Annotated in this window: 106 protein-coding genes, 1 tRNA gene, 1 pseudogene and 1 riboswitch (2 of these 109 cut by a window edge); of the genes and pseudogenes, 77 read left to right on the top strand and 31 right to left on the bottom strand. The window is 72.1% G+C overall.

What is annotated here, in order from left to right:
• Window positions 1–842: the 3' portion of an MFS transporter gene (locus AOA12_RS15345; RefSeq protein WP_054684670.1), read on the top strand. Its footprint begins 379 nt before the window's first position; the window shows 842 of its 1221 coding nt (coding positions 380–1221); its start codon lies off the left edge, out of view; the stop codon is at window positions 840–842.
• A gap of 378 nt (window positions 843–1220) precedes the next feature.
• On the opposite strand, the gene metX is transcribed toward AOA12_RS15345, so the two are convergent.
• Together metX and AOA12_RS15335 are read right to left on the bottom strand one after the other, a co-directional pair.
• Window positions 1221–2423, bottom strand: coding sequence for a homoserine O-acetyltransferase MetX (gene metX, locus AOA12_RS15340; RefSeq protein ID WP_054684667.1), 1203 nt, complete (start codon window positions 2421–2423; stop codon window positions 1221–1223).
• Between the two features lie 253 nt (window positions 2424–2676).
• Window positions 2677–3999: a bifunctional o-acetylhomoserine/o-acetylserine sulfhydrylase gene (locus tag AOA12_RS15335; RefSeq protein ID WP_054684664.1), complete on the bottom strand. Its 1323-nt coding sequence runs from the start codon at window positions 3997–3999 to the stop codon at window positions 2677–2679.
• 160 nt (window positions 4000–4159) lie between these two features.
• Here AOA12_RS15335 and AOA12_RS15330 point away from each other — a divergent pair, with 160 nt between their 5' ends.
• The 4 genes from AOA12_RS15330 (at window position 4160) to AOA12_RS15315 (ending at window position 6997) form a co-directional block, all read left to right on the top strand.
• Window positions 4160–4939: an SDR family oxidoreductase gene (locus tag AOA12_RS15330; RefSeq protein WP_054684661.1), complete on the top strand. Its 780-nt coding sequence runs from the start codon at window positions 4160–4162 to the stop codon at window positions 4937–4939.
• A 201-nt stretch (window positions 4940–5140) separates the two neighbouring features.
• On the top strand, window positions 5141–5641 hold the full coding sequence (locus AOA12_RS15325; RefSeq protein WP_054684657.1) for a phosphoribosyltransferase: 501 nt from the start codon (window positions 5141–5143) through the stop codon (window positions 5639–5641).
• A complete protein-coding gene (locus AOA12_RS15320; protein WP_054684655.1) occupies window positions 5641–6330 on the top strand; it encodes a uracil-DNA glycosylase in 690 nt (229 codons plus the stop codon). Before AOA12_RS15325 ends, AOA12_RS15320 begins: the two co-directional genes overlap by 1 nt.
• Before the next feature lie 55 nt (window positions 6331–6385).
• On the top strand, window positions 6386–6997 hold the full coding sequence (locus AOA12_RS15315) for a GNAT family N-acetyltransferase (protein ID WP_054684652.1): 612 nt from the start codon (window positions 6386–6388) through the stop codon (window positions 6995–6997).
• 21 nt (window positions 6998–7018) lie between these two features.
• Here AOA12_RS15315 and AOA12_RS15310 read toward each other — a convergent pair whose 3' ends face one another.
• The 6 genes from AOA12_RS15310 to AOA12_RS15285 form a co-directional block, all read right to left on the bottom strand.
• Window positions 7019–7822 carry an ABC transporter ATP-binding protein gene (locus AOA12_RS15310; protein ID WP_082406298.1) on the bottom strand — a complete coding sequence of 268 codons (804 nt, stop codon included), beginning with the start codon at window positions 7820–7822 and terminating at the stop codon, window positions 7019–7021.
• Window positions 7819–8610, bottom strand: coding sequence for an ABC transporter ATP-binding protein (locus tag AOA12_RS15305; protein ID WP_054684650.1), 792 nt, complete (start codon window positions 8608–8610; stop codon window positions 7819–7821). The genes AOA12_RS15310 and AOA12_RS15305 overlap by 4 nt, the downstream gene beginning before the upstream one ends.
• Entirely contained in the window at window positions 8607–9482 is an 876-nt protein-coding gene (locus tag AOA12_RS15300; protein WP_054684647.1) for an ABC transporter permease, read from the bottom strand. The genes AOA12_RS15305 and AOA12_RS15300 overlap by 4 nt, the downstream gene beginning before the upstream one ends.
• Window positions 9479–10429, bottom strand: coding sequence for an ABC transporter permease (locus tag AOA12_RS15295; protein WP_054684644.1), 951 nt, complete (start codon window positions 10427–10429; stop codon window positions 9479–9481). The genes AOA12_RS15300 and AOA12_RS15295 overlap by 4 nt, the downstream gene beginning before the upstream one ends.
• Window positions 10426–11946 carry an ABC transporter substrate-binding protein gene (locus AOA12_RS15290; protein WP_054684642.1) on the bottom strand — a complete coding sequence of 507 codons (1521 nt, stop codon included), beginning with the start codon at window positions 11944–11946 and terminating at the stop codon, window positions 10426–10428. Before AOA12_RS15290 ends, AOA12_RS15295 begins: the two co-directional genes overlap by 4 nt.
• A gap of 161 nt (window positions 11947–12107) precedes the next feature.
• Window positions 12108–13025, bottom strand: coding sequence for an alpha/beta fold hydrolase (locus AOA12_RS15285; protein WP_054684635.1), 918 nt, complete (start codon window positions 13023–13025; stop codon window positions 12108–12110).
• Window positions 13026–13106: 81 nt separating this feature from the next.
• Here AOA12_RS15285 and AOA12_RS15280 point away from each other — a divergent pair, with 81 nt between their 5' ends.
• Window positions 13107–13607: an SIP domain-containing protein gene (locus tag AOA12_RS15280; protein ID WP_082406297.1), complete on the top strand. Its 501-nt coding sequence runs from the start codon at window positions 13107–13109 to the stop codon at window positions 13605–13607.
• A gap of 27 nt (window positions 13608–13634) precedes the next feature.
• Here AOA12_RS15280 and AOA12_RS15275 read toward each other — a convergent pair whose 3' ends face one another.
• The 4 genes from AOA12_RS15275 to AOA12_RS15260 form a co-directional block, all read right to left on the bottom strand.
• Window positions 13635–14087 carry a hypothetical protein gene (locus tag AOA12_RS15275; RefSeq protein WP_054684632.1) on the bottom strand — a complete coding sequence of 151 codons (453 nt, stop codon included), beginning with the start codon at window positions 14085–14087 and terminating at the stop codon, window positions 13635–13637.
• A complete protein-coding gene (locus AOA12_RS15270) occupies window positions 14084–14920 on the bottom strand; it encodes an arginase family protein (RefSeq protein ID WP_054684629.1) in 837 nt (278 codons plus the stop codon). The genes AOA12_RS15275 and AOA12_RS15270 overlap by 4 nt, the downstream gene beginning before the upstream one ends.
• 105 nt (window positions 14921–15025) lie before the next feature.
• Window positions 15026–15760 carry a PspA/IM30 family protein gene (locus tag AOA12_RS15265; protein ID WP_054684625.1) on the bottom strand — a complete coding sequence of 245 codons (735 nt, stop codon included), beginning with the start codon at window positions 15758–15760 and terminating at the stop codon, window positions 15026–15028.
• A 99-nt stretch (window positions 15761–15859) separates the two neighbouring features.
• Entirely contained in the window at window positions 15860–17905 is a 2046-nt protein-coding gene (locus tag AOA12_RS15260) for a TPM domain-containing protein (RefSeq protein ID WP_231637101.1), read from the bottom strand.
• Between the two features lie 121 nt (window positions 17906–18026).
• Between AOA12_RS15260 and AOA12_RS15255 the strand changes: the two genes are divergently transcribed.
• The 6 genes from AOA12_RS15255 (at window position 18027) to AOA12_RS15230 (ending at window position 23690) form a co-directional block, all read left to right on the top strand.
• Complete coding sequence (locus AOA12_RS15255) at window positions 18027–18863, top strand: DUF3097 family protein (RefSeq protein ID WP_054684618.1); 837 nt, start codon at window positions 18027–18029, stop codon at window positions 18861–18863.
• A 348-nt stretch (window positions 18864–19211) separates the two neighbouring features.
• Window positions 19212–19973, top strand: a complete 762-nt coding sequence (gene trmB, locus AOA12_RS15250; protein ID WP_054684617.1) for a tRNA (guanosine(46)-N7)-methyltransferase TrmB — start codon at window positions 19212–19214, stop codon at window positions 19971–19973.
• Window positions 19970–20845, top strand: coding sequence for a CPBP family intramembrane glutamic endopeptidase (locus AOA12_RS15245; RefSeq protein ID WP_054684615.1), 876 nt, complete (start codon window positions 19970–19972; stop codon window positions 20843–20845). Before trmB ends, AOA12_RS15245 begins: the two co-directional genes overlap by 4 nt.
• A 71-nt stretch (window positions 20846–20916) precedes the next feature.
• Window positions 20917–21519, top strand: a complete 603-nt coding sequence (locus AOA12_RS15240) for a PadR family transcriptional regulator (protein ID WP_054684613.1) — start codon at window positions 20917–20919, stop codon at window positions 21517–21519.
• Window positions 21516–23243: an ABC1 kinase family protein gene (locus tag AOA12_RS15235; protein WP_054684609.1), complete on the top strand. Its 1728-nt coding sequence runs from the start codon at window positions 21516–21518 to the stop codon at window positions 23241–23243. The genes AOA12_RS15240 and AOA12_RS15235 overlap by 4 nt, the downstream gene beginning before the upstream one ends.
• Window positions 23244–23294: 51 nt before the next feature.
• A riboswitch (guanidine-III (ykkC-III) riboswitch) is annotated at window positions 23295–23359 on the top strand.
• 10 nt (window positions 23360–23369) lie between these two features.
• A complete protein-coding gene (locus AOA12_RS15230; protein WP_054684607.1) occupies window positions 23370–23690 on the top strand; it encodes a DMT family transporter in 321 nt (106 codons plus the stop codon).
• Window positions 23691–23714: 24 nt separating this feature from the next.
• Here AOA12_RS15230 and AOA12_RS15225 read toward each other — a convergent pair whose 3' ends face one another.
• From AOA12_RS15225 to glsA, 4 genes are all read right to left on the bottom strand, one after another.
• Entirely contained in the window at window positions 23715–24518 is an 804-nt protein-coding gene (locus AOA12_RS15225; RefSeq protein WP_054684604.1) for an isocitrate lyase/PEP mutase family protein, read from the bottom strand.
• Window positions 24519–24645: 127 nt separating this feature from the next.
• Window positions 24646–25713 carry a helix-turn-helix domain-containing protein gene (locus AOA12_RS15220; RefSeq protein ID WP_156366525.1) on the bottom strand — a complete coding sequence of 356 codons (1068 nt, stop codon included), beginning with the start codon at window positions 25711–25713 and terminating at the stop codon, window positions 24646–24648.
• Between the two features lie 454 nt (window positions 25714–26167).
• Entirely contained in the window at window positions 26168–27190 is a 1023-nt protein-coding gene (locus AOA12_RS15215) for a zinc-binding metallopeptidase family protein (protein WP_082406296.1), read from the bottom strand.
• A 73-nt stretch (window positions 27191–27263) separates the two neighbouring features.
• A complete protein-coding gene (gene glsA, locus AOA12_RS15210; RefSeq protein WP_054684598.1) occupies window positions 27264–28484 on the bottom strand; it encodes a glutaminase A in 1221 nt (406 codons plus the stop codon).
• Window positions 28485–28633: 149 nt separating this feature from the next.
• Between glsA and AOA12_RS15205 the strand changes: the two genes are divergently transcribed.
• Window positions 28634–28813, top strand: coding sequence for a hypothetical protein (locus AOA12_RS15205; RefSeq protein ID WP_054684595.1), 180 nt, complete (start codon window positions 28634–28636; stop codon window positions 28811–28813).
• A 142-nt stretch (window positions 28814–28955) separates the two neighbouring features.
• Here AOA12_RS15205 and AOA12_RS15200 read toward each other — a convergent pair.
• Both AOA12_RS15200 and AOA12_RS15195 read right to left on the bottom strand, forming a co-directional pair.
• Window positions 28956–29028 (bottom strand) — tRNA-Arg (locus AOA12_RS15200).
• 60 nt (window positions 29029–29088) lie between these two features.
• On the bottom strand, window positions 29089–29502 hold the full coding sequence (locus tag AOA12_RS15195; RefSeq protein ID WP_054684592.1) for a CBS domain-containing protein: 414 nt from the start codon (window positions 29500–29502) through the stop codon (window positions 29089–29091).
• A gap of 196 nt (window positions 29503–29698) precedes the next feature.
• On the opposite strand from AOA12_RS15195, the gene AOA12_RS15190 reads away from it, so the two are divergent.
• The 18 genes from AOA12_RS15190 (at window position 29699) to AOA12_RS15110 (ending at window position 49049) form a co-directional block, all read left to right on the top strand.
• Window positions 29699–30154, top strand: a complete 456-nt coding sequence (locus AOA12_RS15190) for a hypothetical protein (RefSeq protein ID WP_054684590.1) — start codon at window positions 29699–29701, stop codon at window positions 30152–30154.
• An 83-nt stretch (window positions 30155–30237) separates the two neighbouring features.
• A complete protein-coding gene (locus AOA12_RS15185; RefSeq protein ID WP_054684586.1) occupies window positions 30238–31044 on the top strand; it encodes a transglutaminase-like domain-containing protein in 807 nt (268 codons plus the stop codon).
• Window positions 31045–31100: 56 nt separating this feature from the next.
• Window positions 31101–32762 (top strand): arginine--tRNA ligase, encoded by a 1662-nt coding sequence (locus tag AOA12_RS15180; RefSeq protein WP_054684584.1) that lies wholly within the window; start codon window positions 31101–31103, stop codon window positions 32760–32762.
• A 124-nt stretch (window positions 32763–32886) separates the two neighbouring features.
• Window positions 32887–33720: an LmeA family phospholipid-binding protein gene (locus tag AOA12_RS15175; RefSeq protein ID WP_054684581.1), complete on the top strand. Its 834-nt coding sequence runs from the start codon at window positions 32887–32889 to the stop codon at window positions 33718–33720.
• Window positions 33721–33926: 206 nt separating this feature from the next.
• Window positions 33927–35219: a hypothetical protein gene (locus tag AOA12_RS23215; protein ID WP_156366524.1), complete on the top strand. Its 1293-nt coding sequence runs from the start codon at window positions 33927–33929 to the stop codon at window positions 35217–35219.
• A gap of 25 nt (window positions 35220–35244) precedes the next feature.
• Window positions 35245–35757, top strand: coding sequence for a hypothetical protein (locus tag AOA12_RS23210; protein WP_156366523.1), 513 nt, complete (start codon window positions 35245–35247; stop codon window positions 35755–35757).
• A gap of 108 nt (window positions 35758–35865) precedes the next feature.
• Complete coding sequence (locus tag AOA12_RS23880; protein WP_082406295.1) at window positions 35866–36471, top strand: TetR/AcrR family transcriptional regulator; 606 nt, start codon at window positions 35866–35868, stop codon at window positions 36469–36471.
• Window positions 36468–37985: an MDR family MFS transporter gene (locus tag AOA12_RS15160; RefSeq protein ID WP_054684571.1), complete on the top strand. Its 1518-nt coding sequence runs from the start codon at window positions 36468–36470 to the stop codon at window positions 37983–37985. The genes AOA12_RS23880 and AOA12_RS15160 overlap by 4 nt, the downstream gene beginning before the upstream one ends.
• A gap of 370 nt (window positions 37986–38355) precedes the next feature.
• A complete protein-coding gene (locus AOA12_RS15155) occupies window positions 38356–39945 on the top strand; it encodes an ABC transporter substrate-binding protein (protein WP_054684568.1) in 1590 nt (529 codons plus the stop codon).
• A gap of 223 nt (window positions 39946–40168) precedes the next feature.
• Window positions 40169–41176, top strand: a complete 1008-nt coding sequence (locus AOA12_RS15150; RefSeq protein WP_054687099.1) for an ABC transporter permease — start codon at window positions 40169–40171, stop codon at window positions 41174–41176.
• Window positions 41173–42069: an ABC transporter permease gene (locus tag AOA12_RS15145; RefSeq protein ID WP_054684565.1), complete on the top strand. Its 897-nt coding sequence runs from the start codon at window positions 41173–41175 to the stop codon at window positions 42067–42069. Before AOA12_RS15150 ends, AOA12_RS15145 begins: the two co-directional genes overlap by 4 nt.
• An 18-nt stretch (window positions 42070–42087) precedes the next feature.
• Window positions 42088–43665, top strand: a complete 1578-nt coding sequence (locus tag AOA12_RS15140; RefSeq protein WP_082406293.1) for an ABC transporter substrate-binding protein — start codon at window positions 42088–42090, stop codon at window positions 43663–43665.
• A 61-nt stretch (window positions 43666–43726) separates the two neighbouring features.
• Window positions 43727–44743, top strand: a complete 1017-nt coding sequence (locus tag AOA12_RS15135) for an ABC transporter ATP-binding protein (protein ID WP_231637100.1) — start codon at window positions 43727–43729, stop codon at window positions 44741–44743.
• The gene (locus AOA12_RS15130; protein WP_054684558.1) at window positions 44733–45761 is read left to right on the top strand and encodes an ABC transporter ATP-binding protein; all 1029 of its coding nucleotides are present in this window, start codon (window positions 44733–44735) and stop codon (window positions 45759–45761) included. The genes AOA12_RS15135 and AOA12_RS15130 overlap by 11 nt, the downstream gene beginning before the upstream one ends.
• A gap of 10 nt (window positions 45762–45771) precedes the next feature.
• Window positions 45772–46284 (top strand): thiamine pyrophosphate-binding protein, encoded by a 513-nt coding sequence (locus tag AOA12_RS15125; RefSeq protein WP_054684553.1) that lies wholly within the window; start codon window positions 45772–45774, stop codon window positions 46282–46284.
• Complete coding sequence (locus AOA12_RS15120; RefSeq protein WP_054684550.1) at window positions 46281–46958, top strand: thiamine pyrophosphate-dependent enzyme; 678 nt, start codon at window positions 46281–46283, stop codon at window positions 46956–46958. The genes AOA12_RS15125 and AOA12_RS15120 overlap by 4 nt, the downstream gene beginning before the upstream one ends.
• Window positions 46955–47347 carry a lipocalin-like domain-containing protein gene (locus AOA12_RS15115; RefSeq protein ID WP_054684546.1) on the top strand — a complete coding sequence of 131 codons (393 nt, stop codon included), beginning with the start codon at window positions 46955–46957 and terminating at the stop codon, window positions 47345–47347. The genes AOA12_RS15120 and AOA12_RS15115 overlap by 4 nt, the downstream gene beginning before the upstream one ends.
• 298 nt (window positions 47348–47645) lie before the next feature.
• The gene (locus AOA12_RS15110) at window positions 47646–49049 is read left to right on the top strand and encodes an SLC13 family permease (protein WP_156366522.1); all 1404 of its coding nucleotides are present in this window, start codon (window positions 47646–47648) and stop codon (window positions 49047–49049) included.
• Between the two features lie 70 nt (window positions 49050–49119).
• Here the strand turns inward: AOA12_RS15110 and AOA12_RS15105 are convergent, their stop codons facing one another.
• Complete coding sequence (locus tag AOA12_RS15105) at window positions 49120–49848, bottom strand: TetR/AcrR family transcriptional regulator (RefSeq protein WP_054684540.1); 729 nt, start codon at window positions 49846–49848, stop codon at window positions 49120–49122.
• Window positions 49849–50024: 176 nt separating this feature from the next.
• Complete coding sequence (locus AOA12_RS15100) at window positions 50025–50900, bottom strand: SDR family NAD(P)-dependent oxidoreductase (RefSeq protein WP_054684537.1); 876 nt, start codon at window positions 50898–50900, stop codon at window positions 50025–50027.
• 205 nt (window positions 50901–51105) lie between these two features.
• Here AOA12_RS15100 and AOA12_RS15095 point away from each other — a divergent pair, with 205 nt between their 5' ends.
• From AOA12_RS15095 to AOA12_RS15055, 9 genes are read left to right on the top strand one after another with little or no spacing between them, the layout of a single operon-like run.
• Window positions 51106–51525: a Zn-ribbon domain-containing OB-fold protein gene (locus AOA12_RS15095; protein WP_054684535.1), complete on the top strand. Its 420-nt coding sequence runs from the start codon at window positions 51106–51108 to the stop codon at window positions 51523–51525.
• On the top strand, window positions 51522–52682 hold the full coding sequence (locus AOA12_RS15090) for a thiolase C-terminal domain-containing protein (RefSeq protein WP_054684532.1): 1161 nt from the start codon (window positions 51522–51524) through the stop codon (window positions 52680–52682). Before AOA12_RS15095 ends, AOA12_RS15090 begins: the two co-directional genes overlap by 4 nt.
• Window positions 52683–52690: 8 nt before the next feature.
• Window positions 52691–53560 (top strand): MaoC/PaaZ C-terminal domain-containing protein, encoded by an 870-nt coding sequence (locus AOA12_RS15085; protein ID WP_054684530.1) that lies wholly within the window; start codon window positions 52691–52693, stop codon window positions 53558–53560.
• Between the two features lie 10 nt (window positions 53561–53570).
• The gene (locus tag AOA12_RS15080) at window positions 53571–54791 is read left to right on the top strand and encodes an acyl-CoA dehydrogenase family protein (protein ID WP_054684526.1); all 1221 of its coding nucleotides are present in this window, start codon (window positions 53571–53573) and stop codon (window positions 54789–54791) included.
• A 21-nt stretch (window positions 54792–54812) separates the two neighbouring features.
• Window positions 54813–55931, top strand: coding sequence for an acyl-CoA dehydrogenase family protein (locus tag AOA12_RS15075; RefSeq protein WP_054684523.1), 1119 nt, complete (start codon window positions 54813–54815; stop codon window positions 55929–55931).
• A gap of 2 nt (window positions 55932–55933) precedes the next feature.
• The gene (locus AOA12_RS15070; protein WP_054684520.1) at window positions 55934–56722 is read left to right on the top strand and encodes an enoyl-CoA hydratase/isomerase family protein; all 789 of its coding nucleotides are present in this window, start codon (window positions 55934–55936) and stop codon (window positions 56720–56722) included.
• On the top strand, window positions 56715–58856 hold the full coding sequence (locus AOA12_RS15065) for an acetate--CoA ligase family protein (RefSeq protein WP_054684516.1): 2142 nt from the start codon (window positions 56715–56717) through the stop codon (window positions 58854–58856). The genes AOA12_RS15070 and AOA12_RS15065 overlap by 8 nt, the downstream gene beginning before the upstream one ends.
• Before the next feature lie 47 nt (window positions 58857–58903).
• Complete coding sequence (locus AOA12_RS15060; RefSeq protein WP_082406291.1) at window positions 58904–59965, top strand: MBL fold metallo-hydrolase; 1062 nt, start codon at window positions 58904–58906, stop codon at window positions 59963–59965.
• 46 nt (window positions 59966–60011) lie between these two features.
• Entirely contained in the window at window positions 60012–60857 is an 846-nt protein-coding gene (locus tag AOA12_RS15055) for an SDR family oxidoreductase (RefSeq protein WP_054684507.1), read from the top strand.
• 55 nt (window positions 60858–60912) lie between these two features.
• On the opposite strand, the gene AOA12_RS15050 is transcribed toward AOA12_RS15055, so the two are convergent.
• Window positions 60913–61527 (bottom strand): TetR/AcrR family transcriptional regulator, encoded by a 615-nt coding sequence (locus AOA12_RS15050; protein ID WP_054684504.1) that lies wholly within the window; start codon window positions 61525–61527, stop codon window positions 60913–60915.
• 162 nt (window positions 61528–61689) lie between these two features.
• On the opposite strand from AOA12_RS15050, the gene AOA12_RS15045 reads away from it, so the two are divergent.
• Genes AOA12_RS15045 through AOA12_RS15030 form a run of 4 tightly spaced genes read left to right on the top strand, consistent with a single transcriptional unit; the run spans window position 61690 to window position 67310 of the window.
• Window positions 61690–63711: a flavin-containing monooxygenase gene (locus tag AOA12_RS15045; protein WP_156366521.1), complete on the top strand. Its 2022-nt coding sequence runs from the start codon at window positions 61690–61692 to the stop codon at window positions 63709–63711.
• Window positions 63712–63747: 36 nt separating this feature from the next.
• Entirely contained in the window at window positions 63748–64737 is a 990-nt protein-coding gene (locus AOA12_RS15040) for an alpha/beta hydrolase fold domain-containing protein (RefSeq protein WP_054684502.1), read from the top strand.
• Window positions 64738–64739: 2 nt separating this feature from the next.
• Window positions 64740–65837, top strand: coding sequence for a zinc-binding dehydrogenase (locus AOA12_RS15035; RefSeq protein ID WP_054684500.1), 1098 nt, complete (start codon window positions 64740–64742; stop codon window positions 65835–65837).
• A gap of 51 nt (window positions 65838–65888) precedes the next feature.
• Entirely contained in the window at window positions 65889–67310 is a 1422-nt protein-coding gene (locus tag AOA12_RS15030) for an aldehyde dehydrogenase family protein (protein ID WP_054684497.1), read from the top strand.
• Between the two features lie 85 nt (window positions 67311–67395).
• Here AOA12_RS15030 and AOA12_RS15025 read toward each other — a convergent pair whose 3' ends face one another.
• Both AOA12_RS15025 and AOA12_RS15020 read right to left on the bottom strand, forming a co-directional pair.
• Window positions 67396–68007 (bottom strand): NADPH-dependent F420 reductase, encoded by a 612-nt coding sequence (locus AOA12_RS15025; RefSeq protein WP_054684494.1) that lies wholly within the window; start codon window positions 68005–68007, stop codon window positions 67396–67398.
• Between the two features lie 71 nt (window positions 68008–68078).
• A complete protein-coding gene (locus AOA12_RS15020) occupies window positions 68079–69095 on the bottom strand; it encodes a zinc-dependent alcohol dehydrogenase (RefSeq protein WP_054684490.1) in 1017 nt (338 codons plus the stop codon).
• A gap of 108 nt (window positions 69096–69203) precedes the next feature.
• Here AOA12_RS15020 and AOA12_RS15015 point away from each other — a divergent pair, with 108 nt between their 5' ends.
• The 6 genes from AOA12_RS15015 (at window position 69204) to prfA (ending at window position 77056) form a co-directional block, all read left to right on the top strand.
• Window positions 69204–69827, top strand: a complete 624-nt coding sequence (locus AOA12_RS15015; protein WP_054684489.1) for a TetR/AcrR family transcriptional regulator — start codon at window positions 69204–69206, stop codon at window positions 69825–69827.
• 61 nt (window positions 69828–69888) lie between these two features.
• Entirely contained in the window at window positions 69889–71322 is a 1434-nt protein-coding gene (gene lysA, locus AOA12_RS15010) for a diaminopimelate decarboxylase (RefSeq protein ID WP_054684486.1), read from the top strand.
• Window positions 71319–72650 (top strand): homoserine dehydrogenase, encoded by a 1332-nt coding sequence (locus tag AOA12_RS15005; protein WP_054684483.1) that lies wholly within the window; start codon window positions 71319–71321, stop codon window positions 72648–72650. Before lysA ends, AOA12_RS15005 begins: the two co-directional genes overlap by 4 nt.
• Before the next feature lie 2 nt (window positions 72651–72652).
• Complete coding sequence (gene thrB / locus AOA12_RS15000) at window positions 72653–73603, top strand: homoserine kinase (RefSeq protein ID WP_054684480.1); 951 nt, start codon at window positions 72653–72655, stop codon at window positions 73601–73603.
• A 157-nt stretch (window positions 73604–73760) separates the two neighbouring features.
• Complete coding sequence (gene rho, locus AOA12_RS14995; protein ID WP_054684477.1) at window positions 73761–75971, top strand: transcription termination factor Rho; 2211 nt, start codon at window positions 73761–73763, stop codon at window positions 75969–75971.
• 5 nt (window positions 75972–75976) lie between these two features.
• On the top strand, window positions 75977–77056 hold the full coding sequence (gene prfA, locus AOA12_RS14990) for a peptide chain release factor 1 (RefSeq protein ID WP_054684475.1): 1080 nt from the start codon (window positions 75977–75979) through the stop codon (window positions 77054–77056).
• Window positions 77057–77171: 115 nt separating this feature from the next.
• Here prfA and AOA12_RS14985 read toward each other — a convergent pair whose 3' ends face one another.
• On the bottom strand, window positions 77172–78365 hold the full coding sequence (locus AOA12_RS14985; protein ID WP_156366520.1) for a hypothetical protein: 1194 nt from the start codon (window positions 78363–78365) through the stop codon (window positions 77172–77174).
• 467 nt (window positions 78366–78832) lie between these two features.
• Here AOA12_RS14985 and AOA12_RS14980 point away from each other — a divergent pair, with 467 nt between their 5' ends.
• From AOA12_RS14980 to AOA12_RS14965, 4 genes are read left to right on the top strand one after another with little or no spacing between them, the layout of a single operon-like run.
• Window positions 78833–79240: a hypothetical protein gene (locus AOA12_RS14980; RefSeq protein ID WP_054684468.1), complete on the top strand. Its 408-nt coding sequence runs from the start codon at window positions 78833–78835 to the stop codon at window positions 79238–79240.
• Between the two features lie 51 nt (window positions 79241–79291).
• Window positions 79292–79921 carry a response regulator transcription factor gene (locus tag AOA12_RS14975; protein ID WP_054684464.1) on the top strand — a complete coding sequence of 210 codons (630 nt, stop codon included), beginning with the start codon at window positions 79292–79294 and terminating at the stop codon, window positions 79919–79921.
• Window positions 79921–81084, top strand: a complete 1164-nt coding sequence (locus AOA12_RS14970) for an ATP-binding protein (RefSeq protein WP_054684462.1) — start codon at window positions 79921–79923, stop codon at window positions 81082–81084. Before AOA12_RS14975 ends, AOA12_RS14970 begins: the two co-directional genes overlap by 1 nt.
• Window positions 81063–82076 carry a hypothetical protein gene (locus tag AOA12_RS14965; protein ID WP_054684458.1) on the top strand — a complete coding sequence of 338 codons (1014 nt, stop codon included), beginning with the start codon at window positions 81063–81065 and terminating at the stop codon, window positions 82074–82076. The genes AOA12_RS14970 and AOA12_RS14965 overlap by 22 nt, the downstream gene beginning before the upstream one ends.
• A 628-nt stretch (window positions 82077–82704) precedes the next feature.
• Here AOA12_RS14965 and epsC read toward each other — a convergent pair.
• Both epsC and cysK read right to left on the bottom strand, forming a co-directional pair.
• Window positions 82705–83283 carry a serine O-acetyltransferase EpsC gene (gene epsC, locus AOA12_RS14960; RefSeq protein WP_054684455.1) on the bottom strand — a complete coding sequence of 193 codons (579 nt, stop codon included), beginning with the start codon at window positions 83281–83283 and terminating at the stop codon, window positions 82705–82707.
• A 21-nt stretch (window positions 83284–83304) separates the two neighbouring features.
• Window positions 83305–84243, bottom strand: coding sequence for a cysteine synthase A (cysK, locus tag AOA12_RS14955; protein ID WP_054684453.1), 939 nt, complete (start codon window positions 84241–84243; stop codon window positions 83305–83307).
• Window positions 84244–84372: 129 nt separating this feature from the next.
• Here cysK and prmC point away from each other — a divergent pair, with 129 nt between their 5' ends.
• The 13 genes and pseudogenes from prmC (at window position 84373) to AOA12_RS14890 (ending at window position 95649) form a co-directional block, all read left to right on the top strand.
• Window positions 84373–85257, top strand: coding sequence for a peptide chain release factor N(5)-glutamine methyltransferase (prmC, locus tag AOA12_RS14950; protein ID WP_054684448.1), 885 nt, complete (start codon window positions 84373–84375; stop codon window positions 85255–85257).
• A gap of 43 nt (window positions 85258–85300) precedes the next feature.
• A pseudogene (locus AOA12_RS14945) lies at window positions 85301–85969 on the top strand (L-threonylcarbamoyladenylate synthase); the annotation flags it as partial.
• 158 nt (window positions 85970–86127) lie between these two features.
• Entirely contained in the window at window positions 86128–87309 is a 1182-nt protein-coding gene (locus AOA12_RS14940) for an MraY family glycosyltransferase (protein ID WP_054684445.1), read from the top strand.
• A gap of 23 nt (window positions 87310–87332) precedes the next feature.
• The gene (locus AOA12_RS14935; RefSeq protein WP_054684442.1) at window positions 87333–87866 is read left to right on the top strand and encodes a hypothetical protein; all 534 of its coding nucleotides are present in this window, start codon (window positions 87333–87335) and stop codon (window positions 87864–87866) included.
• A 126-nt stretch (window positions 87867–87992) separates the two neighbouring features.
• Entirely contained in the window at window positions 87993–88778 is a 786-nt protein-coding gene (gene atpB / locus AOA12_RS14930) for a F0F1 ATP synthase subunit A (RefSeq protein ID WP_082406288.1), read from the top strand.
• A gap of 46 nt (window positions 88779–88824) precedes the next feature.
• The gene (gene atpE, locus AOA12_RS14925; protein WP_054684439.1) at window positions 88825–89058 is read left to right on the top strand and encodes an ATP synthase F0 subunit C; all 234 of its coding nucleotides are present in this window, start codon (window positions 88825–88827) and stop codon (window positions 89056–89058) included.
• Between the two features lie 29 nt (window positions 89059–89087).
• Window positions 89088–89651, top strand: a complete 564-nt coding sequence (locus AOA12_RS14920; RefSeq protein WP_054684435.1) for a F0F1 ATP synthase subunit B — start codon at window positions 89088–89090, stop codon at window positions 89649–89651.
• A complete protein-coding gene (locus AOA12_RS14915) occupies window positions 89651–90439 on the top strand; it encodes a F0F1 ATP synthase subunit delta (RefSeq protein WP_054684432.1) in 789 nt (262 codons plus the stop codon). Before AOA12_RS14920 ends, AOA12_RS14915 begins: the two co-directional genes overlap by 1 nt.
• A gap of 73 nt (window positions 90440–90512) precedes the next feature.
• Complete coding sequence (atpA, locus tag AOA12_RS14910; RefSeq protein ID WP_054684430.1) at window positions 90513–92153, top strand: F0F1 ATP synthase subunit alpha; 1641 nt, start codon at window positions 90513–90515, stop codon at window positions 92151–92153.
• A gap of 22 nt (window positions 92154–92175) precedes the next feature.
• A complete protein-coding gene (locus AOA12_RS14905; RefSeq protein ID WP_054684426.1) occupies window positions 92176–93078 on the top strand; it encodes a F0F1 ATP synthase subunit gamma in 903 nt (300 codons plus the stop codon).
• Window positions 93079–93102: 24 nt separating this feature from the next.
• Window positions 93103–94551 (top strand): F0F1 ATP synthase subunit beta, encoded by a 1449-nt coding sequence (atpD, locus tag AOA12_RS14900; protein ID WP_054684423.1) that lies wholly within the window; start codon window positions 93103–93105, stop codon window positions 94549–94551.
• A gap of 1 nt (window position 94552) precedes the next feature.
• A complete protein-coding gene (locus tag AOA12_RS14895) occupies window positions 94553–94813 on the top strand; it encodes a F0F1 ATP synthase subunit epsilon (RefSeq protein WP_054684420.1) in 261 nt (86 codons plus the stop codon).
• 83 nt (window positions 94814–94896) lie between these two features.
• Window positions 94897–95649: a YaaA family protein gene (locus tag AOA12_RS14890; protein WP_054687095.1), complete on the top strand. Its 753-nt coding sequence runs from the start codon at window positions 94897–94899 to the stop codon at window positions 95647–95649.
• A 19-nt stretch (window positions 95650–95668) separates the two neighbouring features.
• On the opposite strand, the gene AOA12_RS14885 is transcribed toward AOA12_RS14890, so the two are convergent.
• The gene (locus AOA12_RS14885; protein ID WP_054684418.1) at window positions 95669–96187 is read right to left on the bottom strand and encodes a DUF4870 domain-containing protein; all 519 of its coding nucleotides are present in this window, start codon (window positions 96185–96187) and stop codon (window positions 95669–95671) included.
• Window positions 96188–96399: 212 nt separating this feature from the next.
• Here AOA12_RS14885 and AOA12_RS14880 point away from each other — a divergent pair, with 212 nt between their 5' ends.
• Both AOA12_RS14880 and AOA12_RS14875 read left to right on the top strand, forming a co-directional pair.
• Complete coding sequence (locus AOA12_RS14880; RefSeq protein ID WP_054684415.1) at window positions 96400–97188, top strand: PP2C family protein-serine/threonine phosphatase; 789 nt, start codon at window positions 96400–96402, stop codon at window positions 97186–97188.
• A gap of 67 nt (window positions 97189–97255) precedes the next feature.
• Window positions 97256–99982, top strand: coding sequence for an FtsK/SpoIIIE domain-containing protein (locus AOA12_RS14875; RefSeq protein ID WP_054684412.1), 2727 nt, complete (start codon window positions 97256–97258; stop codon window positions 99980–99982).
• 11 nt (window positions 99983–99993) lie between these two features.
• On the opposite strand, the gene AOA12_RS14870 is transcribed toward AOA12_RS14875, so the two are convergent.
• Window positions 99994–100983: an asparaginase gene (locus AOA12_RS14870; RefSeq protein ID WP_054684409.1), complete on the bottom strand. Its 990-nt coding sequence runs from the start codon at window positions 100981–100983 to the stop codon at window positions 99994–99996.
• Window positions 100984–101047: 64 nt separating this feature from the next.
• Here AOA12_RS14870 and AOA12_RS14865 point away from each other — a divergent pair, with 64 nt between their 5' ends.
• Window positions 101048–101518 carry an OsmC family protein gene (locus tag AOA12_RS14865; RefSeq protein ID WP_054684405.1) on the top strand — a complete coding sequence of 157 codons (471 nt, stop codon included), beginning with the start codon at window positions 101048–101050 and terminating at the stop codon, window positions 101516–101518.
• Window positions 101519–101520: 2 nt separating this feature from the next.
• On the opposite strand, the gene AOA12_RS14860 is transcribed toward AOA12_RS14865, so the two are convergent.
• The gene (locus AOA12_RS14860; RefSeq protein WP_054684402.1) at window positions 101521–102297 is read right to left on the bottom strand and encodes a lysophospholipid acyltransferase family protein; all 777 of its coding nucleotides are present in this window, start codon (window positions 102295–102297) and stop codon (window positions 101521–101523) included.
• 117 nt (window positions 102298–102414) lie between these two features.
• Between AOA12_RS14860 and AOA12_RS14855 the strand changes: the two genes are divergently transcribed.
• A complete protein-coding gene (locus AOA12_RS14855) occupies window positions 102415–103353 on the top strand; it encodes an FKBP-type peptidyl-prolyl cis-trans isomerase (RefSeq protein WP_054684399.1) in 939 nt (312 codons plus the stop codon).
• 312 nt (window positions 103354–103665) lie between these two features.
• The gene (gene dxr, locus AOA12_RS14850) at window positions 103666–104751 is read left to right on the top strand and encodes a 1-deoxy-D-xylulose-5-phosphate reductoisomerase (RefSeq protein WP_054684396.1); all 1086 of its coding nucleotides are present in this window, start codon (window positions 103666–103668) and stop codon (window positions 104749–104751) included.
• Window positions 104752–104883: 132 nt separating this feature from the next.
• Here the strand turns inward: dxr and AOA12_RS14845 are convergent, their stop codons facing one another.
• Complete coding sequence (locus AOA12_RS14845) at window positions 104884–106449, bottom strand: Mur ligase family protein (protein WP_054684391.1); 1566 nt, start codon at window positions 106447–106449, stop codon at window positions 104884–104886.
• A gap of 147 nt (window positions 106450–106596) precedes the next feature.
• Between AOA12_RS14845 and AOA12_RS14840 the strand changes: the two genes are divergently transcribed.
• The 4 genes from AOA12_RS14840 (at window position 106597) to AOA12_RS14825 (ending at window position 110563) form a co-directional block, all read left to right on the top strand.
• Window positions 106597–107559: a DMT family transporter gene (locus AOA12_RS14840; RefSeq protein WP_082406287.1), complete on the top strand. Its 963-nt coding sequence runs from the start codon at window positions 106597–106599 to the stop codon at window positions 107557–107559.
• A gap of 11 nt (window positions 107560–107570) precedes the next feature.
• The gene (locus tag AOA12_RS14835) at window positions 107571–108875 is read left to right on the top strand and encodes a M50 family metallopeptidase (protein WP_054684387.1); all 1305 of its coding nucleotides are present in this window, start codon (window positions 107571–107573) and stop codon (window positions 108873–108875) included.
• A gap of 96 nt (window positions 108876–108971) precedes the next feature.
• Entirely contained in the window at window positions 108972–109340 is a 369-nt protein-coding gene (locus AOA12_RS14830) for a YciI family protein (RefSeq protein ID WP_054684384.1), read from the top strand.
• Window positions 109337–110563, top strand: coding sequence for an RNA polymerase sigma factor (locus AOA12_RS14825; RefSeq protein ID WP_054684381.1), 1227 nt, complete (start codon window positions 109337–109339; stop codon window positions 110561–110563). Before AOA12_RS14830 ends, AOA12_RS14825 begins: the two co-directional genes overlap by 4 nt.
• Window positions 110564–110740: 177 nt before the next feature.
• Here the strand turns inward: AOA12_RS14825 and AOA12_RS14820 are convergent, their stop codons facing one another.
• The gene (locus AOA12_RS14820) at window positions 110741–112654 is read right to left on the bottom strand and encodes an anthranilate synthase family protein (RefSeq protein WP_054684378.1); all 1914 of its coding nucleotides are present in this window, start codon (window positions 112652–112654) and stop codon (window positions 110741–110743) included.
• A 201-nt stretch (window positions 112655–112855) separates the two neighbouring features.
• Between AOA12_RS14820 and ispG the strand changes: the two genes are divergently transcribed.
• Window positions 112856–113753: the 5' portion of a flavodoxin-dependent (E)-4-hydroxy-3-methylbut-2-enyl-diphosphate synthase gene (gene ispG / locus AOA12_RS14815; protein ID WP_054684374.1), read on the top strand. Its footprint extends 233 nt past the window's final position; the window shows 898 of its 1131 coding nt (coding positions 1–898); the start codon lies at window positions 112856–112858; its stop codon lies off the right edge, out of view.

The following is a 113753-nucleotide window of genomic DNA, read 5'->3' as shown; positions in this document are numbered from 1 at the left end:
ACTTCGGCATCGGCGCGCTCGTCGCCGCCGACATGATGGGACCCGGCAACCGCGCGAAGGGCGCCGCGTTCATCCTCACCGGCCTCACGCTGGCCAACATCGTGGGCGTGCCCCTCGGCACGCTGCTCGGGCAGCACGCGGGGTGGCGTGCGGCGTTCGCGTGCGTCGCCGTCGTGTTCGTGGCGTCCACGATCGCCATCGCGCTGTTCGTGCCGCCGAGCCGCGGCGAGCCCGGGCGCACGCTGCGCGCCGAGCTCGGCGTCTTCCGCATCGGACAGGTGTGGGCGACGCTCGCGGTCGGGGCGATCGGGTTCGGCGGGTTCTTCGCGATCTACAGCTACATCGCCCCCGTCGTGACCGACGTGGCGGGCTCACCGCAGTGGGTCGTGCCGGTCATCCTCGTGATCATGGGCGTGGGCATGACGGTCGGCAACCTGCTCGGCGGCCGCTACGCCGACATCGACCTGCGGCGCACGCTGCTGCGCAGCCTCGTCGCGCTCGCCGCCGTGCTCGTGCTGCTCGCCCTGACGGCCGGCTGGATCGTGTGCCTCATCGTGTTCGTCTTCCTGACGGGAGCGCTGGGATCGGTGCTCGCCCCCGCGATCCAGACCCGGCTCATGGACGTCGCGGGCGACAACCAGTCGATCGCCGCCGCCCTCAACCACTCCGCGCTCAACATCGGCAACAGCCTGGGCGCGTTCCTCGGCGGCGTCGTCATCGCCTGGGGCTGGGGGTTCACGGCGCCCGCGTGGACGGGCGTCGTGCTGGCGCTCCTCGGCCTCGCGTTCGCCGTCGCGTCGTACCGGGCGGAGGATCGCGGCGCGCGGCTGCGTCGTCCCTGATCGCGCGGATGGCTCTCAGCTCTCGCCGGCGGGACCGTCGCCGTCCGGTTTCGACCGTTGAACAGCGTCTCATTCCATCCGTCGATTCAGCGGGCATCAGCGGATGCCCCGGCGGCGGGCGCGGTGGTCGACGACGGTCAGTCGTCGGCCGGTGCGGGCCGCGCGTGCTCCGGCGCACGCGCGGCTGCGCGAGGACAGGAGATATCACGGGGGCAGGACGATTCCGCGCGCATCGTCCTGCCCCCGTGATATCTCCTGTCCCGGTGATGGGGGAGACGGGGAAGGGAGGCGCGGGTGAGGGACGACGGACAGGGCGTCGTGCGGTGCGGCGCCGTGTGGTGCGGCGTCGTGCGGTGCGGAGCCCCCGCCCCGCCGCGGTCAGCTCTCGAGCAGTCGTTGCAGGTGGTGTCCGACGGCCGGCGTCTCGATGAGGAAGCCGTCGTGGCCGAAGTCGCTCGTGATCACGACGGTCTCGTCGTCGATCGTGGAGCGGATGCCGCGGGAGATGCGCTGCTGCCCGTCGAGCGGGAACAGCCGGTCGCTGTCGATGCCGAGCACGAGGGTGCGGGCGGTGACGCGTGCGAGGGCGGCCTCGATGCCGCCACGATCGCGGCCGATGTCGTGCGAGCTCATCGCCTCGACGAGCGTGATGTAGCTGTTGGCGTCGAACCGGCGCGTGAACTTGTTGCCGTGGAAGTCGAGGTAGCTCTCGACCGCGAAGCGGCCGCCGTGGCCGAGGGGGCTCTTGCCCGACTGCCACGACCGCCCGAACCGCTGGTTGAGCTCGGTGGCGGTGCGGTAGTTCAGCAGCGCCATGCGGCGGGCGAGCGCGAGGCCGCGGTGCGGGCCCTCGCCGTCGGGGGCGTCGTAGTACTCGCCGTGCTGGAAGCGCGGGTCGATCTGGATCGCCTCGACCTGCACGGAGTTGAGGGTCACCTGGTCGGCGGTGCTGAACGGGGGAGCCGCGAGCACCGCGAGGCGCTGCACGCGCTCGGGGTGCGTGATCGCCCACTCGAGGGCGTGCATGCCGCCCATCGAGCCGCCGACGACGGCGGCCCACGAGGGGATGCCGAGGTGGTCCGCCAGCAGGGCCTGGGCGGCGACCTGGTCGCGGATCGTGAGGTACGGGAAGCGTCCGGCCCACTCGGCGCCGTCGGGGCCGATGCTCGACGGGCCGGTCGAGCCCTGGCATCCGCCGAGGATGTTGGGGGCGACGACGAACCAGCGATCGGTGTCGATCGCGCAGCCGGGGCCGACGACGTCGCCCCACCAGCCCTCGGTCGCGTGACCGGGACCGGCCGCGCCGCGCACGTGGCTGTCGCCCGTGAGCGCGTGCGCGATGAGCACGGCGTTGTCGCGCGCGGGGCTCAGCTCGCCCCACGTCTCGTAGGCGAGGCGGATCGCGGGCAGCTCACGCCCGCCCTCGGTCGTGAAGGCGCCCAGCCACGCGAACCGGCGGTCGCCGGGCGGGTCGCCGTCGCGCCAGGCGCCGGTCGCCGGCGGCCGGGCGCGCAGGAGCCGGGCATCGGCCTCGGTGATCGGCGCGCTCGGCACCGTGTCTTCGGAGGTCTGCCAGTCCATGGCATCCATTCTCCCCCGCCCCCGCGCACCCCCCTCGCCGTATTACACGCCCCGCCGCCCAGGCGCCCCTCGCCGAGAATGCATCCGGCCGCCGAGAGTGCATCTGGCGGCCGAGGATGAGGGGCGCCGCTGCACCCTCGGCCGCCAGATGCACTCTCGCGGTGGGGAAGACTCGCGGTGAGGAAGTAAGGGGGAGGATGCGACGGTGCCCCCGCCCGGAGGGGCGGGGGCACCGTGCCCTGTGAGGAGGAGGTCAGACGCGCGCGGCCTCGGCGACCTTGCGCGCGGCGGCGAACGCCTGCTCGAGGTCGGCCTTGAGGTCGTCGATGTTCTCCAGGCCCACCGAGAGGCGCACGAGGCCCGGCGTGACGCCGGCGCTCAGCTGCTGTTCGGGGGTGAGCTGCGAGTGCGTCGTCGAGGCCGGGTGGATCACGAGCGAGCGCACGTCGCCGATGTTCGCGAGGTGGCTGAACAGCGTGAGCGAGTTCACGAACTCGCGGCCCGCCTCGACGCCGCCCTTCAGCTCGAACGACAGCACGGCGCCGACGCCGCGGGGCGCGTAGGCGTTCGCGGCGGCGTACCACGGCGACGTGGGCAGGCCCGAGTAGTTGACCGAGGCGATGTCGGCGTGGCTCTCCAGCCACTCCGCGATCTCCTGGGCGTTCTGCACGTGACGCTCGATGCGCAGCGACAGCGTCTCGATGCCCTGCAGCAGCAGCCAGGCGCTGTTGGGCGAGATCGCCGAGCCCAGGTCGCGCAGCAGCTGCACGCGCGCCTTGATGATGTAGGCGAGGCCGTCGCCGACCGCGGTCGTGTACGAGGCGCCGTGGTACGACGGGTCGGGCTCGGTGAGGCCGGGGAAGCGGTCGACGTGCTTCGACCACTCGAACCTGCCGCCGTCGACGATGACGCCGCCGATGACCGTGCCGTGGCCGCCGAGGAACTTCGTGGCGGAGTGGATGACGATGTCGGCGCCGTGCTCGAAGGGACGGATGAGGTACGGCGTGGCGATCGTGTTGTCGACGATGAGCGGCAGGCCCGCCTCGTGCGCGACGTCGGCCACCGTCTTGATGTCGAGCACGTTGATCTTCGGGTTGCCGATCGTCTCGGCGAAGAAGAGCTTCGTGTTGGGGCGCACGGCGCGGCGCCACTCCTCGGGGTCGTCCTGGTTCTCGACGAACGTGACCTCGATGCCGAGCTTCGCGAGCGTGTACTTGAACAGGTTGTACGTGCCGCCGTAGATCGAGCTCGACGACACGATGTGGTCGCCGGCCTCGGCGATGTTCAGCACGGCGAACGTCTCGGCCGCCTGGCCCGACGACACGAGCAGGGCGCCCGTGCCGCCCTCGAGCGCCGCGATGCGCTGCTCGACGACGTCCTGCGTGGGGTTCTGGATGCGGGTGTAGATGTTGCCGAACTCGGCGAGCGCGAAGAGGTTGGCCGCGTGGTCGGCGTTGTCGAAGACGTACGACGTCGTCTGATAGATCGGGGTCGCCCGCGCCTTGGTCACCGGGTCGGGCTGTGCGCCGGCGTGGATCTGCGTGGTCTCGAAACGCCAGTTCTCGGGTGCGGACATAACGGAGGACTCCATCGTTCATGCTCAAGGCCGACGGCGGATGCCGCGGCCACAGCATTGAGAGTAGGCAAGAGGCCGTTCTGTCAACAAGGCCGGGGAAATGTGACGTCATCAACCGGCCCGCGCGCCGGCGGGCGGAACGGCTCGATAGCGTGGGGTCATGACGACACGGCGTGCAGTGGTGACGGGAGCGAGCTCGGGGATCGGAGAGGCGACGGTGCGCGCGCTGCGCGCGACGGGATGGGACGTCGTGGGCGTCGCCCGCCGCGCCGACCGGCTCGACGCGCTCGACCGCGAGGCCGGGTCGGCGTCGTTCGCCGCCGACCTCACCCGCGAGGCCGACGTCGCGGCGCTCGCGGAGCACCTGGCATCCACGGGCGGGGCGCACGCGCTCGTGCACGTCGCGGGCGGCGCGCGCGGGTCGGACCGCGTCGAGGACGGGCGCGCCGACGACTGGCGATGGATGTTCGAGGCGAACGTGCTGTCGGCGCAGCTGCTCACGGCGGCGCTGCTGCCGCTGCTGCGCGCGGCCGCGGCCCGCGACGGCCATGCCGACACCCTGTACGTCACGTCGACGGCCGCGCAGACGGCGTATCCCGGCGGCGCGGGCTACAACGCGGCCAAGGCCGGCGAGGCGATGCTCGTGCACGCGCTGCGGCTGGAGCTCAACGGCGAGCCGATCCGCGTGACCGAGATCGCGCCGGGCATGGTCTACACCGAGGAGTTCACGCTCAACCGCCTGCGCGGCGACGCGGCGGGCACTGCACAGGTGTACGACGGCGTCGAGCAGCCCCTGGTGGCGGGCGACGTCGCCGACGTCATCGCCTACGCGCTGAACGCCCCGGGTCACGTCAACCTCGACCTCGTCACGATGCGCCCCGTCGCCCAGTCGGCCCAGCACCTGCTCGCCCGCGGCCCCCTTCGCCCCCGCACCCCCTGATCCCGCGGTCCCGTCCCGGCCCCGCGTCCCAGCCCGTCCCGCGCCGCTCGCCCCCCGCGCCGCCGAGATGGTGGGCTTCTCGCCGAGAAGTCCACCATCTCGGCAGCGGCTGGACACCGTCTCGGCGAGAAACCCACCGTCTCGCTGGGGCTGGGGCCGTGCTGTGGGGATGGGGCGGGCGGCAGCGCGTAGTCTGGTGCCGTGACGGACGAGCGCGAGATTCTGACCTGGGACGGCTTCGGCGAGGCGACGCGGGCGCTGTCGCGACGCATCGTCGCCGACGGCTTCCTGCCCGAGGTCGTCGTCGCGATCGCCCGCGGCGGGCTCCTGCCCGCGGGCGCCATCGCCTACGGCCTCGGCGTGAAGAACTGCGGCGCGCTCAACGTCGAGTTCTACACCGGCATCGGCACCGTGCTCGACCGTCCCGAGGTGCTGCCGCCCGAGCTCGACATGAGCTATCTCGGCGGCCGGCGCGTGCTGCTCGTCGACGACGTCGCCGACAGCGGCCGCACGCTCGCGCTCGCCGTCGAGCTGCTGCGGTCGCAGGGCGCCGACGTGCGGTCGGTCACGATCTACGGCAAGCCCGCCTCGATCGTTCGCCCCGACTACGTGTTCCTCGACACCGACCGCTGGATCGACTTCCCGTGGTCGGCGCGCGGCTCCGTGCTCGAGGAGGACGCCGGCCGCGAGGGCAGCGCCTGATGGCCATGTCGCTGCCGGAGCTCGCCGAGAACGGGCTGATCGACGCCGAGTGGGCCGAGGCGCTCGCCCCCGTCGCGGCCGACATCGCCGCGCTCGGCGACCGGCTGCGCGCCGAGAAGGCCGCCGGCCACGGCTACCTGCCCGCGGGCAACAACGTGCTGCGCGCCTTCGCGCGCCCGCTCGCCGAGGTCAAGGTGCTCATCGTCGGGCAGGACCCGTACCCGACGCCGGGGCACCCCATCGGCCTATCGTTCGCGGTCGACGCGCACGTGCGCCCCCTGCCGCGCAGCCTCGCCAACATCTACCAGGAGCTGCACGCCGATCTGGGCATCGCGCCCGCACCGCACGGCGACCTCTCCGCATGGAGCGATCAGGGCGTCATGCTGCTCAACAGGGTGCTCACCGTGCGCCCCGGCGCGCCGGCATCCCACCGCGGCTGGGGCTGGGAGAAGGTGACCGAGCACGCCATCCGCGTGCTCGTCGCGCGGCAGCGCCCGCTCGTCGCGATCCTGTGGGGGAGGGATGCCGCGAACCTCGCCCCGCTGCTCGGCGGCACCCCGCGCATCACATCGCCGCATCCGTCGCCGCTGTCGGCGAGCCGCGGCTTCTTCGGCTCGCGGCCGTTCTCGCGCGCCAACGCGATGCTCGAGCAGCAGGGCGCCGCCCCCGTCGACTGGCGCGTGGCATAGCGTCGCGCGCTCGTGCCGTAACACTTTCGTGACGCGACCGGCCTAGGCTGGCACCGTGCTCGAAGAGGAATACAACCGACGTCGGCGTCCGCCGCGTCATCTGCGCCGTCGGAGCACCCCCGAGCCGCCGTTCTCGTACGAGATCCGGCCCGCCGAGCGCACCGACATGCCCGACGTGCGCGAGATCTACAACTACTACGTCACCAACTCGGTCGTGACCTTCGACGAGAAGAAGTGGTCGCACGCGAAGTGGCTCGACAAGTTCGACTACCTGCAGAAGCTCGACCTGCCGTTCCTCGTCGCCGTCTCGCCGACGGGCCAGGTGCTCGGGTACGCGCTCGTCGCCCCGTGGTCGGGCGGCAAGTCGTCGTACCGGTACACGGTCGAGAACTCGATCTACCTCGGTCAGGCCGCCGCGGGCAAGGGCCTCGGCCGCGCGCTGCTGGAGGCGCTGATCGCGGCGTGCGAGGACAGGGGCATCCGTGAGATGGTCGCCGTGATCAGCGACAAGGGCGCCGAGGCGTCGGTCGCGCTGCACGAGAGGCTCGGCTTCGTCGAGGTGGGCCGCATGGGGCGCGTCGGCTTCAAGTTCGGGCGCTGGCTCGGCACGATCTACCTGCAGAAGCACCTGAAGCCCAAGAAGAGGCGCGGGCTGTTCTCGCGCTGACGCCGCGCGCCGCCGCCCCGCTCAGCGGTTCGGGTCGATGACGGGGATGGATGCCAGCAGCCGCCGCGTGTAGGCGACCTGCGGCGCGAGCAGCACGCCCTCGGTCGGCCCCTCCTCGACGATGCGGCCGTCCTTCATGACGATCACGTCGTCGCAGAGGTTCTGCACGACGCCGATGTCGTGCGAGACCATCACGAAGGTGAGGCGTTCGCGCGTGCGCAGCTCGCGCAGCAGCTCGAGGATCTGCGCCCGCACCGTGACGTCGAGGGCCGACAGCGGCTCGTCGCCGACGAGCAGCCGCGGCCGGTGCACGATGGCCCGCGCGAGCGCGATGCGCTGGCGCTGACCGCCCGAGAACTCGTGCGGAAAGCGGTCGGCCATGTCGGCCTCGAGCCCCACGTCGGCGAGCACCTCGCGCACGCGCGCGCGGCGGTCGCCGTCGATGCCGAGCGCCCACAGCGGCTCGCCGACGATGCGGCCGACGCTCATGCGCGGGTCGAGCGAGGCGTAGGGGTCCTGGAAGACGATGCCCGTCTGCCGGCGCAGCCAGTGCAGCGACCGGGCCCCCGCGCGCGCGTCCACGGCGCGGCCGTCGAACCGCACCTCGCCCGACGTGGGGGCGTCGAGCCCCAGCAGCAGCCGGATGAGCGTCGACTTGCCCGATCCCGACTCGCCGATGATGCCGACGGCGCGCCCCTCGTCGACCGAGACGTCGGCGTCTTCGAGCGCCGTCATCCACTTCTTGCGCTCGAACGGCGTCGTGCGCGGCAGCACGAAGCGGCGCGTGAGCGCGCGCGCCTGCAGCAGGGGATGCACCTCGGTCATCCGTCGCCCCCTCCCGGTCGCCACAGCGTGGCGGTCGCGTTGCGCAGCAGGCCCTGCGTGACGGCGGATGCCGGAGCCGTCAGCAGCGTCGACAGCGGCCCCGACTCGACGACCCGACCGCGCTCGAGCACGACGGCGTGCGTCGCGATCTGGGAGAGCACCGCGAGATCGTGCGTGATGAACACGAGCGACATGCCGTCGCGGGCGACGAGCGCCTGGAGCAGCTCGAGGATGTCGGCCTGGATCGTGACGTCGAGCGCCGTCGTGGGCTCGTCGGCGATGAGCAGACGGGGGCGGCAGGCGAGCGCCATCGCGATCGCGACGCGCTGACGCTGCCCGCCCGACAGCTGATGGGGGTAGCGGCGCACGATGCGATCGGGGTCGGGCAGGCGCACCCGCTCGGCCTCGGCGACGGCGCGCTCCAGCGCGGCCCGGCGCCCGAGCCCCTCGTGGATGCGCACCGACTCGGCGATCTGCCGGCCGACGGTGCGGATGGGGTTGAGCGCGGTCTGCGGCTCCTGGAAGACGATGCCGATCTCGTCTCCGCGCAGGGTCGCCAGCTCGCGGTCGGAGAGGCCGGCCAGCTCGCGGCCCTGCCACCGGATGCTGCCCGAGACGACGGCGCCCACGGGGAGGAGCCCCAGGATCGCGAGCGCCGTGAGCGACTTGCCCGAGCCCGACTCGCCGATCAGGCCGACGCGTGCGCCGTCGGGCACCTCGAACGAGACGCCGTCGACGACGCGGCGGCCGCCGAGCTCGACGACGAGGTCCTGCACCACGAGGCTCACGCGACCACCGCCGGCGGGGGGATCTTGGCCTCGGCGGTCTTGTGCGAGAGCGTGGGATCGGTCGCCTCGCGCAGGGCGTCGCCGAGCAGGTTGAGCCCGAGCACGGTGAGGCTGATCGCGAGGCCCGGCCACACGACGCTGAGCGGATGCGCCGACAGGTACGGCTGCAGCTGGTCGAGCAGCAGGCCCCACGAGGGCTGCGTCACGGGGGCGCCGAAGCCCAGGTAGCTGAGGCCGGCCTCGGCGAGCACCGCGACGGCCATGCCCCACGACAGCTGCACGATGAACACCGGCGCGACGTTGGGCAGCAGGTGGCGCACGAGGTTCTGCAACGGCGTGAGCCCTGCCGCGCGCCCCGCGAGCACGAAGTCGCTCTGCAGCACGCGCCGCAGCTCGGGGCGCGTGACGCGCGCGATGTTCACGCCGAAGCCGATGCCGACCGAGACGATCACGACCCACAGCGACCCGCCCCACACGGCCGAGATCATCATGGCGATGAGCAGCACGGGAAAGGCGATGAGCACGTCGACGAGCACGGCGACCGACTCCCGCACCCAGCGGGCCGTGAGCGCGCCGAGCGAGGCGAGCGCGAGGCCCACGACGGTCGCGACCAGCCCCGCGCCGAGGGCGACCCACACGGTCGTGCGGGCGCCCGCCATGAGCAGGCTGGCGATGTCGCGGCCGGTCTGGTCGGTGCCGAGCAGGTGCGGCCAGCCGGGCGGCGCCCACGCGCCGCGGATGTCGACGCGCTGCGGATCGAACGGCATCCACACGACCGACACGGCGGCGACGAGGCCGACGACGATCACGACGGCGACGCCGAAGCGTCCCTCCGGCAGCGCCCACAGGCGCCGCAGCCACGCGAGCCTCATGCGGCCTCCCGCTGCCGGGGGTCGATGACGCGGTGCAGCAGGTCGACGACGAACCCCACGACGAGCACGAAGCCGGTGAGCACGAGCAGCTCGCCCTGCACCTTCAGCAGCTCGCGGTTGCCGACGTCGGTGACGAGCATGCGGCCGATGCCGGGGAGGCTGAACAGCTGCTCGATCACGACGGCGCCCACCAGGATGCCGGCGACCTGCAGCCCGAGCACGGTGATGATCGACAGCCCGGCGCCGGGGAGGCCGTGGCGCAGCAGCGCCTGCGACCGCGTGAGGCCCTTGGCCGCGGCGGTGCGCACGTAGTCCTGCCCCGCGGCCTGCAGCGTGGCCGAGCGCACGAAGCGCATGAGCATGGCGCCCTCGACGACGCCGATCGTGAGCGCCGGAAGGAGCAGCGAGCGGAACGCGGCGCCGGGGTTCGACCAGCCGGCGCGCGGAAAGCCCTGCGCGGGCAGCCAGCCGAGCCACACCGCGAAGACGACGACGAGCATCATGCCCGCCCACACGACGGGCACCGCGGCGATCGCCTGGGCGCCCACGCTCAGCGCCGTGCCGTCGGCCCGGCCGCGGCGGATCGCCGAGTACACGCCGAAGGGCAGGGCGATGAGCACCGCGATGACCAGCGACATCACGCCGAGCGGCACCGTGACCTGCGCCTTCTGCATCAGCTCGGACGCCACGGGCGTGCCCGTGAGCTGCGAGGCGCCGAGATCGCCCGTGACGATCCCGCCGAGCCACGTCAGGTACTGCGTCCACACGGGCTCGTCGAGCCCGAGCCGCTCGCGGACCGCCGCGACCTGCTCGGGGGGCGCGTCGAGCCCGGCGACGAGCTGGGCGACGTCGCCGGGCAGGACACGCAGGGTGAAGAAGATCAGCGCGCTGGCCACGAGCAGCCCCAGCACGAGCAGGGCCGCCCGGGTCAGCGCGTATCTGATCACTCCGAGCTCTTGGCCAGCTCGGCGAGGTTGAGGCGCTCGTTCACGTTCACCGACGGCACGCCGCTGATGTGCGTGCCCACCGCGACGACCGACGCGCCGTTGAACAGCCAGTCGGCGGCGTGGTCCTCCGACACGATGCGCGCGGCCTGCTTCAGCAGATCGGCGGCCGCGTCGGCGTCGGTCGCGGTGAGCGACTCGGCGTAGAGGCGCTGCACCTCGGGGTTGTCGTAGTTGAAGTAGTAGTCGGGGTTGGCCCAGTTCTCGAAGTCGCGGGCCTCGGTGTGCAGCACGAAGCTCAGCTCGTAGCTCTTGTTCGTGTACACGTCCTGCAGCCACGTCGGGAACTCGACCTGGTTGACCTTGAGGGTGATGCCGACCTCGCGCAGGTTCGACACGAGGATCTGCGACACCGTCGTGGGGTAGTGCGACGGGATGGTCAGCGTGAGCGTGGCATCCTTGACGCCCGCCTCCTCGAGCAGCTTCTTGGCGGCCTCGGGGTCGAACGGCGCGACCTCGCCGAGGTCCTCGTAGCCGGGGTCGAGCTCGGGGATCGGGCCGTACATCGTCGTGCCGGCTGCGAGCGCCTCGACGATGGCCTCCTTGTCGATCGCCTGGCGCAGCGCCTGGCGCACGCGGATGTCGCTGAGCGGCGCCTTGGCGCTGTTGATCGCGAGCGTGCCCTTGTCGGTCGACGCGCCGACGACGACCTCGAAGTCGCCGTTCGCCTCGATCTCGTTCGTCAGAGTCGCGTCGAAGCCCGCGACGACGTCGAACTCGCCGGTCAGCGCGCCGTTGAGCGCCGCCTGCGTGTCGGGGACGTAGGCGAAGACGACCTCGGCCACCTGGGCCTTCTCGCCCCAGTAGTCCTCGTTGCGCACGAACGTGATCGAGTCGCCCTGCTTCCACGTGTCGAGCACGAACGGGCCCGTGCCGTTGGCCTGCGTCTTGCGGTCGATCGCGTCGTCGGTCTTGAAGATCAGGCCGGCGCGACCGGTGAGGTTCCACAGCAGCGTGGAGTCGGGCTGCGCGAGCGTCAGCACGACGTCCTGCCCGTTGGCGGCGATCGAGGTGATGCCGGCGAGGCGCTTCGAGTCGCGGTACGTGGGGGTGTCCTTCGCCGTCTGCAGCGACCACACGACGTCGGCCGGCGTGAGCTCCTGGCCGTCGTGGAAGGTGACGCCCTCGCGCACCGTGAACGTGTACGTGAGGCCGTCGGCCGAGACGTCGTACTCGCTCGCGAGCGCGGGCACGATCTGCTGGTCGGGCGTGCGCGCGACCAGGCCCTGGTAGACGTTGTCGATCAGGATCTGGTCGAGGGCCGAGCCCGCGGTCTCGCGGACGTCGAGGTTGCTCGGGCCGAGCGTCAGGCGGATCGTGACGCTCGCGTCGGTGTCGGGAGCGGCCGCCGACGCGCTGACGGAGGGGCCGGGGGTGCCGCCGCCGCTGGTGCAGGCGGACAGGGCGAGCGCGCCGGCGGTGAGCAGCGCGGCGACGGCCAGGGTCGTACGGCGGAGCATGTGAGGTCCTTTCGGGTGGGCAGCGCGCCGCAGCGGCGCGGACTGCTACTCAGGTGCGCGTACAGCCTAGGCCCATCCGCGTCAAGGGTTGCGCCGCACGCGTCACAAATGAGCCACGGTCGCGGGCGCCGGCCGGGCGTCCGCCGCGTGCCCGCCGGACGTCAGCGGGCGGCGATCCCGCGGACGAGGGCGGCGAGCTCGACGGGGATGTCCTCCTGCACGTTGTGGCCCGCGGCGACCTCGACGACGGTCGCGGCGGGGACCCGCGTGCGGAACTCCTCCAGGTCGGCCTCGGTGACGTAGCCGCGCTCGCCGCGCACGAGCGTGATCGGCGCGCGCACGCCCGCGAGGTGCTCCCAGCCGCCCGCGGTGAGCGTCTCGGTCGAGGCGGCCTGCCGGCGCGCCGCCTCGGCGGCGGCGTCCGGGTCGGCGGCGAGCCGGTTGGCGATGCGGGCGAAGTGGTGCTTCCACTCGACGCGGCCGTCGTCGCGCACGCGCGAGTTGTGGAACACGCCGCGCGCGGCGGCCTCGGGGCTGCCGCCGAACCCGAACGACAGGGCGCGCTCGACGAGCTCCTCGCGCGAGGCCCAGTCGGTCGGCCCGGAGAAGAAGTCCCGGATCTGGCGGGCGCCGCCGTCGCTGGAGATGCCGGGGGTGACGTCGATCACGACGAGCTCGCGCACGAGCTCCGGGTGCGTGTCGGCGACGGCCGCGGCGGTGAGGCCGCCGAGGGACTGGCCGACGAGCACCTGCGGCGCCGAGGTCCACGCGGCGATCGCCGGGGCGACGGATGCCGCGTTCGTCGTGCCGCTGTAGTCGGCGTCGTCGCGCCACGAGGAGTCGCCGTGACCGGGGAGGTCGACGGCGATCGCGGGCAGGCCGAGGGCGAGGATCGTCGTGTCCCAGGTGTGCGCGTTGAGGCCCGCGCCGTGCAGGAGGGTGACGACGGGCTCGGCGTCGCCGAAGCGCAGCGCGCTGACCGTGCGGCCGTCGTCGAGCGTGTGCGTGAGCCGGCGGGCCGGGGGGACCGCGACGCCGAGCGGCGCCGCCTGCGCGGGGAGGAACGAGAACTCATCCATGCCCGCCATTGTGCCCGACGGGCGGGGAGTTGCGGCCCACAGGTAAGCCTCGCCTTAACTATCCGATACAATGGACGTGACATGACGACGCGCACCGCTCCCCGCTCCGCCACCGGCACTGGCTCAGGCACCGGCACCGACACGCAGGTCAAGACACGCCGGGCGATGAAGCACGCGCGGGTGCAGCATCTCATCACCGCCGACGAGACGTCGCTCGTCGAGCTGCAGGCCCTCGTGGCGACGCTGCCGATCTGCTCGACGGGGCGCGTGTTCATCGAGGTGCCGGATGCCGGCTGGATCGGTGTGATCGACGTGCCGCCGCGCATGGTCGTCACGTGGCTCGACCGCTCGCGCCGCACGGGCGACCCCGGCACGGGCCGCGCCTGCGCCCCCGGCCAGGCGCTGGTGCGCGCCGCGACCGCGTGGGCCGGCGAGATGCTGTGCGCCGAGGGCGACCCGACGCACGTGCACCTGCTGGGCGGCTACCTCGGCACGGCCGACATCTTCGACTACCTCACGGGCACGCTGCACCTCGACGCGGGGCGCATCGAGGTGCCCGCGCGCTTCGGCCTGACGGCCTGATCGCCGGCATCCCGGTCGGTTCGGCTCTCACCCGGCGGCGCGCCGCCGCAGGTAGTTGCCGTCTTCGAGCCCGGCCTCGATCTCGAAGCGGTTGGCGAACGGGTTGCGGCCCGCGAGCAGGTAGAGCACGGGCATCAGGAACCCGTAGCGGCGCCACTGCCGCGCGTGCACGGCCTCGTGCCGCAGCACCGCGTCGGTCACGACGGCGTCGCCCGTGAGATAGCAGCCGCCGACGCACACGCCGCCGCGGCCGAAGGCCCACTCGGGGAGCCCGCGGAACACCCACAGGCCCTCGCGCCGTTCGATGCGGCCGGTCGACCAGATCAGCCCCCAGGTCCAGCCGACGGCGGTGCCCCACCAGTAGCCCAGCCTGCTCACGGGGGAGTCGAGCAGGAAGCCGGGGATCAGCCGGTCGCAGCGCCGGCCGCGCGCGAGCGCACGCGCCGCGCGCTGCTCCCAGTCGGGCGGCGGTCGCCTCATGCGAGCGCTCCGACGATGCGCAGGATCGCGCCGAGGTCGTCGACCGCCGCGTCGGGCGTGGCGGGCGCGAAGCCGGCGATCGAGGCGCCGGCCAGCGGCATCCGCCCGCGGACCGCGGCGATCGCGGCGGTGAGGGCCGGCACGTCGAGCCCGAACGGCACGGTGTCGGCGACGCCCGAGATGGCCGCGGGATCGAGCACGTCGAGGTCGACGTGCACGTAGACGGCAGTGGCATCCGTCTCGTCGAGCGCCGCCACGAGCGCGGCGGGGTCGGCGAGGGCGCCGGGCGACAGCGAGCGGATGCCGAGGGCGCGCGCCGTCTGCAGCTCGCCGTCCCCGTCGTCGCCGTCGAAGCTCCGCGCGCCGGCGAGCACGACGCGCTGCGGCGGCACGGCCGCGGCCGCGGCGAGGGGGGTCGCGCCGGTCGCGGCGCGCAGCGCCATGCCCGCGAACGCGCCCGAGGGCGACGACTCCTCGTCGTGCAGGTCGCCGTGCGCGTCGAACCACACGACGGCGAGGCGCGGATGCCGGGCGGCGGCGTGCGCGATCGCCGGCACCGCGACGCCGCAGTCGCCGCCCACGACGACCGCGTGGTCGCCGGCGCCGTCCAGCGCCCGGTCGAGTGCCTCGTCGACGAGCGTGCGGATGCGGGCGAGCGAGCTGTAGCGGCGGATGCCGGTGCCCAGCGTCTCGCCGGCCTCGGCCGGCACGTCGACGCGCACGCACGCCGCGCGCGGCAGGTCGCCCGCGATCGCTTCGGCGCCGTCGGCGAGCAGCATCGCGCGCGCGGCGGGCGAGCCCTGCCACTGCGGGACGACGACGAACCGGGTCACCTGCCCACCGTCTCTCTCGTGATCGCCGGGCCCGCCCCGGCGCGCGACCCCGCCCCGGGGGACCAGGGCGGGGTCGACGCAGAGGGGCGGCTCGGCGGGACGGACCTACTGCTCGATCGCGGGCGTGGGGGCGCCGGACTTCAGCGCGGCCAGGCGCGCCTCCACCTCGGTGAGCTCGCCCATGTCCTCGAGCTGGTTGAACTGCGCGTCGAGGCTCGACGCCGCGATCTCGGCCTTGCCCGTGGCGAGGGCCTCCTGACGGCGCACCTTGTCCTCGAAGCGGCCCAGCTCGCTCGTCGGGTCGAGCACGTCGATCGACTTGACGGCGTCGTGCACCTTGTTCTGCGCCTCGGCGACCTTCGCGCGGGCGAGCAGCTCGGAGCGCTTCGACTTGAGCTGCTCGAGCTTCTGCTTCATGCCGTTGAGGCCGTCCTTGAGCTTGTCGACGACCTCGGTCTGCGCGGCGATGCTCGGCGCGATCGCGGCGGCCTCGTTCTCCTCGGTGATCTGGCGCTGCAGCGCGATCTTGGCGAGGTTGTCGAACTTGTCGGCATCCACCGCGTTGCCCGCGGTGCGCAGCTGGTCGGCCTTGCGGCTCGCGGCGAGCGCCTTGTTGCCCCACTCGGCGGCGGCCTTGACGTCCTCCTGGTGGTCGCGCTCGAGCAGGCGCAGGTTGCCGATCGTCTCGGCGATGGCTGCCTCGGCGTCGGCGATGTTGTTCGTGTAGTCCCGCACGAGCTGGTCGAGCATCTTCTGCGGGTCTTCGGCGGAGTCGAGGAGTGCGTTGATGTTGGCACGCACCAGGGTCGAGATGCGGCCGAAGATGGACTGCTTTGCCATCGGTTTTCCTTTCCTAGCGGGAAGTGTGTGAGAGGTCTGTGGGAACGGTCGGTCGTGAATGTGCCCCGGGAGGACGAACGCCGGGTGAACGGACAGCAGTCAGAAGCGGCCTCCTCCGCGTCGGCTGCGGGTGCCGGAGCCGCCGAAGCTGCCCGCCGAGAAGCTTCCGCCGCGGGAGCCGCCGCTGGAGCGGGAGCCGCCGGAGCGCGAGCCGCCGAAGCCGCCGCTCGAACGGGAGCCGCCGCCGAAGCCGCCGCTGCGGGGAACGCTGGAGCCGCGGGAGCCGCCGCCCAGCAGGGAGTTGACGAGGATGCCGCCGAGGATCGCGCCGCCCAGGTCGCTGCCTCCGCCTCCCGACGAGAACGTGCTCACGTCGCGCTGCGCGTGCTGCATGGCCTGGCGGGCCAGCTCGTTGGCGCGCTGCGCGAGCTGCACGGCCTGCTGCGGGTCGGAGGCGGCGAGCTGACGGGCGTGCACGAGCGTGGAGCCCGCCTCGGCGAGGCGCGTGCGCGCCGTCGCGCCGACCGCGCCGCGGCGCGCGGCGACGAAGTCCTCGGCGGCGGTGACCTGGCCCTGGGCCTGCATGATCACCTGCTCCAGCTGCTGCGCGGCGCGGCGCCGCTGCTCCTCGACGCCCCGCACGTGCGCGATGCGCGCGTCGACGTCGGCGTTCGCCCGTTCGAGCTGCTCCAGCGTCGCGAGCGGGCGCCGCTGGCCGCCGCCGAGGTGCGCCTTCGCCGCGTCAACGGTCTGCCGCGCGGCGGCGATGATCGCCGCGAGGCCGCCGTCGGCGTCGGGAAGGCCCGCGGCGGCGACGAAGTCGCCCTCGAGGTCGGCGATGAGCGCCCGGGCGCCCGACTCCGCCCGCGCGAGCTCGTCGGCGCGGCTGGCGACGGCGTCCTTCAGCGCGCGCACCTGCGCGACGGCCACCTCGGCGGCCCGGATGCTCACCGCGGCCGCGGCGCCGTCGCCCGCGCCGATGGCGTGCTCGGCGGTCGCGAGGCTCTCGTCGGCGAAGGCGAGGCGCTGTGCGGCCTGCTCGGGGTTGTCGGCGATCGAGGCGAGCTCGTCGGGGGCGTACGTCGCGCGCAGCCCGGCCAGCCGCTGGGCGACGTCGGCCGGATCGCCCGCGACGGCGATGCGGCGCTCCTGCACGCGCGCGAGGGCCTCGGGGGCGTTCTGCTCGAGCTTGCGCAGCTCGTCGAACTCGGCCGCCTTGGCGTCGAGGGCGGCGTTGGCCGCGGTGCACAGCTCGAGGATGCGCGTGTTCCAGGCCCGGGTCTGCTCGGGGGTGTCGGGCTCGTCGTCGTCGAGCTGCTGCTTGAGGTGGAAGGCCTCGTCGAGGCCGGTCTTCGCCTCGCCGAGCACGCGCGTGAACTCCGCGGTCGCCGCGTCGCCGAACTGCGCGGTCGCGAAGCCGAGCTCCTGCTCGCTCGTCTTGACGGCGTCGTCGGTCTGCACGAGGGCCGACGCGGCCTGCTTCGCGAGCTCCTCGAGCGGGACCTCGCCGGCCGGGGCGGGGGCGGCCTTGCGCCGGGAGCGCACGACGAGCCAGACGATCACGCCGACGACGGCGATCGCGAGGACGATCAGGAGGATGCCGCCGATGCCCGGCGCACCGCTGCCCCCGTCCGACGATCCGCCCATCGACACGCCGACCGCGGCGGCGAGGCCGTCGGCGGCCGCGGTCGCGGCGCCCGCCCAGTCGCCGGCGGAGAGCCGCGGGCCGATGCGCGTGTCCTCGATGTCGCCGAGCTTCGCGTCGCTCACGGGCCCGTACTGCGGGTCGCCGGAGAGATAGAACGCGCCGCCCTCGGTCGCGACCGCGAGCACGTACTGATCGGGGCCGAGGCTGTTGTCGTAGGCGACCTGGTTCGCCCAGTCCTCGGCGTTCGAGGGGTTCGTGAAGTGGTCGACGTAGACGACCCACAGGTCGAGGTCCGCCGCATCCGACACGGCGACGAGGTGATCGTTCACGGCCGACTCCTGCGTCGGGGTGAGCACGTCGGCGCCGTCGACCACGCGCGAGTCGCCGAGGGGGACGGGCGGCGTGGCCGACGCGATGGCGGTGCCGCCGAGCGCGGCGCCGCCGAACGCGAGGGCGGCCACCACGGCAAGAGCGAATCCCCAACGCGATCGCGTCACAGTGTCTCCTCGAGGCCTCGATGCATGCATCTGCCACTCTATGCCCGCCTGAGCATGCACGGTAGCGTCCGCGGGTCGCTGCAGCGGTCGGGCGCCGGGGCGGGCTAGGCTCGCCCGCGTTATGGACGACAGGTACGGCGGCGATGTGCTCGCGCCCGGGTGGCGCGAGGCGGGCAGGCGGCGGATCCCCGAGATCGCGGCGGAGCGCGACCTCGTGGTGGAGGTCGCGGCCGACGGGTTCTGCGGCGCCGTCGTGGGCGTCGCGGGCGGCAACGTCGAGCTCGAGGACCGGCGCGGGCGACGCCGGCTGTTCCCTCTCGGCGGCGGGTTCCTCATCGACGGCGAGGCCGTGCAGCTCGTGCGCCCGGCGGCCGCGGCGCCCGCCGGGCGGGCCCGCACGGCATCCGGCTCGTTCGCCGCGCCGGAGGCGCGGGCGCGCGTCGCGCGGGCCTCGCGCATCCTCGTCGAGGGCCGGCACGACGCCGAGCTCGTGGAGAAGGTGTGGGGCGACGATCTGCGCATCGAGGGCGTCGTCGTCGAGTACCTGCAGGGCGTCGACCTGCTCGAGCAGGTGCTGCGCGACGAGCCGCCCGGGCCGGGCCGGCGCTACGGCGTGCTCGTCGACCACCTCGTGCCCGGATCGAAGGAGTCGCGCATCGCGGATGCCGTGGCGCGCGGCCCGCACGGCGCGCACCTGCGGATCGTGGGCCATCCGCACATCGACGTGTGGCAGTGCGTGCGGGCCGAGACGCTCGGCATCCGCGCCTGGCCCGACGTGCCGCGCGGCATCGAGTGGAAGGTCGGCGTCAGCCGCGCGCTCGGCTGGCCCGCGCGCGACCAGGCCGACATCGCGCGCACGTGGCAGCGCATCCTCGGCGCCGTGCGCAGCTACCGCGACCTCGACCCCGCCCTGCTCGGCCGCGTCGAAGAGCTCATCGACTTCGTCACCGCCCCGTGACCCCGCCCGCCGCCCCCGCTGGCGGCGTATCGAAACCCGTGTAACGGTCCGTGGGATGGGTTTCGATACGCCCGCTGCGCGGGCTACTCAACCAGCGGGGTGGGGTGTGGGTGCGGTGGGCGGGGGTTCGGTGGCGTGTGGCTTGTGGTCTGGCTCCCGCTGATCGAGTGCCCGCGGCCTGTGCTCTCGCTCCTGCTGATCGAGTGCCCGCGGCGGAGCCGCGGGTGTATCGAGATCCGTGTAGTGGACCGTTACATGGGTTTCGATACGCCCGCTGCGCGGGCTACTCAACCAGCGGGGGCGGGGGCAGCGGGGGTGGGGTGCGGGTGCGGCGGGTAGCCTGGGGGGATGCCGGAGAGCTCTGCCGTCGGTCCTGAGAAGCGGTTCCGGGATCGGCCCGTGTCGTTCGTGCGTCGCAGCGGGCGGATGTCGGAGGGGCAGGAGCGCGCCTGGGACGAGCTGTCGCCCCGGTACCTGCTGACGGTCGAGCGCGACGCCGCGGCGACGAGCATCCGTCCCGGCTCCCCGGTCGACCCGGCCGCCGTCTACGGACGCACCGCCCCGCTCGTCGTGGAGATCGGCTCGGGACAGGGCCACGCGATCGTGCACGCCTCGTCGACGACGCCCGGCACCGACTTCCTCGCCGTCGAGGTGTTCCGCGCGGGGCTCGCCCGCACGATGCTCGACGCCGACCGCGCCGGCGCGCGCAACCTGCGCCTCGTCGAGGCGAACGCGCCCGAGGTGCTGGAGCACCTGCTGCCCGAGGGCTCCGTCGACGAGCTGTGGGTGTTCTTCCCCGACCCGTGGCACAAGAAGAAGCACACCAAGCGGCGGCTCGTCGCCCCGCCGTTCCCCGCCGTCGCGGCCCGCGCGCTGCGGGACGGCGGCGTGCTGCGGCTCGCGACCGACTGGGAGGACTACGCGCTGCAGATGCGCGACGTGCTCGACGAGGCCCCGCTGTTCTCGCGGGACTTCGAGGGGGAGTGGGCGCCGCGCTTCGAGGGGCGCGTCATGACCGCGTTCGAGCGCAAGGGGATCGCGAAGGGACGCGAGATCCGCGACCTCGCCTACCGCCGCGCAGAGCCGACGAGCGGCGCAGGCCGGACGTGAGCGCGCCGACGCACGCCGCGCTCGCCGGCAGGCCCCTGGTCTCGTCCGGCACGGTGCCCGCGCTGCTCGTGTGCCTCGCGGCGCCCGCGTTCTTCGTGCTGCTGCTGCCCTGGCTCGGCTGGACGCTGCTCGTCGCGGGCCTCGTCTCCGCCGCGGTCGTCGAACGGCGACGCCCCGCCGAGGGCGCGACCGCGGGCACCGCGGCATCCGTCCCCTCGTTGACGCGCGACCTGTCGCTCATCGCGATGGGCCTCGTGATCGTGAGCCTCATCGATCTGCGGGCGCAGCTCGACGACCTCGCGATGCTGCGGTTCACGCTCGCGCTCGGCGGCGCCGTGGTCGTGCCCTACCTCGTGTCGCGCTACGTCTACCGCGACCGGGCCATCGGCTTTCCGTGGCGCGGCGGCGGGCGCTGGAAGCCGTGGCAGTGGGCGTGGCTCGTCGGCGTGCTGCTGCTCGGCTGGCTGATCCTGCCGTTCTACTTCATCTCCTCGGGCGTGTACCGCAACTGGCCCGTCGTCGACACCCCCGAGCTCATCGCCCGCCTGTTCGTCGGCGTCGGCGCCGTCGGCATCTGGGACGAGCTGTTCTTCATCTGCACGTGCTTCGTGCTGCTGCGCCGCCACTTCGCCGACGCGTCGGCGAACGTGCTGCAGGCGATCGTGTTCGTGTCGTTCCTCTGGGAGCTCGGCTACCGGGCGTGGGGGCCGGTGCTGACGATCCCGTTCGCCCTGCTGCAGGCCGTCATCTTCCTGAAGACGCGCTCGCTGGGATATGTCGTGACCGTGCACCTGCTCTTCGACGCCGTCGTCTTCGCGGTGCTCGTGCACGCGCACAATCCCGGGCTGCTGGACGCGCTGTTCTTCGTGTGACCCCTCTTCCCCCGCGATACTCAGCGATATATCGTTGAGTATCGTTCACGCGTCGTACCGAGGAGGTCATCATGAACGGTTCCTTTCCCCCGGGTGGTTTCGGCGGCGGCGGTTTCGGTGGCGGCGGCTTCGGCCGCGGCGGCTTCGGGCCGGGCGCGAACCCGGCCGCGATGATCTGGGATGCCGTGGAGCAGCTGCGCGGCTCGTTCGAGCAGCGCACGGGCTCCACGCGCATGGCGCGCGGCGACGTGCGCGCGGCCGTCATCGCCCTGCTCGCCGAGCAGCCGATGCACGGCTACCAGATCATCAACGAGATCGCCGAGCGCAGCGGCGGCACCTGGAAGCCCAGCGCCGGATCGGTGTACCCGACCCTGCAGCTGCTCGCCGACGAGGGCCTGATCGCGGCCGAGGAGCAGGGCGGACGCAAGACGTACGCGCTCACCGACGCGGGCCGGGCGTTCGCCGAGGAGTCCGCCGAGCGGCCGGCGCCGTGGGAGGGCCCGGGCGGCAGGGCCGGCGGAGTGCCCTTCGGCGCGCTGCCGAAGGCGGGCGTCGACCTCGCCGGGGCCGCGGCGCAGGTCGCCCGCACCGGCACGCCCGAGCAGGTCGAGCAGGCCGTCGCGGTGCTCGACGACGCGCGGCGCAAGCTCTACGCCATCCTCGCCGAGGCGTGACCGTCCCGCCGGCGCCGCGTTCCGAGACGGCCGCGGCGGTCACGGGGCGCGCCCGCTACCGGCGCATCCTGGCCTTCGCCGCGCGCGTCTTCGTGCAGACGTGGTGGTTCGAGCTGCTGCTGCCGCGCCTCGGCCTGCGCGGTGTCGCCGACCGCACGCGCGAGCGCCGGATGCGTCGCGTCGCGCAGCGCTTCCGCGTGCTCGCGATCGGCCTGGGCGGCCTGATGATCAAGGTCGGGCAGTTCCTCTCGTCGCGGCTCGACGTGCTGCCTCCCGAGGTCACCTCGGAGCTCGAGGGCCTGCAGGACGAGGTGCCGGCCGTGCCGTTCGCCGCGATCGCCCGGCACGCCGAGGCGGAGCTGGGCGTGCCGCTGGACCGCGCCTTCGCGTTCTTCGACGCGACGCCCGTGGCCGCGGCATCCCTCGGTCAGGCGCACCGCGCCCGGCTGTCGCCGCAGGACGCCGCCGACGCCGGGTTCGCCGAGGTCGTCGTCAAGGTGCAGCGCCCGGGCATCGACGAGGTCATCGCCGTCGACCTGGCCGCGCTGCGGCGCGTGGGCGGCTGGCTGCGCCGCGTGCGCATCGTCGCCGACCGGGTCGACGCGCCGGCGCTCGTCGAGGAGTTCGCGCAGGTGTGCCACGAGGAGATCGACTACCTGCACGAGGCCGCGAGCGCGGAGCGCTTCGCCGACGCGTTCGCGGGCGACGACCGCGTGGCCGTCCCCGCCGTCGCGTGGGAGCGCAGCACCCGCCGCGTGCTCACCCTGGCCGACGTGACCGCGATCAAGATCAGCGACACCGACGCCCTGCGCGCCGCCGGCATCGATCCCGCCGAGGTCGCCCCCGTGTTCGCCGAGGTCATGCTCGACCAGATCTTCACGCACGGCTTCTTCCACGCCGACCCGCACCCCGGCAACGTCTTCGTGACCCCCGTCGAGGATGCCGGCGGCGTCGCCTGGCGCCTCACCTTCATCGACTTCGGGATGATGGGCGAGATCCCCGCGGCGATGCGCGACGGCCTGCGCGCACTCGTCATCGCGGTCGCCGCCCGCGACAGCGAGGGTCTCGTCGACGCCGCGCGACGGATCGGGGTGCTGCTGCCCTCGGCCGACACCTCGGAGCTCGAGCGCGCGCTGGCGGCGCTGTTCGCCCGGTTCGGCGGCATGGGCTTCGCCGAGCTGCGCGACGTCGACCCGCGCGAGCTGCAGGACTTCGCGAGCGAGTTCGGCGACACCGTGCGGTCGCTGCCGCTGCAGCTGCCCGAGAAGCTGCTGCTGCTCGTGCGCGCCGTCTCGCTCACCTCGGGCGTGTGCAGCACGCTCGATCCGGCGTTCAACATCTGGGATGCCGTCGAACCCTACGCCGCGCGCCTGCTCCGCGACGAGAGCGCCGGGCTCGCGCAGGACCTCGCCGGGCGGGCGGTGCAGGGCGCGGGCATGCTGTGGCGGATGCCGCAACGCGTCGACGCGCTCATCACGCGCCTCGATCGCGGCGAGGTCAGCTTCGACACGGCGCGGCTGGAACGACGTCTCGACGATGCGCTGCTGATCGGGCGGCGCGTGATCTCGGCGGTGCTGTTCCTGGCGCTGCTCGTCGGCGGCGCGGTGCTGCTCACCCCCGCGCCCGCGTGGGGCGTCGCGCTCATGGTCGCCTCGGCGGTCCCGCTGGCGCACGCCCTGCTCGCGGGCGTCGGCCGAGGCCGGGGGCCGCGCCCGCGGCCGTGAGGACGACCGGGCGGTGGCTGCTGACGGCGACTGCGAGCGTTGATATCCTGGGGGCGGATGCCGGCAGCATCCCCGGACGACGGTTCAGTACCCGGCACGCGACAAGACTGGCCAGGAGGTCACGTCGTGTCGTGGATCGTTCTCATCCTCTCCGGGGTGCTCGAAGCCGTCTGGGCCACCGCGCTGGGCAAGTCGGAGGGCCTGACCAGGCTCTGGCCCTCGGTCGTCTTCCTCGCCGCGCTCGCCGTCAGCATGGGCGGCCTCGCGTGGGCCATGCGCGAGATCCCCACCGGCACCGCCTACGCGGTGTGGGTGGGCGTCGGCGCGTCGCTCACCGTCGGCTACGCGATGATCACGGGCGACGAGCGGTTCTCGCTCGTGCGCATGCTGCTGATCCTCGGCCTGGTCGGCTGCATCGTGGGGCTCAAGCTCGTCGGCGACGAGTGAGCCCCACGACGCCGGCCGGCCGGCTCAGTTGAGCGCGGGCGTGTCGGCGGGGATGACGCCGTCGGCGTAGAGATCGGCCGCGAGGTCGCGCAGCGCGCGCAGGGCGACGCGCTGCGTCGTGGGGCCGTACGAGATGCGGGCGACGCCGAGCGCCTCGTACTCCGCGGCGGACAGGGCGCCGGGCAGCCCGATCACGCTGAGGCGTCCCGCGCCGAGCCCGGCGACGAGGCGTTCGGTGACCTCGCGGTCGAGCACGCCCGGCACGAAGACCAGCGCCGCGCCGGCCTCGAGGAACGCCCGGCCGCGGGCGATCGCGTCGTCGATCTTCTCGTCGAGCGGGCGGTCGCCGCCGCGCACGAACGCGTCGGTGCGGGCGTTGAGCTGGAACGCGACGCCCTCGGCCTCGGCGGCCGCCACGATCGCGGCGACGTTCGCCGCGGCCTCGGCCAGCGGCACGAGCCGGTCCTCGACGTTCGCGCCGACCGCGCCGACGCCGATCGCGCGCCGCACGGTCTCGGCGGGGTCGCCGTAGCCGGCGTCGAGGTCGGCGGTGACCGGCAGCGGGGTCGCCTGCACGATGCGCTCGATCGCGGCGAGCGACAGGTCGAGCGGGATCTCGCCGTCGGCGAAGCCGTGGCTCGCGGCGATCGAGTGCCCTGCGGTCGCGATCGCGCGCGTGCCGGGCGTCTCGGTCACGACCTTCGCGGTGATCGCGTCCCACACGTTGACGACGCGGAGGATCTCCGGCGCCTCGTGCAGCCGCTTCAGCGTCTGTGCCTTGTCAGCGGTGTCGGCCTTGTCTGCGGTGTCGATGTCGGGGGTGCTCATGGTCCCGACGCTACCCGCGGCACCGTGCGAGGTAAACGGCCCCGCCCGCGTGTGACGGCGTGTGGCGCCGGGCCCCGGCATCCGCCCTTTGGCATCCGCGCTTTGGCATCCGCGCCCGCCGGACCGGCTATGCGCGCGCGAGCTGCGCAGACCGGCCGCGCCGGTAGGCGACGGGCGAGACCCCGAACTGCCGCGCGAACGCACGGCGGAACGTGTCGGCGTTGAGGAAGCCCGTGAGCCGGGCGAGGTGGGCGACGCTCATCCCGTCGTACGCGGGATCGCTCAGGCAGTGCGCGGCATGCCCGAGCCGGTGCGACGCGATCCTCTGCGCCGGGGTGGTTCCCACGGTCGCGAGCGCCGACTGAAGGGTGCGCAGGCCGACGCCGAGTGCATGCGCGACGCTCTGCGGCGAGAGCGCGGGATCGGTGTAGTACTGGGCGATGTAGCTGAGCGCCGCGGTCGCGAGGTATGAGTCCGCGCCGGCGATCGCGGCCGCATGCTCGTCCCAGGTCGAGAGCGCGGCGTGCGTGACCATCTGCACGAGGATGTCGCCGATCCTCGCCATCTCGCGCCGGCCCGGTGCCTGCCGGAGCTTGACGAGAGCGTCGACGAACTGCGTCACGGGCCGAAGCGTCACGGTGCGCTCCGCGGACACGGGGGTGATCGATCGGCCCTGCCACACGGTGAGCGGCGCCCCGAACGGGGAGCGTGCGATGCCGACGAGCGTCGTCGGGGCGCCGGCGCTCCCGGGGATGTCGCAGGGGAGCTCGCCGTCGACGAGCATCGCCCGTCGTTGCGGACCGAGACCGGCGGCCGGCGTCATGGCCGGCGTGTAGGCGAGGTAGAAGGGCACCTCGCTGCTCTCGGGCGGCGGCCGGACGCCGACGGTCGCGCCCGCGATGCGCATCACCAGCGACTCGCCGAAGAGCCGCCACCGCACGACGACCGGCTCGTGCGCGTTCCGGGGCCGCAGCGACAGGCCGCCTCGGCGGAGGTCGTCGAAGGCGTCGGCGTCGTGGGCGTCGAGACGGGCCTCGCTCCGTCCGTGGCGGTGCAGCCGCTGGTCGAGGATCACCATGGGGTGCTCGCGCCGCGGCGCCGCGTCGGACACCGGTCGCGCGGGCTCGATCGGAGGGACGCTCGTCGGCCCGTGATCGGCATCCGTCCCACGGCCTGCGGAGGGCGCGGCCTTCACCGCACCTCGGCTTCGCGGGTCATGCGGCGATGCCCCGCGGGGCCCGGACCCCGTCGCCGCGCGAACGGGCCGCGCCCGCGGCGATCGGACGACGACGCGACGTCGCGATCGGAACGATCTCGTCAGACGAGGTCCTGCCGCTCTCGCCGCCCATTGCTGCTTCTCCCGTTCGTGTCGAGACGATGAAGCCGACTTTCGGGGAACGACGTCGCAACGATTCCGCGCGTGCGCGAATCGTACGTTCGCACGCACTTTTTTCCTGATCGCCGCCACCGGGGACAACGCGCACGCCGAACGGGCCGGATGCCGGAACGCCCGGTGCCGGCATCCCGGAGCCTCGGAGGCTCCCCGACTGCCGTTCACAATTCAGGAGGAAACGCGGCCAGACGCCGGGTGGGCCGCGCAGGCGCCCGGTTCTCCTGAATCGTGAACGGTACCGGGCCGCCGCCGCGGGCTACGCGTGGCCGGTGATGAGCCGGTGGATGTAGGTGAGCTTCGTCGCGACGACGTCGTTGATCACGAACGGATACAGCGGGCGATGTCCCATCGAGCGGTTGACCTGGTTGAAGAACGTGGCGATCAGGTCCCAGTCGTCGAGCACGGTGCGCATGTCGGCATCGGCGTAGTCGAGGCGCGGGACGACGCTCGCCATGACCTCCTCGGCGTGGCTCGCCACGAGCTCGAGGCCCGCCCGCGCCGACGTGTGCAGCGTGCCCGTGATGTGCAGGTAGTGGGCGAAGCACTCGGCGAAGTCCTCCCACGGGTGCATCGTCGCGTACTCGGAGATGAAGCTCTCGCGCCAGTCGTCCGGCGCGCCCGTGCGGTAGTGGCGGTCGATCGCGTCGCGATAGCTCGCCCGCTCGTCCCCGAACAGCGCACGGCACTCGTCCCAGTCGGAGACGAGCACGTTCTGGTAGTAGTGGCCGACCTCGTGGCGCAGGTGGCCGAGCATCGTGCGGTACGGCTCGCCCAGCTGCACGCGCAGTCGCTCCCGGTGCGCGTCGAGCGTCTCGGCGAGGTCGATCGTGATGACGCCGTTCGCGTGGCCGATCGTGACGCGCTCGCCCGTCGACCGGCTCGACAGCAGGTCGAACGCGAGCCCGCCCTCCTTCTCGTGGTACGGCGTGACCGGCAGGCCGAGCTGGAAGAGCTGCACGAGCAGGCGGCGCTTGGCGATCTTGGTGTCGGCGAGCTTCTCGAGCGCGATCGTGTCGTCGAGCGCCGGCGCGCGGCGCGTGAGCCGGCACGAGAAGCAGCGGCCCGACCGCTCGCTCTCGCCCACGAGCCAGTTGCACTGCCAGCCGCGCTGCGAGCACGCGTGGAACTCCTCGCCGTCGATGACGACGGCGAGGTCGTCTGCGAGCACGGCGAACGTCAGCGACGGGCGGTGGAAGCCGACGGCGACGCCGCAGCGGGGACAGGTGAGGCTCTCGAGGATGAGGAAGGAGCCGCACGCGGTGCAGCGGTAGCTTGCCATGCGATCAGTGTGGCACCGCGCGGGGGCGCGCGACGCCGCTCACCGGTCCCGTCACCCGTCGGTCACCCTCCGGTCACGAGGGGTCGAGCGTGCCCTCAGGGTCGACGACCACGATGTCGGCGCCGGCCTCGCGCACGTGCGCGAACAGATCGCCCAGCAGCAGCGCGGCGACGCGAGTGGACGCGGCGACGTCGGCGGCGTCGAGCACGAGCGTGCGCGAGCCCGTGGCATCCATCGTCTCTGCCGCCTGGTAGGCGATCTGCTCGGCCGCGACGAAGTCGACCACGCCGCGCAGCCGCATCGTGACGGTCTCGGTGCGCGCGTCGATCTCGACCGCCTGCACGGGGGAGACGGGGCGGTCGGGATGCCGGAAGAGGTGCAGCCCGAACCCCTCCGACAGCATGCGCAGCGCGGCGACGCCGCGAGCGCTGTTGCCGACCGCGTCGAGCGGCGCGCTGAACACGCCGATGCCGTACTCGCCGGGGGCGACCGCGACGATGCCGCCGCCGACGCCCGACTTCGCGGGGAGGCCGACGTCGAAGAGCCACTGACCGGAGCGGTCGTACATGCCGCAGCTCGACATGAGGGACAGCGTGTCGCGGGCGACGATCGACGGCACGATGCGGCGGTCGGTCACCGGGTTGACGCCGTCGTTCGCGAGGGTCGCGCCCATCACCGCGAGATCGGTCGTGTCGACGAGCAGCGCGCACTGGCGGAAGTACGCCTCGACGGCGTCGTCGACCGTGCCGTCGAGGGCGCCCGACGACCGCGCGAGCATCGCCAGCGCCCGGTTGCGGTCGCCCGTCGCCGACTCCGACGCCGCGACCGCCTCGTCGCAGCGCAGCTCACGGCCTGCGAACGCCGAGAGCCCGCGCCGGATGCGCTCGAACCGCTCGTCGGCGGTCGCGCCGGCGATGAGCGACGTCGTCACGATGGCGCCGGCGTTGATCATCGGGTTCGCGGGCCGGCCCTGCGCGTCGAAGCTGATCGCGTTGAACGCCTCGCCGCTCGGCTCGACGCCCACGCGCGCCGTCACGGCGGCGACGCCGTGCTCGGCGAGCGCGAGGGCGTACACGAACGCCTTCGAGATCGACTGGATCGTGAACGGCACGGTGCTGTCGCCCGCGGCGTACGTGTGCCCCGACACGGATGCCGCGGAGAGCGCGAACGCGTCGGGATCGGCCTTCGCCAGCTCGGGGATGTAGTCGGCGAGCCGCCCCGGATGGTCGCCCGCCCGCACGTCGGCCAGCACCCGCGCGAACGCCCGCGAGACGGGATTGCCCAGCGCCGCCATCAGCGGCCTCTCACGACGACGCGCGCACGACGGCTCATGGGCCACAGCCTACTGATCCGGCGCGGCCCGTCGCCGGTCGTCTCCTTGCCGCCCGCCGCCGGGGCGGCGTACCCTGGCGTCATCCCGCTCGCGCGACGCCGGAGGTGCTCATGTCCCCCGAGGCCATCATCGTGATCATCGTCGTGGTCTCGATCGGCGTGCTCATCGGGTTCATCGCGCTCATGCTGCGGGTGGCCTCGAAGCTGCCGTCGCGCCCCAGCGCCGACAACAGCTCGAACGAGCTGAGCACCCAGCTGACGCAGCACGACTCGTCGGGCAGCTGGCCCTAGCGCATCCGGGCGTCGTCGCCTCGTGCCTGCGCCGACGCCACGACCCGCTCGCGGATGCGCGACGCCGCCGTGCACGCGAGCCGACGCGGAGGATCACGGGTGATCCGTCGCGCCGAGCGCGGGAATCGCCGTTCCTCGCTTGTGCCCCCGACAGGAATCGAACCTGCGACCTACGGTACCGGAAACCGGCGCTCTATCCCCTGAGCTACGGAGGCGTACCGATCGAGGGTATCACCGAGTGCTCCCGCTCATCGACCGCGGGGTGCGGGCCGGGCTCACTCCGAGATCTCGGCGACCGTCTCGCCCGCGAGCTGCGGGGCGAGGGCCACGGCGATGTCGGCCTGGCTGACGATGCCGACGAGGTCGTGCCCCTCGACGATCGGCACGCGCCGCACCTTGTGCCGCTTCATGGTCTCCAGCACCGCGAAGACGTCGTCGTCGGCGCCGACCGTCACGGGCACGCCCTCGGCGAGCTCGCCGGCCCGCGTCGTGGCCGGGTCGCCGCCGCGCGCGAGGCACTTCACGACGATGTCGCGGTCGGTCAGCATCCCGATCAGCCGGTTGTCATCGCCACGGATCGGCAGCGCGCCGACGTCGAGCGACTCCAGCAGCTGCGCGGCCTCGACGAGCGTCTTGTGCTCGTCCACGCAGCGCGGGCCGGGGGTCATCACGTCTCGGACCAGGGTCATGATCGTGCTCCTCACTTCGGGGTCGTGGCCGACAACCTACGCGCGGTGCGGCGCAGCGCCAGGGGGCTTGACAGGCGACCGCCCACCGTGCTGGCCGGGTAGTCATGGCGACGACGGCTGTCAACCCCCTCGGCTCCGCGGGCGGGCGCGACAAGGGTGGGAGGACGCCGGGAGCACCGGCGGAGAGGAGAGCGAGATGAGCATCGACGACCCCGCCCGCGACCGCCCGACCGACCCCGACACGGGTCTTCCGCAGGAGCCGCCGCTCGACGACCCGGCCGACGACGACCCGGCCGGCAACGGTCCCGCCGAGGAGGCGCCGCCCGACGACGACCCGGCCGCCGAGAACGCGCCTGCCGACGACGGCCCCACGGCCGACGCCCCACGGCGGGTCGACGAGGCGCCCGACGCCCTCTCCGGCGAGCAGGAGCGGCGGCTGCCGTCGATGCCGCGGCGCGACGCGGGCGAGGTCGAGACCATCGCCGGCATCCTCGTGCAGACGCGCGACGACACGGCGATGGCGCCCCGCGATCGCCTCGTGCGGGTGCTCGCCGAGCGGCTCGCGGATGCGGGTGTCGAGGTCTCCGGCGACGAGGTCGGGGAGCTCGCCGATCAGATCGCGACGGGCGACGCCGGGGCCGCCGACGGCTGAGCCGTGCGGCGCGCGTGCGGCGTGTCGCCGGGCGTCCGCGACACGTGGTTCGCGGGCCCTCCGGGAGGTGCGAAGATACTGCGGTGCAACGCTCGCTGACCGCCGACATCGACCTCGACATCGAGGGCCGCGCCGACCTGATCCTGCAGGTCTCGGCCGCGCGTCCGGCGACCCTCGCGAGCGAGTCGCTGGAGGTCGCGATCGGGGGCGAACGGGCCGCCGTGACCGAGATCGTCGACCGCTGCGGCAGCCGGCTGCACCGCGTGGCCGGCGGGCCCGGCCGCCTCACGCTGCGCTACGCGGGGGCCGTCGAGGGATGCGCGCCCGCCCCCGCGACGAGCGTCGCCGAGACGCTCGCCTACCTGCGTCCGAGCCGGTACTGCCAGGCCGACGAGCTGTACCTCGAGACGCGACCGTTCGCGCAACTGCGCGGATTCGACCTGCTGCATGCCGTGGAGGACTTCGTCGCCGAGACCACGCGGTACGCGCCGGGCGAGAGCTTCGGCTCCGACTCCGCCCTTACGACGCTGCGCACGGGCCGCGGCGTGTGCCGCGACTACGCGCACCTCGTCATCGCCCTGCTGCGGGCGCGCGACGTGCCCGCGCGCTACGCCTCGTGCTACGCGCCCGGCCTCGTGCCGATGGACTTCCACGCCGTCGCCGAGGCCTACGTCGAGGGGGAGTGGTACGCCCTCGACGCCACGCGCCTCGCCGACCGCCGGACGCTCGTGCGCATCGCCACCGGCCGCGACGCCGCGGACTGCGCATTCGTGAGCAGCTACGGCGGATCGGTGTGGCTGCGCTCGCTGCGCGTGGACGCGCACCTCGCCGCGGGCGGCGGCGTCGCGGCGACGCCCGACGACCACCGGGAGCCCGTCGTCATGTCGTGACCCGCGCCGGCGCCGCGGAACGTGCGCCGACGCCGCGCCCGTAGACTTGACGGGCTATGAACCCCGATGCCCTCTCCGCCGCGCTGCTCACCGTCATCGTCCCCCTCGCCGAGGCGCGACGACCCGGAGCGGTGGAGGGCCTGACGGCCGCCGACCTGCCGCTCGAGCGGCCCAAGAACCGCGATCACGGCGACTGGGCGTCGAACGCGGCGCTCAAGCTCGCGAAGGCCGTCGGCGCGAACCCGCGCGAGCTCGCGGCCGAGATCGCGACGGCGCTCGAGGGCGTCGACGGCGTCGCGAGCGTCGAGGTCGCGGGACCCGGCTTCATCAACATCCGCCTGGATGCCGCGGCCGCCGGCGCGCTCGCGAGGACGATCGTCGAGCAGGGCGCCGCGTACGGCACCAACGACACGCAGCGCGGCGCCACGATCAACCTCGAGTTCGTCAGCGCCAACCCCACGGGCCCCATGCACATCGGCCACACGCGCTGGGCGGCGCTGGGCGACGCGATCGCGCGCGTGCTGCTCGCGAGCGGCGCGACGCTCGTGCGCGAGTTCTACATCAACGACGCGGGCGCGCAGATGGATCGCTTCGGGCGCTCGGTGCTGGCATCCGTCAAGGGCGAGCCCACGCCCGAGGACGGCTACCCGGGCTCCTACATCGACGACCTCGGCCGGCGCGTGCTCGCACTGCAGCCCGATCTGCTCGGGCTGCCCGATCCCGAGACCGTCGCGCGCGACCTCGCGTACGAGCTCCAGCTCGGCGACCTGCAGGCCTCGCTGGAGAAGTTCAACGTGCACTTCGACGTGTGGTTCAGCGAGCGCACGCTGCACGCCCGCGGCGAGGACGGCGGCCCGAGCCTCGTCGACGAGGCGGTCGACCGGCTGCGCGCACAGGGGCACGTCTTCGACGCCGAAGGCGCCGTGTGGGTGCGCACGACCGACTTCGGCGACGACAAGGACCGCGTGATCCGCCGCTCCAACGGCGAGTACACCTACTTCGCCGCGGATGCCGCGTACTACCTGAACAAGGGCGACCGCGGGTTCGCGCACAAGATCTACCTGCTCGGCGCCGACCACCACGGCTACGTGCACCGCCTCAAGGCGCTCGCCGGCGCGGCGGGCGACGACCCCGAGAAGGACATCGAGGTGCTCATCGGGCAGCTCGTGTCGGTCAACGGCGCCCGTCTCAGCAAGCGCGCGGGCAACATCATCGAGCTCGACGACCTGCGCGACTGGCTCGGCACCGACGCCCTGCGCTACTCGCTTGCGCGCTACCCCGCCGACTCGCCGCTCACGCTCGACCCCGACGTGCTCACGAAGCGCACGAACGACAACCCCGTGTTCTACGTGCAGTACGCGCACGCCCGCACCCACAACGTGGCCCGCAACGCGGCCGACAGCGGCGTGACGCGCGATGCGTTCGCGCCCGAGCTGCTGACGCACGAGACCGAGTCGGCGCTGCTGGGCGCGCTGCAGGAGTTCCCGCGCATCGTGGCCTTCGCCGCCGACGTGCGCGAGCCGCACCGCGTCGCCCGCTACCTCGAGGAGCTCGCGGGCCTGTACCACCGCTGGTACGACAACTGCCGGGTCACCCCGCTCGGCGACGAGGAGGTCACCGACCTGCATCGCACGCGCCTGTGGCTCAACGACGCCACGGGTCAGGTGCTCCGCAACGGCCTCGACCTGCTCGGCGTCAGCGCGCCCGAGCGCATGTGACGGCGACGGCCTCCCAGGCACCTCATGAGCACAGGAGATATCACCGGCACAGGACGATTCCCGCGGAATCCTCCTGTGCTCGTGATTTCTCCTGCGCCGGTGATGCGGACGGGGGGATGACGGCATGAGCGACGCGCACCCCACGCAGCCGCTGCCGCCCGCGGCAGTGCCGTCGGCGAGGTCGTCCTCGGCGGCCCTGCGGCGCCGCCGGCGGCGCAGGCGGCTCTGGCCGTGGGTCGCGGTCGTCCTGGTGCTGCTGCTGCTCGTCGCGGGGTGGTTCATCGCGGAGCCCATCGTGCGCGGCATGGTCGTGGACACCGTGCGCACCGAGACCATCAAGGCCCTCGACCTGCCCGCCGACCAGCAGCTCGACGTCGAGCTCGAGGGGCAGGTGCTGCCGCAGCTGATCATGGGGCGCCTCGACGCGCTCACCGTCAGCTCCGACGAGGTGACGCTCGGACCGCTCACCGGGGCCGTCGTCGTGCACGGCACCGGCATCCCGATCCGCGGCGGGGGCGCGGCCGACACGGCATCCGCGACCCTCCGGCTGAACGAGCAGCAGGTGCGCGACCTGCTCGCGACCGTCGAGGGGCTGCCCGCGGCGACCGTGACCCTCGACGAGCCCGTCGTGCGGTTCGAGACCGAGCTGCAGGTGCTCGTGACCGTGCCGGTGGGCGTGAGCCTGCGTCCGAGCGCCGTGGGCGGAGACCTCGTGCTGACCCCCGACTCGCTGCGGGTCGGCGGCGCCGACATCCCGGCGCAGGCGCTGGTCGACCAGTTCGGCGCGATCGCGCGCACGGTCGTGCGCGACTGGGACGTCTGCATCGCCCAGTACCTCCCGGCGGGCGTCACGCTCGACCGCGTCGAGGTGAAGGGCAAGGAGATCGTCGCGGATGCCGTGATCGACGGCCGCATCGTCTCCGATCCGACCCTGCAGGACAACGGCGTCTGCGACTGAGCGCCACGGCACTCGCTTGAAAAACTTCTGTTCTGATCTTGTCTGATCTTGGCTCGGGCCGTGTGATCTTCGACAGCACATTGTATATGCGTGCGTCTGTTGTACGGGTGGCATAGTTGTGCTAAATTCCATGCAGACCTGCGGAGTGTTGATGGTTATGGCGCAAACGAGCGGGTTATGCAGAGTGCAAGTATCGGGGGGTATAAATGCACACGAAGTTTTTCGCGTCAATGGTGCTGGGGGCAATTCTTAGTTCCGGTCCGGGAATCACCTTCGATTCTGAGCCCAATGATGTGGCCGTCGTGGCGAAATGCATACAGCGTGACGAGTATGGATCTCAAATCTGGTTCGGGCCAGAGCAGGGTGACGTGTCGCGGCTGGATTCTGAGTTGAACGCGATGCTGGCCAGCTACCCGGAGATTGCCACCGGTATTGCATTCTGTTCCAATTATGATGGCTTAATGCTGTTCGTGTCATCTCATTCCGAATCGTCGGCGCGATCTCGGCTCGACAAAGAGATTGAGCGGGTATCTGCGAGTTATCCAGATCTGGACGTGTATGTGACGGGTGTTGCGGCCTCGATGTCTGAGATTCAGGACTTGGCGACCTATCTGTTTGACGAGCTGGGAGTTCAGGCTCTGACTTCTATCGCACCTGACATCTATTCAGGAGGCCTCTCGGTTGAGCTCAGCCCGCAAGAGGAGAGGGCGCTGGAAGAACGCGAGTCTCAGATCTCTCAGATGGTCGAGTCCTGGTCGAGAGATCGTGGGCGGTCGGCTGATATTCCTGTGACTGTGCGAATCGCTGAGGCGTGGGTTGAGCCTGCCGCGACTCGGGCTGCAGATCTGCCGCCATTTCGGATGGGCTCGAGATTGAACTATGGATCCGGACGAGCGTGTTCTGCAGGTGTCCCACTCGTCTATGCTGGCTCGAGATACCTTCTTACCGCCGGGCACTGTCAATCAGATTCCTTCACCAACAACGGGTATGTTGTCGGGCGGAAATATACGACATCTTACCCGGGCAATGCGTACAGGTATGGCGATTGGATGCTGCTCGGAGGGGCGACCTACAGCGGGTACGTCTACAATGGCTCCTTGTCGAGCAGTTCAGTGTTGCGTATCTCTGGTGCTTTCTGGGGCTCGATGTCTGCGGGCAAGGACGTATGCACGTCTGGGACGACAACGGCCCAAGTCTGTCGCTATAAGGTTCAGGCCTCGATGGTGCGTGAGGTCGTGGGTTCTGTTGTAACCGGGCACATGGTAATGATGCGCCATTTTGGGAATCTCGATGGTATTCCCGATACTGTGGGCCTACGGCCGGGCGATTCGGGTGGCCCTTGCTACTACTCTGACGGAAATGGCGGAGTCATCGCGGCGGGGATCGTTACGGCGCTCAGCGGTGATCTCGGCAGTAGTCCTGTCGTGTATAGGAACTTCTACTGCACGCAACTCAGCGGCGTTCGTGCATGGAGTGGATCGCCTTATTATGGTGGATGAGGCGCAGGGCGGGTACAGATGGTCGGTGGTCGTGGCCATCGCTGTCGGCGGTTCTCTTCTCGCGGGTTGTGATCTTGTCGTAGGCGACGACGGATCGTCTCCATCGCTGTCCGTGTCCTCGCAGCCGAGTGCGCCCGCGACTGCCCCGGCAAGTGAGGGGCCGTCGGTCGCGCCGTGCGATCGTGTTGCGGGCTCGGCTCGGCCGCTGACCCTGGACAGGGCCCGCGCGGTCATCGGTGTCGAGTCGGTCTCGTGCGTGAGCTCCGGTGATGCCCCGCTCGTGCCTGCGACGATCGTGCTTGACGAATCGTGGGCCGACCTGCTGTCGTTCGACGGCGTGAGGCTCCCCGCGACGGTTGTGCACGACGGCGAGACGAAGCGGTGCAGCGAGGCCGCGTCGAGAGCGTATGTGCTGATCGACGGGGAGTGGTATCAACGGCGTGGCGTTCAGTGCCGTGCGCGGGCGCAGGCCCTGACGCCCGCCTCGTCGAGCGGCGTCGCGGGCCGAGAGGGCGCCATCCTCCTGCTCGCGCTGTAAGGCAATCGGCGCCCGAGCAGGAGACAGGCGCCGTCGTGCTGATCGACGGGCGTGGGGCGATGCGGGGCGGGGCTGGACAGAGGTGCCGTGTGTCCGTAGTCTGCACTAATGCAAAGTTTGCGCGAGCGCACGAAGTTGATGGCCTGGTCCGCGATCCATGACGCGGCCGCCGAGCTGGCGCTGGAGAAGGGGCCGGGCGCGACGACCATCGAGGCGATCGCGGAGCGCGCGGGCGTGTCGCGGCGCACCTTCTTCAACTACTTCGCCGCCAAGGAGGACGCGATCCTCGGGATGTCGACCCCGTCGCTGAACGAGGATGCCATGCGCGAGTTCCGCGCGGGCGACGAGCCGCTGCTGCACCGCGTCGCACTGCTGCGCGTCGCGGTCGTGCGCACGATGCTCGGCGACGCCAAGGTCTACCGCCGGCGCCGCGACGTGCTCGCCTCGTTCCCCGAGCTGGAGGACCGGCTGCTGGCGCGCACCGAGGTGCAGGTCGACGAGACCGTCGTGCCGTTCCTCGTCGAGGAGCTCGCCGGCACGGACATCGTGGCGGCCGCCGACGCGGCGACCGTCGCGCGCATCCTCCTCGTCAACGCGCGCAGCATCGTGCGCCTCGCCTACCGGATCTCGCCCGACACGCTCGAGGACGACGACCTGACGGCGGTCTCGGAGGCGTTCGGCGTGCACCGGCTCGCGCTGCAGGCCTGTCTGTGAGCAGGGCGGGGCGCGGCGACGCGCAAGCGGCGGAGAGCGGCGGCCAGCGCCGCGGCATCGTGCTGCTGTTCAGCTCGCTGGCGCTCGTGATGCTGCTGGCGTCGCTCAACTCGACGGTGTTCGCGCCCGTGCTGCCGTCGCTCGTCGCGAGCCTGCAGGGCCTCGACATGATGCCCTGGGTGCTCGCGGCCTACCTGCTCGCGAGCGTCGCGGTCATGCCGGTGTGCGGCCGGGTCAGCGACGCCTACGGGCGCAAGCCCGTGCTGCTCGCGGCGATCATCGCCTTCGCCATCGGCTCGCTCATCGGCGCCCTGGCGCAGGACATGGAGACGGTCATCGTCGGGCGCGCGGTGCAGGGCCTGGGCGGCGGGGGACTGGTGCTCCTCTCGCAGGCCGCGGTCGCCGACGTCGTGCCGGCGCGCGAGCGCGGCCGGTACGCGGGCATCCTCGGCGGCGTGTTCGCCGCCGCATCCGTCGGCGGGCCGCTGCTGGGCGGCTGGTTCGCCGAGGGCCCCGGCTGGCGCTGGGCGTTCTGGATCAACGTGCCGCTGTCGGTCATCGCGGCGGTCGGCGTGATCGTCCTGCTCCGGCTCCCGGTGCCGTCGCGGCCCGAGGGCACGCGACTGGACTTCGGCGGGATGCTGCTCATGGCGGTCGTCGCCACCGTCGTCTCGCTGATCGCCTCGTGGGGCGGCACGGCGCTCGCGTGGGCCTCGCCGGAGATCCTCGTGCTCGCGGCGATCGGCCTGGTCGCGATCGCGGCGCTCGTGCTGGTCGAGCGGCGCGTGAGCAGTCCCGTGATGCCGCCGCTGGTGTTCCGCGACCGCGACTTCCTGCTGTCGACCGTCGCGGCGCTGCTGCTGTTCGCGGTGATGTTCGGCGTGCTCGGCTACGTGCCCACGTACCTGCAGATGGTCGGACGCATCAGCGCCGTCTCGGCGGGGCTGCACATGGTCCCGATGGCCGTCGTCATGCTCGTCGGCACGACCGTCTCGGGCATGCTGATCTCGCGCACCGGCCGGTACCGGCTGTACCCCGTGGCGGGCGGCGTCCTCGTCGCGGTCGGCATGCTGCTGCTCGCCCTGCTCGGCCCCGACGCGTCGGTGTGGTGGGTGTCGCTGCACGTCGGCATCGTCGGGCTGGGGCTCGGCCTCTCGACGCAGGTGCTGCTGCTCGTCGTGCAGAACGCCTTCCCGCACTCGATCGTCGGCACCGCGACGGGCGCCCACTCCCTGATCCGCCAGATCGGCGCGCTGCTGGGCACGGCGGTCGTCGGCTCCCTGTTCACGGCGACCCTGGCGAACCTGATGTCCACGAGACTGCCGGGCGTGGTGCTGCCGTCGCCCGAGGCGCTGCGCGCCCTCCCCGAACAGGTCCAGACCGCCGTCGCCGGGCTCTACAACGAGGCCCTGACGCCGGTCTTCGCATGGATGGCGCCACTGGGCGTGCTCGCCGCGATCGCGTCGGGCCTGGTGTCGCACAGACCGCTGGCGCGCGAGATCGACCGCCGCTGACCCGCAGGCAAGACAGAACCAATTCTTTCTTTTCGACAGAATCACGATTGTTCACACGACACCGTGTGGATGCCTGTGATTCTGCGATACCTGATGCCTGCGCGCGGGCGCATCATAGATCTCGAAACGATAAAAACAAGAATCTGATTCTTGACTTTGCCCGATGCGGTGGCGCACAATCGAGGTACCTCGCGGGGCACAGCTGCAACCGCGAGTGACGAACGGTGAGTGGTCTCACCCGATGCATCTACGACAAGGGAGTCAGATGTCCGTCGCTGCGCGCTCGCGCCCGCGACAGCTCTCCTCGTGGCTCCACGGGACCTGGCCCGATCCGGCAAGAGTCCGAACACAGCAGGAAAAGAGGAACACCGTGATTTCAAGGAAGAGATCCGTCGCCACCGCCTTCGCGGCGCTGACCGTCGCGGCTCTCACGCTCACCGCGTGCGCGGGGAACGGGGGCACCCCCCAGGGCAGCGAGAGCGCCAACGGCGGAGCCACGTCCGAGGGCGAGCCCGTCGCCGGCGGCATCGCCCAGATCATCGAGCCGGCGACGCCGACGAGCCTCGATCCCGCGCGGATGCAGAACCTCTGGTACAACGCGTCGACGATCGGCAACGCGCTCTACGGCGCGCTGCTGCGCGACGACCCGGTGACCGGCGACCTCACCTACGAGCTGCTCGAGGACATGACGACCGACGACGGCGGCAAGACCTTCACCGTGAAGGTGCGCGAGGGCGTCACGTTCTCCGACGGCACGCCGTTCACCGCCGAGGCCGTCAAGTACGGCTGGGACCGCCTGCGGGCGCCCGAGACGGGCTCCGCCGACATCGGCACGTCCGCCCTGGTCGAGAGCACGGAGGTCGTCGACGACCTGACGCTCACCGTGACCCTCGTCACGCCCATCCCGAACTTCCCGAGCGCGGTCATCCCGACGACGATGAACTGGATCGCCAAGCCCGAGGCGCTCGAGGCGGGGCAGGCGGCCTTCGACGCCAACCCCATCGGCGCGGGCCCCTTCGTGCTGAAGAACTGGGCGCGTCAGGACGTCGTCTCGCTGGAGCGCAACGAGAACTACTGGAACGACCCGTACCCCTACCTCGACGGCATCGAGGTGCGCGGCATGTGGGACACCTCGCAGCGCTTCAACGCCCTCATCGGCGGACAGGCCGACCTCGTCATGGAGTCGGGCGCCGAGAACCTCGCCAAGGCCGAGGACAGCGGCTTCTTCAACGAGACGCTGCCGCTCAACGCGGGCTCCGGCTTCGGCCTCAACACGACCAAGGCGCCCTTCGACGACGTGCGCGCCCGGCAGGCGCTCTCGTACGCGCTCGACCTCGAGGCGTTCAACCTCGCCTCGCTCGGCGGATACGGCGTGATCCCCGAGACGCTGTTCGTCGACGCGTCGCCGTTCCACAGCGACATCCCGCTGCACACGTACGACCCCGAGAAGGCGCAGGAGCTCTTCGACGAGCTGGCGGCCGAGGGCAAGCCCGTCGACTTCAAGGTCACGTTCTTCGCCGGATCGAGCACCCAGTACGAGGCGCTGCAGGCGCAGCTCAACGAGTACGACAACGTCACGATCGGCGCGGACCAGCGCGATCCCTCCGAGGCCGGGCTCGTGACGCTCGCCGGCGACTTCCAGATCACGACGACCTCGATCCTCGTCGGCGCCGAGCCCGACCCGCGCCTGGGCCTGTTCCTGCACAGCGACGGCCGGCAGAACTACACGCGGATCAGCGACGCCGAGCTGGACGCGGCGCTGGAGGCCGGCCGCCACGCGACCGACCTCGACGAGCGCATCGAGGCCTACGAGACCGTGCAGGAGCGCGTCGTCGAGCTGACCCCGTACGTGTTCACCTCGCGCATCAGCGCGGGCGTCATGGCCAACGACGAGATCAACGGCATCACGCGGTACGGCATCGGCTCGATGTGGCCCGCCACCCTGTGGCTCGCCCCGTGACACGCGGCTGAGCCCAGGAGACAAGGACCTTTCCGCGGGGCGGCCGGTGCAGGCCGCCCCGCGGGGAGGAAGACGAAGACGGCGCGCCGATGCACCGTGACAACCACGACGAGGGAGTCGTTCCCATGATGAGATCTGCCCGATCCGGCCGAGTCCGGAGCTTGACAGCGGCGACGGCGGCACGGCGCGAGCGGCGGCCGATGCAGAAGGCGCGGTGCCGCTCATGATGATCACGATCGCACGACGTGCCGGCTACGCCCTGCTGGTGGTGCTGCTCGTCACGATGCTGACGGTCGCGCTGCTCAGCCTCACCCCGGGATCGGTCGCCGCCGTCATCCTGGGCGAGAGCGCGACGCCCGAGCGCATCGCCGCCCTCAACGCCGAGCTCGGCCTCGACCGGCCGCTCTGGGAGCAGTACGGCACGTGGCTGCTCAACGCCCTGCAGGGAGACCTCGGCACGTCCCCCGTCACGGGCGTGCCCGTGATGGATGCCATCATGAGCCGGCTCCCGGTCACGCTGGAGCTCGCGGTGCTCGGCCTGGCGATCGCCCTGGCGACGTCGATCCTGCTCGCGGTACTCTCGGCGTCGTTCCCCAACAACCCGATCGACCGCGGCATCGTCGCGCTCACCTCGGTCTTCCTGGCCACCCCGGCGTTCGTGGCCGGGCCCATCCTCATCCTCGTCTTCGCGCTGACGCTGCGGGCCTTCCCGGTCTTCGGGTGGGTGCCGCTGGCCGACGACGTCGCCATGAACCTGCGCAGCGCGTTCCTGCCGGCGGTCGCCGTCGCGATCAACGAGATCGCCGCGTTCCACCGCGTGCTGAGGGCCGACCTCATCACGACCCTGCGCGAGGACTTCATCGCCGCGGCGCGCGCGAAGGGCATGAGCCGCAGCTACGTGCTGTTCCGGCACGCCTTCCGTCCCTCGTCGTTCTCGCTCGTGACGATCGCGGGGATCAACCTGGGCCGCCTCATCGGCGGGACCATCGTGATCGAGACCCTGTTCGGCCTGCCCGGCCTCGGCCTGCTGATCGCGACGTCGATCCAGACGCGCGACGTGATCACGGTGCAGGGCGTCGTGACCTTCATCGCCGTGGTCTACGTCGGCATCAACATGCTCGTCGACGTCGCCTACGGACTCCTCGATCCACGCGTGCGCACCGCGACGCGCGCACGCAAGAAGAAGCCCGCGGTGAGCGCACCGCACGCACAGAAGGCGGTGGCGGCATGACCGTGAGCAGCGTGTCCGAGAGGCGGTCGGCCCGGACGAGCGAGGCGCGCGTCCCCTACGTCGCGCCTCCCAAGAAGAAGCGCTCCATCATCGTGATGCTCTCGTACGCGTGGCTCGCGCTGATCGTGCTCCTGGCGATCTTCGCCAACGTGCTGCCCATCGCCTCGTTCGACGAGGCGGTCGGGCCGCCGCGACTGAGCCCGCAGCTGGGCGGCGACATCAACCTGCTGCTCGGCACCGACGGCATCGGGCGCTCGCTGCTGTCGCGCACGATCTTCGGCGCGCAGGTCTCGCTCGTCATCGGCGCGGTCGCCGGCCTCGCGGGATTCACGATCGGCACGACCCTGGGCCTCCTGGGCGGCTACCTCGGCAAGCGCGTCGACAACGTCGTGACGCTCGTCGCGGACGTGCTGCTGGCCTTCCCGGGCATGGTCCTGCTGCTCGCGCTCACGGCGATCTTCACGCCGAGCGTGCCGACGCTCCTCGTGGGCCTCTCGCTGCTGGCGGTGCCGACGTTCACGCGCCTCTCCCGCGCGAACACGATCGCGTGGTCGAACCGGGAGTTCGTGCGCGCCGCCAAGAACATGGGCGCCGGGAACACGCGCATCCTGATCAAGGAGATCCTGCCGAACGTGATCCCCGCGCTCACCGCGTACCTGCCGCTCGTGATCGCCGCGCTCATCGTCGCGGAGGGCTCGCTGAGCTTCCTCGGACTGGGCGTCCCGCCGCCCACGCCGAGCTGGGGCGGGATGATCAACGCCGGCCGCGACACCCTGGGCACCGCCCCGCACATCACGATGGTCCCCGCCGCGGCGATCTTCCTGACGGTGTTCTCGCTCAACCACGCGGGCGACCATCTGCGGATCAAGTTCGATCGCACGATGCACGACTGAGGAAAGGAAGGGCAACACATGACTGTGAAGCGCAGATCGATGAGGATCTGGGTCGCGGCACTCGCCGGAGCAGCGCTGCTCCTCGGCGGATGCGCCCCCGCCGACGGGGGAGGAGGGACGAAGCCCTCGGAGGAGGTGTCGTCGGAGCCGGTCGCCGGCGGCGTCGCCCAGATCGTCGAGGTGTCGAGCCCGACGAGCATGGACCCGGCCCGCATCCGGAACATCTACGTCGGCAACACCGTCCTCGGCAACGCCCTGTACGGGCAGCTGCTGACCGACGACGCCGAGACCGCGGAGCTGCAGTTCTCGCTCCTGGAGGACTTCGCCACGGACGACGAGGGCAAGACCTTCACCCTGACGATCCGCGACGGGGTCACCTTCTCCGACGGCTCGCCGTTCACCGCGGCGGCGATCCAGTACGGCTGGGAGCGCCTGCTCGACCCCGAGACCCGGTCGGGCGACGTGGGCGTGGCGAGGCTCGTCGAGGCCTACGAGGTCGTCGACGACCGCACGCTGAGGATCACGATGACCGATCCGATGCCGAGCTTCCCGCACGCCGTGCTCGGGACGCACCTGAACTGGATCGCCCAGCCCGAGGCGCTCGAGGCGGGCACGGAGGCGTTCGACGCCGCCCCGATCGGCGCGGGACCGTTCGTGCTCGACAGCTGGTCGCGGCAGGACGTCGTCGTGCTCGAGCGCAACGAGCAGTACTGGGACGCGCCGCGCCCGTACCTCGACCGCATCGAGCTGCGCGGCATCGTCGACCTCTCCCAGCGCTACAACGCGGTGCTGAGCGGCCAGGCGGATCTTGCGACCGAGACGGGCGCCGAGAACATCGGCCGCGCGGAGGAGGGCGGCCTGACGGCCGTGATGCACCCCGTGGGCGGCGGAGGCGGGTGGACCATCAACACGAGCAAGCCGCCGTTCGACGACGTGCGCGCCCGCCAGGCGCTGATCAGCGCGATCGACCTCGACGCGATGAACGTGGCGTCGCAGGGCGGCTACGCGATCGTGCCGGAGACGCTGTTCGTGGAGGGCACGCCGTTCTTCAGCGACGTCCCGCTGCCGGGCTACGACCCCGAGCTGGCGCAGCGGCTGTTCGACGAGCTGGCGGCCGAGGGCAAGCCCGTCGACTTCGCCGCGACGTTCTACGCGACGGGCACGGCGACGTTCGAGTCGCTGCAGGCGCAGCTCTCGCAGTACGACAACGTGACCGTCACGGCCGACGTCCGCGACCTCTCGGAGGTCGGTCTGCTGCCGCTGAGCGGCGACTTCCAGCTGCTCTCGGGATCGGTCCTCTTCGGCGCCGACCCCGGGCCGCGCATCTGGGTGAACCTGCACAGCCGGGGCGAGCTGAACTACTCGCGCATCTCGGACCCCGAGATGGATGCCGCACTCGACCGCGCGAGCACGTCGACCGACACGGAGGAGCGGGTCGAGGCCTACCGCATCGTGCAGGAGCGCTTCGCGGAGCTCGTCCCCTACCTGCTCACCGGACGCCCGGTGGCCGGGTACATGGCGAACGACAACATCCACGGGATGAGCATGTACGGCATCGGCTCGCTGTCGCCCGCCGACATGTGGATCGAGCCCTGACAGGACCATGCGCCGGGGCGCCCCGCACAGGGCGCCCCGGCCGAGGAGAGGAACGACGAGATTGAGCACCACACAGCCGCTGCTGCAGGTCCGTGACCTGCACGCGTACATCGGCACCCCGCGCGGTGTCGTGAAAGCCGTGGACGGCGTCTCCCTCGATGTCGCCGAGGGCCAGGCCCTCGGCGTCGTGGGGGAGTCGGGCTCCGGCAAGTCGGTGATGGCGCGCGCCATCATGGGCCTCATGCCCCACTGGTCGGGTCGCACGGGGGAGGTGATCTTCCAGGGCCGCGACCTGCTCTCGCTGAGGCGGAAGGAGCAGGAGGAGGTCTGGGGCAAGCAGATCGCGATGGTGTTCCAGGATCCGGGGCGGTCGCTCAATCCGGTGGTGCGGGTGGATCGCCAGTTGACGGAGGGCATGCGCAAGCATCTCGGCGTCTCGCGGTCGGAGGCGAACTCGCGCGCGCTCGACCTGCTGAAGGAGGTCGGCGTGCCCGATCCCGAGCGGCGCCTGCGTGCGTACCCCCACGAGCTGTCGGGCGGCATGCGGCAGCGCGTCATGCTCGCCGTGGCGCTGGCGTGCGAGCCCGACCTGCTCATCGCCGACGAGCCCACGACGGCGCTCGACGTGACCATCCAGCGCCAGGTGCTCGACCTGCTGCGCAAGGTGCAGACGCAGCGCGGCATGTCGCTCATGCTCATCAGCCACGACCTCGCCGTCGTGGCCGGCCGCACCGACCGGGTGTCGGTGATGTACGCGGGCCGGCTCGCGGAGATCGGCTCGACGCGGCAGGTCTTCGACGCGCCGCGGCACCGCTACACGCACGCGCTGCTCGGCGCCACGCCGACGATCGACCACGAGCGGCATTCGCCGCTGCAGCTGATCCGCGGCTCGCTGCCGTCGCCGACCGATCCGCCGGCCGGATGCCGTTTCGCGCCGCGCTGCGACTTCGCGCTCGACGCGTGCAAGACGGGCCAGCCGCCGATGGACGCCGTCGGCTCCGACCACGCGGTGGCATGCGTGAACCCAGTGCCCGTGCTGCGGGCGGACGCGAAGGAAGGTGAGCTCGTTGGCCGGTAGCGGGAACGCGCATCTCCGGGGGGACAAGGCCCTCCTGTCGGTAGACGGCCTGGAGGTCGAATACCACACGAAGGGCGGCAGCTTCAAAGCCGTCGCCGACATCAGCTTCGACCTGCTGCAGGGGGAGACCCTCGGCATCGTGGGCGAGTCGGGCTGCGGCAAGTCCACGACGGGGCGCGCCGTGCTGCGGCTCGACCCCATCGCGGGCGGCCGCATCCGCTTCGGCGACGAGGCGATCGAGCAGCTCTCCGAGGGGCGCATGCGCGAGCTGCGCCGCGAGATCCAGATGATCTTCCAGGACCCCGTCTCGTCGCTCAACCCGCGGCGCGACGTCAAGGACCTCATCGTCGAGGGCCTCACGATCGCCCAGCGGCCCGCCGCGGAGCGCGAGGCGAAGTCGAAGGAGATGCTCGAGCAGGTGGGCCTGCCGGGCGAGCGCTTCGCCACCATGCTGCCGCGGCAGCTGTCGGGCGGGCAGGCGCAGCGCGTCGCGATCGGCCGCGCGCTGGCGCTGAGCCCGCGCCTGCTCATCTGCGACGAGCCCGTGTCGGCGCTCGACGTGTCGGTGCAGGCGCAGATCCTCAACCTGCTCGAGGACCTGAAGCGGCAGTTCGACCTCACGATCGTGTTCATCGCGCACGACCTCGGCGTCGTGCGCGGGGTGAGCGACAACGTCCTCGTCATGTATCTGGGCAAGACCTGCGAGTTCGGCGACGCCGTGGAGGTCTACGACAACCCGGCGCACCCCTACACGCGGGGACTGCTCGACTCGGTGCCCCTCACCGATCCGGAGAAGGGGTTCGCCGGCCCCGCGCTCGGCGGAGACCTGCCGTCGCCGCTCAGCCCGCCGACCGGATGCCGGTTCCGCACGCGGTGCCCCATCGCCCAGGAGCGGTGCGCCGTCGAGGAGCCCCGGATGCGCGAGGTGCGGCCCGGTCAGTACGCGGCCTGCCACTTCCCGCTCGTCGACGAGATGAGCGGCGCGGACGGCGGCGACGCGCCCGCCGCCGTGGCGTAGGAGGCCGGCCGTGCCCGCCCGCCGTCTCGACCCCCGCGCGCTTCACGACGCCCTGCGCGACGCCGGGGTGACGCACGTCGTGACCGTGCCCGACACGCATCAGCGCACGCTGCTCGCGGTGCTCGCCGAGGAGGAGTCGCCCGTGCTCGTCACGGTGTGCACCGAGGACGAGGCCTTCGCCGTGGCGGCCGGGCTGTGGGCGGGCGGGCACGCGCCCCTCCTGCTGATCCAGAACGCGGGGCTGTTCGCGGCCATGAACAGCCTCCGCGGGATCGCGCTCGACGCCCGCGTGCCGACGCCGATGCTCGTCGGCGAGTTCCTCCGCGACCCCGCCGTCCCCTCGCGCGACCACGCCGTGAGGGTCGTCGGGCTCACGGAGCCGACGCTCGAGCTGTGGGGTGTCCCCCACCACCGGCTCGAGCAGCCCGGGGACCTCGTGCACATCGGTGCCGCGGTCGCCCGAGCCCACGAGGAGCGCGGTCCCGTCGCGCTCCTCGTGGGCGCAGAGACGGGGGAGCCGTGAGCGCGGGCGGCGGCGTGCACGCGGGCGGCGGCGTCCACGCGGGCGAGGGGATGCTGCGCACCGAGGCGGTCGACGTGCTGGCACGGCACCGCGGCACGATGCTCTCGGTCGTGACGATGCAGGCGATCGCCCCCTGGGCCGCCGCCGGGCAGGGGCACGAGCGCAACATCGACCTCGCGGGCAGCATGGGCAGCGCCGCCGCGCTCGGCCTGGGCCTCGCCCTCGGACGTCCCGATGCGGGCGTCCTCGTGCTCGACGGCGACGGGAGCCTGCTGATGCAGCTCGGCACGCTCGTGTCGATCGGCGGCCTCGCGCCCCGGAACCTCTTCCACGTCGTCTTCGAGAACGGCGTCTACCAGACCTCCGGGGCGCAGCCGGTGCCGGGTCGCGGCGCGGCCGACCTCTGCGACCTGGCCCGCGCCGCCGGGTACCGGCGGGTGGTCCGCTACCGCACCGCCGCCGAGCTGGAGGGCGTCGCCGAGGTGTTCGCGGATGCCGGTCCCGCGTTGGTCTCCCTCGTGATCCGCGGGCAGGGCGAGGTCGCGCCGTCGTCGTGGCCGTCGTCGCCGGGCTTCGCCGCCCAGCTCGCGGCGATGAGGGCGCAGTCCCTGGATGGCGGGAAGACGGACGGCGGGGAGACGGGCGGCCGGGAGAGCAGGGGAGGGGCGGCATGATCACCGCGGAGGACGTGCACGGAACGTGGCGGCTGACGGCGGTGCGCGCCGTGGACGCGTCGGGCGCGCCGCTGCCCGATCCCTACGGTCCCGTTCCGATGGGGCGGCTGGTCCTGCGCCCCGACGGCCGCATGATCGCGATGGTGAGCGACGGGCGGACGGCGCTGCCGCCGGGCGCCGTCCGCGCCTACGCCTCGTACTGCGGCAACTACGTCGTCGAGGACGCCACGCTGAAGACCCTCGTCGACGCCGCGCATCTGCCGAGCATGGTCGGCACGATCGCCGTGCGACGGCTCGAGCTGCACGACGGCGAGCTGTCGCTGCTGCCTCCGCGGCAGCCGGACGGCCGGCAGCACGATCTGCGCTGGGAGCGCGCGGGCCCGGCCTGACGCCGCTCCGCCGGAGATTACGACAACGAGAACGCGTTCTGGTTGTATTCTCCGTCATCCGGCGCCCTGCACCGTGAAAAATCCGATGTCCTGACTTTCGCGTGACAAAAACTAGAAAGCGTTCTAGTATCTGAATCAGCTCACGAAGCGATTCAATGACGAAAGTCACGGAGCCGTCGCCACGGCCCGTGAGGACGATCGAAGGAGATCCGGCCGATGAGGCACGCCGCCGGCCGAGCGCGAGCTCGGCACCGCAAGAAGACCACCCCACCGACGACGCGCGAGGGTGGTGGCCGCCATGAGTCTTGAGGTCTGGTCCGTCGTCATCCTCCTCCTGATCTTCGTCGTCGGCACGACGCTGAACATCAACCTGGGATTCCTCGCGCTCCTCGCGGCGTTCGTCCTGGGCTTCCTCGTGATGCAGCTGCCGAGCGCCGAGGTGTTCGCGATGTTCCCCGCGAGCACGTTCCTGCAGATGACCGTGCTGATGGTCCTGCTCGCCATCATGGGAACCAACGGGACGATCGACTGGCTCATGGAGAAGGTCGTCGCGCTGACCCGCGGCCGCCACGGGCTCATGCCCATCGTGCTCTTCCTCGCCGCCGCCATCCTCGCGCCCATCGCGAACATCGCGGCGATCCCGATCCTCGCCGGGATCGGCGCCCGGTACACCGTGCGCTACGGCGCCAACCCGCTGCTCACCGGGCTCGCGGTCGTGCACGGCACGCAGACGGCCGCGTTCTTCCCGATCGCCGGCTACAACATCATCGCGCGGGGCATCGTCGAGCAGGCGGGCTTCGAATACGACCCGTGGATCCCGTTCGTCGTGGTCTTCGTCTTCAACACGCTCGTCGCCGCCGTGGGCTTCATCCTCTTCGGCGGCCTGAGCGCGATCCGTCGCCGCCCCGTGCTCGACGAGGAGGCCGCCGAGGCGGAGCTCGCCGGCGGAGCGCTCCCCGGGACGTCGGGCACCGCGCCGAGGCCCGCCGACGGCCAGGGCGGCTCGGGAGCGCAGCCGGTCACGACGCTGCCCGCGCTCGACCTGGGGCTCGACGCCCCCGCGAAGTCGGTCAGCCGCATGCAGCTCGCGCGCTACGCGTCGCTCGTCGCGTTCGCCGTGCTGCTCGTGCTCGCCGGCATCCTCCGTCTCGACCTCGCCCTCGCGGGCACGCTCGTGACGCTGCCGCTGCTGCTGCTCCTGCCGTCGAAGCTGCGCGGCAAGCCGTTCACCGACGTGCCGTGGCACGTGCTGCTGCTGCTCTCGGGAATGATCGTCTACGTCGGCGTCATGGAGGCCGCGGGTGCGGTGCAGTGGGCCGCGGGCCTGCTCGGCGGCGCGGGCGGCCTGGTCGCGATCCTGATCATCTGCTACATCGCCGCGATCCTCTCGGCGTTCGCGTCGTCGCTCGCGACGATGACGATCATGTTCCCGATCGCGTTCGCGGTGCTCGGCGCCGAGGGCGCCTCGACGACCATGGTCCTGCTCGTCGTCGCGGCGATCGGACTCTCGGCGACGGTCGTCGACGTGAGCCCGTTCTCGATCTTCGGCGCCCTGGCGCTCGCGCCGTTCGCGGCCGACAAGAACCTCGACCACAAGGTGCTGAACCGTCAGTTCCTCGGCTACGCGGGAGGCATCGTGGTGCTCGCGCCCGGCGTGGCGTGGCTGCTGATCATCCTGCCGGCCTGGATGGCGGGCGTCTGACGCCGCCGTTCGACGCGAATCGGCCGGTGCCCCTCGGGGCACCGGCCGATTCGCGTGCGGGTCGTGCGGATCAGGCGTCGGCGTGCGACGCCTCGGCGGGCGAGGCGTCGGTGCGCGGCCGGTCCGCACGCGCGGCCTCGACGTCCGACGGCATCGAGTTGGTCTGGGCGGCGCGAAGGTCCTCGAAGACCGCCTCCTCGGGGATCTCCAGCAGTCGGCAGGCCGACAGGATCTGGAAGCGGACCTCCGACTGCGACAGCGTGCCGACGACCCACTGCGCGCCCGCGGCGCGGGCGAGGGCCAGGACGGCGGGCAGCACCTGCATCTGCGCGTCGGAGAGCGGGCCGACGGCGGCGAGGATCGTGCGCAGCTGCGCCGTGCTGATCTCCTCGACGATCTGGGCGGCGCCCGAGGTCGCCTCGAAGTACACGCTCTGGATCGCCGCGTTGAACTCGGGATGCCGCATGTCGTAGTTGAACGCGCGCAGCAGATAGGTCGCGACGCGTTCGCGCGGCGTGCCCTGCAGCGGCGGCTGCTTGCGGAACTTCTCCTGGGAGAGGCGGTAGTTGTGCAGCAGCACGCCCAGCAGCAGATGCTGCTTGGAGGGGAAGTAGCGGTAGAGCGTCGCGAGCGCGACGCCGGAGCGCACCGAGAGCTCCTTCATCTGGACGGCGTCCTTGCCGCCCTCGCGCAGCAGCCCCAGCGTCTCGTCCACGATGCGCCGCCAGCGTTCGCGCTGGGCGGGGGTGCTCGGAGTCGCGGGGATGGCCGACCCGGTCGTTCGCGGTTGCGGTCGCATTCGCGATCCTTCCTACATGGCAATGGCGGGCTCGCGAAGAATATCAATCAGCGGCGTTGCCTTCGATGTGTCCGGGGCGTCGCCGATCACGGCGCGCCCAGGACGGTTTCTGTATGCCATTCTAGGTACGTGTTCGTCCCGTGTGCGCCCGCCGGGCCGGGCGCACACGGAAAATGCTAGCGCTGCGGGTTGAACGGCGACGGCGGCAGGCCGTCGGCGAGCGGGCGGAACGCGTTCTCGAAATCGGTCGCGAACGTGCTCGAGCCGGCCTCCGTGTCGCGGCGCATGCTCGCGATCTGCTCGGGGATGTTGTACAGGCCGATCTGCGGCCCCATCGCCGAGATCGCCCGCCCGGTCAGCCAGTCGGCGCGCTCGCTGGCGATGTACTCGATGACGTGCGCGACGTCCTCGGGCGTGCCGGTCGCGCCCTGCTCCGCCGTCATGCGGGTGGCGGCGACGGGGGAGATGGCGTTCGCGGTGACGCCGTAGCGGGCGAGGCCCTGCGCGAGCGAGAGGGTCAGGCCGTAGATCCCCAGCTTCGCGGCCGCGTAGTTGGCCTGGCCGGGGGAGCCGTGCAGGCCCGACGCCGACGTGAAGTTGATGATGCGGTAGTGGCCGTCGGGGTTGCGCTGCTCGCGGAAGTAGGCCGAGGCGGGCCGCGCCGTGCTGAAGTGGCCCTTCAGGTGCACGCGGATGACCGAGTCCCAGTCGTCCTCGGTCATGTTGAAGATCATGCGGTCGCGCAGGAAGCCGGCGGCGTTCACCACGATGTCGAGGCGGCCGAAGCGGCTCACGGCCAGCTCGACGAGGCGCTCGCCCGTCGCGAGGTCGGCGATGTCGCCGCCGTCGACGACGGCCTCGCCGCCCGCCGCGGCGATCTCCTCGACGATCCTCTGACCGGGGGTCGCGTCGCTGCCCTCGCCCTCGCGCGATGCGCCGAGGTCGTTGATGACGACGCGCGCCCCTTCCGCGGCGAAGCGGCGTGCGACCGCCGCGCCGATGCCGTTCCCGCCGCCGGTGACGATCGCCACCCGGCCTTCGAGAGTTCCCATTGTGCGCACTCCTTCGTGTAGTGAGACAGATGCCAGACGAGGCCAGTCTGCCACAAAAACTGGAATCTGATTCCTGTTCCCTGAGATTCCCACGTTGCTTGCAGAATCAAGGAACTTGCTCACGATTGCCACTTGTGAACTGAAACAGATTCTGCAATTCTTGGAGCGTGCCGATCGATGTAGACGGCCGTGAGAGGTGAGAGAGATGCCGGGAGGCTTGACGCCGAAGCCCAGCCCCGAGACCGCGCGATACTGGACAGCCGCCGCCGAGGGGCGGCTGGAGCTTCCGTACTGCGAGGCCTGTGCGCGCTTCAGTTTTCCGCCCACGGGCGACTGCGAGCGCTGCGGTGAGCCCGACCGCGAGTGGCGCGCCCTCTCGGGTGACGCACGGCTCGTGTCGTACGTGATCAACTACCGGCCGCTGCCGCCGGCCGAGCCGGTCCCCCAGGTGATCGCGCTCGTCGAGCTGGCCGAGGGCGTGCGGATGCTGAGCAACGTCCTGATCGACGACCCCGTGCCCGCCCGGCTCCCGCTGGACGCGGCGCTGCGCGTCTGCTTCGAGGTGCGCGGCGAGGGCGACAAGGCCCTGTCGGTGCCCGTCTTTCGGATTGTGGAGGAGCAATGACATCCATGCACGGCGGCAACGTCGCCATCGTCGGCGCCGCGGAGACGGAGTCCATCGGCGTCCTTCCCGAGACCAGCACGCTGCGGCTGCACACCGAGGCGGCGCGGCGCGCGCTCGCCGACGCGGGACTGACCCCGGCCGACGTCGACGGCATCGCGAACGTCGGTCCCTTCCCCTATGAGATCGCCGACCGGCTCGGCATCACGCCGCGCTGGATCGACGGCACGATGGTCGGCGGGTGCAGCTTCATGCTGCACGTGCGCCACGCCGCCGCGGCCATCGCGTCGGGCGCGGCGAGCGTCGTGCTCATCACGCACGGCGAATCGGGCCGCTCCCGATTCGGCACGTCCTACGCGCCGCGCAGCGAGATCGATCCCGTCGCGCAGTTCGAATGGACCTACGGGGCCATGATGCCGCCGGCCGCCTTCACGGTGCCCGCGCTCCGCTTCCTGCACGATCGCGACATGACGCGGGAGGACCTCGCCGAGGTCGTCGTCGCGCAGCGCGAGTGGGCGGCGCCGAACCCGCGCGCCATGAAGCGCACGCCGACGACGGTCGAGCAGGTGCTCGACGATCGCGGCCTCATCGCCTACCCCTTCACGAAGGACATGTGCTGCCTCGTGACCGACGGCGGCGGCGCGCTCGTGCTCACGTCCGCCGAGCGCGCGGCCGACCTCCCGTCGGCCGACCGGGCCGTGTACCTGCTCGGCTCGGGCGAGTCGGCGGAGTCGTCGATGGTCTCGCGGATGTCCGACCCTGGCAGCTCGCAGGCGTTCCGCCGCGCCAGCGCCGAGGCGTTCGCGACGGCCGGGATCGAGCACGCCGACGTCGACCACCTGATGGGCTACGACGCGTTCGCGCACCTGCCGCTGTACATCCTCGAAGACCTGGGCTTCGTCGGCCGCGGCGAGTCGGGCGCGTTCATCCGCGAGGGACACACGCGGCCCGGCGGGTCGCTCCCGATGAACACGAACGGCGGCGGACTGTCATATACCCACACCGGAATGTACGGGATGTTCGCCATCACCGAGGCCGTCCGCCAGCTTCGCGGCGAGGCCGTCGTGCCGGTGCCCGACGCACGGATCAGCTTCGTGCAGGGCGTCGGCGTCTACTTCTCGGCCGCGGGCAGCCTCGTGCTCTCGCGGGATCGCGGATAGGAGGAACCATGCCACTGGATCTGAACGTCATCGGGGTCGAAGGCCCCGCCGTCGAGCGCTCGTGGACGTCTGCGGACACGATCCTCTACGCCCTCGGCGTCGGCGCGGGCCAGCCCGACCCGACGGAGGAGCTCGCGTTCACGACCGAGAACACCGCGGGGGTCGACACCCTCGTGCTCCCGACCTTCGCGAACATGCTTCCGATGGTGGCGGGCGCGCCGCAGCTGCGGTTCGGCACGTTCGACGTGTCGCAGCTGCTGCACGGCGAGCAGGCGTTCGAGCTGCACCGGCCGATCCCCGCGCAGGGCGCGGCGCGCACGACGACGACCGTGACCGGCATGTACGACAAGGGCTCCGCCGCGCTCGTCGTCGCGGAGAGCCGCTCGGTCGACGCCGCGACGGGCGAGCCCCTGGCGACGTCGCGGATGTCGCTGTTCATCCGCGGCGAGGGCGGCTTCGGCGGCGAGCCGGCGCCCGCCGACGACTGGGAGCAGCCCGATCGCGAGCCCGACGACACCGTCGTCTACCAGACGCGGCCCGAGCAGGCCCTGCTCTACCGGCTGAGCGGCGATCGCAACCCGTTGCACTCGGATCCGCGGTTCGCCGCGCGCGGCGGGTTCCCCCGCCCGATCCTGCACGGCATGTGCACCTACGGCTTCACCGGTCGCGCGCTGCTGCACAGCGTGTGCGGCTCGGACCCGTCACGCTTCGCCGGGATGTCGGCGCGCTTCTCCCGGCCGGTGATGCCGGGCGAGCAGCTGACCGTGCAGATCTGGCGCGAAGACGGGCATGCCCGGTTCAGAACACTTAACGGCCAGGGAGAGGTGGCGATCGACCGCGGTCGCCTCGCCCTCTCTCCCGACACGCGAGAGGGATAGGAGACAGCGTATGGACTTCGAGGTCCACTACACGCCCGAGCAGGAACGCTTCCGGGAGGAGGTGTCGGCGTGGCTCGATGAGAACATCCCCGAGATCCTCATCGGCAGCACCGCCAACACGATGCACGCGACCCCCGAGGAGTACGCCGCCCAGCGTGCCCTCGGCCGGCTGCTCGGCGCCAAGGGATGGCTCTACCCGTCGTCCCCCGTGCAGTACGGCGGCGGCGGGCTCGACTCCGACCAGACCCTGGTCATCATGGAGGAGATGGACAAGCGCAGCCTCGGCCTGCCCCCGTACTACGACTCGGGCGGGGTGCTCGGCGGCATGGCCATCCTCGTCTGGGGCACCGACGAGCAGCGCGAGCACTTCCTGCCACAGATCTACTCGGGCAAGGTGCGCGCGTGGCAGCTGCTGAGCGAGCCCTCCGCGGGCTCCGACCTCGCCGGCGTGCAGACCACCGCCGTGCGCGACGGCGACGACTACGTCATCAACGGCCAGAAGATCTACATCGGCAGCGAGAACGGCACCGACGCGCACTGGACGATCGTGCGCACGGGCCCCGCGGAGGACCGTCACAAGAACCTCAGCTGGTTCTGGATCGACGCGGACACCCCCGGCATCAGCATCCAGCCGATGGACCTCGTCGGCAGCACGGAGAAGAACACGGTGTTCTTCGACAACGTGCGCGTTCCCGCCAGCGCCCTCGTGGGCGGCGAGAACCGGGGATGGGAGGTCGCCACGACCCACCTGGAGCTGGAGCACGGCTTCCGCGCCGACGCCATCCTCAACAAGTCGGGCCAGCGCACGATGAAGCAGCTCGTCGACCACTGCAGCAGCACGACGGTCGACGGCAAGCGCCTCATCGACAACCCCGAGGTGCGCGACCTGCTCACGCGGGCGTACGCGCGCTTCGAGATCATGCGGCTCTGGGGCCTGCGCAACTACTGGGTCGCGGGCAACCGCACGCAGACCTACGAGGGCGCGCAGACCTTCTACTACGACAAGGTCGCGGGAATCGACATGATCCGACTGATCTCGGAGGCCGTCGGCCCCGGCGGCCTCATCTGGGGCGGTCCGTCGCCGATCGCCGAAGGCCGCCTCGCGCACACCGCGGCGTCCAACCTCACCACCAGTCACGCCGGCTCGACCATCGACATCCAGCGCACCGTCATCGCACGGCGCCTGGGCATCGGTCGGGCGCAGGGCCAGGCCGGCGCGAAGCTCGCCTGAGATCAGAGAGGAGAACACCCGATGGATCTCGGATTCACCGAAGAGCAAGAGGCGGTTCGCGAGGCCGTTCAGCAGATCATGGAGGGACCGGCGTCGCAAGAGACGCTCATCCGCATCCAGTTCAACGAGACCGGCTTCGTGCCGGAGATCTGGGAGGCGCTCATCGAGGGCGGCTGGACCGGCATCGCCGTGCCCGACGAGTTCGGCGGCACGGGCGCCTCGCTCTCCGAGGCGGCCGTCGTCTTCGAGGAGTTCGGCGCCGGCCCGCTGCCGCAGATCTTCGCCGTCGCGCTGAGCATCAGCCCGCTGCTCGTGCTCGAGCTGGGCACCGACGAGCAGAAGGCCGACCTGCTCGGCCGCATGGTCGAGGGCGAGATCAGGGCGACGGTCGCCGTGAACGAGCGCGGCTCGAGCTGGGCCGCGCGCGACCTGCAGACGGTGCTCACGCCGACCGCGGGCGGCTTCACGCTGAGCGGCGAGAAGATGAACGTGCTCGACGCGCTCGGCGCGACGCACGCGTTCGTCGCCGCCCGCCGCGCCGACACGGGCGAGCTCGCCATCGTGCTCGTCGACCTGTCGGCGCCGGGCGTGCAGGCCGAGCGGCTCGACGGCTTCACCAGCTGGGAGAACCGCCTCGTCCTCGACGGCGTGGCGATCGACGCCTCGGCCGTCCTCGGCGAGGGCGACGCCCGCGAGGGCTTCGACCGCGCGACGCTGCAGGCCGTCCCGCTCATCGCGTCGTACCAGGTGGGCAGCGCCCACGCGGCGTACAAGCTGGCCCTCGAGTACAGCCGCACGCGTGTGCAGTTCGGGCAGCTGATCGGGCGCTTCCAGCGCGTGCAGGACCACGTCATCGAGGCGATCAACGCCGTCGACTCCGCGCGCTGGCTCACCTACGAGCTGGTGTGGCGCATGGAGAACGACAAGCCCGGCATCCGTGCCGCGCAGCACGTGACGAAGTGGGTCACGGCGGAGTCGCACTGGACCGCGTGCATCTTCAGCCACGAGACGCACGCGGGCGTCGGCGCCGACATGCAGTACGGCCTCGCGAAGCACACCTACCTGTCGCACTCGCTGCTGCACCTGCTGGGCAGCCCCGCGCAGCACCGCGAGCAGTTCGCCGAAGCGATGGGGTGGTGACGATGGCGGACATCGTCGGGCAGAAGGACGGCAACGTCCTCACGATCCTGCTCAATCGGCCCGAGCGGAAGAACGCCTTCACGCACGACATGATCGAGGAGTGGGTGCGACTCGTCGATCAGGCCCGTGAGGACCACGACGTCCACGTCGTGGTCCTCACGGGGGCGGGCGACACGTTCTGCGCGGGCGTGGACACCTCGGCCCTCACGGGCGAGAAGTTTGGCAACGACGACCTCAACAGCCTGCAGTCGCACGTGCTCCGGCTCGCGCTGACGATGGAGGAGCTCGACAAGCCCGTGATCGCCGCCATCAACGGCGCGGCCGTGGGCGCGGGGCTGGGCCTGGCGCTGCAGCCCGATCTGCGCTTCTTCAGCTCGACGGCACGCGTGTCGGAGGCCTACATCAACTGGGGCAGCTTCCCGGGCGACGGCGACACGCACTACCTGCCGCGCCTGGTCGGCACGAGCAAGGCGCTCGAGATGATGTGGACGGGCGATCCCATCGATGCGCAGGAGGCCCTGCGCATCGGGCTCGCCAACCGCGTGTACGAGCCCGACGAGCTCATGCCCGCCACCTACGAGTTCGCCCACCGCCTGGCCGACCGCCCGCGCCTGGCCGTGCGCGCCGTCAAGCGCGCGGTCTACGCGTCGGAGCGCGAGACCCTGCGCGACGCCGTGGGAACGATCACCGCATACAGCCGTCTCGCCGGGCAGTCGCCCGACCGCGAGAAGGAGCTTCGCAAGTTTTTCGCCGGTAAGGCGTCGAAGAAGAAGGACCCCAGCAATGACTGACACCGTGCCGAGCCGTCACCGACTCGACAGCCTCCTCAAGCCCGCGAGCGTCGCGCTCGTCGGCGCCTCGCCGCGCAGCCACATGAGTCACACGATCCTGCAGAACTTCCGTGACTTCGGCTACGCCGGCAAGGTCTACCCGGTGAACCCGAAGTACGAGGAGATCGACGGGCTGCGCTGCTACCCGTCGGTGACCGCCATCGACGAGCCGCTCGACACCGTCGTGCTGCTCGTGCCCGCCGACGCCGTGCCCGCGGCGGCCCGCGAGGCGGTGGAGATGGGCGCCAAGTCGCTGCTGATCATGTCGGCCGGCTTCAGCGAGGACGAGCGCGGCGGCGGCAAGGAGCGCGAGCGGCTGCTGCTGGAGGCGGTGGCCGGAAGCGGCATCGTCATCAGCGGCCCCAACACCGAGGGGTTCTACAACGTCACCGACCGCATCCCGCTGACGTTCAGCCAGAGCGTGACGCGCCGCTCCATCGCGAGCACCGCGATCGTCGCCGACGAGGAGCACGACCCCGTCGACGAGATCAAGGGCGGCGTCGCCATCGTCGCCCAGAGCGGCGGCCTCGGCTTCTCGCTCTTCGGGCGCGGCATCGAGCGCGGCATCTGCTTCTCGCACGTGATCTCGGTCGGCAACGAGCTCGACGTCGACGTCCTGGAGTGCGCCGAGTACCTCTTCGCGCAGCCCGAGGTGCGCGTCGTCGGCATGTACGTCGAGGGCTTCCACAACCCCGAGCGGCTCCGTATCGTCGCCGAGGCCGCGCGGGCGGCCGGCAAGGCGTTCGTGATCGGCAAGGCGGGGTCGTCGGAGGCGGGCGGCGCCGCGGCGCTGTCGCACACGGGCCACCTGGCCGGCGAGGCGCGCGTCAACGACGCGATCTTCGACCGCCTCGGCATCATCGGCGTGCGCGACCAGGACGAGTTCCTCGACGCGTGCGCGACGCTCTCCGTGCTGCCCCCGGCCGCCGGCAACCGCGTCGGCATCGTGAGCTGGTCGGGCGGATCGGCGGTCTGGACGGCCGACGCGTGCGAGCGCGAGGGCCTCGTCCTGCCGCAGATCGACCCCGCGCTCGAGCAGGAGCTCGCCGCCGGCCTGCCGGAGTTCGCCGGCATCCGCAACCCGATCGACATCACGGCTGCGGCCAAGCTCACGCCGGGACAGGTCCTGCAGACGGTCAGCACGGCCGAGTACCTGGACAGCCTCATCCTGATCGCGCCCATGTCGCACCCGCAGATCCTCGATCGCGACCTCGAGCCGATCCAGGCCGTCGTCCAGGCCGGCAAGCCCGTCGTCGCCTACTCGTACACGCGCATCCACCCCGACAACGCCGCGAAGCTCGCGCGCATCGGCGTGCCGAGCTTCGAGAGCTCGACGCGCGCGGCGCGGGCGATCGGGTACCTGAGCGCGATCTCGGGCGAGCGGCCCGCGATCCCGGCCCTGCGCGGCCCCGCCGCCGACGCCGGGCGCCGCGTGCTCAGCGAGCGCGAGGCGACGCAGCTGCTCAGCGCCGCGGGCCTGCCCGCGGCCCCGCAGTACCTCGCCACGTCGGCCGACGAGGCCGCCGACGCGGTCGCCCGCATCGGCAAGTCCGTGGCGATGAAGGTGCAGGCGCCGAGCATGCCGCACAAGAAGGATGCCGGCGGCGTCGAGCTGAACGTCGCGGGCGAGGCCGATGCGCGCCGCGTCTACGACGAGCTGCGCGCGCGCACGGCCGCCTTCGCGGACGTCGAGGGCGTCCTCGTGCAGGAGATGGTCAGCGCGGGCCTGGAGATGCTGGTCGGCGTGTCGAACACGTCGGGCTTCGGGCCCATGATGCTGGTCGGCTTCGGCGGCAGCGGCGTGGAGCACCTCGCCGACACGGCGATGCGCGCGGCGCCGCTCTCGGCGGACGACGTGCGCGACATGCTCGCCGAGACCCGGCACGGCGCCCTCCTGCTCGAGCCGCTCGGTGCGCTGCCCGACTTCGATCTCGCGGCGTTCACCGACTTCGTGGTGGCGCTGTCGGAGTGGGTCGTCGCGCGGTCGGAGAGGATCCACGAGCTCGACATCAACCCCGTCATCGTCTCGTCCGACGGCGTCACGTTCGTCGACGCGATGATCGTCGCGACCGCCGACGGCGACCTGGCGGGCTGAGCCATGCGGCCCGCCGGCACGGACGACCACGAGAGCGCTGGCCTCGCATGAGGCCCACGAGCAGAGCACAGTACGACGCCAGCCGGGCGCGTACCAGGCCGGAACCGGAGCACGCCCGGCCCGACGTGCTCGTGCTCGCGCAGGACATCCCCGGCGGATCGGGCTACGTGCCCTATTCGCTGTCCTACATCGTGATCGACCGTCGCCGGCGGGCGCACGTCATCGACCCCGGGTGGTCGTCTCCGGAGAACGAGCAGCGCATCGTCGACGCCCTGCACGGCGAGGGGCTCTCGATCTCCGACGTCGCGACGGTCGTCGCGACCCATCTCCATCCCGACCACGCCGGCCTGGCGCCGGTGATCGCGCGTCGCGCCGGCGCCCCCGTGGTCGGCCTGGGCGCCGAGCACGCGGCATCCCATCGCCTCGAGGGCGCGGGGACGCCGGTCTCCGACGGGTCTCGCATCCTGCTCCTGGAGCAGTGGGGCGTGCCGAGCGAGCGCCGGCCCGAGCTGCTCGGCCCGCCGCAGGAGCGCGAGCCGCTGCTGACGGCGCAGCAGCCGCTGCTGGCCGCCGACATCCTGCTGCGCGACGACGAGGTGCTGCCCTGGGACGGCTCGGCGGCGTTCGCCGTCGCGACGCCCGGCCACACGCCGGGCCACATGGTCATCGTCGACTGGGAGCGCAGGTTCATCCTGACGGGCGACCACGTCCTGCCGACGATCCACGGGGGACTGGGCCTCGGCGGCCCGACGTCGTCGAACCCGCTCGTGGACTATCTCGCCTCGCTGCAGAAGATCGAGGCCTACGACCCGCTCGAGGTGTTCCCCGGCCACGGCTACCGGTTCTACGGCCTGCGCGAGCGGATCGAGAAGCACCGCGACCACCATCTGCGGCGCACGCGGGAGGTCTCCGCGGTGCTGGCGCGGGAGCCCGAGATCACGACGTGGGAGCTCGCCGCCCGGCTGCCGTGGACGGCCGGGTGGGAGTCGATGCGCGGGTTCCTGCTCATGTCTGCGCTGACGCAGACGGAGATGCACCGGTCCTTCGCGCTGGGCGCGGACTGGGCGGCTCTGCCGCACGTGGGGACCGGCGAGCCGGGACCCCGATAGATTTACAGAACGTACTCTGGAAAAATCGAGAAGAGGAAGTGGGAGCATGCACACAGGAGTGCTTGTCGTCACGGGAACGGGTGGCATCGGGCAGGCGGCGCTGAGCCGTCTGAGCATCGGTCGCCGGGTGCTCGTCGGGGATGTCAGCGAGGAGTCCCTGGCGTCGACCGCCGAGCGCCTGCGCGGCAGCGGGCACGACGTCACGACGCAGGTGGTCGACGTCTCCGACCGCGCGTCGGTCGACGACTTCGCCCGCACGGCCGACGGGCTCGGGCCCGTCATGGCCCTCGTGCACACCGCCGGCGTCTCGCCCGCGATGGGCACGGCCGAGATGATGCTCAAGGTCGACTACCTGGGCACGGCGCTCGTCACCGACGCCTTCGGCGGCATCGTGGCCCGCGGCGGCGCGGGCGTGGTGATGTCGAGCATCGCCGGCCACGTCGGTCCCGCGTTCAGTCCCGAGCTCGCGCGCAGCGTCGCGCTCACGCCCGCCGACGAGCTGCTCGGCGTGCCGGAGGCGGCGCCGGAGAACTTTCCGCACCCCTCGATGGCCTACGCGTTCGCGAAGCAGGCCAACCGCCTGCGCGTGGCGGCCGACGCCAAGGCGTGGGCGGCCCGCGGCGCACGGCTGAACTCGATCAGCCCCGGCCTGATCTCCACGCCGCTCGGCCAGCTCGAGCTCGCGAGCGACACGGGCGCCAACATGCGCGCGCTGATGGCGATGGGGGCGATCACGCGCATCGGCACGCCCGAGGACGTCGCGGGCGCGATCGACTTCCTCGTCAGCCCCGCGGCCGGCTTCATCACCGGCAACGACCTGCTCGTCGACGGCGGCATGGTGGGGGCGCTGCGCGTCGGGCGCGAGAGCCTGAGCGCGATGGGCGGGCACTAGGCCTCACAGACCAGGTGGCCGCCGGCCGCAGCGGCGGCCACCTGCTATTCCGCTGCTATTCCGCGATGGCCTGGGTGGGGACGACGAGGGTGTTCCACCAGAGATCGGTGAAGACGTCGAGCACCTTCTCGTCGGAGCCGAACATCGGCGGGTACGAGCTCCACATGTAGTTGTGGATCTGCACGCGGCACAGCTCGAAGCGCAGGCGGGCCTCGTCGTGGCGGTCCTCCGGCCACGTGCGGACCCACGGCTCGGTGAAGTCGAGGAAGGAGCGGCGCACGCCGCTCTGATCGCCCTGGCTGTGCTCGACCTCCAGGATCGCGAGCGCCATGGGCCGGTTCTCGTTGAACCAGGCGAGGGAGTCCTCGAGCCAGTCGCGCAGCCCCGCGCGGTCGGCGGCGATGAGGATCGGGATCAGCCGCGACACCGCCTGCCGCCAGTGCTCGACCATCTCCTCGTTCGCGGCGCTCATGAGCTCGCTCTTCGACGAGAAGTGCAGGTACAGGGTCGCGCGGCTCACCTGGGCCGCCGCGACGATCTCGTCGATCGTCGCCCGCTGGTAGCCGCTGCGGATGAACTCCCGCTGCGCGGCCTCCACGATCCGTCGTCGCGTGGCCTCGCGCTGCTCTTGCCGGATCCCGGTCGATGCCGGCGGACGCCCTGTCGTCATGCCTCGACTCTATCCGCGCGGGCATGCCGCGAGAAATTTCACTGAACTACTAGTCCATTGACTGAACTGCTAGTACAGTGAGTTTCTGTAACCGGTTCTCACATCAGAGTTCCGCATCGCACAACACCGTGCCTGCAAGGACGCAGGAGAGGGAGCACAGCAATGAAGCACATGGTCACGGAGAGCTCCGAGCTGCTCGACGCCTCTGACGTCGAGATCGAGGAGGCTCTCCAGCACGCGGATCCGATCGTCCTGAGGGGGCTGCTGTTCCAGCTCACCGGCGACGAGGAACTGCGCGACATCGAGCTCGGCCACCACCTGATCAGCGGCTACCTCGACGTGTATCAGGTCGCGAAGCCGGAGGACGCCGCGATGATCCGCGGCAAGGCCGCGGCGTTCCTGAAGCAGTACCGCGACGCGGGCGCGGGCCCGATCGACATCGGCCCGCGGGAGCGGCTGCTGGAGAGCCTCAGTCTCACCGCGGGCGTCCCGGTGACGCCGACCGAGCTGCCGATGTGGCTGGAGACCCTGGGCATCGACCCGTGGGCGCGCGGCCTGTCCTGGTCGGGGGACGCGGCGCCCGAGGCGGCGGCCGACTTCTCGGTCATCGTCATCGGCGCGGGGATGGGCGGGCTCAACGCCGCTCTGCACCTGAAGAACGCGGGCGTGTCGTTCCGCGTGCTGGAGAAGGGCGACAACGTCGGCGGCACGTGGCGCGACAACCGCTACCCGGGCGCCCGGCTCGACTCGCCCAGCCGTCTCTACACGCACGTGTTCGGCGTCGGCTACCCGTACCCCAACCTGTACACGCCGGGCGAGACCAACCAGGGCTACCTGGAGTGGATCGCCGACGAGTTCGATCTGCGCGGCTCCGTCGAGCTGCACAGCGAGGTCACGTCGCTCGCGTGGGACGACGCGACCTCGGAGTGGGTCGTCTCGGTCACGCAGAACGGCCGGCCGCAGGTGCTGCGCGCGAACGCGGTCGTGAGCGCGGTCGGCTTCCTCTCGCAGCCCAGCATCCCCCGCATCCCCGGTCTGGAGGACTTCGCGGGCGACGCGTTCCACACGGCGCGGTGGCCCGAGGGGTACAGCCTGCAGGGCAAGCGCGTCGCCGTCATCGGCACGGGCTGCACGGGCTACCAGATGATCCCCGAGATCGCCAGGGAGGCGGCGCACCTCTCGATCTTCCAGCGCACGCCCAACTGGCTCTTCGAGGCGCCCGGCTACCTGAAGCCGTTCCCCGAGCAGGTGAAGTGGCTCGACCGCAACTTCCCGTTCCTCACGAACTTCGAGCGGTTCCAGCTCGCGTTCCTGCAGCGCGCCGACATGACCGGCCGCCGTCTCAAGCGCGACGCGGGCTACCAGGACGAGCACGCCGTGAGCGAGACCAACAGGATCACGCGCGACAACCTGATCGCCTCGCTCGAGCGCAAGCTCGCCGGCCACCCCGACCTGATCGAGAAGATGACGCCGACGGCGCCGCCGATGGCCGCCCGTCCCGTGCTCTTCGACCCCGAGTACAGCGTGCTCGACGTGCTGCTCCACGACGACGTCTCCCTCGTCAGCGAGGGCATCGAGCGCGTGCGGGAGAACGGCATCGAGACGAAGGACGGCGTGCTGCACGAGCTCGACACGATCGTGCTCGCGACCGGGTTCCGGGCCAACGACTACCTGTGGCCGATGGAGGTGCGCGGCCGCGGCGGCATCACGCTCGAGGAGGCGTGGTCGAAGGACGGCGCGCGCGCCTATCTCGGGTCGCTCGTTCCCGGCTTCCCCAACCTCTTCATGATCTACGGGCCCAACACGAACCTGACGGTCGGGTTCCAGATCCTCGACATGATCGAGCTCACCGCGCGCTTCGCGCTGGAGAACATCGGCGCGCTGATCGAGCAGGGCAAGCGATCGGTCGAGGTCACCGAGGACGCCTACTGGCGCTACAACGACGAGATCGACCGCCAGGAGCCCGACATGATCTACACGGATCAGCGGGCGCGCAACTACTACATCAACAAGCACGGCCGCTCGTCGTCGAACAACCCGCTCGACACGCGCGTGCTCTGGAACTGGCTGCGCGACCCCGCGGGCCGCCTGAAGAGCGACGCGCCCGTCTCGCTCGCCCCCGAGCTCGCCGACGCCTACCGCGTGCTCGAGCCGCGGCACGGCGCCGATCTCGTCGTCCGCTGACATCCCCTTGATCGCTGAAAGGAGAGGTCCACAGAGATGACCTCGCACATTTCGTCTCCGGCATTCGACCCGGAGCTGGCCGCGGCGCTCGAAGCGGCGCCCGCGGGACCGACCACCATCACCCCCGAGATGATCGGGATGATCCGGCCGTACATGGCCGCCGACCCCGCCGCCGTCATCGGCGACCGTCCGATCGAGCTCGTCGACCGGACGGTCCCCGGCCGGGACGGCGCGCCGGACGTGACGCTGTCGATCCTCCGCCGCACCGACCACGTGCCGGGCGGCGGGGCGATCTACTTCGTCCACGGCGGCGGCCTGATCCTCGGCGACCGGTTCTTCGGCATCGCGCCGGTGCTCGACTGGATCGAGACGTTCGACGTCGTCTTCGTGACGCCGGAGTACCGGCTCGCGCCCGACGAGCGCTACCCCGCCGCCCTCGACGACGTCTCGGCCGGCCTGGCCTGGACGGCCGCGCACGCCGAGGAGCTGGGCTTCGACGCGGCGCGGCTCGTGCTCGCCGGCGCGAGCGCCGGCGGCGGGCTCGCGGCGGCGGCGGCCCTCCGCGCCCGCGACGAGGGCGGCCCGGCGCTCGCCGGCCAGCTGCTCATCTACCCGATGCTCGACGACCGCAACGACACGGTCTCGAGCTACCAGTACGAGGGCTACGGCCGGTGGGACCGCGGCAGCAACGACACCGGCTGGGACGCCTACCTCGGCGAGCTGCGCCGCAGCCCCGACCTGCCCGCCTACGCGGCGCCGGCGCGCGCGACCGACCTCTCGGGACTGCCCCCGACGTACCTGGAGGTCGGGAGCGCGGAGGTGTTCCGCGACGAGGACGTCGCCTATGCGACCCAGCTCTGGTCCGACGGCGGTGACTGCGAGCTGCACGTGTGGCCCGGCGGCTACCACGCCTTCGACCTGCACGTGCCGGCAGCGAAGCTGACGGCCTCCATGGTCAGCGCTCGACGCGACTGGCTGAAGCGAAAGATCGGCCTGACCGCCGCCACACAGAACGGGGAATCCTGACAATGAAGTCGAAAGCAGCAGTTCTCGAGAAGGTCGGAGAGCCCTTCGTCATCCGGGAGATCGAGCTCGCCGAGCCCGCCGGCCGCGAGGTGCTCGTGCAGGTCAAGGCCGTGGGTCTGTGCCAGACCGACATGAGCATCGCGCAGAGCGCGCACCAGGCGCCGATGCCCGCGGTGCTGGGACACGAGGTGGCCGGCGTCGTCGCCGCCGTCGGCCCCGACGTCACCGAGTTCGCGGTGGGCGACCACGTGGTCGGCTGCCTCGTCACGCACTGCGGTCACTGCGACCGCTGCCGCAAGGGCAAGCTGTACGCCTGCCGGCACCCCGAGGAGGCGCGTCGCGGCCGCGACCAGGCGCCGCGCATCACGACGCCCGAGGGCCAGCCGGTCACGCAGTTCTTCGACCTCGGCGGCTTCGCGGAGTTCTCGATCACGCACGAGAACAACCTCGTCGCGGTGAGCCCCGAGATCCCGTTCGACCGCGCCGCGCTGCTCGGCTGCGGCGTCGTGACCGGCGCCGGCGCCGCTCTCAAGAGCGCCGCGCTGCAGGCGGGCGACAACGTCGCCGTCATCGGCTGCGGCGGCGTGGGCCTCAGCGTCATCCAGGGCGCCGTGCTGGCCGGTGCGCGGCGCATCATCGCGATCGACCTGCAGCCCGCCAAGCTGGAGCTCGCGAAGAGGTTCGGCGCCACCGATCTGGTGAACCCCGCCGACGGCGACCCCGTCGAGAGGGTGCGCGAGCTGACGGGCGGCGGCGTCGACGCCGCGTTCGAGGTCATCGGCCTGGCCCCGACGGCCAAGCAGGCGCTCGACATGCTCACGAAGGATGGCACCGCCTACCTGATCGGCGTGCAGAAGCCGGGCACGGTGCTCGAGATCGACCCGCTGATGACCTTCAACGGCGGCCAGAAGGGCATCCGCGGCGTGTCGATGGGGTCGACCAACTTCAAGGTCGACGTGCCCTACTACGCCGACCTCTACCTGCAGGGGCGCTACAACCTCGACGACCTGGTCTCGCGCACCATCAGCCTCGAGGAGATCAACGACGGCTACGAGGAGCTCAAGAAGGGCGAGGTGGCCCGCTCGGTGATCACGTTCTGAGCACCGGGCGAGACCCGTCACCGCACACCCAGACCTGAAGGAGAACCCACGATGGCCTACGAATCCATCAACCCCTACACCAACGAGCGGCTCGCGACGTTCCCCTATACGACCGACCAGGAGATCGACGCGGTGCTCGATCGGGCGCAGCAGGCGTTCGCCTCGTGGAGCGCGACGCCCGTGAGCGAGCGCGCGGCGGTCTTCGCCCGCGCCGCGGACCTCATCATGGAGCGCAAGGACGAGCTCGCGCGTCTCGACACCCTCGAGACGGGCAAGCTCTACCGCGAGGCGCTCGGCATCCTCGTCTACCGCGCCGGCGGCATCCTGAAGTACCTCGCCGAGCACGGCGAGGAGCTGCTGCGGGCGCAGCCGATCGAGGGCGCGATGCCCGACCGCGAGGTGCTGCTCGTGCCGCAGCCGCAGGGCATCATCATGTCGATCGAGCCGTGGAACGTGCCGTACTCGCAGGCGATCCGCGGGTTCGCGCCCAACGCGATCGCCGGCAACGTCGTCATCCTCAAGCACGCCTCGTCGGTGCCGCAGTGCGCCGCGGCGATCGTGAACCTGCTGCACGAGGCGGGCCTGCCCGAGGGCGTGTGGCAGAACGTGTACGCGACGCACGAGCAGGTCGGCCGCATCATCGCCGATCCGCGCGTGCGCGGCGTGACGCTGACCGGCTCCGCCGCGTCGGGCGCCCGGATCGCGGCGCTCGCGGGCGGGGCGCTGCGCAAGTCGGTCATGGAGCTCGGCGGATCCGACCCGTTCGTCGTGCTGCCGGATGCCGACATCGACATGGCCGTCGCCGTGGGCGTGCCCGCGCGCTTCTCGAACGGCGGCCAGATCTGCGTCTCGGCGAAGCGGTTCATCGTCGTGGAGCCGAACTACGACGAGTTTCTCGAGAAGTTCACGGCGGCCGTGAGCGGGCTCCGCCCCGGCGACCCCTTCGACGCCGAGACGACGATCGCGCCGATGGCGTCGATCGCGCAGGCGGAGACGGTCAAGGAGCAGATCGCGCGCGCCGTCGCGCACGGTGCCACGGCGATCGAGGTGGGGGAGCCGGTGCCGCAGAGCGGCGCGTTCGTGCAGCCGACCATCCTCACCGGCGTGACGCCCGACAACCCGGTGTTCCACGAGGAGTTCTTCGGCCCCGTGCCGATGTTCTTCTCGGTGCCCGACGTCGACGCCGCGGTCGAGCTGGCGAACGACTCGCCGTACGGCCTCGCGGGCTCGGTGTGGGGCCGCGACGTGGAGCGCGCGATCGCGGTCGCGGCGCGCCTCGACACCGGCGCCGTCTCGGTGAACCAGGGGCAGGGCGGATCGAGCGCGATCCCCGTCGGCGGCGTGAAGAACTCCGGGTTCGGACACGAGCTCGGAGAGGTGGGCGTGCGCGAGTTCTGCAATCTCAAGGCGATCTCGCTGCCGGTCGGCGTGAGCGCCGACGAGGGCATCGCCCTCGCCACCGCCCGGGGCTGACCCGGGCCGAACAGCCGTCCGGCGCACCGCGTTTCAAGGTGCCGCGGTGCGCCGGACGGCTGTCGGCGACGGAGAGGGATCCGGGTCAGTGCACGACCTTGATGTTCACCATCGGGTTCCCCGTCGCCCGGATGAGGGCGAGCATCATCAGGTGGTAGTGCTCGACGCCGCGCGCGCTCTGGATGCCGCCGAGGTCGATGACCGCGTCGCCCGTCCAGCCCAGGTCGGCGAGCAGCCCGCGCGCGGTCTCCTTCGCCGCGTCGTCGTCGCCGGAGACGAACAGATGCCCCTTCTCCTGCATGAGCGACGGGTCCGCGATCAGGTTGATGAACGCGGTGTTCGCCGTCTTCACGACGCGGGCCGACGGCAGCAGCTCCTGCAGCGCCTCGGCCAGGCTCGAGTCCGGGTAGACGAGGTCGTACTCGGCCGTGGCCGCGTTGCCGAGGTCGAGCAGGACCTTGCCCGCGAGCGGCGCGTCGCCGATGGCGCGGAAGACGTCGAGCGACGCGCGGCCGAGGCTCGCGTTGACGACCACGTCGGCGCCTGCGACGGCGTCCGCGTAGGTCAGCACGGGGTGGCCGAGGTCGGGCTTGCCCTCGGGGTCCCGCGACCCGAACACCACGGAGTGGCCCGCGGCCGCGAGCGGCGGCGCGAGCGCCGCCGCGACGTGACCGGTGCCGATGAATGCGATTCTCATGCGTGATCCTGCTTTCTGTGGGGGTCTGCGCGTCGCCGCCGGCGGTCGCGGGCTCGGCGAACGCCGCGTGCTCAGTCGAACGTGACGACGACCTTGTCGGTCGCCCCGGGCGTGCCGGCCAGCGCGAGCGCGCGCTCGGCGTCGTCGAAGGGGACGAGGTCGCTGATGATGTGCCGGTACCGGTCGGCGTGGGCGATGATCGAGTCGGTCACCTCGAAGATCTCGGTGGGGTAGCCCATCGACCAGCGGATGTCCGGCTCGGTCGTGAGCACCTCCTGGAAGTCGATCTCGATCGGCTTCTTGTGCACCGCGACGATCGTGAGCACGGCGCGGCTCTTCATCGCCCTCAGCGCCGTGTGCACGACCGGCGCGACGCCGGCGGCGTCGTAGTAGACGTCGGTGTCGGGCTTCGTGCCCTGTCCCATGAAGCCGGGCACCTCGCCGTGCAGCTCCCGGAGGCGCTCGGCGACGTCTTCGCGGGAGGAGTCGATGACCGCGTCGGCGCCCACCAGCAGCGCCTTCTCGAGCCGGTTCGGCACGACGTCGACGACGGTCACGTGCGCCGCCCCCTTGCTCTGGAAGCCGATCGCGGCGCCGAGCCCCACGGGCCCCGCGCCGAAGACGACGACCTTCTTGCCCGCGACGTCTCCGGATCGGTTCACGCCGTGGTAGGCGACCGCCATCGGCTCGTTGAGCGCGGCGACCTCCCAGGGGATGTCCTTCGGGATCACGCGGAAGTGCACTCCGGGCCGCGCGTCGAAGAGCACGATCGCGTCGGAGAGCGCGCCCTGCGCGCCGCCGTTGCCGATGATCCCGTCGCGATTGGCCATCGGGTTGACGACGACGTGGTCGCCGACCTGCACGCCCTCGACCTCGGCGCCGACGGCGACGACCTCGCCCGCGGGCTCGTGCCCGAGCGGCGTCGTCATGGGGCGCGAGGGGACGCCGCCGAGGTGGGCGTAGAGCACGTCGGAGCCGCAGATCCCGCAGGCCCTGATCTTGACGGTCAGGTCGCGCGGGCCGGCGGCCGGCAGCTCGGTCTCGATGAGCTCGGCGCGGTCCGGCGCCGTCACCGTGAGTGTACGCATGGGTGATCTCCTTCGGTCGCGGTCAGTCTATCGATTTTCGAGACGTATCGGTTCGAAAAAGCGCGGGTCCTTCCGGCCGCGGAGGCCGATGCGGCTAGGGTGGGCGCGATGGACGGAGTCAAGACGGGGCGCGGCCGTCCGCGCAGCGAGGCGTCGCGGACGGCGATCCTGACGTCGACGCGCGATCTGCTGCGCGAGGTCGGCTACGAGGGGCTGACGATCGGCGACGTCGCGCAGCGCGCGGGCGTGGGGAAGCAGACCGTCTACCGCTGGTGGGGGTCGAAGCCGGTGCTCGTGGCCGACTGCGTGATCGACGGGCTCGTCGAGATCCCCTTCGTCATCGCGGTCGCGAGCGGCGATCTCGTCGCGGACCTCACGATCTGGCTCGACGCGTCCTACGCCGCGGTCAGCGCGCCCGCGATCGCGCCGCTGCTGCGCGCGCTGACGATGACCGCGGCATCCGACGCGTCCGCCGCGGCGCGCGCGGAGGAGCGCTTCATCGCCCCGCTGCGCGCGAGCGTCGCGCAGACGATCGCGGCGGCCGCCGCGCGCGCGGAGGTGCGCGCCGACGCCGACGCCGACGCGGTCGCGGACCTCCTCATCGGCGCCCTCGTCTACGCGCTGATGACGGGCGACACGCGCCGCCGCCATCACGTGCCCGAGCTCATCCGCACGATCCTGTACGGCGTGCACGCCGACACGGCCCCCGCGAGCCCGTGCCCTAGACTTTGAGGATCGCCGGGGCGTGTCCGATCCGCCCCGTTCCCCGCCTCCGCTCGATTGGTGCTCCGCCGTGTCCGTCTCCTCCGACGCCCCGCCCGCCGCACGCGCCGTTCCGGACGACGTGAACGCCCTCGCGCCGCAGGTGTGGCCGGAGGGCGCCGCCCGCGACGACAACGGCGTGCTGCACGTCGCCGGCGTCGCCGTCACGGAGCTGCGGGAGCGCTTCGGCACTCCTCTGTACGTGCTCGACGAGGAGGCCGTGCGCGCCCGCGCCCGCGAGGTGCTCACGGCGTTCCGCGACGCCGCGGCGCGCCACGGCGTGCAGGCGCGCGTCTACTACGCAGGCAAGGCGTTCCTCAGCACCGAGGTCGTGCGCTGGGTCACGGACGAGGGGCTCGCCGTCGACGTCGCGACGGGCGGAGAGCTCGCCGTCGCGCTCGCGGCGGGCGCCGATCCCGCCCGCATCGGCGTGCACGGCAATAACAAGTCGGTCGCCGAGCTGGAGCGTGCGGTGGATGCCGGCGTCGGCTCGATCGTGCTCGACAGCCGCATCGAGCTCGAGCGCCTCGCGGCGATCGCCGACCGGCGCGGCGTCGTGCAGCCCGTGCTCGTGCGGGTCAACAGCGGCGTGCACGCCGAGACGCACGACTTCCTCGCCACGGCGCACGAGGACCAGAAGTTCGGCTTCGCGCTCGCCGACGCGCCCGCCGTCGTCGCCCGCATCCGCGAGCTGCCGTCGCTCGCGTTCGTCGGCCTGCACTGCCACATCGGCTCGCAGATCTTCGGCGCCGCCGGGTTCGCCGAGTCGGCCTCGCGCCTCGTCGAGGTGCACGCCGAGCTGATCGCCGGCGGCGACGTGCCGGTGCTCAACCTGGGCGGCGGCTTCGGCATCGCCTACACCGAGGCCGACGACCCCACCCCGATCGCCGAGCTGGCCGCCGCCATCGTCGACGCCGTCGCGCGCGAGTGCGAGGTGCGCGGCATCCCCGTGCCGAACCTCGCCTTCGAGCCCGGCCGCGCGATCGTCGGCCGCGCGGGCATCACGCTGTACGAGGTGGGCACCGTCAAGCCCGTGCGCGTCGGCGACGAGCTGACCCGCCTCTACGTGAGCGTCGACGGCGGCATGAGCGACAACGCCCGCCCCGCCCTCTACGGCGCGCAGTACACGGCCCGCGTCGTCTCGCGCACGAGCGCCGCCGCGCCCGCGCTCGCGCGCGTGGTCGGCAAGCACTGCGAGTCGGGCGATGTCGTCGTCGACGCCGACCACCTGCCCGCCGACGTCACGCCCGGCGACCTCGTCGCCGTCGCCGCGACCGGGGCCTACTGCTTCTCGCTCGCGAGCAACTACAACTACGTCCCCCGCCCGCCCGTCGTCGCCGTGCGCGCCGGCGAGGCGCGCGTGATCGTACGGGGCGAGACGATCGACGATCTGCTGGCCCGGGATGCCGGGGTCGCGGGCGCCCGCACGGCGCCGGCGACAGAGACGACGGAGGGAGACCGATGACCGCCGACTACCGCCGCCTGCGCGTCGCGCTGCTGGGAGCGGGGGCCGTGGGAGCGCAGGTGGCGAACCTGCTGCGCACGCACGCCGACGAGCTGGCCGACCGGGCGGGCGCCGCCCTCGATCTCGTGGGCATCGCGGTGCGCGACGTCGACGCGCCGCGCGACGTCGACCTGCCGCGGGAGCTGCTCACGGCCGACGCCGAGAAGCTCGTCGTGGGCGCCGACATCGTCATCGAGCTCATGGGCGGCATCGAGCCGGCGCGCTCGCTCATCCTGCAGGCCATCGGCGCGGGCGCCGACGTCGTCACCGCCAACAAGGCGCTGCTCGCCACGCACGGCCCCGAGCTGTTCGAGGCCGCCGACCAGGTGGGCGCGTCGGTGCACTACGAGGCGGCCGTCGCGGGCGCGATCCCCATCATCCGCCCGCTGCGCGACTCGCTCGCGGGCGACCGCGTGCACCGCATCATGGGCATCGTGAACGGCACGACCAACTACATCCTCGACCGCATGGACCGCGAGGGATCCGACTTCGCCGACGTGCTCGCCGACGCGCAGCGCCTGGGCTACGCCGAGGCCGACCCCACGGCCGACGTCGAGGGCTACGACGCGGCGCAGAAGGCCGCGATCCTCGCATCGCTCGCGTTCCACACCTCCGTGCCGATCGAGGCCGTGCACCGCGAGGGCATCACGGCGATCGACAAGGGCGTCATGGATGCCGCCAGGCACGCCGGCTACGTCATCAAGCTGCTCGCGGTGTGCGAGCGGCTCACCGGCCGCGACGAGCTGTCGCCGGCGGGCGAGGCCGTGTCGGCGCGCGTGTACCCCGCGCTCGTGCCGCGCGAGCACCCGCTCGCGAGCGTGCACGGCGCGAACAACGCCGTGTTCGTGCAGGCCGAGGCCGCGGGCAACCTCATGTTCTACGGCGCGGGCGCCGGCGGCGTCCAGACCGCGTCGGCCGTGCTCGGCGACGTCGTGTCGGCCGCGCGCCGGCACATCGCCGGCGGCGTCGGCGTCGGCGAGTCGACGCGCGCGAACCTGCCCGTCGTCGAGATCGGCGTCGTCACGACGCGCTACCAGATCACCCTCGAGGTCGCCGACGAGCCGGGTGTGCTCGCGATCGTCGCCGGCATCCTCGCCGAGGGCCGCGTCTCGATCGCGACGATGGAGCAGACCGTCGTGCGCGAGGCGAACGGCCAGGGCGGCCTCGCGCGCATCGTGATCGGCACGCACACCGCCGTCGAGCGCGACCTCAGCGAGACCGTCGACCGGCTTCAGGCGAGCGACGTCGTGGAGCGCGTGGTCTCGGTGCTGCGCGTCGAGGGGGACTGACCGTGCACGCACGCCCCGCCCCGGGCCGCACGGTCGCCGTGCGCGTCCCGGCCACCAGCGCGAACCTCGGCCCCGGCTTCGACACGCTCGGCCTCGCGCTCAGCGTGTACGACGAGCTGTCGGTCACGACGCTCGGCGACGACCGCATCGAGATCCACGCGACGGGCGAGGGCGCCGACGACGTGCCGCGGGACGCCTCGCACCTCGTCGTGCGCTCGATGGCCTACGCCTTCGAGGCGTGCGGCCGCACGATGCCCGGCATCCACCTGGAGGCGCACAACGTCATCCCGCACGGCCGCGGCATGGGGTCGTCGGGCGCCGCCGTGACGGCCGGCCTGCTCGCCGCGAAGGGCCTGCTGGCCGGCGACGTCGAGCTCGGCCCGTCGACGCTGCTGCGGCTCGCGACCGAGCTGGAGGGGCACCCCGACAACGTCGCCCCCGCGCTGTTCGGCGGGCTCACGATCGCGTGGATGGAGGACACGGGGCCGCGGCACAAGAAGCTGCTCGTGCACCGCGGCGTCTCGCCGCTCGTATTCGTGCCCGACTTCACGATGTCGACGTCGGAGGCGCGCGCCCTCGCGCCGCTGCAGGTGACCCGCGAGGACGCCGTGTTCAACGTGTCGCGGTCGGCGCTGCTCATCGCGGCCCTGACCCAGAGCCCCGAGCTGCTGATGGCGGCGACCGAGGACAAGCTGCACCAGTCGTACCGCGCGCAGGCCATGCCCGCGACCGACGAGCTCATCCGGCTGCTGCGCGCGCACGGCTTCGCGGCCGTCGTCTCGGGCGCCGGCCCGAGCGTGCTCGTGCTCGCCGACGGTCCGGGGCAGCGGCTCGCCGCCGTCGAGCTCGCCGCGACGGTGCGCGACACGGCGTGGGAGCCGCTCATGGTCGCCGTGGACGTCAAGGGTGGTAGAGTCAGGGAGTATCCGGAGGGTTCCACGTCGAGCACGTGAGTCTGGCCTCCGTCGCAATTCTGCGAAACCTCGCAAGATCTCGCACAGTCGCCCCGCACCGCCGCGCCACGTCGCGCGCACAGCGGGAGACCGGCGCCCGCCGTGGACGGCGCTCGTGCGGATGCATCTTTTTCCACCTGTGTACAAGGGAGAACTCGTGGAGTCCATCTCCGAGATCCAGATCGAGAACGCCGACGCCGAGAGCGTCGAGAACCCTCCGGCCGCCGAGAGCGAGACGCTCGACATCGTCGACGCGAGTGCCGACGACGCCGCGACGGACGTAGCCGTCGAGGAGCCGGCCGTCGAGGAGGCGCCCGCCGACGAGCCGGCCGCTGAGGACGTCGCCGCCGAGGAGCCCGCGGCCGAGGCCGCGCCGGTGGCCGAGGAGGAGGCGCCGGCTGACGAGGCCGCTGCCGTCGAGGCGCCCGTCGCCGAGGAGCCCGCCGTGGAGGCGCCCGCCGAGGCCGCTGAGGTGCCCGCCGAGGCCGCCGAGCCGCAGGCCGACGCCGTCGCCGCGGAGCCGCAGGCCGATGCGGTAGCCGCGGAGCCGCAGGCCGACACGGTCGCCGCCGAGCAGGCTCCCGCCGCGGAGCAGCCCGCCGAGGCCGCGCCGGTCGAGGAGGCTCCCGCCGCCCCCGTCAAGGCGCCGCGCAAGCGCGCGCCGCGCCGGGCGAAGAGCACCGACGCGCCCAAGACCGAGGACGCCCCTGCGGCCGAGGCCGCCCCCGCCCCCGAGGCCGCGGAGAGCGCCGCCGAGCCCGCGGCCGCCGACGCGGCGCAGGCCCCCGTGGTCGAGCCCGCCGTCGCGACCGAGGAGCAGGCCGCGGCCGCCCCCGCCGCGCCCGCGGACGCCGCGCTCGCGGATGCCGCCGCCCCCGCGGCCGACGGCGCCGAGCCGCAGGCCGACGCGCAGCCCGCCGAGGCCGAGGCCCCCGCACGCGGCCGTGGCCGCAGCCGCAGCCGCAGCCGCAGTCGTGCCAAGGCCGACGCCGCCCCCGAGACCAACGGCGACAAGCCGGCCGAGGAGGCGCCCGCCGAGCAGCCCGCCGACGACAGGCAGGGCGACCGGCAGGCCGACAGGACGGCCGACCGCGGCGCCGAGCAGCAGCCCGCGCAGCAGCAGAACGGCCGCAGCCGCCAGCGCAACAAGCGCCGCGGCGGCGGCACGGCCGACGAGTTCGAGACCGAGATCGGCGCCGACGACGTGCTGATCCCGATCGCCGGCATCCTCGACGTGCTCGACAACTACGCCTTCGTGCGCACGACCGGCTACCTGCCCGGGCCGCAGGACGTCTACGTCTCGCTCGGCCAGGTGAAGAAGTACAACCTGCGCAAGGGCGACGCGGTCGTCGGCGCCATCAAGCAGCCGCGCGAGGGCGAGCAGTCGAGCCGCCAGAAGTACAACGCGCTCGTCAAGGTCGACGCGATCAACGGCCTGAGCGTCGACGACGCCGCGAACCGCGTGGAGTTCAGCTCGCTCACGCCCCTCTACCCGCAGGAGCGCCTGCGCCTGGAGACCGCGCCCGAGAAGCTCACGCAGCGCATCATCGACCTCGTCGCGCCCATCGGCAAGGGCCAGCGCGGCCTCATCGTCGCGCCGCCCAAGGCCGGCAAGACGATCGTGCTGCAGCAGATCGCGAACGCGATCGCGATCAACAACCCCGAGGTGCACCTCATGGTCGTGCTCGTCGACGAGCGCCCCGAAGAGGTCACCGACATGCAGCGCACCGTCAAGGGCGAGGTCATCGCGTCGACGTTCGACCGTCCGGCCGAGGACCACACGACCGTCGCCGAGCTCGCCATCGAGCGCGCCAAGCGCCTCGTCGAGCTCGACCGCGACGTCGTCGTGCTGCTCGACTCGATCACGCGCCTGGGCCGCGCCTACAACATCTCGGCGCCCACCTCGGGCCGCGTGCTGACCGGCGGCGTCGACGCCTCGGCGCTCTACCCGCCCAAGCGCTTCTTCGGCGCCGCGCGCAACATCGAGAACGGCGGCTCGCTCACCATCCTCGCCACCGCGCTCGTCGAGACCGGGTCGAAGATGGACGAGGTCATCTTCGAGGAGTTCAAGGGCACCGGCAACAGCGAGCTGCGCCTGTCGCGCCAGCTCGCCGACAAGCGCATCTTCCCGGCCGTCGACGTCAACGCGTCGAGCACCCGCCGCGAGGAGATGCTGCTCTCGCCCGACGAGGTCAAGATCACCTGGAAGCTGCGCCGCGCGCTCGCGGGCCTCGACCCGCAGCAGGCGCTCGAGGTCGTGCTCGGCAAGCTCAAGGAGACGCAGTCGAACGTCGAGTTCCTCGTGCAGATGCAGAAGTCGATCCCGACGCCGTCGCGCGACGGCGGCCACGACAACGGCATCCGCTGATCATCGTGTTCGAGTCGGTCCAGGGACTGATCGACGAGCACCGCGCGGTCCAGGCCGAGCTGTCCGATCCCGCGGTGCACGCCGACGCGGCGCGCGCCAAGCGCGTCAACCGGCGCTACGCGGAGCTGTCGCGCATCGTCGCGGCGCACGAGGCCTGGGCCGCCGCACGCGACGATCTGGATGCGGCGCGCGAGCTCGCCCGCGAGGACGAGGCGTTCGCCGACGAGGTGCCGGCGCTCGAGGCGGGGCTCGCCGAGGCCGAGGAGCGGCTGCGGCGCCTGCTCATCCCGCGCGACCCCGACGACGCGCGCGACGTGATCATGGAGATCAAGGCGGGGGAGGGCGGCGCCGAGTCGGCGCTGTTCGCCGCCGACCTGCTGCGGATGTACCTGCAGTACGCCGCGTCGAAGGGCTGGAAGACCGAGCTGCTCGAGCGGGGCGAGAGCGACCTGGGCGGCTACAAGGACGTGCAGGTCGCGATCAAGGGCTCGTCGTCCGACCCGGCGCAGGGCGTGTGGGCGCACCTCAAGTACGAGGGCGGCGTGCACCGTGTGCAGCGCGTGCCCGCGACCGAGTCGCAGGGCCGCATCCACACCTCCACCACGGGCGTGCTCGTCTTCCCCGAGGTCGACGAGCCCGACGAGATCCACATCGACCCGAACGACCTGAAGATCGACGTCTTCCGCTCGTCGGGCCCCGGCGGGCAGTCGGTGAACACGACCGACTCGGCGGTGCGCATCACGCACCTCCCCACCGGGATCGTGGTGTCGATGCAGAACGAGAAGTCGCAGCTGCAGAACCGCGAGGCCGGCATGCGCGTGCTGCGTGCGCGCCTGCTCGCCAAGCAGCAGGAGGAGCGGGACGCCGCGGCATCCGACGCCCGGCGCTCGCAGATCCGCGGCATGGACCGCTCGGAGCGCATCCGCACCTACAACTTCCCCGAGAACCGCATCGCCGACCACCGCACGGGCTACAAGGCCTACAACCTCGACCAGGTGATGGACGGCGCGCTCGAGCCCGTCATCGCGTCGTGCATCTCCGCCGACGAGGAGGCCCGCCTGGCCGCGCTCGGCGCGGACGACTGACGGCGGCCTGCGCGTCGGACGTCCGTCGGCCGCATGCAGCAGGGGCCTTCGTGCGTGTCACGCACGAAGGCCCCTGCTGCATGCGGCCGTGCTGCGGGGTGACGATGTGGTCCGGTCAGCAGGTCCAGGTGAAGCCGGGGGCGGCCTGGAACGTGATCGTGACGCTGCCCGGGGCCCCATCGGGGTAGCCGCTGGGGCCCAATCCGCTGGCGCCCGGGACGACGACAACGCCTCCGGCCGAGGATGCGACGTAGTTGCCGCCGCCGCCCCCGCCGCCGGCGGAGTTCCCCCTGTCCGATCCGTCCTTGGCGCCCTTCACCGCCCCGCCGCTGCCGCCGCCGTAGTAACCGCCGCCCCCGCCGCCGCTGGAGATGGCATTGCGCCTGGGGGTCGCGTTCGACAAGAGCGACGTGAGGTCGCTGATCACGCCGTTCGCGCCGTTTCCGCCGGTTCCAGCGGAGGGACCCCCGCCGGGGTTGCCGGAGATGCCGGCGGGACCGACGGTGTACCCGGAGCCGGTGGACGAGAAGCTTCCGCCGAGGCCCGCCGCGGAGGCGGATCCGCCCGTGCCGCCGTGTCCGGTAAGAGTGCGGATGACCGTCGTGCCGTCCAGCGCTTTGACCCGCCACTCGTAGTCGGCGCCGGTGTTCTCCGCATTCCCGTTCCCGTTGATGGGATTGCTGTTCGGCGGGCTGACCTGTCCGACCACGTAGCCCGAGCCCGCTGAGCCTCCGCCTCCGCCGCCGCCGGCGACGACGGCCGGGGCACCGTTGATCAGGATCGCGCTGCCCGCGCCGCCTCCGCCGCCGGGGTACACCTGGTTGTTCGGATGAGTGCCGCTTCCCGCGGCGGGCAACGGGGCGTCGCCGCCGTTGCCGAAGCCCTTGCCGCCCGTGCCGACCTGGGCCGGCCGCGTGGCCGCAGGATCGGTGTTGCCTCCCCAGCGGCCGCCGCCGCCCGCGACCACGGCGATCGCGGTCGGCACGCTCACGTCTGAGAATGTGCCGGAGAGCTGGGCGCCCCTTGCCCTGTCGGAGAGGCCGCCCATGCCGCCGCCGCCGCCCTGGACGACGTAGGTGATGCCCTTCGCGCCCGCGGGCAGGACGAAGCTGCACGTCGTCGGCTCGGTGTCGACGGCCGTCCACGTCCTGGTGTAGGTCACCAGGCCGGTCGCCGCGGCCAGCGGCGCGGCCGTCGCGGCCATGATCACGGGGACGGACCATGCCGCCCCCTTGACGAGAGTGCGTCGTGCGACCTCGCGCCGCGGGTCGGGCGCCGAGCTCGGTTCTGTCGGTCGCGTTGAAGTCATTGATCTTGCCCCATTTCTCCGTTTTCCTCTACCGACGTGAAGTCAGCCAACCCCTGAACAGGCGGACTCTCCCCAGATCCGTAAGAAATATTGCGTGTGCTGTGCACGGCAGGACAGAACGTGAAGACGGCACGCATTCGCGTCACGGCGTCCCCAAAACGCCGTGCACGATGCGCACCGGAAAATGCCCCCAAAAGCGCTCCGAAAGGCCGCGCACGATCGACCAGCCTAGGCTTCGCCCTTCGGCCGGGATATTCCCAAGACCAGTACGTTCGCAGGGCGATCCGGATGCCGCCGCCCCCGGATTTCCGGCGGTCGCGCCGATATCCGGGTCCCCGCGTTAACCAGTTCCCGTACCCCGCTCGTACGGCGGTCGCATTCGAATTGTCGGGTGGGCATAAGATCGCTCCGCGGGCACGCGCGGAGCGATACGCTCTCAGCCTGAGACCCGACACTAGGAGACACGCATGATCACATTCCTCATCCGCGCCCTGATCTTCATCGTGTCGGCGGCGGTGGGCCTCATCGCGGCCGATCTCATCCTTCCGGGATTCGAGATCTCGTGGCGCAACCCGTGGGGGTTCGTCCTCGCGATCGTCATCTTCGCGGTGCTGCAGAGCGTGCTCGCGCCGTGGCTCGCGCGCGTCGCCCAGCGCAACGCGCCGGCACTGCTCGGCGGCATCGGCATCGTGTCGTCCTTCGTCGCGCTGCTCGTCGTCGTGCTCATCCCGAGCGCCGGGCTGTCGATCGGCGCCCCGTGGTGGAACTGGGTCGTGGCTCCCGTGATCGTGTGGATCGTGACGGCCCTCGCGACCTGGCTGCTGCCGGCCGTCTTCCTCAAGAAGAAGGTCGCCGAGCGCCGGCGGGACGGCTGAGCCGTCGGGGATCCGACGCGCCCGTCTCGATCCTCTGCGCGGGAATGACTCATGCGTATTCGCATCGGCATCGTCGACGACCACCCGGCGATCCTCGTCGGCACATCCAACATGATCAGCACGCAGCCCGACATGCAGGTCGTCGCGAGCGCGTCCACCGTCTCCGGGCTGCTCGAGTGGGGTGTGTCGATCGACGTCGTGCTCCTCGACCTCTCGCTCGCCGACGGATCCTCGATCGCGGAGAACGTGCGGACCCTCCGGCCCGTCGTGCCCGCCGTGCTGGCGTACACCGCAGCCGTGTCGCCGCTGCAGCTTCGAGACGCGGCGCAGGCGGGCGTCGACGGCATCGTCATGAAGACCGAGGAACTCCGAGGGCTGTGCGACGCGATCCGTGCGGTGCGGAACGGTCAGGTCCCCGTGTCGATCGACTGGGCGGTCGCGCTCGACTCCGACGCGGAGTTCGTCAGCGCGAGGCTCTCGGCGCGGGAGCGCGAGGTGCTGACGCTCTACGCCTCGGGGGAGACGTCCGAGCGCGTCGCCGAGGCCCTGTTCATCTCGGTGCAGACGGTCTACCAGCACGTCCGCCGCATCCGGGCGAAGTACGCCGCCGTGGACCGCGCGGCGCCGACGAAGGTCGACCTCTACCGTCGCGCGGTCGAGGACGGCCTCGTCGAGCCCTGATGGCGGCGCGGCGCGTGCTCACGATCGCCTGGCATCCCGTCGACCGGGTGCTCGGCGCCGGCATCACCGTCTGCGCGGTCGTGATCGCGCTGGTCAACGCGAATCTCTTCCTCGCCGAGGCGCCGTCGTTCGACGAGTGGTGGGTCGCGCTGGTCCTGGGCCTGCTCGTGCTGCAGCTGACCAGCATCGCCGGCTGGTCGGGACTGCCGCCCGCGACGCTCCGCGGCTTCTGGGCGATCCAGCCGTTCGTCCTGCTCCTCGCGCTCGTGTCCGCCTACGCCGCCTGGCGCGGCTCGCCCGCGGACGCGCCCTTCATCCTTCCCTGGCTCCTCGACGCCCCCGTGCTCAGCACGATGGCGCTCGTCGTCCGGCTGCCCTTCGTCGTCGGCATGACCCTGCTGCTCGCCGCGGCGCCCGCGCTGTCCGCGCTCGTCTTCCTCGGCGAGATCCCGCTGCTCGTCCTCGGCCACGGGTTCGTGCACGCGTCGAACGTCATCTACGTCATGCTCTGCCTCGTGCTGCGGCCGCAGCTGCAGGCGCTCAGTCGTGCGCACACCGTCGTCGAGAGCCTGCACGTGGAGGAGCGGAGCGTGCGGGAGGCGAGGGACAGCCTGTCCGAGTTCAAGCGCATCGTGCACGACGACGTGATCTCCACGCTCGTCGCCGTGATCCGTGCCGACGGCCGGCCGTCGGCGGCCCTGCGCGGCATGGCCGGCACCGCGCTCGAGCGCCTGCGGCAGAGCGAGGCGCCCGTCGAACAGCGTGCGATGACCGAGTTCGTCGCCGAGGAGGCGGCTCGGCTCATCCTCGGGTCGATCGAGACGGCGGCCCCGGGCCTCAAGGTCACGTCCGACGTCGGCCCCGGGACGGTGCCCTCCGACGCCGTCGGCGCGATCGGCCTCGCGGCGGCCGAGGCCGGACGCAACGCGGTGCGGCACGCCGGCGGCGGCAGCGGTGCCGTCACGGTGACGGGCGGTGCGATCCGCGTCGTCATCGCCGATCAGGGGCCCGGCCTGAGGCTCGAGGCGATCTCGCCCGATCACTTCGGCGTCCGCGAGAGCATCATCGGACGGATGAGCGACCTCGACGGCGGCCGCGTGCAGATCGACAGCGGCAGGACGGGCACGGCGGTGGTGATGCTGTGGACACGGCCGGACGCGTAGACGCCGGGCTCTCCCGCCCCCTGGCCCGCCCGACGTTCGTCTTCGGGATGACGGCGGTGCTCGTCGGGGCGGTGGTGACCGGCCTGGCACCTCCGCTGGCCGACTGGCGGCCCGCCCACTGGCTCATCCTCGTGACGCTCATGACCAACTGCGTCGTGGTCACGACGCGCCGGCCGGGGCGGCTCTCCGCGCCTCGCCTGTCGCTCGTGCTCGGGCTGTCCGCCGTCACGGTCGCTCTCATCGTCGCCGAGCGCGAGACCGTGCTGATCCGCGGCGGCGCGATCGGGCAGATCTGTCTCACCCTGTCGCTGCTCGTTCCGAGGGGGCACCCCGTCATCGGCACGCTCGCGACCGCGGGCGCGCTCGCGGCGGGCCTGCTCCGGTTCTCGATGCTCGCGGGATGGGCGCTCAGCCCCGCCGATCACGTCCTCCAACCGCTCGCCGCGCTCGTCGCCTGCTGGTTCCTCTTCCTGGTGACCCGATTCATCGCGTCGCGTCGCTCACGGACGCTCGTTCGAGAGCTGGGCGCCCTCGCCGCCGCCGACGCGGAGCGCGCCGCGCTCGCCGAGGAGCGTCGCACGGCGAGGGAGGTCGCCCAGCGCGTCGAGCCGCTGCTCCAGCGCATCGTCGCGGGGGAGGGGATCACCGCCGCGCTGCGCGCGGAGGCGGCGCGCACGGAGGAGGAGGTGCGGGAGCTCATCCGCGGCGACATGCCCCGTCATCCGGGCTTCCGCGCCGCCGTCGCGGAAGCCCGGCGGCGCGGCGTGAACGTCCGTGTGATCGGCTCGGGCGAGCCGGTCGCCGCCGTCATGCTCGACGGGCTGGCGGACCCGCTCGTCGGCCTCCTCGGGCGGGAGGACGTCACGAAGGCGACGATCCGCTTCCTCCCGCGCTCCCGGGATGCCGCGGCGACCGTCCTCCTCGAAGGCCCGGGCTCGCTCGAACGGTTCGAGTTCGACGCCGACGGCGCACCGCTCGGGCACTCACGCTGACGACATCGCCCGCACCCTCGCAACCGGTCCGCACACCTCACCCCGCTGGTTGAGTAGCCGCCGGAGGCGGCGTATCGAAACCCATCTAACGGTCCGTGGGTAGGGTCTCGATACACTCGCGGCTCCGCCGCGAGCACTCGACCAGCGGGAGTGGACGCACCCGCAACCCATACCCGCGCCCCACTCATCCCCGCTGGTTGAGTAGCCGCCGGAGGCGGCGTATCGAAACCCGTGTAACGGTCCGTTAGGAGGGTCTCGATACGCTCGCGGCTCTGCCGCGAGCACTCGACCAGCGGGACGGGACGCATCCACACGCTCGGCCCCGCACCCCCGCTGGTTGAGTAGCCGCCGGAGGCGGCGTATCGAAACCCATGTAGCGGACCGTTAGTAGGGTCTCGATACGCTCGCGGCTTCGCCGCGAGCACTCGACCAGCGGGAGTGGACGCATCCGCACGCTCGGCCCCGCACCCCCGCTGGTTGAGTAGCCGCCGGAGGCGGCGTATCGAAACCCGTGTAACGGACCGTTAGGAGGGTCTCGATACGCTCGCGGCTGCGCCGCGAGCGTATCGACCAGCGGGGTGGGGGCTCTGCCGTGAGTACCTGAGGGGCGGGGGTGGCCGCGTCGCGGTCAGATGTAGTACTCGGGGGTCGTGAGCAGTGCGCGGGTGTCCTCGCTGCCGGCGCGCTTGCGCACCTTGGCCGGAACGCCCGTGAGCACCGAGTCCTCGGGCGCGTCGTGCGTGACGACGGCGTTCGCGCCGATCGCCGAGCCCGCGCCGATGACGATCGGCCCGAGGATCTTCGCGCCCGCGCCCACGGCGACGCCGTCGCCGAGCGTGGGGTGGCGCTTGCCGGCGTCGCGGGTGCGGCCGCCGAGGGTCACGCCGTGGTACAGCATGACGTCGTCGCCCACCTCGGCCGTCTCGCCGATCACGACGCCCATGCCGTGGTCGATGAAGAAGCGGCGGCCGATCGTGGCGCCGGGGTGGATCTCGATCCCCGTGAGCCATCGCGTGAGCTGCGACAGCGCCCGGGCGGGAAGACGGATGCCGCGGACCCACAGGGCGTGCGCGAGCCGGTGCGACCACACGGCGTGCAGGCCGGGGTACAGCAGCGCGATCTCGATCGTGCTGCGGGCGGCGGGGTCGCGCAGCTTGGCGGCCACGAGGTCTTCTCGCAGTCGCTCGAACGCCTGGGGTCGCGGCATCCGTCTCTCCTCGGTGTGGTGTCAGTCCTCGCGCAGGTCGTCGAACAGCGCCGTCGACAGGTAGCGCTCGCCGGTGTCGGGGACGATCACGACGATGTTCTTGCCCGCGTTCTCCTCGCGTGCGGCGATCTGCAGGGCCGCCCACACGGCGGCGCCCGACGAGATGCCGACGAGCAGGCCCTCCTGGGCGCCCAGCGAGCGCGCCGTGTCGATCGCGTCGTCGAACTCGACGGTCACGATCTCGTCGAAGACCTCGGTGTCGAGGATCGGGGGCACGAAGTTGGGGCCGATGCCCTGGATCTTGGCGGGGCCGGGGGTGCCGGTCGACAGCAGCGGCGACGCCGACGGCTCGACGGCGACGACCTTGACGTCGGGGTTGCGCTGCTTGAGCACCTGGCCGACACCGGTGATGGTGCCGCCCGTGCCGATGCCGGCGACGAAGACGTCGACATTGCCGTCGGTGTCGCGCCAGATCTCCTCGGCGGTCGTCTTGCGGTGGATCTCGGGGTTCGCCGCGTTCGCGAACTGGCTCGCGAGGATGGCACCGGGGGTCTCCGCGACGATCTCCTCCGCCTTGGCGACGGCGGCCTTCATGCCGCCCGCGGGGTCGGTGAGGACCAGCTCGGCGCCGAAGCGCTTGAGCAGCTGACGGCGCTCGAGCGACATCGATGAGGGCATCGTCAGCACGACCTTGTAGCCGCGCGCGGCGCCGACGAGCGCCAGGGCGATGCCGGTGTTGCCGCTCGTGCCCTCGACGATCGTGCCGCCGGGCTTCAGCGCGCCGGCGGCCTCGGCCGCGTCGATGATCGCGATGCCGATGCGGTCCTTGACGCTGGAGCCGGGGTTGAAGAACTCGAGCTTGGCGAGCACCGTGCCGGGCAGTCCCTCGGCGACCCGGTTGAGCCGGACGAGGGGAGTGTTGCCGAACGCGCTCGTGATGTCGGAGTGGATTCCGGGCATGATGGCCTTTCGTGCGGGGTGGACTCGCGGTGTTACGAGAATCGCCCCTCAGCCTAGGTGAGCGGCTGCGCCCCGTGACGGAAGATGACGTTTCGTCACGCGGGGGCCGGAGTAGGGTGGAGCTTCGCCATGACCGCATGCAACGATTCGCCCGCGACGCTCGCCGAGCTCCTGCGCGCGGCCGCGACGACGCTCGCCCGAGCGGGCGTCCCCAGCCCCGACGCGGATGCCGAGACCCTCGCCGCGCACGTCTTCGGGCTCTCGCGCGGCGAGCTGGCCGCCGCCGCGTTCCGCGGCGACGCGGCGCCGGAGCACGCGGCGGTCGCGGCCTTCGACGGGCTCGTGCGACGGCGCGCGCGGCGCGAGCCGCTGCAGCACCTCACGGGCGTCGCCCCGTTCCGGCATCTCGAGCTGCGCGTGGGGCCGGGCGTGTTCGTGCCGCGGCCCGAGACCGAGATCGTCGCGCAGCTCGCGATCGACGCGCTGCGCGCGGTGCCCGACGCCGCTCCCGTGGCGGTCGACCTGGGCACGGGCTCGGGGGCGATCGCCCTCGCGATGGCGACCGAGGTGCCGCACGCGCGCGTGTTCGCGGTCGAGAGGTCCGCGCAGGCGTACGCGTGGGCGCGGCGCAACGTCGCCGAGATCGGGGCGGACAACGTGCGGGTGGAGCTCGTCGACCTCGCCGACGCGTTCGCGGAGCTCGACGGCACCGTGTCGGTGCTCGCCTCCAACCCGCCCTACGTCCCCGACGGCGCGATCCCGCGCGATCCCGAGGTGCGCGACTGGGATCCGCCCGCGGCCCTCTACGGCGGGGAGGACGGGCTCGACGTCGTGCGCGTGCTGTCGGTCGTGGGCAGGCGCCTGCTGCGCGCGGGCGGGACGCTCGTGATCGAGCACGGCGAATGGCAGGGCGCGCCGATCCGCGCGCTGCTGCAGGCCGACGGGTGGCGCGCCGCGGCGACGCATCCCGACCTCACGGGGCGCGACCGCGCGACGACCGCGCTGCGCGCCTGACGCCGCACGGCGGCGGACGTGCGGCGCACGTAGACTGGGACGGATGTCCTCTGTCTTCGATTGCCGCGATCAGGCGCAGCTGCTGACCGGCATGCGTCAGGCGCGCCAGGCGATCGGCCGCGGCGAGCTCATCGTCATGCCCACCGACACGGTCTACGGCGTCGCGGCCGACGCGTTCAGCGCGGCCGCCGTCGCACGGCTGCTGGCGGCCAAGGGACGCGGACGGCAGCAGCCGCCGCCCGTGCTCGTCGCGGGGATCACGACGCTGCGCGCGCTCGTCGCCGAGGTGCCCGAGGAGGTCGAGCGGCTCGTCGAGGCGTTCTGGCCGGGCGGGCTGACGATCGTGCTGCCGGCGCAGCCGTCGCTGTCGTGGGACCTCGGGGAGACGCGGGGGACGGTCGCGGTGCGGATGCCCGCGGAGCCCCTCGCCCTCGAGCTGCTCGAGGAGTGCGGGCCCATGGCCGTGTCGAGCGCCAACCTGACCGGGCGCGACGCGGCGATCACCGTCGACGACGCGCTGCGGATGCTGGGCGACAGCGTCGCGGTGTACCTCGACGGCGGGCCCTCGACGACGGGCGTCGCGTCGACCATCGTCGACGCGACCGGCCTGTGCGTCGCGCCGCGCCGCGGCGTGCGCGTGCTGCGCGACGGCACGATCTCGCGCGACGCGCTGCGCGGGGTGCTCGGCGACCTCCTGCTCTCCGACGACCCGCAGCCGGGCACGCCCGAGGCCGGAGCGCCGGACGCGGAAGCGCCGGACGCGGCGACGACGGATGCCGCGCCGCCGGACGCCGGACCGCAGGGCGAGGCGCCGCGGGACGAGCCGCAGGGCGACGCGCCGCCGGAAGAAGACGCGCACCGGACGGGCGCGTGAAGAGCTACCTGCTCGTCCTCCTGGTGACCGCGGCGCTCACGCTCGCGTTCACCTGGATCGTCTGGCGGGTGGCGCTGCGCCACAAGCTGTACCCCGCGATCCGCGAGCGCGACGTGCACACGGTGCCGACGCCGCGGCTCGGCGGCATCGCGATGTTCCTCGGCGTGCTGGCGGCCTTCGCCCTGTCGTACTGGCTCTCGCTGGAGCTGCCCTTCTTCGCCGTGCTCTGGTCGGACCCGACGCAGATCTGGGCCGTGCTGGGCGCCGTGCTGCTGATCGTGCTCGTCGGCGTCGCCGACGACGTCTGGGACCTCGACTGGATGATCAAGCTCGGCGCGCAGTTCCTCGCCGCCGGCATCGTGGTCGGCTTCGGCGGCATCCAGATCTTCGCGCTTCCCGTCGGCCAGCTCGTCGTCGTCTCGAGCTGGCAGAGCTTCGCGCTGAGCGTGCTCGCGATCGTCGTCGTGATGAACGCGATCAACTTCATCGACGGCCTCGACGGCCTCGTCGCGGGCGTCGCGCTGATCGCGAACTCGATCTTCTTCGCGTACGCCTACATGGTCGTGCGCGACCAGGGCTCGAGCAGCTACTCGAACCTCGCGGCGTTCCTCGCGATCGTGCTCGTGGCCGTGTGCCTCGGATTCCTGCCGTTCAACTGGAACCCCGCCCGCATGTTCATGGGCGACGCGGGCGCCCTCATGATCGGCCTGCTCATGGCGACGGCCGCCGTGCGCCTCACCGGCAGCCTCGACCCGCGCATGCTCGGCGACAACGACGTCTTCGGCCGCTCCCAGCTGCTCGGCGCGTTCCTGCCGATCCTCCTGCCGGTGGTGGTCGTGCTGCTGCCCCTGCTCGACTTCGGGATGGCGGTCGTGCGGCGCCTCGCGCGCGGCAAGTCGCCCTTCTCTCCCGACCGCGAGCACCTGCACCATCGCATGCTCGACATGGGGCACACCGATCGCGAGGCCGTGCTCGTCTTCTACGCCTGGGCGGCGATCGTCGGCCTCGGCGTGCTGCTGATGTACCTTGGCACGACCCGCGACTGGGCCGGCCAGTACTGGGCCGGCGTGCTCTATCTGCTCGTCGGCGGCATCGCGTGCGTGATCGTGACGGTGCTGCCCACGACGCCCGGCACCCGCCGCCGGCCCGCCGCGAAGAACGCCCCCACCGCACCGTGAACCGCACCGTGAATGGAGACCCGATGAACAGGTCGCAGCCCGCCAGTACCCACGTCTTGCGCACGACGCTGCGGTGGACCGCGCTCGGGTCGGCGGTGCTCGCGGTCGCGGGCGCCGTCGTCGGCTACCTGGTCGCGGGCTGGCCCGGCGTCTGGAGCGCCCTGGTCGCGATCGTGCTCGCCGCCGTCTTCCTGGGGATGACGGGCGCGAGCATCGTCATCGCCAATCGCTGGTACGGCGATCCGCTGTTCACGCCCATCTTCTTCGGCGCCGTCATGGGCGGCTGGATCGTCAAGTTCGTGCTGTTCATCGTCGCGCTGTTCGTGCTGCGCGACCAGCCGTGGCTGCAGCCGGGCGTCTTCGCGGTCGCGCTCATCCTGAGCGTGCTGCTCTCGCTCGTCATCGACGTCGTCGTGATGACCCGGATGCGGCTGCCCAACGTCAGCGACGTCTCGCTGCCGACCGCCGCCGACGTGGACGAGGCGGAGCGCGGCGCGGCGGGCCCGTCCGGCACTCCCCGACCTCACAGCGGGGACGGAGCGACCTCTCAGGAATGATAGAGTCTTCATGAGCCCGCCGGTTCTCGTGGACCATCTGCGGGCGGACGCTCAACGACCGTCGAGCACCGGATTCTCATCGGTGCCCCGAAGCTGGAGTCAGCGCTGAACACCGTAGCTGCGACATTGCTCGCCAAGACCGCCGGAGACGGCGAGTTCCATGGCCCGTCGATCACAGAATTCTTCCCGGATGCAGTCTTCCAGATCGGCGATCTGGCCATCACCCGCATCCACCTGATCCAGTTCCTCGCGACCATCGTGGTCGTGCTGCTGCTCTGGGCGGGCACGCGTCGCATGACGGTCGTCCCCGGCCGCTTCCAGAGCCTCGTGGAGATGGGCCTCGACTTCGTGCGGGTCAGCATCGCGGAGGACCTGCTCGGCAAGAAGGACGGACGCCGGTTCCTGCCGATCCTCGCGACCATGTTCTTCATGATCCTCTTCATGAACATCGCGGGGATCATCCCGTTCCTGAACATCGCGGGCACGAGCATCATCGCGGTGCCCATGCTGCTCGCGGTCGTCAGCTACGTGACGTTCATCTACGCGGGCATCAAGAAGAGCCCCAAGAACTTCTTCAAGAACTCGCTCTTCCCCTCGGGCGTGCCGCCGGTCCTCTACATCATCGTGACGCCGCTCGAGTTCATCTCGACCTTCATCATCCGGCCCGTCACGCTCACCCTCCGTCTGCTGATGAACATGATCGTCGGGCACCTCATGCTCGTGCTGTTCTTCTCGGCGACGCAGTTCTTCGTGGTCACGCTGGGTGGCTGGTGGACGGCGCTCGGCGCCGGGACGCTGGCCTTCGGACTGGCCTTCACCCTGTTCGAGGTCCTCGTGGCCTTCCTGCAGGCATACGTCTTCACCATCCTCACCGCGGTCTACATCCAGCTCGCGGTGGCCGAAGAGCACTGAGCGGTTCGGCACTCGCCGGACCACCCAACCGAAAGGAAACACCCCCGTGGACGCAACTACGGTTCTCGCCGAACTCAGCGGAAACGTCGCGACGATGGGCTACGGCCTCGCCGCCATCGGCCCCGCCATCGGTGTCGGCATCGTCGTCGGCAAGACGATCGAGGGCGTCGCTCGCCAGCCCGAGCTGGCCAGCCGCCTGCAGGTGCTGATGTGGATCGGTATCGCCTTCACCGAGGCGCTCGCCTTCATCGGCATCGCGACGTACTTCATCTTCCAGTAATCGCTCGCCACCAGTCATAAGGAGACAGGATGCTGAACGCTCTTGTCACGTACGCGGCGGAGGAGGGAGCGGACCACAACCCGCTCATCCCCGCGTGGTACGACATCATCTGGTCGGCGGTCTGCTTCGTCGTCATCCTCATCGTGGTGTGGAAGGTCGCCCTTCCCAAGCTCTACGTCCTCCTCGACAAGCGCGCGGAGGCCATCGAGGGCAACATCGCCAAGGCTGACGAGGCACAGCGCAAGGCCGAAGCGGCGCTCCAGGAGTACACCGCACAGCTCGCCGACGCCCGCAAGGAGGCCGGTGAGATCCGCGACGCCGCCCGTGAGGACGGCAAGAAGATCGTCGCCGAGGCGAAGGAGACGGCTGCGGCCGAGGCCGCTCGCCTGACCGCCACCGCGCACACGCAGATCGAGGCGGAGCGCCAGTCGGCGCTCGTCTCGCTGCGCAGCGAGGTCGGCACGCTGGCCCTCGACCTCGCCGGCGGTGTCATCGGCGAGACGCTGAGCGACGACCAGAAGGCCAAGGCGGTCGTCGACCGCTTCCTGGCCGACCTCGAGGCGTCCGACGCCCGACAGGTGCAGGGTTCCTGATGGGCAGCGCCACGACACAGGCTCTGGCGGCGACCACGGCGGCGCTCGACGCGGCCTCCGTCGCCGACCTGACGGTCGCGCGTGAGCTGTTCGCGGCCGCCCGCGTGCTGGGCGACTCGCCGCAGCTCACGAGCGCGCTGACCGACGCGTCGGCGACGCCCGAGGCGCGTCAGCGCGTGGTGTCGAGCGTGTTCGCCGGGTTCGGCGACACGACCCGCGCCGTGCTGCTCGCGGCGATCGGCCAGCGCTGGTCGGCTCCGGCCGACCTGGTCGCCGGCGTCGAGGAGCTCGCCGTGCGCGCCGCCTCGCGCGCCGACGGCGCGGCCGACGTCGAGGGCGAGCTGTTCCAGGTGGCCCGTGTCGTCGCGGCCAACCCGCAGCTCGAGCTCGCGCTCGGCAGTCGCCTCGGCGACGACGCCGCGAAGGGCCGTCTGATCGAGACCCTGCTGAGCGGGCGCGCGAGCGCCGCGACGACGCTGATCGTGTCGTCGCTCGTGCAGCAGCCCCGCGATCGCCGCGTGCGATCGCTGCTCTCCCGTGCCCTGCGCATCGTCGCGGAGCAGCGGGGGCGCACCGTCGCGACCGTCTATGCGGCATCCCCCCTCGGCGATGCTCAGCTCGATCGGCTGCGGTCGTCGCTGGGCGCCCGTTACGGGGCTCAGGTCGCCGTCAACGTCGTCGTCGACCCCTCGGTCGTCGGCGGCCTGCGTGTCGAGATCGGCGACGATGTCATCGATGCGACCGTATCCGCCCGCCTGCACGAGTTGCGACAGCGACTGGCGGGTTAAGACTTCCCGCTCCACCGGGAGCGGACACGGCGGGTCCCGGCCCTCCACCTGACATTGCACAAGAAGGAAGACCATGGCAGAACTGTCCATCAGCCCCGACGTCATCCGTGACGCGCTGAAAGACTTCGTCGCAGCCTACGAGCCCACCGCAGCCGCGGCCACCGAGGTCGGCACCGTCCTCGACGCCGCGGACGGCATCGCCCACGTCGAGGGACTGCCCGGCGTCATGGCAAACGAGCTCGTGCGTTTCGACAACGGCGTCGAGGGCCTCGCCCTCAACCTCGACGAGCACGAGATCGGTGTGGTCATCCTCGGTGACTTCTCCGGTATCGAGGCCGGTCAGAAGGTCACCCGCACCGGCGAGGTGCTGTCGGTGGCCGTGGGCGACGGCTACCTCGGCCGCGTCGTCGACCCGCTCGGCAACCCGATCGACGGTCTCGGCGAGATCGCGACGGTCGGCCGCCGCGCCCTCGAGCTGCAGGCGCCCGGCGTCATGCAGCGCAAGAGCGTGCACGAGCCCATGCAGACCGGCATCAAGGCGATCGACGCCATGATCCCCGTCGGCCGCGGTCAGCGTCAGCTCATCATCGGCGACCGCCAGACCGGCAAGACCGCGATCGCGATCGACACGATCATCAACCAGCGCGAGAACTGGCTCTCGGGCGACCCGAACAAGCAGGTGCGCTGCATCTACGTCGCGATCGGTCAGAAGGGCTCGACCATCGCCTCGGTGAAGGGCGCGCTCGAAGACGCCGGCGCGCTGGAGTACACGACGATCGTCGCCGCTCCGGCATCCGACCCCGCGGGCTTCAAGTACCTCGCCCCCTACACCGGCTCGGCCATCGGCCAGCACTGGATGTACGAGGGCAAGCACGTGCTCATCATCTTCGACGACCTGTCGAAGCAGGCCGAGGCCTACCGCGCCGTGTCGCTGCTGCTGCGCCGCCCGCCGGGCCGCGAGGCCTACCCGGGCGACGTCTTCTACCTGCACTCGCGTCTGCTCGAGCGCTGCGCGAAGCTGTCGGACGACCTCGGCGCCGGTTCGATGACGGGTCTGCCGATCATCGAGACGAAGGCCAACGACGTGTCGGCCTACATCCCGACCAACGTGATCTCGATCACCGACGGCCAGATCTTCCTGCAGTCCGACCTGTTCAACGCCAACCAGCGCCCCGCTGTCGACGTGGGCATCTCGGTCTCGCGCGTGGGCGGCGACGCCCAGGTCAAGTCGATCAAGAAGGTCTCCGGCACGCTCAAGCTCGAGCTCGCGCAGTACCGCTCGCTCGAGGCGTTCGCGATGTTCGCGTCGGACCTCGACGCCGCGTCGCGTCGTCAGCTCGCCCGTGGCGCGCGCCTGACCGAGCTGCTCAAGCAGCCGCAGTACTCGCCGTACCCGGTGGAGGAGCAGGTCGTCTCGATCTGGGCCGGCACCAAGGGCAAGCTCGACACCGTCGAGGTCGAGGACGTGCTGCGCTTCGAGCGCGAGCTCCTCGACTACCTGCGTCGCAACACCTCGATCCTCACCACCCTGCGCGACACGAACGTGCTCGACGACGACACCGAGGCCGCCCTCGAGAAGGCCGTCGACCAGTTCGTGCTGGAGTTCCAGGGCGGCAAGGGCCAGTCGATCAACAAGCCCGGTCACGAAGAGGTCGCTGCTGCACACGCCGAAGACGTGAACCAGGAGAAGATCGTCAAGGGCCGTCGCGGCTGAGCGTTTCTAGGAGAACAGTCCCATGGGCGCACAACTGCGGGAATACAAGCAGAAGATCTCTTCTGCCCAGACCACCAAGAAGATCACCAAGGCGATGGAGCTCATCGCGGCCTCGCGCATCCAGAAGGCGATGGGACGCGTGCGCGCGTCCACTCCCTTCGCGCGTGCCGTGACGCGCGCCGTGTCGGCCGTCGCGACGCACTCGAACGTGCAGCATCCGCTGACCACCGAGCGCGAGGACATCCGTCGTTCGGCCGTCGTCATCTTCGCTTCCGACCGCGGCCTCGCGGGCGCGTTCAACTCGCAGATCATGCGCGAGGGACTCGAGCTCGCCGAGCTGCTGCGCTCGCAGGGCAAGGAAGTGGAGTTCTACCTCGTCGGCCGCAAGGCGGTGGGCTACTTCCAGTTCCGCCGCATGCAGGCGGCCGGCGAGTGGATCGGCGACACCGACACCCCGAGCTTCGAGACCGCCGAGCAGATCGCCAGCGCCGTGCTGGCGTCCTACGACCGCGGGGGAGAGGACGGCGGCGTCGACGAGATCCACCTCGTGTACAACCGCTTCGTCAGCATGATGACGCAGACGCCCGAGACCGTGCGCCTGCTGCCGCTCGAGGTCGTCGAGGCCTCGGAGGCCGATGAGCACTCGGCGACGGTGTATCCGCTGTACGAGTTCGAGCCGAGCGCCGAGGTCGTGCTCGACGCGCTGCTGCCGGTCTACGTGCAGAGCCGCGTGTTCAACGCGCTGCTGCAGTCGTCGGCCGCGAAGCACGCCGCGACGCAGAAGGCCATGAAGTCGGCCAGCGACAACGCCGACAAGCTCATCACCGATTACACCCGCCTGCGCAACAACGCGCGCCAGGCAGAGATCACGCAGCAGATCGCCGAGATCGTCGGCGGCGCCGACGCCCTGGCGTCGGGCAAGTAAGACCACACCGAAAGAGACGAAGAAATGACTCCCACCGCCACTGCCGAGGCCACGACGGTCGTCGGTCGCGTCGCGCGCGTGACCGGACCCGTCGTCGACATCGAGTTCCCGCACGACTCGATTCCCGACATCTACAACGCGCTGAAGACCACGATCACCCTTGACGGTGCCTCCACCGAGATCACCCTCGAGGTCGCCCAGCACCTCGGCGACGACCTCGTGCGCGCCATCTCGCTCAAGCCGACCGACGGCATGGTGCGCGGCCAGGAGGTGCGCGACACGGGCGGCCCCATCACGGTTCCCGTCGGCGACGTCACCAAGGGCCGCGTGTTCGACGTGACCGGCGACGTGCTCAACGCCGCTCCGGGCGAGACGGTCGAGGTCACCGAGCGCTGGGGCATCCACCGCCAGGCGCCGAGCTTCGACCAGCTCGAGTCGAAGACCCAGATGTTCGAGACCGGCATCAAGGTCATCGACCTGCTCACCCCCTACGTGCAGGGTGGCAAGATCGGCCTCTTCGGCGGTGCGGGCGTCGGCAAGACGGTCCTCATCCAGGAGATGATCCAGCGCGTCGCGCAGGACCACGGCGGTGTGTCGGTGTTCGCCGGCGTCGGCGAGCGCACCCGTGAGGGCAACGACCTCATCCACGAGATGGAGGACGCGGGCGTCTTCGACAAGACCGCTCTCGTCTTCGGCCAGATGGACGAGCCGCCGGGGACGCGTCTGCGCGTCGCCCTCTCGGCGCTGACGATGGCGGAGTACTTCCGCGACGTGCAGAAGCAGGACGTGCTGCTGTTCATCGACAACATCTTCCGCTTCACGCAGGCGGGCTCCGAGGTCTCGACGCTGCTGGGCCGCATGCCCTCGGCCGTGGGCTACCAGCCCAACCTGGCCGACGAGATGGGCGTGCTGCAGGAGCGCATCACGTCGACGCGCGGCCACTCGATCACCTCGCTGCAGGCGATCTACGTGCCCGCCGACGATTACACCGACCCGGCTCCCGCGACCACCTTCGCGCACCTGGACGCGACGACCGAGCTCTCGCGTGAGATCGCGTCGAAGGGTCTGTACCCCGCGGTCGACCCGCTCGCCTCGACGAGCCGCATCCTCGACCCGCGCTACATCGGCGAGGACCACTACCGCGTGGCCACCGCCGTGAAGCAGATCCTGCAGAAGAACAAGGAGCTGCAGGAGATCATCGCGATCCTCGGCGTCGACGAGCTCTCCGAAGAGGACAAGGTCGTCGTGGCCCGCGCCCGCCGCATCCAGCAGTTCCTCTCGCAGAACACCTACATGGCGAAGAAGTTCACCGGTGTCGAGGGCTCGACCGTGCCGATCAAGGAGACCATCGAGTCGTTCGACGCGATCGTCAAGGGCGACTACGACCACGTGGCCGAGCAGGCCTTCTTCAACGTCGGCGGCATCTCCGACGTCGAGGAGAAGTGGGCGCAGATCCAGAAGGAGAACAGCTGACATGGCTCTCTCGGTCACCCTCGTCTCCGCCGAGGAGGAGGTCTGGAACGGCGAGGCCTCGCTCGTCGTGGCCAAGACCGTCGAGGGCGAGATCGGTTTCATGACCGGTCACGAGCCCGTCCTCGCGATCCTCGCCGAGGGCGAGGTGCGCATCACGCAGCCCGACGGCAGCAAGGTCGTCGCGACGGCGCAGGACGGCTTCCTGTCGATGGAGAGCAACGTGCTGACCATCGTGGCGGGCCACGCCGCACTCACGTCCTGAACGTCTCTTGACGATGCCGCCCGGTGATCCCGGGCGGCATCGTCGTCTCCGCACGTCGTCTCATCCACCGGGAGGCCCGCATGCTGACGGTCCTGCTGCCGCCGTCGGAGACCAAGCGCGCCGGCGGAGCCGGGCGTCCGCTCGACCTCGGCGCGCTGGCCCTCGCCGCGTCGCTGCACGAGCCGCGCGAGCGCGTGGTCGACGCGCTCGTCGCCCTCAGCGCCGATGAGAACGAGGCCGCGCGCGTGCTCAAGCTGTCGGTGCGGCAGCGCGGCGACATCGCCGACAACGCGCGACTGCGCGGTGCCGCCACGATGCCGGCGATCGACCGCTACACGGGCGTGCTCTACGACGCGCTGGATGCCGCGACCCTGCCGGCGCCGGCGCGCGCCTGGCTCGCGCGCCACGTGCTGATCCACTCGGCGCCGTTCGGGCCCGTCGGCGCGCTCGACGGCATCCCGTCGTATCGTCTCGCCGCGGGCACCTCGCTGCCCGGACTGCCGCCGCTGCGCCGCGTGTGGGCGCCCGCCGTGACGTCGGCGCTGCGCGAGGCGGCGCCGACGTTCGTGCTCGACCTGCGCTCGGAGGCCTATGCCGCGCTCGGTCCCGTGCCGGACGGGATGCGCGGCGCCTACGTGCGCGTCGTGAGCGAGGGGCCCGACGGGGCGACCCGCGCGCTCAACCACTTCAACAAGCGCGCCAAGGGGGAGCTCGTGCGCGCCCTCGCGCTGACGCGTCCTCGCGCCACGACGCTGCCGGGCCTGTGCGCGTGGGCGGCGGCGAACGGCTGGACGATGCGCGGCGGCTCACCCGGCGAGGTCGAGCTCGTCGTGTGAGCCGCCACGGTCCGGCGGGCTACTTGATGAAGCGGAAGTTGATCGGGTACTGGTAGCCGCCGCCGGCGTTCACGCGCATGCCGCCCATGATCGACCACACCACGTTGAGCACCCACCAGGCGAGCGGGAGCAGCCACAGGAACAGGCCGAGCACCCAGACGATCGAGCTGAGGATCGTCGTGACGATCCACAGCACGACGTAGACGATCGTGAAGGTGATCTGCCAGTTGAGGGCCTCCTTGGCCTCGACGGCGGTGCGCGGGCCGCGGTCCTTCAGCAGCAGCCAGATGATGAGCGACGGCAGGAAGCCGACGATGCCGCCGATGTGCGCCCACATCGCGGCCTGCTGGTCGGACGCGGGCGCCAGCGGCGCGCCGGCGGCGGGCGCCGCCGCATAGCCCTGCGGGGCCGCGCCGGGAGCGGGCGGCGGGGCGTATCCCTGCGGCGGCGGGGTGGCGCCCGGGGCGGGCGGAGGGGTGTGGCCCGGAGCGGGCGGCGGGGTGATGTCGCCGGGCTGGGCAGCGTTGGGATCGCTCATGGTTCTCGTCTCCTTCGAGCGTGTGCATCGGGGGATCGCGGGGTGCGAGTGCTGCACGAGTTGGCGCACACACAGCATCACGGTACTGTGGCGTCGTCTGTGCATGCAATGGTGCGCCGATCAGGTCGTATGGCGCCGGAGTGCTCGCAGACCGTGCTCTAGACTGAACGAACGCTGTGAACCCATCAGCGGAGTCGTACCGAGAGGATGCCGTGAGCGGAGCGAGAACACTGTCGCGCACCGTGCCTCTCGCCGACGGCGAGCTCCGTCTGGACTGGGCGGAGGTCACCCACCAGGGGCACCGGCGCGACACGAACCAGGACGCGGTCCTCGCGGAGTTCCCGCTCTTCGTCGTGGCCGACGGCATGGGCGGGCACCTCGGCGGCGAGATCGCGAGCTCGCGCACGGTGTCGCGGCTGCAGGCCCTCGCCGAGAAGGGCCAGGTCAGCCCGCGGGCGATCGAGAAGGCCCTGGGCAAGGCGGTGCAGGACATCGCGGCGCGCGCCGAGGAGATCGACGAGGGCACCGGCACGACCGTGACGGGCGTGTACCTCGACACCGCGACGGAGGAGCCCACCTGGGTCACCCTCAACGTCGGGGACTCCCGCGTGTACCTCTGCCGCGACGGCGGCCTCGCGCAGGTCACGACCGACCACTCCGTCGTGCAGGGGCTCATCGCGTCGGGCCAGCTGAGTCCCGAAGAAGCCGAGAGCCACCCCTACAGCAACGTCATCACCCGAGCGATCGGGCCGAGCGAGGGCGTGACGCCCGACTACGTGCGCCTGGAGGTCATCGACGGCGACCGCTTCGTGGTGTGCAGCGACGGGCTCACGAAGGAGCTCACCGACTACGGCATCCTGCACTTCCTCATCGAGAACGCCGATCCCGGCGAGGCGGTCGACGCGATGCTTGCCGCGGCGCTGGAGAACGGCGGCCGCGACAACATCACGATCATCGTCGTCAACGTCGCGCGCGACTCCTCGTCCCCAGCGGCCGACTGAGCGGATCTCTCCACGGATCGTCCGATCCGGCCCTCGGGCGCCACGCCGGTCGCGTTGACTGGCGGGCATGACATCGCTCGACGAGCCGCTTCGCCTGCCCGCCCGGCCCGCGCCGCCCGCGCGCGGTCCGCTGCCGCTGCTGACCGCCGTCGTGCCCGTCGCGGGCGCGCTCGTGCTGTGGCTCGTGACCGGCTCGACGTTCGCGCTGTGGTTCGCCGCCCTCGGCCCGCTGCTCGCGGTCGCCTCCTTCCTCGACGGCCGGCGGGGCGCCCGGCGCGCACGCCGGCGCACGGACGCCGAGGGCCGTCGCGAGCTCGAGCGGCTGCGCGCCGCCGTGGCGGCCCGGCACGCGGCGGAGCGCGAGCAGCGGCGGGCGCGGCATCCCGACGTGGCCGGCTACCTCGCCGACGAGAGCGAGATCTGGCGGGTCGTGCCGGGCCGCGCCGACGCGCTGACGGTCGGCCTGGGCGCCGCGCCCAGCGCCGTGCGGATCGAAGGCGAGGCCGGCGACGAGCCGTCGCGCCGGCTGTGCGCGGAGGCGGGCGCGGTGAGCGACGTGCCGGTGCTCGTGCCGCTGACCGCGGGGATCGCGGTGACGGGACCGCCGCTGCCCGCCGCCGCCGTCGCGCGGGCGCTCGCGCTGCAGGCGTGCCTCGCCCTGCCGCCCGGCGCGCTGCGGATCGGGGAGGAGGGCGCGCCCGTCGAGGGGCTGCCGCACGCGGCCGCGACGGAGGGGCTCGTGCTGCACTGCGGCGAGGGCGGCCGGCCGCTGCCCGCCGACGCGGATGCCGTGATCGTGCGCGTCGAGCCGGGCACGCCGCCGCCCCCGGGCTGCGCCGCCGTGCTGACGGTCGAGGGCGACCTGACCGCCCGCCTCGACCACGCGGGGGCGTCGCGCGCCGTGCGGACCGAGGCGCTGTCCGCCGAGCAGGCCGCCGCGATCGCCCGGCGCCTCGCGGCGAGGGCGGCGGCGTCGCTGGGGCAGCGCGGTGGCAGGGCGGCCGACCTGGGCGAGCTGCTCGACGCCGGCGACGCGACCGGTGCGGGCGGGCTGCGCGCCCCGCTCGGAGTGAGCGGCGAGGCGGCCTTCGAGATCGACCTCGTCGGCGACGGGCCGCACGCGGTCGTGGTGGGCGTGACGGGATCCGGCAAGAGCGAGCTGCTCACCACCTGGATCGTGGGGCTGTGCCATCGCTACGGCCCCGAGCGCGTCGCGTTCCTGCTCGTCGACTTCAAGGGCGGGCGCACCTTCGACCGCCTGGAGAGGCTGCCGCACGTGACGGGCGTGCTCACCGACCTCGACGAGGCCGAGGCCCTGCGGGCCGTCGAGAGCCTGCGCAGCGAGGTGCGCCGCCGCGAGCGCGTGCTGGCCGACGTCGGCGCCCGTGACGTCGACGAGGCCGGCGACGCGCTGCCGCGCCTGGTCGTCGTCGTCGACGAGTACGCGGCGCTGACCTCCGCCCATCCGCGGCTGCACGAGCTGTTCGGCGACATCGCGGCGCGCGGGCGGGCCCTCGGCATGCACCTCGTGCTGGCGTCGCAGCGCGCCGCGGGCGCGTTCCGCGACGCGGTGCTCGCGAACGCGCCGCTGCGCATCGGCCTGCGCGTGACCGACGCCTCCGACTCGCGCGCCGTGCTCGGCACCGACGCCGCCGCGCAGCTCTCGGGCCGGCCCGAGGCGCGGGGCGTCGCGCTCGTGCGGCGCACCGCCGACGCGGCGCCGCGTGCCGTGCGCGTGCCGCGCTGCACGGCGGACGTGATCGCCCGGGCGGCCGCCCGTCACCCGGGGGAGCGGGCGCACCGCCCGTGGCTGCCGCCGCTCCCCGAGCGGCTGCCCCTAGCGGCCGTCGCGCGTGCCGGGGCGATCGTCGTGGGGCTGATCGACGAGCCCGAGCATCAGCGCCAGCGGCCGTGGGAGCTCGCCGACGAGGCCTCCGGGCTGCTCGTGGCCGGACGATCGGCGAGCGGCAAGACGGAGGCGCTGCGCACGATCGCGCGGCAGGCGTCGTCGGCCCTGTGGATCCCGGCCGACGTCGAGGCCGCGTGGGACGCGATCGTCGGGCTCGAGCACGTGCCGCCCGGCACGGTGGTCGTCTTCGACGACGCCGACGCGGTGCTCGCGCGCATGGACGCCGAGCACGCGGCCCACGCCGCCGAGCACCTGATGCGGTGCGTGCGCGAGGCGCGCGGTCGCGGCATCCGCATCGTCCTCTCGTGCGTGCGCACGGGCGGCGCGCTCGCGCGCGTGTGCGACCTGTTCTCCGAGCGGCTGATCCTGGCCCAGGCGACGCGCGCCGACCACGTCGCGGCCGGCGGCGCCGGCGACGCGCACGACGCGCACCTGCCACCGGGACGCGGCTTCGTGCGGGGGCGTCTCGTGCAGGTCGCCGAGACGGCGCCCGCAGAAGACCCCGTGCCGCCCGCCGAGCCGGCGCCGTGGCGGCCGGGGCGACGGCCCGTCGCGCTCGTCGCGCCGCGCGGGCCGGCGACGGAGCGCGTCGTGGACGACTGGCGGGCGGCCGGCGTGGTCGCGCGGCGCGTGGACGCGCCGGACGCCGACGTCGCGGACGGCGTCGTGCTCTACGGGAGCCCGGAGGAGTGGCTCGGCCAGTGGCGGCTGCTGTCGCGGGCGCGGGCCGAGGGCGACCTGGTCGTCGACGCCGCGTGCGCCGCCGAGCACCGGGCGATCACGGGCTCACGCGACCTGCCGCCGCTCGTCGTGGCCGGTGCGCGGCGCGCCTGGCTGCACCGCACCGGGGCGACGCGGGTGCGCCGCATCCGGCTGCCGGGCTGAGCGCCGCGGTGCTAGACGGTGGGGCGCACGGCGCCGACGTCGCGGCCGCCGCCCGTGATCGCGAGGCTCAGGTGCGTCATCGTCTCGGCGACGGCCTCGTCGGCGAGGGCGCCCGTGCGGGCGAGCAGCCGCAGCGCGACCGCCGCCGACGCGCGGGCACTGCCGTCGAGGATCTTCAGCGCCACCGTCGTGCCGTCCGGCGCGACCATCACCATGACCGCCTCGGCGCCGCCCTTCGCGAACACCCCGAGCCGTTCGGCGACGATCGTGTCGGGCCGTCCCGGGCCCTCGATCGTCCACGGGTTCTCGCGCACGGCTCGCACGAGCTCGGCGGCGCTGCGGTGCAGCGCGAACGGCGAGCGCTCCGCCGAGGTGCCCATGCGATGGATGCCGCGGGCGAGCGCCGTGAGGCTCATCGCGTAGATCGGCGCGCCGCATCCGTCGATCGCGGTCGCCTGGGCGCGGCTGCCCGTGAGCCGCTCGACGACCTCGCGGATGTGCGCCTGCAGCGGGTGGGCCGGATCGAGGTAGTCGGCGGTGCTCCAGCCGTTGTGCACGCACGTGCGCAGCATCGCGGCGTGCTTGCCCGAGCAGTTCATGCGCACGCGTTGCGGGCCGCCGAGCTCGCGCGCCAGCTCGTCGCGCGTGCGCCGGTCGCCGGGCCACGCGGCCGGGCAGGCGAGCGCGTCCTCGCTGAGGTCGGCGCCGTGCAGGATCTCGGTCACGACCGCGACGTGGCGGTCGGTGCCCGTGTGGCTCGCGGTGCTGAGCGCGAGCTGCTCGCCGTGCAGGTCGAGGCCCGCCGTCATGCAGCCGAGCGCCTGCAGCGGCTTGAGCGACGAGCGCGGCAGGATCGGCGTCTCCACGTCGCCGAGCGCCAGCACCGTGTCGCCCTCGGGGCCGAGAACGATCGCCGAGCCGGCGTGGCGCGACTCGACGAAGCCGCTGCGCTCGACGACGGCGAGTTCCACGGCATCGGCGAGGGAGAACGTCTGCAGCACCCTGTCAGCCTACCCGCGCGTCCCCCGGCGCCGGGGGAGCGGAGGGGCGTGGGACACTGGGTCGATGAGCGGCGAGCACCACTACCGGGTCGCGGCGACCTGGACCGGCAACCGTGGCAGCGGCACGAGCGGCTACCGCGACTACGACCGGTCGGTGACGCTGCGCATCGACGGCAAGCCCGACATCGCGGGCTCCAGCGACCGTCCGTTCCGCGGCGACCCCGCGAAGTGGAATCCCGAGGACATGCTGCTCGCGGCGCTCAGCGAGTGCCACCTGCTGTCGTACCTGCACGCGTGCGTCGAGGCGGGGGTGGTCGTCGTCTCCTACGACGACGAGGCCACCGGGACGATGCGGCTCAAGGGCAACGGCGGGGCGTTCGCCGAGGCCGTGCTGCGGCCCCGTGTCGTCGTCGCCGACGCGTCGATGGTGGATGCCGCGGTCACCGCGCACGAGCACGCGCACGAGTGGTGCTTCATCGCGAACTCGGTGAGCTTCCCGGTGCGCGTCGAGCCGGTCGTCGAGGCGGCGGGCTGACGTCAGCGCCGCTCGTGCGGCAGCACCTGCTTGAGCCGCTCCACGGGGTTCTGCGCGGGCGCCTCGTTGTAGGCGTCGGCGAGCTCCTGGCCGCTCAGCTCGTGGATGGCGGCCATGATGGTGTCGGTCGCGAGGCGGCGCGCCTTGCCCGACGAGGCGGGGCCGAACGTCGACAGATCGAGCGGCTCGCCGAAGCGGATCGTCATGCGCGGACGCAGCCGGGGGACCTTGGCGCCCACCGGCATCGCGTCGTTCGTGCCGATGAGGCCGACGGGCACGACCTTCGCGCCGGTCTCCAGCGCGAGGAAGGCGGCGCCCGTGCGGCCCTTGTACAGGCGGCCGTCGAGCGATCGCGTCCCCTCGGGATACAGGGCGATCGCCCGGCCCGACTCCAGGATCCTGCGCTGCTGGTCGAGCGCCTCGAGCGCCGCCTGGCCGGCGCCCCGGCGCACGGGGGTCGCGCCGATCGCCGTGAACAGCGAGCGGCTCAGCCAGCCCTTGACGCCCTTGCCCTCGAAGTACTGCGACTTGGCCAGGTAGTAGACCGGGCGCGGCGCGAACATCGGGATCACGAACGAGTCGATGAACGACAGATGGTTGCTCGCGAGGATGATGGGTCCCTTGCGGGGCAGGTTGCGGCGGCCCTCGATGCGCGGCCGGTAGATGAGGCGCACGAGGGGCGCGATCAGCCAGCGTCCGATGAAATAGGTCACGCCGACGCCGCGCACGTCTTCGGCTGCCGCCTCCGCTTCGGGTGCGGGGCTGTCGTCGGGAGTCACCAGAAGAGAGTACTCCCGAGCCCATACCCCGATCGGAATTGACGTTCCCAGCCGGAACAGAAGTTGCGTGCGCGAGGATGGATGCCGTTCCCCTCCCCGAGTCCCCTGAGGTCTGCCGTGCGCTCTCGTTCGATCGCTGTCCTGTCACTCGCCGCCGCGGCGGCTCTGGTGCTGTCCGGCTGCGCCGGCGGGGCGGAGCCCGAGGCGTCGCCGACCGGCACGCCCACCGACATGTGCTCGTCGGTGGCATCCTCCGGCGCCGCGACCGACGCCGTGACGGTCGAGGGCACGACGGGCGAGGTGTCGACGCTCGCCTTCGACACGCCCCTCGAGGTGGACGAGCTGCAGGCGCGGATGGTCGACGAGGGCTCGGGCGACCCCGTCGCCGCGGGCGACTTCGTCACCTACGCGCTGAGCGCCTTCAACGCCGAGACCGGCGAGCGCCTCGACGACCTCGGCTACGAGCCCGGTGAGCTGCTGCCCGTGCAGATCTCGCCGCAGAACGCGCTCGGCCGCCTGTTCGGCTGCGCCAAGCCCGGCTCGCGCGTCGTGGCGGCCCTGCCCGCGAGCGACCAGACCGCCGCCGAGGTCTATGTGCTCGACCTGTTCGAGCGCGTGCCCACCGCGGCGTGGGGCGAGCCGCAGACCGCCGTCGAGGGCATGCCCACGGTCGAGATCGCCGAGAGCGGCGAGCCGACGCTCACCGTGCCCGCCGACCTCGCCACGCCCGAGACGACGCAGCTCGGGGTGCTCAAGAAGGGCGACGGCGAGACCGTGCTGCCCGGCGACAACGTGCTGCTCCAGTACACCGGCGTGCTCACCGACGGCACCGTCTTCGACTCGAGCTGGCAGCGCGGCGTGCCCGCGAGCTTCTCGACCACGGGCGTCGTCACCGGCTTCGCCGCCGCGCTGGAGGGCCAGACCGTCGGCTCCCAGGTCGTCGCGGTCATCCCGCCCGCCGAGGGCTACGGCGAGGCGGGGCAGGGCTCGATCCCCGCGAACGCCACGCTCGTCTTCGTCGTCGACATCCTCGGCACCCAGCACGCGACGCAGTAGCCGCCCGCGGGCGGCCCGCCCCGCCCCGTCTGGTTTCGCCCCGCACACCTCACCCCTCGCTGGTTGAGTAGCCGCCGAAGGCGGCGTATCGAAACCCGTGTATCGGTCCGCTACATGGATCTCGATACGCCCGCGGCTTCGCCGCGGGCACTCGATCAGCGGGGTGGGGCGGCGCTCCCGCCGATCGGCCACGCCACCGTCCCGCCTCGCTTGGCTTCGCCCCACACCCCCCGCTGGTTGAGTAGCCGCCGGAGGCGGCGTATCGAAACCGGTGTAGCGGACCGAGGCATGGCCCGCGTCTAGGCTGGCGCTATGCGGCGCATCGTCATCCTCGGCTCGACCGGCTCGATCGGCACGCAGGCGCTCGACGTGGTGCGCGCCCACCGCGACCGGTTCGAGGTCGTGGGGCTGGCGACCGGGTCGCGCGCCGCGGAGATGGGCGCACAGGCGGCGGAGTTCGGCGTTCCGCACACGGCCCTCGGCGCCGCCGAGGCCGAGCAGCTCGTGCGCGACGTGGATGCCGACGTCGTGCTGAACGGCATCACGGGCTCGGTGGGGCTCGGTCCCACGCTCGCCGCGCTCGAGGCGGGCCGCACCCTCGCGCTCGCGAACAAGGAGTCGCTCATCGTCGGCGGCGCGCTCGTGACCGCGCTCGCCGCCCCGGGCCAGATCGTGCCCGTCGACTCGGAGCACTCGGCGATCGCGCAGGCGCTGCGCGCGGGCGAGCACGCGGAGGTCGGCCGGCTCGTGCTGACGGCATCCGGCGGCCCGTTCCGGGGGCGGTCGCGGGCGTCGCTCGCGGGCGTCACGCCCGCCGAGGCGCTCGCGCACCCCACGTGGGACATGGGACGCGTCGTCACGACCAACTCCGCGACGCTCGTGAACAAGGGGCTCGAGGTGATCGAGGCGCATCTGCTGTTCGGCATCCCCTATGAGCGCATCGACGTCGTCGTGCACCCGCAGTCGATCGTGCACTCGATGGTCGAGTTCGCCGACGGATCGACCATCGCGCAGGCGTCGCCGCCCGACATGCGGCTGCCGATCTCGCTCGGCCTCGACTGGCCGCACCGCGTGCCCGGCGTCGGGGCCCCGCTCGACTGGACGCGCGCGCAGTCGTGGACGTTCGAGCCGCTCGACGAGCAGGCCTTTCCCGCCGTCGCGCTCGCGAAGCGGGTCGGGCGGGCGGGCGGCACCTACCCCGCCGTGTTCAACGCCGCGAACGAGCAGGCCGTGGACGCCTTCCACGAGGGCGCCCTGCCGTTCCCCGGCATCGTCGAGGTGGTCGAGCGCGTCGTCGACGCGCACGAGGCGCCCGCCGAACTCACCCGCGAGACCCTCGCCGACGCGGAGCGCTGGGCGCGCGACCGCGCCGACGCCGTGATCGCCGCCCGCGCCTGAGCCCCGCCCGCGCCTGAGCCCCGCGTTCAACCGCGGCGAGTCGTGGGTCGTCGTCGGTCAGACCCGCCGTTTGCCGCGGTTGAAGATCGGGGCTGGTCGGTCAACCAGGGCTGGTCAACCGGGGCGGGGCCGTCAGGCCGGGGGCCAGCCGGCGTCGCGGAGGGCCTCGCGGGCGACGGCGCGGGCGGACTGCGGGATCTTCCGGCCGCCCACCTCGCGGTGGTCCTCGTGGCCGGGGCCGGCCCACACGACCGCGTCGCCCTCGCCGACGAGCGACAGCGCGGCGCGGATCGCCTCCTCGGGGTCGGCGTGCTCCAGGATCGTCGCGTCGGGCCGGGCGGCGCGCGCGCCCTCGATGAGCGCGGCGCGGATGAGCGCGGGGTCCTCGCGGCGCGGGTTGAAGTCGCAGATCACGAGCACGTCGCTGCCCTCCACGGCCGCGGCGCCCATCGCGGCGCGCTTGGTCGTGTCGCGGTCGCCGTCGGCCCCGAACATCATCACGACCCTGCCGGGCGTCACGCGGCGCACGGCGGCGAGGGTCTTCACGAACGCGTCGGTGGAGTGGCCGTAGTCGACGTACACGGCCGGTCCCCGTTCGCCCGAGACGCGCTCGAGGCGCCCCGGGATGAACGCGTCGACGCGCCCGCCGTCGAAGGCCTCGACCAGCCGCTCCCAGGCGTAGCCCGCCTCGGCGAGCATGACGAGCGCGAGGCCCGCGTTCGCGGCCATGTGCGTGCCGACGACGGGCACGATCGTCTGCAGCGACCGCCCGTCGGGCCCGCGCAGCCGGAACGACGTGCCGTCGGCCCGCTCGTCGAGCACGTCGACGGTCCAGTCGGCGACCGTCGACGCGTCGTCGGCGAGCGCCGGCGTGATGATCGTCGTGACGGGGATGCCGGAGCGCGCCGCGAACGGGGCGCCGTATGCGGAGTCGAGGCTCACGACGCCGCGGCGGGCGTGATCGGGCTGGAAGAGCGGCAGCTTGGCGTCGAAGTACGCCGACATGTCGGCGTAGTCGTCGAGGTGGTCGTGCGAGAGGTTCGTGAAACCCGCGACGTCGAACACGAGGCCGTCGACCCGGTGGCGGCTGAGCGCCTGCGCCGACACCTCGACGATGACCGTGTCGACGCCGTGCTCGCGCATGACCGCGAGGAGGGCGTGCACCTCGGGGGCCTCGGGCGTCGTGAGCCGAGACGGCAGCACGAGGTCGCCGACGCGGCGCTCGGCGGTGGACGAGAGCCCCGTGACGGCGCCGAGGGCGTGCAGCATGCCGTCGAGCAGGTGCGACACGCTCGTCTTGCCGTTGGTCCCCGTCGTCGCGAGCATGATCGGCATGGTGGCGCGGTCGGCGGTGCCGTACACCCACGCCGACATGGCGCCCAGCTGCGCGCGCGGCCGGTCGATCACGGCCACGGGAAGCCCCGTCGCGGCGGCGAGCCCGAGCCCGTCGTCGTCGGTCGCGATCGCCACGGCGCCGCGTTCGGCGGCTGCCTGCGCGTACTGCGCGCCGTGCGCGTTCGCGCCGGGGAGCGCGACGAACAGGTCGCCCGGCGCGACGTCGTCCGTCGAGAGCGTGATGCCCGTGAGGAGCACGCCGTCGGCCGGGCCGTGCACGCGGCATCCGAAGCGCTCGGCGAACTCCGCGAGGGGCTGCGGCGTCAGGTGTGCGGGGCGCGCGCGAGGCGAGGGTGCAGTCATGGCCCGCTCATTGTATCCGCGGCATCTGCGCCGGCCCGGGAGGCCGATAGACTCGTGGTGGCCGTCGTCCGGTGCTCCGCGGGAGCCTTCACGAGGCCGCGCGAGCGGGAGGATGCAGGATCCCGGGGACCGTCCGGGAGGAGCACGATGGCGAGCACGTCGCGCCCGCGCGTGTCGGGCGCCCTCACGCCGCTGTGGTTCGTCCTGCTGGCGCTCGTGTGGGGCTCGAGCTTCCTCTTCATCAAGTTCGCCCTCGTCGGCCTCTCGCCGGGGCTCATCGTGCTGTTCCGCCTCGTGCTCGGCGCCGTGACGCTCATCGTCGTGGTCGCGCTGTCGGGCGGTCGGCTGCCGCGCGATCGGCGGTACTACGCGCACATGAGCGTCGTCGCCGTGCTGCTGTGCGTGGCGCCGATGATGCTGTACGCGACGGCCGGCCAGACGATCCCCTCGGGGCTCATGGCGATCTACAACGCCACGACGCCGCTCATGACCCTCGTCATCGGGCTCGCGCTCATCCCGAGCGAGCGGCTGACGCCGTTTCGCGCGTTCGGGATCGTGCTGGGCTCCGCGGGCGTCGTGCTCGTGCTCGGGCCGTGGCAGCTCTTCGACGGCTCGAGCGACATGCACGGCACCGAGTGGGCGCAGCTGGCCTGCCTGCTGGGCGCGGCGAGCAACGGCGTGGCGTACGTCTGGCTGCGCCGGTTCGTCACGGGCCGGTTCCGCTACGACGCGCCGACCGTGGCGGCGACGCAGACGGGCCTGGCGGCGCTCATGATGCTGATCCCCGCGCCGTTCCTGCTGGCGCAGCCGTTCCACCTCACGCCCCTGATCGTGGTCTCCGTCGTCGTGCTCGGGGTGTTCAGCACCGGCATCGCGTACGTGTGGAACGTCGTGGTCGTGCGCGAGTGGGGAGCGACCCGCAGCTCGAGCGTGCTCTTCCTGCTGCCCGTCGTCGGCGTCGTGCTCGGCATCGTCGTGCTGGGCGAGACGATCACGTGGAACCAGCCCGTCGGCGGGGCGATCGCGATCCTCGGCATCCTCGTCAGCCAGGGCGTCATCGGCCTGCGCGGGCGCGGCGGCGCAGAGCGAACTCAAAGCAGCCCGGAGTAGCCTGGGCGATCGTGACCGCTCTCGCCTTCCTCATCGGCGTGCTCGTGCTCGCCATCGGCCTCGCCGTGTCGATCGCGCTGCACGAGCTGGGTCACCTGCTGCCCGCGAAGCGCTTCGGCGTGCGCGTCGGAAAGTACATGATCGGCTTCGGCCCCACGCTGTGGTCGCGCCGCATCGGCGAGACCGAGTACGGGTTCAAGGCCATCCCGCTCGGCGGGTTCGTGTCGATGGCGGGCATGTATCCGCCCTCGCCGAGCCAGGCCGAGCGCGACGGCCGCGCCGGCGGCGGGTTCTTCGCGACGATGGTGCAGGACGCCCGGGATGCCAACGACGAGACCCTGGAGGACACGCGCGGCAAGCGCGCCTTCTTCGAGCTGCCCGTGTGGCAGCGGGTGATCGTCATGCTCGGCGGGCCGGTCATGAACCTGCTGCTCGCCATGGTGCTGTTCGGCATCACCATGAGCGGCATCGGCATCCAGACCGCGACGACGACGATCGCCGGCGTCAGTGAGTGCGCGCTGCCCGCGACGGCGGACCGCACGGACTGCGCGCCCGGTGACCCCGCGTCGCCCGCGGCCGCGGCGGGGGTGCTGCCCGGCGACGTCATCGTGTCGATCGACGGCACGCCCGCCGAGACGTTCGCCGAGGTCTCCGCGATCGTGCAGGCCTCGCCCGGCCGCACGATCCCGCTCGTCGTCGAGCGCGACGGGGAGCGGCAGACGCTGCAGGTCACGCCCATGCTCGCCGAGCGCGACGTGCTCGGCGAGGACGGACAGGTGACGACCGCCGAGGTCGGCTTCGTCGGGATGACCGCGACGCTCGCGTACGTGCCGCAGCCGATCTGGTCGGGCCCGCAGACCGCGCTCGAGCGCACCGGCATGGTCGCCGGCATCATCTGGCAGCTGCCGGTGAGGGTCTACGAGACGGCCGTCGACATGGTCACGGGGCAGGAGCGCGACCCGAACGGACCGCTCTCGGTCGTCGGCGCGGGCCGCCTCGCGGGCGAGGTCGCCGCGGTCGACGCCCCGATCCTCAACCGCGTCGCGGCGATCCTCGAGCTGCTCGCGGGCCTCAACATCGCCCTCTTCGTGTTCAACCTCATCCCGCTGCTGCCGCTCGACGGCGGGCACGTCGTCATCGCCCTCTGGGACGGCCTGCGGCGCGGGTGGGCGCGGCTGTGGCGGCGCCCGCCGCCCCGGCCGGTGGATGCCACGAGGCTGGTGCCCGTGACCTTCGTCGTGGTCGTCGCGCTCATCGCCATGAGCGCGGTGCTGATCCTCGCCGACGTGTTCAACCCGGTCGTGCTGCTCGGCTGACGAATCTCGCGGAGAAATCTCGCGGGACGTGTCGAATCCGGGGTTGCCTGTTCGCTGTGGGGATGAAACGGTTCCCATGACGAAAGGAAGACAACCGTGAAGTACGTCATCATGTTCACGTCCACCCCCTCGATCGACGCCGCGGTCGCCCCTGAGACCCTGCAGGAGGTGTACGGGCAGGTCTTCCAGTGGTTCCAGGACAACGAGGCGGTCATCGAGGACAGCGGCGCCGAGCTGCAGCCCGTCGAGACCGCGACGACCGTGCGGCACGGCGACGGCGGCCCGGTCGTCGTCGACGGGCCGTTCACCGAGGCCCGCGAGGCCGTCGGCGGGTTCAGCATCATCGACGTGCCCGACCTCGACGCGGCGATCGCGCTCGCCCGCACGTGGCCGATGCTGGGCACGCCGGGCACATCGGTGGAGATCCGCCCCATCGTCACCGACTACAGCCAGTTCGAGCAGTGAGCGGAACGGATGCCGTGCCGCCCGGCGCGGCATCCGACCGCCTGCTCACGCGGGTCGTGCGCGACGAGGCCGCGCGCATCGTCGCGGCGCTGACGGTGTCGTTCGGCAACCTCGACCTCGCGGAGGAGGCGGTGGCGAGCGCCGTCGAGGCCGCGCTCGTGCAGTGGCGGGTCCGCGGCGTGCCGCCGAACCCCGGCGCGTGGCTCACGCAGGCCGCGCGGCACGACGCGCTCGACCGGCTGCGGCGCGAGCGGCGCTACCGGGAGAAGCTCGCCCTGCTCGCCGAGACGTCCGCGTCGCCGGAGCCCGAGGCCGACGAGCGGCTGCCGCTGCTGTTCGGCTGCTGCCATCCCGCGCTGTCGCCCGCCGCGCAGGTCGCGCTCACGCTGCGCGCCGTGTGCGGCCTCACGACGGCGCAGATCGCGCGGGCGACCCTCAGCTCGCCGGCGACCGTCGCGCAGCGCATCGTGCGCGCCAAGCGCAAGATCGGGGCGGCCGGCATCCCCCTGCGCATCCCGGAGGACGGCGAGCGCGCGCAGCGCCTCGACATCGTGCTGACGATCGTCTCGGCCATGTACGCCGAGGCACAGCTCGTGCCGGGCGGCGACGCGAGCGCCGACCGCGACCTCGCCGACGACGCACTGTGGCTGGCCCGCGTGATCGCGGACGCCCTGCCGCGTGAGGCGGAGGCGCACGGGCTGCGCGCGCTGCTGCTGTTCCACGCCGCCCGTGAGGATGCGCGGGCCGTCGACGGCGAGCTCGTGCTGCTGGCCGACCAGGACCGCTCCCGCTGGGACGCCGCGCTCCTCGCCGAGGCCCGCCGGGCGCTCGAGCGGGCGGCCCGGCTGCGCCGCCCGGGCCGCTGGCAGCTGCACGCCGCGATCGCGGCCTGCCATGCCGACGCCGCCCGCGCCGCCGACACCGACTGGCCGCAGGTGCTCGTGCTCTACGGCATGCTGGGCCGCTACGACCGCTCGCCGATCGTGCGGCTCAACCGCGCCGTGGCGGTCGCCGAGGTGCGCGGCGCGGCCGCGGCGCTCGCCGACGTCGACGCGCTCGGCGCGGCGCTGCAGGGCTTCCACCTGTGGCACGCCGTGCGCGCGCACCTGCTGCGGCGGCTCGGGCGCGACGCCGAGGCCGGCGACGCCGACCGGCGGGCGCTCGAGCTGACCGCGAACGAGGCCGAGCGGCGGCTCCTCGCCCGCCGCCTCGCCGACGGCTGACGGGCGCGCCGCTCGCACGGGCGCAGGAGAAATCACCGGTGCAGGACGATTCCGCGGGAAGTCTCCTGCACCGGTGATTTCTCCTGCGCCGGTGAGGCGGGTGAGGAGGGTCGGATGCCGGATTCTGGATGCCGACACCGGATGCCGGATGCCGATGCCGACGCCGGGCGCCGGGGCTCAGGCCAGGGCGTGGCGCACGAGGCGCTCCAGCGTCACGAGGCCGTCGCGCGACAGGATGGACTCCAGGTGTCCCTGCACCGAGGCGTAGCGCGGGCCGCGCATCGCGTACACGTCGCCCGAGGCGGGATCGGCCGCGACCTCGGCCGCACCCACGCGGCCGGTGCCCGGCGCGACGCGCGCGGTGAACGTGTTGTAGAAGCCGATGGACGCCGGCTGGCCGAACAGGTCGATCGTCTTCTGCAGCCCCTGGTGCGGCGCCGCGAGCGGCGCCAGCTCGATGCCGAGCCGGTCGGCCAGGATCTGGTGGCTCAGGCACACCGCGAGCAGCGGCGCGCCCGCCGCGATGCGCGCGGCCACGATCGCGCGCATCCGCGCCATCCGCGGGCTGTCCTCGTCGCGCGGGTCGCCCGGGCCGGGGCCGCACAGCACGAGGTCGGCGGCGGCGAGGTCGGCGTCGTCGGCGTCGGCCCAGTGCGCGATCCGCACGTCGAGGCCGAGGTGGCGGAGCTGGTGGGCGAGCATCGTCGTGAACCGGTCCTCGGCGTCGACGACGAGCGCCGAGAAGCCGGCGAGCGGGCGGGGGCCCGCGGCATCCTGCGGGTTGAGCCAGAACTCCGCGAGCCGTTCGTTGCGGGCCGCGAGCAGCTCCGCGACGCGCGGGTCGTCGGCGAGGCGCCGCGGCGCGGAGGTCGGCTCGTCCTCGTCGGCGGCGCTCACGTCGACCGGCACGGCGACCGGGTCGCGGTCGACGGCGCCGATCGCGCCGAGCACGCCCGCGGCCTTGCCGTGCGTCTCGCTCACCTCGCCGTACGGGTCGGAGTGGCGCACGAGCGTCGCGCCGACCGGCACCCGCAGGCGGCCGTCGACGAGATACGCGGTGCGGATGAGGATCGGCGCGTCGAGATCGTGCACGCCGCCCTCGCGGGGCGTGAACAGGGCGGCGACGCCGGAGTAGTAGCCGCGCGGCGTGCGCTCGTGCCGCGTGATGACGGTGCACGCGTTCTGCATGGGGGAGCCCGTGACGGTGGGCGCGAACATCGTCTCGCGCAGGATGTCGCGCGGGTCCATCGTGCTCGTGCCGCGCAGCATGTACTCCGTGTGGGTGAGGCGCGACATCTCCTTCAGGTGCGGCCCCGTGATGCGCCCGCCGTCGGTGCAGACGGCCGACATCATCTTGAGCTCCTCGTCGACCACCATGAACAGCTCCTCGGTCTCCTTCGTGGAGCCGAGGAACTCGGTGAGCGTCTCGACGGTCGCGCCGCCCGCGGGGTGGCGGAAGGTGCCCGAGATGGGGTTCATCGTCACGGTGCTCACGCCGTCGCCCGCCGCGCCGTGGTCGGCGCTGACGTGCGCCTCGGGGCTCGCGCCGACGGCCACGTGACCCGGCGTGCAGACGAGGAACGTCCAGTACGCGCCGCGCTCGTGCTCCAGCAGCGCCCGGAACCACGTGAGGCCGGCGGTGACGGCATCCACGTCGACGGCCGCCGTGAAGTCGCGCCGGATGACGAAGTTCGCGCCCTCGCCGCGCCCGATCTCGTCGGCGATGACGCGGCGCACGATGTCGGCGTACTCCTCGTCGGGGATGTCGAAGCCGGCGTCGGCGAGCGGCACGGGCTCCGACGGCAGGGTGGCGAGCACGTCGGCGAGCGGCACGGTGACGCGCTCGCCCACGACGAGGCAGCGCAGCGGCGCGCCGTCGTCGTGGCACTCGTAGCCGCGCTCGACGACCTGGCGGAACGGCACGAGCGCGAGCACGTGCTGCGGCGTGCCGTCGGGGGCGTGCAGGGGGATGTCGGCGAGCAGGTCGACGTCGACGACGTCGCCCGTCAGCACTTCGACGGTCGCCCCGTCGCGGGCGATCAGGGCGAAGGCGCCGCCGGCGAGCGCGGCGGCGAGGGGGTTCGGGGTCATCTGCGGGCTTTCAGTCGGTGGGCGGCCGCGTCGCTGGAACGAAAAGACCGCCACGAGGGCGGTCGGTCGTCAGGGTCGCGAACACACCGCCTCAGCGGGTGGGCCACCAGTTCGCGAACATGCCGTCACGATAGCAGATGCGCCCAGCGCCGCCTCAGCCGGGCCGCGTAGGCTGAGCCCGTGCCAGCTGTGAACCTTGGGATGCCGCACGTGCCGCAGACGCTCGCCCCGCGCCGCAAGACCCGTCAGATCCGGGTCGGCAAGGTGCTCGTCGGCGGCGACGCGCCCGTCAGCGTCCAGTCGATGACGACGACCCCCACGACCGACATCAACGCGACGCTGCAGCAGATCGCCGAGCTCACGGCGTCGGGGTGCGAGATCGTGCGCGTCGCGGTGCCATCGCAGGACGACGCCGACGTGCTGCACATCATCGCGAAGAAGAGTCCCATCCCGGTGATCGCCGACATCCACTTCCAGCCGAAGTACGTGTTCCAGGCGATCGACGCGGGCTGCGCGGCGGTGCGCGTGAACCCGGGCAACATCCGCCAGTTCGACGACAAGGTCGGCGAGATCGCCAAGGCGGCGACGGATGCCGGCGTCTCGCTGCGCATCGGCGTCAACGCCGGCTCGCTCGACCGGCGGCTGCTGGAGAAGCACGGCAAGGCGACGCCCGAGGCGCTGTGCGAGAGCGCCGTGTGGGAGGCGTCGCTGTTCGAGGAGCACGACTTCCACGACTTCAAGATCTCGGTCAAGCACAACGATCCGATCGTCATGGTCAAGGCGTATCGTCTGCTCGCCGAGCGCGGCGACTGGCCCCTGCACCTCGGCGTGACCGAGGCGGGCCCCGCGTTCCAGGGCACGATCAAGTCGGCGACGGCCTTCGGCATCCTGCTCGCCGAGGGGATCGGCGACACGATCCGGGTGTCGCTGTCGGCGCCGCCCGCCGAAGAGGTGAAGGTGGGGCATCAGATCCTGCAGTCGCTGAACCTGCGCGAGCGCACCCTCGAGATCGTGTCGTGCCCGTCGTGCGGGCGGGCGCAGGTCGACGTCTACACGCTCGCCGACTCGGTGACCGAGGGCCTCAAGGACATGACCGTGC

It is taken from the genome of Microbacterium sp. No. 7, from assembly GCF_001314225.1.
Lineage (GTDB): Bacteria > Actinomycetota > Actinomycetes > Actinomycetales > Microbacteriaceae > Microbacterium.
The sequence above is the reverse complement of the archived record's forward strand: the minus strand, read 5'-3'. Positions and strand labels throughout refer to the sequence as shown.

Bases quoted from the DNA above. Each gene is read 5' to 3' on its own strand.
- atpD (WP_054684423.1), top strand. From the start codon at position 93,103: ATGACTCCCACCGCCACTGCCGAGGCCACGACGGTCGTCGGTCGCGTC.
- AOA12_RS15050 (WP_054684504.1), bottom strand. From the start codon at position 61,527: ATGACGACAGGGCGTCCGCCGGCATCGACCGGGATCCGGCAAGAGCAG.
- AOA12_RS15060 (WP_082406291.1), top strand. From the start codon at position 58,904: ATGAGGCCCACGAGCAGAGCACAGTACGACGCCAGCCGGGCGCGTACC.
- AOA12_RS14865 (WP_054684405.1), top strand. From the start codon at position 101,048: ATGAGCGGCGAGCACCACTACCGGGTCGCGGCGACCTGGACCGGCAAC.
- AOA12_RS15090 (WP_054684532.1), top strand. From the start codon at position 51,522: ATGACATCCATGCACGGCGGCAACGTCGCCATCGTCGGCGCCGCGGAG.
- AOA12_RS15075 (WP_054684523.1), top strand. From the start codon at position 54,813: ATGGATCTCGGATTCACCGAAGAGCAAGAGGCGGTTCGCGAGGCCGTT.
- AOA12_RS15035 (WP_054684500.1), top strand. From the start codon at position 64,740: ATGAAGTCGAAAGCAGCAGTTCTCGAGAAGGTCGGAGAGCCCTTCGTC.
- AOA12_RS15285 (WP_054684635.1), bottom strand. From the start codon at position 13,025: ATGGATGAGTTCTCGTTCCTCCCCGCGCAGGCGGCGCCGCTCGGCGTC.
- AOA12_RS15105 (WP_054684540.1), bottom strand. From the start codon at position 49,848: ATGCGACCGCAACCGCGAACGACCGGGTCGGCCATCCCCGCGACTCCG.
- AOA12_RS15005 (WP_054684483.1), top strand. From the start codon at position 71,319: ATGACCGCCGACTACCGCCGCCTGCGCGTCGCGCTGCTGGGAGCGGGG.
- AOA12_RS15080 (WP_054684526.1), top strand. From the start codon at position 53,571: ATGGACTTCGAGGTCCACTACACGCCCGAGCAGGAACGCTTCCGGGAG.
- AOA12_RS23880 (WP_082406295.1), top strand. From the start codon at position 35,866: ATGCAAAGTTTGCGCGAGCGCACGAAGTTGATGGCCTGGTCCGCGATC.
- AOA12_RS15290 (WP_054684642.1), bottom strand. From the start codon at position 11,946: ATGCTCCGCCGTACGACCCTGGCCGTCGCCGCGCTGCTCACCGCCGGC.
- AOA12_RS15065 (WP_054684516.1), top strand. From the start codon at position 56,715: ATGACTGACACCGTGCCGAGCCGTCACCGACTCGACAGCCTCCTCAAG.
- AOA12_RS14985 (WP_156366520.1), bottom strand. From the start codon at position 78,365: ATGACTTCAACGCGACCGACAGAACCGAGCTCGGCGCCCGACCCGCGG.
- glsA (WP_054684598.1), bottom strand. From the start codon at position 28,484: ATGGCGGCGCTGGGCAATCCCGTCTCGCGGGCGTTCGCGCGGGTGCTG.
- AOA12_RS15280 (WP_082406297.1), top strand. From the start codon at position 13,107: ATGACGACGCGCACCGCTCCCCGCTCCGCCACCGGCACTGGCTCAGGC.
- AOA12_RS14885 (WP_054684418.1), bottom strand. From the start codon at position 96,187: ATGAGCGATCCCAACGCTGCCCAGCCCGGCGACATCACCCCGCCGCCC.
- trmB (WP_054684617.1), top strand. From the start codon at position 19,212: ATGCCGGAGAGCTCTGCCGTCGGTCCTGAGAAGCGGTTCCGGGATCGG.
- AOA12_RS15045 (WP_156366521.1), top strand. From the start codon at position 61,690: ATGAAGCACATGGTCACGGAGAGCTCCGAGCTGCTCGACGCCTCTGAC.
- prmC (WP_054684448.1), top strand. From the start codon at position 84,373: ATGACCGCATGCAACGATTCGCCCGCGACGCTCGCCGAGCTCCTGCGC.
- AOA12_RS23215 (WP_156366524.1), top strand. From the start codon at position 33,927: ATGCACACGAAGTTTTTCGCGTCAATGGTGCTGGGGGCAATTCTTAGT.
- AOA12_RS15190 (WP_054684590.1), top strand. From the start codon at position 29,699: ATGAGCATCGACGACCCCGCCCGCGACCGCCCGACCGACCCCGACACG.
- AOA12_RS15205 (WP_054684595.1), top strand. From the start codon at position 28,634: ATGTCCCCCGAGGCCATCATCGTGATCATCGTCGTGGTCTCGATCGGC.
- AOA12_RS15215 (WP_082406296.1), bottom strand. From the start codon at position 27,190: ATGGCAAGCTACCGCTGCACCGCGTGCGGCTCCTTCCTCATCCTCGAG.
- AOA12_RS14935 (WP_054684442.1), top strand. From the start codon at position 87,333: ATGAACAGGTCGCAGCCCGCCAGTACCCACGTCTTGCGCACGACGCTG.
- AOA12_RS14975 (WP_054684464.1), top strand. From the start codon at position 79,292: ATGCGTATTCGCATCGGCATCGTCGACGACCACCCGGCGATCCTCGTC.
- AOA12_RS15085 (WP_054684530.1), top strand. From the start codon at position 52,691: ATGCCACTGGATCTGAACGTCATCGGGGTCGAAGGCCCCGCCGTCGAG.
- AOA12_RS14845 (WP_054684391.1), bottom strand. From the start codon at position 106,449: ATGACTGCACCCTCGCCTCGCGCGCGCCCCGCACACCTGACGCCGCAG.
- AOA12_RS15150 (WP_054687099.1), top strand. From the start codon at position 40,169: ATGATGATCACGATCGCACGACGTGCCGGCTACGCCCTGCTGGTGGTG.
- AOA12_RS15195 (WP_054684592.1), bottom strand. From the start codon at position 29,502: ATGACCCTGGTCCGAGACGTGATGACCCCCGGCCCGCGCTGCGTGGAC.
- AOA12_RS15030 (WP_054684497.1), top strand. From the start codon at position 65,889: ATGGCCTACGAATCCATCAACCCCTACACCAACGAGCGGCTCGCGACG.
- AOA12_RS15225 (WP_054684604.1), bottom strand. From the start codon at position 24,518: ATGAGCACCCCCGACATCGACACCGCAGACAAGGCCGACACCGCTGAC.
- AOA12_RS14875 (WP_054684412.1), top strand. From the start codon at position 97,256: ATGACATCGCTCGACGAGCCGCTTCGCCTGCCCGCCCGGCCCGCGCCG.
- AOA12_RS14820 (WP_054684378.1), bottom strand. From the start codon at position 112,654: ATGACCCCGAACCCCCTCGCCGCCGCGCTCGCCGGCGGCGCCTTCGCC.
- AOA12_RS14915 (WP_054684432.1), top strand. From the start codon at position 89,651: ATGGGCAGCGCCACGACACAGGCTCTGGCGGCGACCACGGCGGCGCTC.
- AOA12_RS15100 (WP_054684537.1), bottom strand. From the start codon at position 50,900: ATGGGAACTCTCGAAGGCCGGGTGGCGATCGTCACCGGCGGCGGGAAC.
- AOA12_RS15265 (WP_054684625.1), bottom strand. From the start codon at position 15,760: ATGGCAAAGCAGTCCATCTTCGGCCGCATCTCGACCCTGGTGCGTGCC.
- metX (WP_054684667.1), bottom strand. From the start codon at position 2,423: ATGGACTGGCAGACCTCCGAAGACACGGTGCCGAGCGCGCCGATCACC.
- atpA (WP_054684430.1), top strand. From the start codon at position 90,513: ATGGCAGAACTGTCCATCAGCCCCGACGTCATCCGTGACGCGCTGAAA.
- AOA12_RS15255 (WP_054684618.1), top strand. From the start codon at position 18,027: ATGGACGACAGGTACGGCGGCGATGTGCTCGCGCCCGGGTGGCGCGAG.
- AOA12_RS15180 (WP_054684584.1), top strand. From the start codon at position 31,101: ATGAACCCCGATGCCCTCTCCGCCGCGCTGCTCACCGTCATCGTCCCC.
- AOA12_RS15020 (WP_054684490.1), bottom strand. From the start codon at position 69,095: ATGCGTACACTCACGGTGACGGCGCCGGACCGCGCCGAGCTCATCGAG.
- AOA12_RS14920 (WP_054684435.1), top strand. From the start codon at position 89,088: ATGCTGAACGCTCTTGTCACGTACGCGGCGGAGGAGGGAGCGGACCAC.
- cysK (WP_054684453.1), bottom strand. From the start codon at position 84,243: ATGCCCGGAATCCACTCCGACATCACGAGCGCGTTCGGCAACACTCCC.
- AOA12_RS15300 (WP_054684647.1), bottom strand. From the start codon at position 9,482: ATGAGGCTCGCGTGGCTGCGGCGCCTGTGGGCGCTGCCGGAGGGACGC.
- AOA12_RS15015 (WP_054684489.1), top strand. From the start codon at position 69,204: ATGGACGGAGTCAAGACGGGGCGCGGCCGTCCGCGCAGCGAGGCGTCG.
- AOA12_RS15055 (WP_054684507.1), top strand. From the start codon at position 60,012: ATGCACACAGGAGTGCTTGTCGTCACGGGAACGGGTGGCATCGGGCAG.
- AOA12_RS15040 (WP_054684502.1), top strand. From the start codon at position 63,748: ATGACCTCGCACATTTCGTCTCCGGCATTCGACCCGGAGCTGGCCGCG.
- AOA12_RS15175 (WP_054684581.1), top strand. From the start codon at position 32,887: ATGAGCGACGCGCACCCCACGCAGCCGCTGCCGCCCGCGGCAGTGCCG.
- epsC (WP_054684455.1), bottom strand. From the start codon at position 83,283: ATGCCGCGACCCCAGGCGTTCGAGCGACTGCGAGAAGACCTCGTGGCC.
- AOA12_RS14840 (WP_082406287.1), top strand. From the start codon at position 106,597: ATGGCGAGCACGTCGCGCCCGCGCGTGTCGGGCGCCCTCACGCCGCTG.
- AOA12_RS15310 (WP_082406298.1), bottom strand. From the start codon at position 7,822: ATGACCGAGGTGCATCCCCTGCTGCAGGCGCGCGCGCTCACGCGCCGC.
- AOA12_RS15335 (WP_054684664.1), bottom strand. From the start codon at position 3,999: ATGTCCGCACCCGAGAACTGGCGTTTCGAGACCACGCAGATCCACGCC.
- AOA12_RS15095 (WP_054684535.1), top strand. From the start codon at position 51,106: ATGCCGGGAGGCTTGACGCCGAAGCCCAGCCCCGAGACCGCGCGATAC.
- AOA12_RS14980 (WP_054684468.1), top strand. From the start codon at position 78,833: ATGATCACATTCCTCATCCGCGCCCTGATCTTCATCGTGTCGGCGGCG.
- AOA12_RS14905 (WP_054684426.1), top strand. From the start codon at position 92,176: ATGGGCGCACAACTGCGGGAATACAAGCAGAAGATCTCTTCTGCCCAG.
- AOA12_RS15240 (WP_054684613.1), top strand. From the start codon at position 20,917: ATGAACGGTTCCTTTCCCCCGGGTGGTTTCGGCGGCGGCGGTTTCGGT.
- AOA12_RS15145 (WP_054684565.1), top strand. From the start codon at position 41,173: ATGACCGTGAGCAGCGTGTCCGAGAGGCGGTCGGCCCGGACGAGCGAG.
- AOA12_RS15025 (WP_054684494.1), bottom strand. From the start codon at position 68,007: ATGAGAATCGCATTCATCGGCACCGGTCACGTCGCGGCGGCGCTCGCG.
- AOA12_RS15110 (WP_156366522.1), top strand. From the start codon at position 47,646: ATGAGTCTTGAGGTCTGGTCCGTCGTCATCCTCCTCCTGATCTTCGTC.
- dxr (WP_054684396.1), top strand. From the start codon at position 103,666: ATGCGGCGCATCGTCATCCTCGGCTCGACCGGCTCGATCGGCACGCAG.
- AOA12_RS15140 (WP_082406293.1), top strand. From the start codon at position 42,088: ATGACTGTGAAGCGCAGATCGATGAGGATCTGGGTCGCGGCACTCGCC.
- AOA12_RS15330 (WP_054684661.1), top strand. From the start codon at position 4,160: ATGACGACACGGCGTGCAGTGGTGACGGGAGCGAGCTCGGGGATCGGA.
- AOA12_RS15115 (WP_054684546.1), top strand. From the start codon at position 46,955: ATGATCACCGCGGAGGACGTGCACGGAACGTGGCGGCTGACGGCGGTG.
- AOA12_RS14970 (WP_054684462.1), top strand. From the start codon at position 79,921: ATGGCGGCGCGGCGCGTGCTCACGATCGCCTGGCATCCCGTCGACCGG.
- AOA12_RS15070 (WP_054684520.1), top strand. From the start codon at position 55,934: ATGGCGGACATCGTCGGGCAGAAGGACGGCAACGTCCTCACGATCCTG.
- AOA12_RS15275 (WP_054684632.1), bottom strand. From the start codon at position 14,087: ATGAGGCGACCGCCGCCCGACTGGGAGCAGCGCGCGGCGCGTGCGCTC.
- AOA12_RS14895 (WP_054684420.1), top strand. From the start codon at position 94,553: ATGGCTCTCTCGGTCACCCTCGTCTCCGCCGAGGAGGAGGTCTGGAAC.
- AOA12_RS15320 (WP_054684655.1), top strand. From the start codon at position 5,641: ATGGCCATGTCGCTGCCGGAGCTCGCCGAGAACGGGCTGATCGACGCC.